An 81,701-nucleotide genomic window follows, 5' to 3' on the forward strand; every position below is an offset into this window, starting at 1 on the left:
CGATGATCTTGCGAAGGATATAGGGAGGAATAACGCAGTAAGCCATGTAAGACTCCTTGGCAAAAAGGAATGAGTCAAAAGTATAGACCCGTCTGGCTGGTTAGACCTCATTAGCGAGGCCAGCGGTAAATGGAAAAATGTGAGGTGGCGCGCAAAGTCAGTGTCAGGGGCGGATTGGAGATGGCGCTTATTTTTCAGACAACCATTCTCACGGGTTCTATGAGAATTTTTGGCAGCAAAAATCAGCCCTAAAAACAATCGGTCAGGCTGTACAGGACTCATGAATAAGGCCAGCGTTAAGTGGAGAAGTGTGAGCTGGCGGAGAGCGTCAGGAAGCGGTTTTACGGCGGCGCTTTTTCTCAGGTAACAGCTGTGTCACCTGGCTTTCAACCCAGCCATCATCCAGACGGGTGCGCAGCAGGTCGCCGCTCTGCAGCTGTGCGGTTTTCTTCACCACCTGACCGGCGGTGTCGGTTGTCACGCTAAAACCACGCGCGAGCGTCGCCAGCGGGCTGACACCTTCGAGCTGTGCGACCAGCTGACCAAACTGCTGTTTATTACTGCTCAGCTGCGTTGCCATGCTCTGCTGCAGGCGATAGTGCCAGCTTTGCAGCTGTTTTTGCGCCTGGAACAGACGCTGCTGCGGCTGTTGAGCGTTTAGCCGATGCGCCAGGCGATCCTGCTGACGTGTGGCCTGGCGAAGGCGGGTTTCCATCGCTTCACCCAGACGCTGCTGCAGGCGGAACAGGGCGGTCTGCTGACGGGCCAGACGCAGCTGTGGATGCTGCTGCTGCAGGCGATGTTCAAGACGCGTGTAAAGCCGCTGCTGGCGCGCCAGATAGTAATCCATCGCCATCTCCAGCCGCTGCTGCTGCGATTGCAACTGGCGCAGCAGCTCCAGCTGGTTCCGGCTGACGATTTCTGCGGCTGCTGAAGGGGTAGGGGCGCGTAAATCGGCGACGAAGTCCGCGATGGTGACATCCGTTTCATGACCGACGGCGCTGACGACAGGAATGCGGCTGGCAAAAATGGCACGCGCCACGCGTTCGTCGTTAAAGCTCCATAAATCTTCCAGCGAACCGCCGCCGCGCCCGACGATTAACACATCGCACTCATTGCGCAGGTTGGCAATTTCAATCGCCCGGACGATAGCGGCTGGCGCATCGACGCCCTGTACCACAGTCGGGTAGATGACTACAGGCAGGGAGGGATCACGGCGATGCAGCACGCGTAACACATCGTGCAGCGCTGCGCCGGTGGAGGAGGTGATCACCCCGACCTGACGCGCCGGTTCCGGCAGCGGTTGCTTATGCTGCGGCTCAAACAAGCCTTCGCTCGCCAGCTTTGCTTTCAGCAGTTCAAACTGCTGTTGCAGCAGGCCTTCACCCGCCGGATGCATGCTTTCAGCAATCAGCTGATAGTCACCGCGAGGTTCATAGAGCGTGATGTTGGCGCGAACCAGTACCTGCTGACCATGCTGCGGCCGAAAGGTGACGCGACGGTTGCTGTTGCGGAACATGGCACAGCGAACCTGAGCGCCATCATCTTTCAGCGTGAAGTACCAGTGACCGGAGGCCGGTTGCGTGAAGTTGGAGATCTCGGCGCTGATCCAGACCAGGCCCATCTCTTTCTCCAGCAGCTGACGCACTGTCGTATTGAGACGGCTGACGGTAAAAATATTGGCGGTAGATGGCAGCGACATGTGACGAAGATCAAATTCCAAATCAGCAGGTTAATTCATCGATACTACAGGGCTGTCAGTGCGGATCAAGAGTTTTTCGTAAATAATGCTGGAGGCAATCGATTACGGCCTGTATAATGCCGCGGCAATATTTTATCTAATCTCAATCACCCGAGGTGGAGTATTGCCATGTTAAGAATCGCTAAAGAAGCACTCACTTTTGACGACGTTCTGCTCGTTCCTGCTCACTCCACCGTCCTGCCTAATACGGCCGATCTCAGCACTCAGCTGACCAAAAATATCCGTTTGAATATTCCTATGCTCTCCGCTGCCATGGATACCGTGACCGAAGCGGGTCTGGCGATTGCGCTGGCACAGGAAGGCGGCCTTGGCTTCATCCACAAAAACATGTCGATTGAACGCCAGGCGGATGAAGTGCGCAAGGTGAAGAAACATGAGAGCGGCGTGGTTACCGATCCGCAGACCGTGCTGCCAACCACGCCACTGGCTGACGTTAAAGCGCTGACCGAGCGCAACGGCTTTGCGGGCTATCCGGTTGTTAACCTCGACAACGAACTGGTCGGTATCATCACCGGTCGTGACGTCCGCTTTGTAACGGACCTTTCTCAGCCGGTCTCTGCGGTTATGACCCCGAAAGATCGTCTGGTGACGGTGAAAGAGGGCGAAGCACGCGACGTCGTGCTGCAGAAAATGCATGAGAAGCGCGTTGAGAAAGCGCTGGTGGTGGATGACAGCTTCCATTTGCTGGGCATGATCACTGTTAAAGACTTCCAGAAAGCCGAACGTAAACCTAACGCCTGTAAAGATGCGCAGGGTCGTCTGCGTGTCGGTGCGGCAGTAGGCGCGGGTGCCGGTAACGAAGAGCGTATCGATGCGCTGGTTGCTGCGGGCGTTGACGTGCTGCTGATCGACTCTTCACACGGCCACTCTGAAGGCGTGCTGTCACGTATCCGTGAAACCCGTGCCAAATATCCTGACCTTGAAATCGTCGGCGGCAACGTCGCTACCGGCGCAGGCGCACTGGCGCTGGTCGCGGCAGGCGTCAGCGCTGTTAAAGTGGGTATCGGTCCTGGCTCTATCTGTACGACCCGTATCGTGACCGGCGTGGGCGTTCCGCAGATTACTGCCGTTTCTGACGCCGTGACTGCGCTGGAAGGCACTGGTATTCCGGTTATCGCCGATGGCGGTATCCGTTTCTCCGGCGACATCGCCAAAGCGATCGCCGCAGGTGCCTCCTGTGTGATGGTCGGTTCGATGCTGGCGGGGACCGAAGAGTCACCGGGCGAGATCGAACTCTATCAGGGCCGTTCGTTCAAATCCTATCGCGGTATGGGTTCACTGGGCGCGATGTCCAAAGGCTCTTCTGACCGTTACTTCCAGACTGATAACGCCGCCGACAAACTGGTGCCGGAAGGCATCGAAGGCCGCGTGGCCTATAAAGGCCGTCTGAAAGAGATCGTACATCAGCAGATGGGCGGCCTGCGTTCGTGCATGGGCCTGACCGGTTGCCCGACCATTGACGACCTGCGCACCAAAGCGGAATTTGTCCGCATCAGCGGCGCAGGCATCAATGAGAGCCACGTGCATGATGTGACCATCACCAAAGAGTCACCGAACTACCGCATGGGTTCATAATCCCGATTTCCCGCCCGGCTTCAGCCGGGCGCTTTTATTGATCAAGTCACCGTTCTGGAAACCCCTCAATGACGACGGAAAATATCCATAAGCACCGCATTCTGATTCTCGATTTCGGCTCACAATATACTCAGCTGGTTGCCCGCCGCGTGCGCGAACTCGGCGTTTACTGTGAACTCTGGGCATGGGATGTCACCGAAGAGCAGATCCGCCAGTTCAACCCAAGCGGCATCATCCTTTCCGGCGGCCCGGAAAGCACCACCGAGCTGAACAGCCCGCGTGCACCTGAATATGTCTTCAGCGCTGGCGTGCCGGTGCTGGGTGTCTGCTACGGTATGCAGACCATGGCGATGCAGCTGGGCGGCACCGTTTCAGGATCAAATGAGCGCGAATTTGGTTATGCGCAGGTCGAAGTCACCACGCCAAGCGCGCTGGTTCGCGACATCGAAGATGCGATTAGCGCTGCGGGTAAACCGCTGCTGGATGTCTGGATGAGCCACGGCGACAAAGTCACGGCGATCCCGGCTGACTTCGTGACCGTTGCCAGCACAGAAAGCTGTCCGTTCGCTATCATGGCCAACGAAGAGAAGCGTTTCTACGGCGTGCAGTTCCACCCGGAAGTGACCCACACCCGCCAGGGTCTGCGGATGCTCGAGCGCTTCATCATCGACATCTGTGAATGTGAAGCCCTGTGGACCCCTGCCAAAATCATTGAAGATGCCGTTGAGCGCCTGCGTGAGCAGGTGGGTAACGACAAAGTGATCCTCGGTCTGTCAGGTGGCGTGGACTCCTCTGTGACCGCAATGCTGCTGCATCGCGCCATTGGTGACCGCCTGACCTGCGTGTTTGTGGATAACGGCCTGCTGCGTCTGAACGAAGCACAGCAGGTGATGGATATGTTTGGCGACCACTTTGGTCTGAACATCATCCATGTACCGGCTGAAATGCGCTTCCTGGATGCGCTGGCGGGTATTGATGAACCTGAAGCCAAGCGTAAAACCATTGGTCGCGTCTTTGTGGAAGTGTTCGACGAAGAAGCGCTGAAGCTGCAGGACGTGAAGTGGCTGGCGCAGGGCACCATCTATCCGGACGTGATTGAATCGGCTGCGTCTGCCACCGGTAAAGCGCACGTCATCAAGTCGCACCACAACGTGGGTGGTCTGCCGAAAGAGATGAAGATGGGCCTGGTTGAGCCGCTGAAAGAGCTGTTCAAAGACGAAGTGCGTAAGATTGGTCTGGAGCTGGGCCTGCCATACGACATGCTGTTCCGCCATCCGTTCCCGGGTCCGGGTCTGGGCGTGCGCGTACTGGGCGAAGTGAAGAAAGAGTATTGCGACCTGCTGCGTCGTGCCGATGCTATCTTCATCGAAGAGCTGCACAAAGCGGATCTCTACAACAAAGTCAGCCAGGCATTCACCGTCTTCCTGCCGGTTCGTTCGGTCGGCGTGATGGGTGATGGCCGTAAATATGACTGGGTTGTCTCGCTCCGCGCGGTAGAAACCATCGACTTTATGACCGCACACTGGGCGCACCTGCCGTATGATTTCCTGGGCCGCGTCTCTAACCGCATCATCAATGAAGTCGACGGTATTTCCCGTGTAGTGTATGACATCAGCGGTAAGCCACCGGCGACGATTGAGTGGGAATGAACCGGTTCGCGCCGATTAAACCCTGATGCCTAAAAAACCCGCTTCCAGCGGGTTTTTTATTGCCTGAAACACACGCAGACTCCCCGCTTTAACCTTTCGGCACATCCGGATAGCCATCTGGCGGTTTTCTGTTCACATTGCCGGGAATTACGCTATCCTCCATGCAGTAAAAGCTGCACTTCACTTCAGCTGTGTCCCGCTTTCACCGATCTATCCCAACGCCACCACTTACTGAAACCGCCTGCTGATCAGGCATTTCGTGATTCTTACGTCACCAGGAATGTTGTCATGCTCTCACTGAAAGTGTTCAGCCTGTTTTTTGTTGCCGTACTGCTGTTATCGCTCGGAGCCAGCATTGCGCAGGCAACGCGTCACGGCGAAAGTTCAGAGTCAGGTGGCTGGGCGACTGCCCGGCGTGATTCGGCTGGCATAGCGCCCGATCCGCGCGCTTTATATAGCCTGGCTATCGTGCAGGTCTATGCCGCGCCGACCTATGGCTGGAAAGGGCGGGTGGCGGTGCATCCGTGGATCATCTTCAAGCGTGCGGGTGAAACACGCTACACGCGCTATGAAGTGATTAGCTGGGGCAGTGGTGATAAGGTCCGCCGCAACACCAACCTGCCGGATGGTTACTGGTATGGCGCAAAACCGCGGCTGCTGGTGGAACATCGCGGACCGGAAGCTGAAGCAATGATCCCGCAGATAGAAGCCGCCATTAAATCGTATCCGTGGCCGACAACCTACCGTGCCTGGCCAGGTCCGAACAGCAACACCTTCCTGGCACACATTGGCCGTGAAGTGCCCGCCCTGAGGCTGGATCTCCCCGCCAATGCGCTGGGCAAAGATTACCGGCCACTGTGGCGTCCTGTCGGGCTGCCGCCATCCGGGCGCGGTGTGCAGGTGTCGATTCTGGGCGTGGCGGGCGTGACACTGGGTGCAGAAGAGGGATTTGAAATGAACCTGCTGGGTCTGAACATGGGACTCGATTTTTCGCCATTCCGGCTGCGGCTGCCGTTTATTGGCGGTCTGGGCAACGACAATCTTCAGCAGGACAAGCCCTGACAATATGGCCCCGTCAGGGGCCGTTTTGCCTCAGCACACGCCAAAGTCACCTTCTTCATGATAGAGGTTGACGCTCTCTGCCTTCACTTCAATCTCTTTCTTCGCCGCATCATCAATGCGCGCGCACCACAGGGTGTCGCCTTCTACGCGGAGCACCTGCATTTTAGGGCCGCCGGTTTTCGACTGAACAAAATCCTCTGCTTTAAACATATTGCCTCCAATAATTATCGTTACTGCTGCCGATCGTTTTTTGCGTGACGTTTTCCAGTTTATACCCTGACTGTTTTACTGCGAGAAAAAGTCTCCGCATGCTGAGCCATATTAAGAAATATTCATTGAGTTGTCAGTTGACAACTCATTCATTCGGCGTCAGCATAGGGGCACATATGGCAAGGAAGCGGCATCCCGGTAAAGAGATAGAGAGGGCGTTACGTTACGCCGAATCCCACGGCTGGCTGGTGGTTACCGGAGGCCATCATGCCTGGGGCAAAATGTACTGCCCGAAAAATCTGTTGATGTGCCGATGCGGGGAGTTCTGTCTGACCTGTATCTGGAGCACACCAAAAAACGTACATCATCATGCCCGTGCGCTGCGGCGCGTGGTCGATAACTGTCACTATCTGAAGTCCTGAGACAGCACAAGGAGAGGCATATGGAATATTGTTTTACGCTACGGTTCAGCCTGCCGGAAGGGCATGCGCCGGTGGATGAGATGCTGGAAACGCTGGCAGCAGCAGGCTGTGACGATGCGCTGATCGGTCTGGGGATGCCTGGACGAATTGCACTGGAGTTCACCCGGGAGTCTGACTCTGCAACGGACGTATTAAAGCAGGCGGAAGAGGATGTACTGCGAGCGATACCGGGCGCCACGCTGGTGGAAGCAGCCCCCGATTTTGTGGGCCTGACAGATGTGGCGGAGATCATCGGCATGACGCGACAGAATATGCGTAAGCTGATGCTCAGCCACCGCCCGCCGTTTCCGCTGCCGGTGCATGACGGTAAAACCGCTATCTGGCACTTAGCGGATGTACTGGAGTGGCTGAGCCAGCGCGGTAATTATACGCTGCCTGCGGCCACACGTGAGCTGGCACAGGTGACGCGACAGCGCAATCTTAACGGGTCGCTGCAACGTTACGGCCTTCGCGGCTAATCAGTGCGGCAGCAGGAAGATTGTCGCCAGCCCCAGGAAGATAAAGAAGCCACCGGTATCGGTCAGCGCGGTGATCAACACGCTGGAACCCACGGCCGGATCGCGCTTCATTTTGGTCATCACCAGCGGCACCAGCACGCCCATCAGCGCGGCCAGCAGCAGGTTCAGCGCCATGGCCAGCATCATGACGCCGCCCAGTGCCATATTGTCATACATGAGCCAGGTAATGCCGCCCATGATGCCGCCCCAGAACAGGCCGTTGATCAGCGCCACGCCAAGCTCACGGACGATCAGGAAAGAGAAATTTCCCGGTTCAACCTGATGTAAGGCTAGCGCCCGCACAATCATGGTGATGGTCTGGTTACCGGTGTTGCCGCCGATACCCGCGACAATGGGCATCAGGGTTGCCAGCGCGACGATCTGCGAAATCGTCCCTTCAAACAGCCCGATAACGCGCGAGGCGACAAAAGCGGTACAGAGATTAATCGCCAGCCAGGCCCAGCGTTTACGCACCGATTTACGCACCGGCGCGAAAACATCCTCTTCCTGACTGATACCGCCCATTTTACGGATGTTGCTTTCGTTTTCGGCATTCACCAGGTCGATGATGTCTTCAATGGTGACACGGCCAATCAGTTTGCCTTTTGCGTCAGTGACGGCGGCAGAGATCAGGTTATAACGCTCAAAGGCGCTGGCGGCGTCTTCGGCCTTATCGTTGAGCTGGAAGGTGGTCGGGCGCGCATTCATGACGTCGCTCACCAGGGTTTTAGGTTTGTTAAGCAGGATATCTGTCAGCATCAGCTCGCCCAGCAGCTGATTCTCTTTATTGGTGATAAACAGCTTATCCGTGCCGCCTGGCATGTCTTTACGCTTACGCAGAAAACGCTGCACCGTTGCCAGCGTGACATCGTCGCGCACCGTCAGGATATTGAAATCCATCACCCGGCCCACGCGATCGCGGTCGAGCTGCACCATATCGAGCATGCGGGCGCGTAGAGCAGGCTCCACGGTTGCCAGCAGGCGCCCGGTCAGGTCACGCGGCAGATAACGCGCCAGCCAGACCTGGTCGTCGATATCCAGCGGCTGGATAGCTCGCAGAATATCGCGATCGCTCATCTCCTCGGTGAGGCTGGCCCAGACCGTTTCAGAGGCTTCAACCAGCACGTGGCCGCGCCGCTCATTTGGCACCAGCCGCCACAGCGCCTGACGCTCTTCTTCGGGCAGGGCTTCGAGAATATCCGCGAGGTCAGCGGCATGCAGTTGCAGAATGTCCTGTTCCAGCGCATCACGCTGGGCCGCATTTTCACGTTGCTGTTCAGGATTGAGATCGCCGGATTTCTCCAGCAGAGCATCAACCAGATCGTGCTCGTTGAGCAGCAGCGTCAGAATACGATGACGTATTTCACTTAAACGTTGAGAGTGAGAGGCAGACACAATGAGATCCCTTTAGTCTGAAAGCACCAGCACGAAGTGTAGCGTTTCGCCTGAAAAAGGGATGCAAAAAAGAGTCCAGTTGTCTGGATAACATTTACTTTTAAGAAGTCTTTCAGGCGAAAAGTCAGTATTCGTTAGCGCGTATCACCTGATGTAACGGTAACCGGTTCAGGAATCGCTTTCTGTTGCTGGTGATGCTCGAAGGCAGCGGGCAGGATAAATATCAGGCGACTAAAGAGAATGATAAAACTGATCAGCAACACAATACGGGTCATGGTGCCGTTTTTTTGACGTCTTCGGGGAGAAATAGCGCTGTTCACGCGGGGTGGTTCCTGTAATGACCCCATCAGGGGCGACTGCAATATTTAGTCACAGTCGCCTGATGAAATCAATCGCTGTTGAAAAAAACAGCAGATAAAGATTAGTAACTCGCTTTTTGTGCCAGCAGCGTAGCAAAGCGGCAGGTAATGCGATTGCCATTTTCATCTTTGCGATGCAGCTGACCGGGATGTTCGTTGTACTTCACGATGTGCCAGTTGCGGTAATAGTGGCTCAATTCGCCCGACTTGAAAGCAAAGGAGAAATCAGCCGGGCAGGGCATATCTTCCGTATTCATCGCCGCCACAATCAGGTTGAAACCATCCCTGACCGTACAGGCCTGCATGTCAGCAATCAGCTGTGGAATGGTCTGCGGTTGCAAAAACATCATCACCACGGTCGACAGCACAAAGTTAAAGCCGCCATTAAACCGCGTGTTGTTCAGGTCGCGCTCCCCGGTGTGAATTCCGCTGAGGTTTTCCCGGGCAATAATATCCTGCAGGCGGGCCAGGCTTTGCGGATTATGGTCCCATGCCGTGACGTCAAAGCCGTGCTGGTTCAGAAACAGCGTATTGCGTCCCACGCCACAGCCCAGATCCAGCGCCTTGCCGACGTTGAGCTGAGGCAGAGCCGCAACCACTTCGGAGTGGGGCGATGTTAAACCATAGGTTTCGGCAAAATAGTTTTCGCCTGAAAGTGGTGCAGTTGGTTGTGTCATATTCATCAATTCAGTTAAACGGGCGCCAGGCGCCCGGGTTGTCAGGCTTCTTCTTCGAGGATCAGCTTCCATCCTGTGACGTCGTTCCAGTAAACCTGCTCACGTTCCAGATCGAGCTGAACCAGGTTGTTCTGGTTGAAGTAGCCCGCTGGGAAAATCAGCGTCCAGTGGCCGTCATCGCATTTCAGAGTTAACGCATCCGGACGCGTAGTGGCCTGGCGCTGATTGTTCAGCAGGGTACCCAGGCGCAGCAGGAAAATCAGCGGCACAAACTGCTTTTTCTTGAACAGCGTGACGCGCGGCAACTCGTCGAGCTTCACCGCTTTGCGGTGGAATCTGACCAGCGCCGCCAGCAGCATCTGCTGATCCTGATTGAAGCCCGGCAGGTTGGTATTTTGCAGGATATAGGCGGAATGACGTTGCAGGGCGCTGTGATTAATCGTCAGACCCACTTCGTGCAGCATCGCCGCCCACTTCAGCAGGGCGGCCAGCTGCGGATTGGCCAGTTTCGGGTTCTGCTCGCTCCACTGCAGATAAAGCTGCTCGGTGGTTTCCAGCACGCGGCGCGCCTGATCGCTGTCAATGGCGTAATGATTCGCCAGACTTTGTGCCGTACGGCTGCGAATATCCTGATGGCGGAAACGGCCCTCCATCTCATAGAGCACGCCTTCACGCAGCGCACCGTCAGAAAGACGCAGCTCGCGAATCGCCAGCGCATCAAACACGCCACACAGAATCGCCAGTCCGGGCACAAACACCCCTTTACGTTCTTCCGACAGGCCCGGCAGGCTGAGGGCCGCAAAGGATTTGTGCTTCATCACCTCGTCATAGAGCTTGTCGAGGCGCTCAGGCGTAATCAGCTTCTCTTTTTCATCCATCGCCTGCAGCACTTCGCAGGCGGCCTTGATGGTGCCGGACGCACCCAGCGCATATTGCCAGCCATGCAGACGGTATTGCCACGCCAGCGTTTCCAGCTTCTGCGCAGCCGCTAAGCGGGCGCGACGGAAGTTTTCACGACTGATTTCGCCTTTCGGGAAATAGAGCTGGGCGAAACTGACGCAACCCATGCGTCGGCTCTCAACCAGTTGCGGTTCAAAATCCTCGCCAATCACCAGCTCGGTGGAGCCGCCGCCGATGTCGATCACCAGCTTGCGACCTTTCTCCGGCTGCGTGTGTTCAACACCCATAAAGATCAGACGCGCCTCTTCATGGCCTGAAATCACTTCGATCGGATAAGGGATCACCTCAGCAGCCCGCTGCAGGAAGGTTTCGGCGTTGACCGCCTCGCGCAGCGTATGGGTGCCGACAATCGTCACGTTGCTGGGACTGAACCCCTGCAGGCGCTCGGCGAACAGAGCCAGACAGGCTAATCCCCGCTCCATTGCCTCTTCGCTGAGGTTGTGTTGAGCATCCAGCCCGTCAGCCAGATGGACGCGCTGTTTAAGGCGGCCCAGTACCTGCATCGCACCATCGACGACCCGCGCAATCACCATATGGAAACTGTTCGAGCCCAGGTCAATCGCCGCAAACTCCTGGGGTTTTGGCGTACTTTTATGAGAAATTGGCATAGGATTTATTCAGGTTGTTCCAGTTTCTTGATGTAATCATAGATGGCCAGCTGCGAGCGCACTTTACGACGGTTGCCGCGCTGGACGTAATGGTTACTCAACTCTTTATCGACGATGCGGGCTTTCACCGTATCACTCAACTGAATAGCAATAATGTCGAGTATGCGCTGCCGGATGTGGGGATCGAGGATCGCCACGGCCACTTCGATGCGGTAATCGATGTTACGTGTCATCCAGTCAGCGGAGGAGAGGAACACCTTCTTATCGCCGCCATTCTCAAAAATATAGACGCGATCGTGTTCCAGATAACGGTCAACAATACTGATGACACGAATATTTTCACTGATCCCCGGCAGGTCCGGGATTAATGAGCACATGCCGCGCACCAGAAGATTAACCTTCACCCCTACGCTGGAGGCTGTATAAAGCCGATCTACCAGACCTTTGTCCACCAGATTGTTGATTTTCAGAGTAATGCCGCAGGGCTTATTCTGCTGTGCATTGGCAATTTCGGTGTCGATCAGTTCATACAGCATCCGGCGCGAGTTCTGTGGCGACACCATCAGGTGATCGAACGTCACGGGCCGGTAAGGATTCTCAATAAAGTTGAACACCCGGCGTACTTCATTGGTGATGCGTGCATCCGCGGTCAGCAATGAGTAGTCGGTATAAAGCCGCGCGGTTTTCTCGTTAAAGTTGCCGGTGCCGATATGCGCGTAGCGCACAATCTCTTCGCCTTCGCGGCGTGAGATCAGGAACAGCTTGGCGTGGATCTTCAGGCCGGGTGCGGAGAAAATGACATGCACGCCTGCTTCGGTCAGGCGTTTCGCCCAGTAAATATTGGCTTCTTCATCAAAGCGTGCCTGCAGCTCAACGACCACCGTGACTTTTTTACCGTTATAGGCGGCATGGATCATCGCATCCATGATGCGGGAGTGTTTAGCGACGCGGTAGATGTTGATTTTGATCGCCAGCACGCTGGGGTCAAACGACGCCTGACGCAGCAGTTCCAGCACGTGCTCAAAGGTGTGGTACGGATAGTAGAGCAGTACGTCGCGGTCGCGGATCGCATCAAAGCCGTTGCGGAAGCCATCAAAACCGATGTGGCGAATCTGCGGCAGCGGGCGGTTGACCAGGTTGTTTTTACCTACGTTCGGGAAGCCGATAAAGTCTTTGAAGTTGTGATAGCGGCCACCCGGCAGTATTGAGTCAAAGTTGGAAATCGAGAGCTTGTGGCACAGCAGCTCAACCATTGCCTCTGGCATGTCACGCTGATAGACAAACCGCACCGGCTCGGCTGTCAGTCGCTGCTTCAGGCTGGAGGACATCAGCTCCAGCAGGCTCGACTCCATCTCCGTCACCAGATCGTACTCGGCGTCACGCGTCATTTTCATTGAATAGGCGTTAAGCGCGTCGTAGTCATAGAAGCCTTTGAAAATATCATCCAGGCAGTAACGTAAGATGTTGTCCAGCAGGATCATTGGCTTGCGACGGCGCGGTGGCTCTGCCGGTAAATTGATGAAGCGCGGCACTTTATCGGACGGGATCTCCAGCAGTGCATAACGAATATCGTCACCACGGATAATCTCTACCGCCAGGTAGGTGTAATCATCTTTAAGGAATTCGGTCAGGTCAGTTTCATGGGTGATCAGAATCGGGGAGATATGCTGACGCAGTTCATGTTTGAAGTAGTGGCGCAGCCACGCCTGCTGGTTGGGCGACAGCTGGCGTTCATTGATCAGGAAGATCTGGTTACGTGCCATCTCAAGCAGCAGGTCGTTATAAAGTGCGTCGAACTCCTGATCGGACTTCATCACCCGCTGCTGAATTTTCTTAAACAGATGGCGTGGCGTACTGGCGGAACCCTGCTCTTCACCAATCAGAATGCGGCGTTTGAGGTCGGCGAAACGCACTTTATAGAATTCGTCGAGATTGTTGGAGTAGATGCCCAGAAAGCGCATCCGCTCAATCAGTGGATTGCTTTTGTCTGCTGCTTCCTGCAAAACCCGTTCATTAAAGGATAACCAGCTTAATTCTTTTTCTATATAAAGCTTTACCTGACCCATTCTCACTCCATTTAGCGGTTGCAGGACTGAAGATCCAGTATCCACCAACATTATGGCGAGAGTATGGCAGCGTTGTCCAACGCCAGGAGTTGTCTTATCAATCGGCTACGGGCAACATAGCGGCTTATTTTGGCCTGCTACCGGAACCGCATGAGCGCAAACCACATTCCTGTCCAATTCAGCGATCGCAAGCGTCGTGCCGTTGATCGTCTGACGCGGCGGCTGATCACCTGCTGTGGCGTCGCGATCCTGCTACTGATGCTGCTGCTGTTCTGCTGGCTGATTGGCGTGGTATTACCGCTGTTTAATGCGCCGGGCCTGCAAATCGCGGCCAGCCAGCAACTCTGGGATCGTACGCCCGCTTTAGCAATAGGCAATCAGGGCAACATTGGCTGGCGTATCAGCGCGCACGGTGCAGCACGTTTTATTCCGCTGGATGGTCAGCCTGCGGAACCGGCGCTGGCGCTGACCCCGGCGCCTGATGAGGTGGTGCAGAGTGCCGATGGGCAGACGCTGCTACTGAATATGCAGGGCGCGCTGACGCTGATGCAGCCTGCGACCGACCAGCAGTGGCGCTTCCCGCTGGGCGACAAACCCTTTCATCTGCCTGATGGCGCAGTGACAAAGATGGCGCTGGCGACGCGTCATGCAGGGCAGTGGCGCATCGCTGCTCTCACTGAGGCCGGACTGCGGGTGCTGACGCTGGGCACCGATCGTCAGGCGTCGGTTATCCCGCTGCCGCAACGCCAGCTGGATCTGCTGGCGCTCTCGCCCTCCGGCGATCTGCTCTACACCACCGAAGGCACGCTGCTGCGGGTCTGGCAGCTCGACGATGACCGTGCCCTGCTGCGCGAAACGCATACTCTGTCGCAGCCCCCACAAAGTCTGCATCTGCTGGTGGGCGGCAAAAGCCTGCTGATTCAGGATCGCAGCGGTGTCACCCAATGGTTTGCTATCGCCAGCGATCAGGGGCCGCGCCTGCAGCGTATCCGGACCTTTGCGCACAGCGATGGCGAGACGATTCTGGTAACAGAATCACAGCGTCGCGTGTTTGCGACGCTCAGTAAACAGGGAATGCTGCGACTGTTCGCCAGCAAGCAGACTGGCCCGATACTGCAGCGTCAGCTTGAACCCGGCATCGTGCAGGCGCAGTTTTCACCCCATGGCGACAGCCTGCTGATTGAGCGGGCGGGAAGCTGGCAAACCCTGCGGCTCGATAATCCGTGGCCGGATGTGACCTGGCGTAATTTCTGGCAGAAAATATGGTATGAAAACTACCCCGGACCCGACTGGGTCTGGCAATCCACTGCGGCCGGTGACAGCTATCAGGCCAAGTTCAGCCTGATGCCGATGGTCACGGGAACGCTGAAAGCGGCCAGTTTAGCGCTGCTGTTTGCCACGCCGCTGGCGCTAGCCGCGGCGATGTACACCGCATGGTTCATGGCTCCGGGGCTGCGGCGCTGGGTTAAACCAGCCATTGAGATGATGGGCGCGCTGCCAAGCGTAGTGGTGGGGCTGATTGCCGGGATCTGGCTCGCGCCGCATATTGGTCAGGCGCTGGTGGGGGTACTGCTGCTGCCCCTGACGCTGGCAGGCGCGCTGCTGCTGTGTGGCGTATTCAGCGCGCGTTTACCGCCGCGCTGGCGTCAGCCGGGCCGGGAAGTAGTGATTCTGCTGCCGCTGTTGCTGCTGGTTACACTGCTGACACTGTGGCTGCCCACGCTTTTTATACCGGATGCGGGCGACTGGCTGCCGCATTACGAGCAGCGCAATCTGCTGGTGGCCGCGCTGGCGATGGGCTTTGCGCTGGTGCCGCTGATCTTCACCCTCTCTGAAGATGCGCTGTTCAGCGTACCTGCGGCGCTGGGCCAGGGTTCGCTGGCACTGGGCGCAACGCCATGGCAAACCCTGACCCGCGTCGTACTGCCGGGCGCCTCCGCCGGGATTTTTGCCGCGCTGATGATCGGTCTGGGACGCGCCGTGGGAGAAACCATGATTTTGCTGATGGCGACCGGCAACACGCCGCAAAGTGAAGGTGGCCTGTTCAGCGGTCTTCGCGCACTGTCCGCCAACATCGCCATTGAGATGCCGGAAGCGGCAGCGGGCAGTGCGCACTATCGCGTGCTGTTTCTCAGCGCCCTGATGCTGTTGCTGTTTACGCTGGTGATTAACACGGTTGCCGAACTCATCCGCCAGCGGCTGCGTCAGCGTTACAGCCAGCAGGAGGAGCAGGCATGAAGGCGATGCGACAGAACGATCGCTGGCGCTGGTTAACCGCGGGTGCCGTCGCCGTCTGCCTGCTGGCCTTTACGCTGCTGATTGGGCTACTGGCGTGGCAGGGCGTCCGTGCTTTCTGGCCGCAACGCGTGGATCTCTATACCTTCAGCCAGCCTGAAGGCGGTGAAACGCGCCTGCTGGGTGAAACCCTGGAACATCAGCGGCACTTTCCAGCGCCGGCTGATGAGCAGGGCAACAGCGGTGGTCAGGTGAATCGCTATCTGATTAAAACCGGTAACCGCGACTGGGACGCTCCCGATTTCCGCGTGGTCTACAGCCGTACAGCGGCAAAAATCAGTCAGCCGCCGGACGTCATGGTGCTGCAGCGGCGCAGCCACGGTCAGGCCTATGGCTGGTTTGTCGGCCTGCGTGAAGATAACGAAGAGTTAACTGCACAGAATCCCGATGCGCTGCTGCATCAGCGGCTCGGTCAGGTACAGATGCTGGTGCGGCAGGCTAACCAGATTCGCCGGGTGGATATGGCGCGACTCAACAGCCAGCGTGAAGAGCTTGATGAGCAGGCGGCCACAAACCGGGCTGCCGGACGCTTTGATCTGCAGGCAGAGTCAGAATATCAGGCGAATCAGGCCGCACTGCAGCGCCGCTTTAATCAGCTGAGTGAGACACTGGCTTCTCTGCAACAGCAGAGTCAGCGCGATCTGTTAATCCTGCGGGATGGGCAGGGCAATGAACATGCGATTCCGCTGACCGAAATCGTCGACAGCTGGAAGCCGAACGCGATGACGCTGACCGGCAAAACCGGACATTTTCTGCATCAGCTGTGGCGTTTCGTCAGTGATTCACCTGCCGGGGGCGAAAGTGAATCCGGCGCGTTTCCGGCGATCTTTGGTACCGTGCTGATGGTGCTGCTGATGTCGGTGGTGGTGATGCCGCTGGGTGTCGTCGCCGCTATCTGGCTGCATGAATATGCCGGACGGAATGCACTGACAAGGCTGGTGCGCATCGCGGTAGTCAATCTGGCCGGCGTTCCTTCCATTGTTTATGGGGTGTTTGGTCTGGGCTTCTTTGTCTGGCTGGTGGGCGGCACGATTGATCAGCTCTTTTTTGCCAGCGCACTGCCTAATCCCACCTTCGGCACGCCAGGTTTACTCTGGGCGTCGCTGACCCTGGCGTTACTGACGCTGCCGGTAGTAATTGTGGCGACCGAAGAGGGCTTATCGCGTATTCCCAACAGCCTGCGGCAGGGTTCGCTGGCGCTGGGCGCGAACCAGGCGGAAACGCTGTGGAATGTGGTGCTGCCAATGGCAGTGCCGGCCATGCTGACCGGCCTGATTCTGGCGGTGGCGCGTGCAGCAGGTGAAACCGCGCCGCTGATGCTGGTGGGCGTGGTGAAAATGGTGCCGGAACTGCCGGTCGACGCGGTGTTCCCTTATCTGCATCTGGATCGCAAGTTTATGCATCTGGGCTTCCAGATTTACGATCTGGCGTTTCAGAGTCCGAATATTGAAGCTGATCGGCCGCTGGTGTTCGCCACCGCGCTGCTGCTGGTGCTGATTATTCTGTCGCTTAATCTGCTGGCGATGGGCCTGCGTCACCGTCTGCGTGAACGCTATCGCCTTATGACTCAATAACAGGCTATGACTATGACGTCCGACACGGATATCGCGCTGACCGTTAACCATCTGTCGCTGTGGTATGGCGAGCGCCAGGCGCTGCAGGATATTTCTTTGCAGGTGCCGAAAAACAGGATTACTGCGCTGATTGGCCCCTCGGGCTGCGGCAAGTCGACGCTGCTGCGCTGCTTTAATCGCATGAACGACGTGATTGATCACTGCCGGGTAGAGGGTGAAGTGTTGCTGGGATCGCAGCCGATCCTGCGCCCCGAACAGGATCTTTCCGCGCTGCGCCGTCGGGTCGGCATGGTGTTTCAGCGGCCTAATCCTTTTCCAAAATCGATTTATGAAAATGTGGTCTACGGGCTGCGTTTACAGGGTGTACGCGATCGGCGGGTACTGAACGAGGCGTGTGAGCGTGCGCTGCGTGCGGCGGCGCTGTGGGGTGAGGTGAAAGATCAGCTGTCACAGAATGCGCTGACGCTCTCGACCGGACAGCAGCAGCGGCTGGTGATTGCCCGCGCCATTGCTATTGAGCCGGAAGTGCTGCTGCTGGATGAGCCGACCTCCGCGCTGGATCCGATCTCCACGCTGGTGATTGAAGAGCTGATGACCACGCTGAAGCAGCACTTCACGCTGGTGCTGGTGACGCACAACATGCAGCAGGCGTCGCGCGTGTCAGATTACACCGCGTTTATGCATCAGGGCGCGTTAGTGGAGTTTGATGAGACTGACCGGATTTTCACCGCGCCGAAACAGCGACGAACCGAAGATTACATTACGGGGCGTTACGGCTGAGAAAGGAGATACAGCGGGTTTTCGTGCGGGGCGAATGAAGCACCGGCTCAGGGAGCCAGTGCCCTTCGTAAAGACGCTTTAAGCTTTTCAGCCGTTTGTGGGAAAATCTGTCACGGCTTTTAGAACGTCAATCGTTAGCATAGCCTTGTGGTGGCAGCGCTTCGCCATCCAGCCAGGCTTTACCGTCACGCATCAATAGCCGGCCTTCAACAAACCAGCCAATCACCAGCGGATAGATCGCGTGTTCCTGGTACTGCACCCGCTCGGTAATCTCCGCTTCGCTATCGTCAGGAAAGACCGGGACTTTAGCCTGCAGGATTACCGGACCGCCATCCAGTTCATCCGTCACGAAATGCACGGAAGTACCATGTTCGCTGTCACCATTTTCCAGCGCCTGACGATGCGTATGCAGTCCTGGATATTTCGGCAGCAGGGAAGGATGGATGTTCAGCAGGCGATCGTGAAAATGCGCCACGAAAGCGCTGCTGAGAATGCGCATATAACCGGCCAGCACGATCAAATCCGGACTATAGGCTTCTATTTCAGCGATGAGCTGACGATCAAAAGCTTCGCGGTCAGCGAAGTCGCTGGCGGCAAGCGCATGGGCGGGAATCCCCGCCTCCTGCGCCCGCGTCAGCCCATAAGCAGCAGCACGGTTACTGAACACGGCAGCGACGCTGCCGTGAATCCGCCCGCTTTTACAGGCATCAAGGATGGACTGAAGGTTACTTCCGTTGCCGGAAATCAGTACAACCAGCTTCTTCATCCGTTGATGACCACACGCTCTTCGGCATCCGACGCTTTAATCACGCCGAGCTTCCAGGCTTTCTCGCCTGCGGCCTGCATCAGCGCAATCGCTTTGTCCGCGTCTGCCGGGCTCAGTGCGATGATCATGCCGACGCCACAGTTAAAGGTACGATACATCTCGAAACGGCTGACGTTGCCCGCCTGCTGTAACCAGCTGAAGACCGCCGGCCACTGCCAGCTCTTCTCGTCGATGACAGCCTGGGTGTTGTCGGGCAGGACTCGCGGGATATTTTCCCAGAAGCCGCCGCCGGTCAGGTGCGCGATAGCGTGCACATCGACCTGCTCAATCAGGCTCAGGATATTTTTCACGTAGATGCGGGTCGGTTCCAGCAGATGATCGGCCAGCGGTTTGCCTTCCAGCTGTTCAGCCAGCGGATCGGTGTTGCTGACTTCCAGAATCTTACGCACCAGCGAATAGCCGTTGGAGTGCGGGCCACTGGAGCCGAGGGCGATCAGTACGTCGCCATCCTGCACCTTGCTGCCGTCGATAATTTCTGACTTTTCCACCACGCCGACACAGAAACCGGCCACGTCGTAATCTTCGCCGTGATACATGCCTGGCATCTCAGCGGTTTCACCGCCCACCAGCGCACAACCTGACTGCAGACACCCTTCGGCGATGCCGGTGATCACTGCAGAGGCGGTATCCACATCCAGTTTGCCGGTGGCGTAGTAGTCGAGGAAGAAGAGCGGCTCAGCGCCCTGAACCACCAGGTCATTGACGCACATCGCGACCAGGTCAACACCAATGGCATCGTGACGTTTGAGATCCATCGCCAGACGCAGCTTGGTGCCCACGCCATCGGTGCCGGAGACCAGCACGGGTTCACGGTATTTTTGCGGCAGCGCGCAAAGCGCACCAAAACCGCCCAGTCCACCCATCACTTCCGGGCGACGCGTCTTTTTCACTACGCCTTTAATACGGTCAACCAGAGCGTTACCAGCATCAATATCAACACCGGCGTCTTTGTAACTGAGAGAGGTTTTGTCGGTCACTGCGAGGTCCCCACGCGAGTTGCGGTTGGTGGTTTAAAATAAAGCGCGGCAATTCTATCAGTGCAGGCAAACGTTTGCGAGTCCGGCATTGCGCATCGGGCGATTTTCATTAATCCTCTATTTGTCCCGGTAAAAGCCGCGGCTTTGCGCAAGACCAGGTGGCGCAGCGCGTAAAAGGCGGTATAATCCCGCGATTTTTTTTAGCTCAACTCACTCCGGGAGAACACCAATGAAGATCGTGGAAGTCAGACACCCGCTGGTCAAACATAAACTGGGCCTGATGCGTGAGCATGATATCAGTACAAAGCGTTTTCGCGAGCTGGCCTCTGAAGTGGGCAGCCTGCTGACCTACGAAGCGACCGCCGATCTGGAAACAGAGCGCGTCACCATTGAGGGCTGGAACGGCCCGGTAGAGATCGATCAGATCAAAGGCAAAAAAATCACGGTGGTCCCGATCCTGCGTGCCGGCCTGGGCATGATGGAAGGGGTGCTGGAACACGTTCCCAGCGCCCGTATCAGCGTGGTGGGTGTTTACCGTGATGAAGAGACGCTGGAGCCGGTTCCCTATTTCCAGAAGCTGGTCTCTAACATCGAAGAGCGCCTGGCGCTGGTGGTCGACCCGATGCTGGCGACCGGTGGCTCCATGATTGCTACTATCGACCTGCTGAAGAAAGCGGGCTGCACCAGCATCAAAGTGCTGGTTCTGGTTGCCGCACCAGAGGGGATTGCCGCACTGGAGAAAGCGCATCCTGACGTCGAGCTTTACACTGCGTCAGTGGATCAGGGACTGAACGAAAAGGGTTACATCATTCCCGGGCTCGGCGATGCCGGGGACAAGATTTTCGGAACCAAATAAATCGCACAGCCGACCAGAGAGTCGGCTTTTTTTTGACAAAAATAATGCCCCGAACGGATTCGGTCTGCCGCAAGGCGCACCGGCGTGCCTGCTACTGTGCCAGAGGCGCGAACCCACGGGGATACAAAACATAAGGGGATAAATGATGACTCGTCGCGCCATTGGCGTCAGTGAACGGCCGCCGTTACTGCAAACCATTCCACTCAGCCTGCAACACCTGTTTGCCATGTTTGGTGCCACGGTACTGGTGCCGATTCTGTTCCATATCAACCCGGCGACGGTGCTGTTGTTTAACGGCGTCGGCACACTGATTTATCTCTTTATCTGTAAAGGCAAAATTCCCGCCTACCTCGGTTCCAGTTTTGCCTTTATCTCGCCGGTGCTGCTGCTGTTGCCGCTGGGTTACGAGGTCGCGCTGGGCGGATTTATCCTGTGCGGCGTGCTGTTCTGTATCGTGGCGCTGATTGTGAAACGCGCGGGCACCGGCTGGCTCGACGTGATGTTTCCTCCGGCAGCGATGGGCGCGATTGTCGCCGTCATCGGTCTGGAGCTGGCGGGTGTCGCCGCCAATATGGCTGGCCTGCTGCCCGCTGAAGGCAGTGCGCCCGACAGCAAAACCGTGCTGATTTCGCTGGTCACGCTGGCGGTAACGGTCTTCGGTTCGGTACTGTTCCGTGGCTTCCTGGCGATTATCCCGATTCTGGTCGGTGTGGTGGCAGGCTATCTGCTCTCTGCCTTTATGGGCATCGTTGACTGGAGTGGCGTGGTGAAAGCCCCGTGGTTTGCCCTGCCAACCTTCTATACACCGCGTTTCGAGTGGGTGGCAATGCTCACGATTCTGCCTGCGGCGCTGGTGGTCATTGCCGAGCATATCGGTCATCTGGTGGTTACGGCCAACATCGTGAAGAAAGATCTGATTCGCGACCCTGGCCTGCATCGTTCGATGTTCGCTAACGGCTTATCCACCGTTATTTCTGGCTTCTTTGGTTCGACGCCGAATACGACCTACGGTGAAAACATCGGCGTGATGGCGATTACCCGCGTCTATAGCACCTGGGTGATTGGCGGTGCGGCGATTCTGGCGATTCTGCTCTCCTGCGTCGGCAAACTGGCGGCGGTGATCCAGGCGATCCCGGTGCCGGTGATGGGCGGCGTGTCGCTGCTGCTGTATGGCGTGATTGGCGCATCCGGTATCCGCGTGTTGATCGAATCCAAAGTCGATTACAACAAAGCGCAGAATCTGATCCTGACCTCGGTGATCCTGATCATCGGCGTCAGCGGGGCGAAGGTACATATCGGTGCGGCAGAGCTGAAAGGCATGGCGCTGGCGACGATCGTGGGTGTTGGCCTGGCGCTGATCTTCCGCGTGATCTCGCTGTTGCGTCCGGAAGAAGTGGTGCTGGAGGCTGAAGAACCGCGCGAACATTGATCGCAGCGCGCCTGACAGGATCGGGGCAGGGACGCCCCATTCATCTCTTTCTGAAAACTGTGTTAGACTTCCCCCGATTTTTTGCTTGTTCTCTTGCTGAGGTGCTTCTGAACACGCCGGCACAATTGTCATTGCCACTCTATTTACCCGACGATGAAACCTTCTCCAGCTTCTGGCCGGGGGAAAACCCGTCGCTGATTGCCGCACTCAAAGGCGCTCTCAACCAACAACATGGCAGCTATCTCTACTTCTGGTCACGCGAAGGCGGTGGGCGGAGCCATCTGCTGCACGCCGCGTGCGCTGAAATGTCCGCGCGCAGCGAAGCGGTCGGTTACGTTCCGCTGGATAAACGCACCTGGTTTGTGCCGGAAGTGCTGGAAGGAATGGAGCAGCTGTCACTGGTCTGCATCGATAACATCGAGTGCATTGCAGGCGAACCGGAGTGGGAGATGGCGATCTTCGATCTCTATAACCGCATTCTGGAAACCGGCAATACGCGCCTGTTTATTACCGGCGATCGTCCGCCACGTCAGCTGAATCTGCAGCTGCCCGATCTCGCCTCGCGGCTGGACTGGGGGCAGATCTATCGACTGCAGCCGCTCTCCGACGAAGACAAACTGCAGGCGCTGCAACTACGTGCCGGGTTACGTGGTTTTGAGCTGCCGGAAGATGTGGGTCGCTTCCTGCTGAAGCGACTGGATCGTGAAATGCGCACGCTGTTTGATACGCTGGATCGGCTTGATCGCGCCTCGATCAGCGCGCAGCGTAAACTCACTATTCCCTTCGTTAAAGAGACGCTCGGCCTTTAAATAATGTCGAGCACCGCTTCTGGCGGACGTCCGATCCGCGCTTTATCGCCATTGATCACAATCGGCCTTTCAATCAGCACCGGGTTTTCTACCAGCGCATCCAGCAGCGCACTTTCGTTTTTGTCGCCGAGTGCCAGCTCGCTGTAGATCGCCTCTTTGGTACGCATCAACTCTCGTGCACTCTGCATCCCCAGTTTCTGTAGCAGAATTTGCAGCGTCTCGCGATCGGGCGGCGTCTGCAGATAGAGCACCACTTCCGGCTCAATGCCGCGGACGTTCAGCAGCGCCAGCGTTTCGCGGCTCTTGCTGCAGCGCGGGTTGTGGTAAATCGTCACCATTTAAGACTCTCCTTTTATTTTTGGCATGTCAGCTACGTCGTTTCTCAGCCTTTCTGATACTGCTTAAAGCGCTGCTGCAACTGGCGCAGCTGATCGATACGGGCATCGTAGCGCGCCTGCTTCAGGCTGCCGAGTGGCACCTGTGCGCTGGCGCTGCCTAACGCGGTGATGGCCTGATCAAGCTGGCCATTCAGCGCCAGGCTCTCAGCCCGTGCAGATAACTCTTCATCATTCAGTCCCTGCTGTGCAGAAGCCTGTGCCAGTAAATCCCAGCCGTTGGGATCGTCTTTATTGGCCCAGGTATAGCGGTTCAGAATACGGCTGGCACTGGCATACTGCTTCGCTTCCACGTAGGCGTTCGCCAGGTTGAGCTGCACTACCGGGCTGTTTTTGGCACCGGTTGCGGCGGTGAGCAGGGCGATCGCCTGCTGTGGCTGGTTCAGGCCGATGTCGATGTCCGACATGATATCCAGGAACCAGATATTATTAGGCTGTTTCGCCAGCAGTGGCGTCATAATCCGCTTCGCATCGGCATAGCTCTTCGCCTGTAAAAACTGTATGGCTTTGCCATATTGTGACGCCAGCTGTTCACGGGCATTGCCGCTGGCATACTGACTCAGCAGTTCGTCAGTGAGCTGATTACGCCCGGTGGCGTACATCCCCAGCGCACGTACCTTCGCCAGGTAAAAATCTTCAGTGGACTGCACGACGACCGGGCGCATCTGGTTAGCACGATTGCGGGCATCCGCCAGACGGCTGTCGGGCAGGGGGTGCGTCAGCAGAATTTCAGGTGGCTTGGAGGAGAAGCGGCTCTGATCGGCCAGCTTCTGCAGAAAATTTGGCATCGCCTGGGGATCGAATCCGGCGCGCTGCAGCACCTGAATGCCGATGCGGTCAGCCTCCTGCTCATTGCCCTGCGTAAAGCTGATAATCCCCTGCTGCGTACCCGCCAGGGTGCCAGTCAGTGCGGCCATACCCGCCTGCGGACTCGCCATCGCCAGCAGTATCGAGCCCAGCGCACCGACCCAGGTGAGTGGGGCATTGCGCTTCTGATCTTCCATGGCGCGCGCCAGATGGCGCTGGGTGACGTGTGATATCTCATGCGCCATCACGGATGCCAGCTGACTTTCATTTTCGGTAAAGCGGAACAGCGCTGAGTGCAGCACCACATTGCCACCGAAGAAGGCAAAGGCGTTGAGCTCATCGTTCTGAATCAGAAAGAAGTGGAACGGGGTTTTGACGGAGTCAGCATGCGAGACCAGCCGCTGCCCCAGCTGATTAATATACTGATTAAGCAGCGGATCGTTGATCAGCGGCGCACTGGCACGCAGCTGGCGCACATAGAAGTCGCCCATCTGCAGTTCCTGATTAATCGACAGCGTCGAACCGGCCGTGGTGCCAATATCGGGAAGTGAATCACTGACATCGGCCATGGCAGGTGTCAGAGTGGTAAAAATGAGCGTCGGGAGGAGCGCGGCGATCAGCGTTTTCTTTAACCGGTTCAACATGCCTTAATCCTGTAGAGAGGCCCTGAAAATGGACAGGTGCGCAGCGGGAATGTTCCATTTTTCGCAGATAACGGCGGTTCGGGACTATCTTAACCAGAGCATCAAAAGAAAGAAATGTCGTTTTCTGGCCAGTGCCTGGCGTAATTTGTGCAAGATCGCAGATTTTGACGAAAAAAACTGAACATCCCGCCAACTTAAACCGCAGTTAAACGAAAAAAATCCGGCGAGGTTTTCCCGGGGTCCTGAGCCGCTAATTTGCCACTTATCTGTTTATTCCCGTCGTGCTTCGACCGAATAAAGCAGAATCTGCTGGCAGACATCCGGAACCGTAATCGTTCTTTTTTTAAAGTTATGTAAATTCAATCAGAAAAACTGAATATGGCACGCGTTTTTCCAGGTCTACTCTGAAAAAACAGCCCGCGCTGAGCTGCAAAATGTTTCTGCACTATTGATTAATTAAATCGTATCGCCTGCAACACTCTTCCTGATTCCAGCTAAGCCTGGCTGTTATTTTTTCGTCTCAACTTAACTGCAAGAGATTAAATTCGTGATAGTCAGATCCACTGCGACTAAGACCCTTTTTTTTGCATGATGAAAATCTTCGATTAATTATCTGAGTGAATAATTTCATCGGTTATCAATAGCGCGTTGACCTGAATTTACAGAAGCGAGAATTAAACCTGCGCTGTGGTATAGATAGCCGACCTGATTCAGCCCTGAATCTGACAGACATTATTTGCCGGAGAGAAGTGTTATGCGTTCAGTTGTTTCATACGCGTTAATCGCCATTATTGGCGGCGTCGTTGGCGCGGCTGTCACACAGAGTGGCGATATTTACGACAAAGTGACACGTCATTTTGCAACCGAGCCACAGGAAGCGCCTGGATTCTGGAGTACCCCGGCGATTGAAGGTTACGGCAAAATTCATTACGAGCCTGATGCTGCGTTTAAACCGGTGGCGGGCCTGAGCAACAAAATTGTTTTCCAGATTACCCGCAGCGACGGCGCGATGACCGCACCGAATCTGGGACTGGAGCGTGTGGCGCGCGTGGTGAATTTGTATATCGCCTCTGGCGTGCCGGCCGACCAGCTGAAGTTTGTGGTTTCGGTCACCGGTGACGCAACGCCTGCCATGCTGGATAACGCCCATTTCAAACAGTTTTATGGCATCGAAAATCCAAACCTGAAGCTGATTGATGAGCTGAATCAGGCGGGAGTGAAAGTCTCGGTCTGCGATCAGTCCGTGGCATTCCATCACTATCCGAATAACTGGATTGATAAATCAGTCATCCATGCGCTTTCCAGTCCAACCACCGTATCAACCCTGCAAAACCAGGGGTACGCGTGGCTGGCAATGTAATTGATGTTTTAAACGACCGGGAGAAGAGTGAATGCGTCCAGCAGCGTTAGTAGTGATGGCAGCCGTAGCAGGATTTATCGGAGGCAATGTTTTACAGTTGCCGGAATTATTCGATAAGGTCAGCGGAAAAATGGCAGATAATAAATCTGAGCCCGCTGATTTCTGGAGTACGCCTGCGATTGAAGGCTACGGCAAAATACATTATGTCGATACTCCGGCATTTAAACCCGGCACCACTGCGGGTCTGAGTAATAAAATTGTTTTCCAGATTAACCACAATGACGGCGATATTCGTAAGCCGAATCTGGGCCTGGAGCGTGTGGCACGTGTCACCAACCTCTATTATGCGGCGGGTGTGCCGCTCGACCAGCTGAAATTTGTGGTGTCGATCAACGGCGACGCGGTGTCGTCAGCGCTGAATAACGACCAGTTCAGCAAAGCCTACGGCGTGGATAACCCGAACCTGAAGCTGATCAGCGAACTGAAAAAAGCGGGCGTTCAGGTCACTATCTGTGATCAATCTGTGGCGTTTCATCAGCTCGATCGCAACTGGATCGATCCGATGGTCACCCACACTATCTCCAGCGGCACCACCGTTGCCACGCTGGAAAACAGCGGTTACGCCTTCCTGATGCTTTAATTCCCCGCAGCGGCGTCACTGCCGCTGTCACCTGCCGGTCATGTTACCGTGATGCGCCTGTCATATAACGCCGCTAGTTTACGTCGCAATGAGATCGATCTCATCGACGATAAACGAGGCAGTGATGACAGATTTAATCAGCTTAGCCCGACTGGCAGGGGTCTCCCGCGCAACCGCCGCGCGCGCCTTCTCTGATCCTCATCTGCTGAAACCAGGCACGCTGCAAAAGGTGCTTGCCGCCTCTGAACAGATCGGTTTTCGCCCGAATCATATTGCCCGTCAGCTCCGCACTCAACACTCCACCACGCTTGGCGTACTGCTGCCTTCACTGCTTAATCCGGTTTTTGCCCTGCAACTGCAGGCGATGGAGCAGCAGGCCCGTCAGGCTGGGTATGCGCTGCTGGTGGCAACCAGTGATTATCAGGCTGAGCGGGAAGCGGCCATTGTCGAACATATGCTGCACCAGCGTGTCGCCGGTCTGGTTCTGACGGTGGCAGACGCCGACCGCAGTGCGCTGCTGCCGACGCTGGCGGCAGCAAAGATGCCCTTCGTGCTGACCCACAACGTGCCGCAACAGCATGACTGGCCCGCGCTGTGCGTCGACAACCGTAAAGCGATGGCGGAAGCGACTGCCCATCTTATCACTCTCGGCCACCGCCACATCGTGATGGCTGCTGGACCTATGCAGCAATCTGACCGTGCGCGTCTGCGCTACCTCGGCTACTGCGAGGCGATGCAGCAGGCCGGTCTGACGCCGCGGGCGATGATTGAGATGCCCAGCCATATTCAGTCCGACTTCCGGCTGCTGCTGCCCCTGATGAATGCTCCTTCGCCGCTGACCGCCGTGATTTGCAGTAACGATCTGCTGGCTATCAGCCTGCTGGGGGCGGCTGCGCGTGCCGGTGTCAGCGTACCGAATCAATTGTCAGTCATCGGCTTCGACGGCATTGAGCTGGGTGAACAGCTTTCACCGTCACTGGCCAGCGTGGTGCAGCCGATTGCGCTGATGGGCACGCGCGCCATCGATCTGCTTCTGAATCCGGGCGGCAAAACCCACTTGCTGGCCCATCATTTACGGCTCGGGGAGAGTATCGCCCCGGCATTTCATGGTTCTATTTCAGGGAAACATCATGTCACTCAACCTTAATATCAGACAGGTCGCCAGCGCTGCGCTGCTGGCCGGATGCTCGCTTACCAGTTCGTGGGCGCAGGCGGCGGAAAATGCCATCTGCTATAACTGCCCGCCAGAGTGGGCCGACTGGGCCACGCAGCTTCAGGCGATTGAAAAAGCGACCGGCATCCATGTGCCGCAGGATAATAAAAACTCAGGTCAGGCACTGGCGCAGCTGGTGGCGGAGAAAAACAATCCGGTCGCCGACGTGGTCTATTACGGCGTCAGCTTTGGTATTCAGGCCGTCAGTGCCGACGTGGTCAGTGCTTATAAACCGGCTAACTGGGATGAGATTCCGGCAGGCATGAAAGATCCCAATGGCAAGTGGGTGGCGTTGCACTCCGGGACCATGGGCTTTATGGTTAATGTCGATGCGCTGGGTGACGCGCCGGTGCCGCGCGCCTGGGATGATCTGCTGAAGCCGGAATATAAAGGCATGGTGGGCTATCTCGATCCGGCCAGCGCCTTTGTAGGCTATGTCGCAGCGGTCGCGGTGAATCAGGCCAAAGGCGGCAGCCTGCATGACTTCACCCCGGCGATAAACTGGTTTAAGGCGCTGCAGCGCAATCAGCCAATTGTGCCTAAGCAGACCGCCTATGCGCGGCTGATTTCGGGCGAAATCCCGATTCTGATCGACTATGACTTCAACGCCTATCGCGCCCGCTACAAAGATCACGCCAACGTTGAGTTTGTGATCCCGAGCGAGGGAACAGTCACAGTGCCGTACGTCATCAGCCTGGTGAAGAATGCGCCGCATCCGGCCAACGGTAAGAAAGTGATTGATTTCGTGCTGTCTGATGCCGGTCAGGCTATCTGGGCCAATGCCTGGCTGCGTCCGGTGCGGGCGGGAGCGATGTCACCCGAGGCGAAAAAATATTTCCTGCCTGACAGCGATTATGCGCGCGCCCACACGGTCGATTATCAGCAGATGGCCGATGCGCAGAAGGGCTTCTCCGCGCGTTATCTGAGTGAGATTCGCTGATGTCACTGTCAGAAATTAACCTGTCTGCCGCTGGCGGGCCGGTTCGCCAGCGGCTCCGGCCGCTGGGGGCGAACTGGCCGTGGATGCTGCTGCCTGCGCTGCTCTTCTTTGCGGCCTTCTGGCTACTGCCGTTTGCCCGCCTGTTGCAGATCGGCATGACGGAGGATCGTACCACGCACCACAGCGGCTACTGGACAGTTATCAGTCAGCCGCAGTATCTGCAAAGCCTGCTGAACACCGTGCTGCTCTCGGCGGCGGTCACGCTGGTGACGTTGCTGATTGCGGCGGTAGTCGGCTGCTTTCTGGCGCGGCAGCGCTTTACCGGGCGCGGCACGCTGCTGGCACTGCTGACCTTCCCGCTGGCTTTTCCGGGCGTGGTGGTGGGATTTCTGATGGTGATGCTGGCGGGGCGTCAGGGTGTGCTGGCGCAACTCAGCCTCAGCCTGTTTCATGAGCGCTGGGTTTTCGCCTATTCGCTCAGCGGCTTATTCATTGGCTATCTCTATTTTTCGCTGCCGCGCGCCATCGTGACATTGGTGGCGGCGAGTGAGAAGCTGGATCGATCGCTGGAGGAGGCGGCCCGTTCGCTGGGAGCCAGCCAGTGGCGCATCATCATCGACGTGATCATTCCGGGGCTGAAACCAGCGCTGCTCTCCTGTGGCGCGCTCTGTTTCGCCACCAGCATGGGGGCTTTTGGCACCGCCTTTACCCTGGGCACAGAGCTGGCCGTGCTGCCGCTGACCATTTACGGCGAGTTCACTAATTACGCCAACTTTGCCACCGCGGCGGCACTCTCGGTGGTGATGGGCGCGGTGGCCTGGCTGGCGCTGATGCTGGCTAATGGGCTTGCATGCCGGAAGGCGCGTTCATCATGAAGCGCCGGGGTCTGTTCTGGCTGCAGGTGGCGATCACCAGCCTCACCGCGCTGTTTATGATCGTGCCGGTGGTGCTCTCAATGCTGGCGGGCGTCACGCAGAACTACTTCGCGGGCCTGCGCAGCGGGCTGACGCTGAAGTGGGTGGAGCAGGTATGGCAGATGTATGCCGACACCTTCTGGCTGTCGCTGCTGATCGCCCTGAGCTGTCTGGCGGTGACGGTCATCGTGGGTGTGCCCGCCGCCTGGGGCTTACTGAAGTCACCGTCACGCTGGGCCTCACGCATTGAGGAGTGCCTGATGCTGCCGGTTGCGTTGCCGGGCCTCGCAACCGCGCTGGGTATCATTCTGCTTTATGGTCAGTTCAGCGCACTGCGCGACAGCTGGCTCTTCATCCTGATCGGCCATGTGCTTTTTACGCTGCCCTTTATGATCCGACCGGTGCTGTCGGTAATGCAGGCGATTGATCTGCCGCGGCTGGAAGAGGCCGCCGCGAGCCTGGGGGCGAGCTTCTGGCGTCGCTTCTTTACCGTGGTCGTCCCGAACTGTCGCAATGGCATTCTGGCGGGTGCGTTTATGGTGATTACGCTGTCGGTAGGGGAGTTCAACATCACCTGGATGCTGCACACGCCCCTGACCAAAACCCTGCCTGTCGGGCTGGCCGACAGCTACACCTCGATGCGGCTGGAAGTCGGATCCGCCTACACCCTGATTTTTATCATGATGATTTTACCGCTGCTGCTATTGCTCAACGCCTGTAATCACTGGCTGGAACGGCAATCAGGGCGGCAGCAGAGAGAGGAAACTCTATGAAAGAGGCCGTCAACGTGACGCTGCGCCACTGCTCGCGTCGCTTCAATCAGCAGGTCGCGCTGCATCCGCTCGATCTGCGGGTCCACGCCGGAGAAACGCTGGTGCTGCTGGGGCCATCCGGCTGCGGAAAAACCACACTGTTGCGTATCATTAGCGGTCTGGAAAGCAGCGATGCGCCAGGAGAAGTCTGGTTTGATCAGCGGAACGTTACCGCGCTGCCGATTGAGAAACGCAGCGTTGGCATGGTGTTCCAGAACTACGCGCTGTTCCCGACGCTCAACGTGGCGCAGAACGTCGCCTATGGCCTGAAGGTGCAGGGCGTGCCGCGAGCCGAACGTGAGGCGCGGGTGGCAGAGATGCTGGCGCTGGTGGATCTGACGCATCTGTCACATCGCGCGATAGATAAATTGTCCGGCGGGCAGAAGCAGCGGGTGGCACTGGCTCGCGCGCTGGCCGCCCGGCCTAAAGTGCTGCTGTTTGATGAGCCGCTGGCGGCGCTTGATGCCAGGCTGCGCGATCGACTGCGGCTGGAGATCGGCGCACTGCTCAAGCGGCTGGCGATCACTGCCGTTTACGTCACGCACGATCAGCAGGAGGCGATGGCGCTGGGCGATCGCATCGCGGTGATGGAGCAGGGCCGTCTGGTGCAGCTCGATACGCCGCAGGGCATCTATCAGCGCCCGGCCTCCCGTTTTGTGGCCGACTTTGTGGGTGCCATTAACTGCATTGCGCACGATCCCCATGGTCAGCCCCTGCGTTTTTGCCGCCCGGAAGATGTGCTGCTGGCCGACGACACGCGCTATCCCCAGCGCGGCGTAGTGGTGGGCAGCACCTTCCTCGGCGCTTCGCAGCGCTTACTGATCGATATCGGACTGGATAGCCCCATTCAGGTAGAGCGTCATGCGCGCGAAATCTGGCAGGCCGGGCAGCGCATCAGCTGGTCACTGACCAGCCTGGCCGCGCTGGAATTCAGTTCCTAAGGAGTCTGTTGTGTCTGTTCAACCTACGATGATCGCCCAAATCAGCGATCTGCATATCAAGGCCCATGGCCGCCTCTCTTACAAACAGGTCGATACCTATGCGGCATTACTGCAGGTTATCGACACCCTTAATGCGCTGCAGCCGCGTCCCGATGTGGTGGTGATTACCGGCGACCTGGTCGATTTTGGCCGGGCGGAAGAGTACCAGACGCTGCGGGAAGCCCTGCAACGCCTGCAATTGCCGTTTTACCTGATGGCGGGCAATCACGACGACCGCGAGGCGCTGCGTGCCGCTTTCCCGGATCACGCCTATCTGCAGGCGGGACCCACCCTGAACTGGCAGCTTCGCGTCGGCGACGTCAGGCTGCTGGCGCTGGACTCCAGCGTACCGCAACAGCCGTGGGGAGAGCTGGATGAACCCCAGCTGCAATGGCTGGATCAGGCACTGAGCGCGGCTGCCGATCAGCCCACGCTGGTAATGCTGCATCATCCTCCTTTTGCCTGTGGCATTGCCCATATGGACCGGCAACGATTACGTCATCCGGAGGCCCTTGAGGCGATCATCGCCCGCCATCCGCAGGTTGAGCGGGTGCTCTGCGGTCATCTGCATCGCAGTCTGCAGGCCCGCTTTGCCGGCACGCTGGCCTGTGTTGCGCCAGGCGTGTCGCATCAGGTGGCGCTGGATCTGCATCCCGACGGGCCGGCTCACTTTATTCTGGAGCCGCCCGGCTTTTTGCTGCATTGCTGGCAACCCGGGCAGGGAATAGTCTCGCATCAGTGTGCGATTGGCCGCTTTTCGGGACCCTGGCCTTTTTACGATAGTCAGGGATTAATCGATTAGTGCCGGTCAAATCTGGATTCTCAGGCGTGAAATTTGTCTTAATGCTGCTCAAAAATGCCGACACCGTGTAGACTTAAGCCCGGATATCAGGGCTTCTGGCACACATTAAAAAAATAATCAGGCATTGACGACATGACATTTATCTCCGCGGCGGCGACGCCATGTTAAAGCTCTTTCGGCCCAAGGCCGATTTGCGCAATCTGATCGCCCTGCTGGTGATTGTCAGCATTGTTATCACGCTCGCGAATACGCTTTACGCCACCTGGCGGGTTCAACGCCAGGTGCTGATTGACACCACGCTTGAGGCCAATCGCGCCTACGCCGCCAAACTGGCCTCAACCAGTGAGATTTTCTTTCAGCTGGCGCAGTCACAGCTGCACTACAGCGCTAATCAGCTCAGCCGCGACTTTAATAATGAGGCGCTGCTGGAAAGCGAAGTCAGCCGCCTGCGCGAGCAGACCAGCAGTTTCAACTCAGTGGCGATAGTGGATGCGCAGGGCGTGATCAAGGCGATTTCGCCTGAGTCGCTGACCCTGAAAGGCATGCACCTGACCAGCGACGCCTCACGGGAAGCGCTGACCCTGCGGCAGCCGAGCATCAGTAAACCCACGCTCTCTGCCGCCAACAATCTGCTGGTGTTTATCTCCTGGCCCGTCTGGAGTGCCGATGGCGACTACCTGGGCTACATCGGCGGCACCATCTATCTGAAGAAAAAAAGCATTCTGAATGCGCTGCTGGGTGAGCAATTTTACCGGGATGGCACCACGGTCTATGTGCTCGACAGCAATAATGAGGTGTTGTATCACCAGAACCGGCAGCTGGTGGGTAAAACGCTGCCGGCCATCGTCAGTCCGCGTGACGAGCAGACCAATGGCTCGCTGATGCTTGCCGGTCCGGGTGAGTCAGCTCAACTGGCGGGCTTTGCGATCGTGCCGACTACCGGCTGGACGGTGGTGGCTCTGAAGCCGATTAACGTCACGCTGGATCCGCTGTCGGGCCTGTTAATGAAAGTCCTGAAAAATTCGGTGCCGTTCGCGCTGCTGACTCTGCTGGTGGCCGTGGTGCTGGCGCGGCTGATCGCCCGGCCACTCTTCCAGCTGGCCCGCAAAGCCAGCCGGATGGATGCGCAGGGGGTATCAAAAGAGATTGGTGGTATCACCGCCTGGTATTTTGAGGCGGCTCAGGTCAAACGTGCACTGCTCACCGGTATTGGTCTGGTGCAGGACAAAATTGGCCGTCTTAGCTCGGAAGCGCAGACCGATCCACTGACCCAGTTGCTGAATCGCCGTGGTCTGAATGCGGTGCTGGAGTATTACCGCACCCTGCGCCAGCCTTTCTCGGTGCTGGCTCTGGATATCGACCACTTTAAAAACGTCAACGACAGCTGGGGTCATGATGTCGGTGACCGGGTGATTCAGCAGGTGGCGAGCACGCTGCGTGCCAGCGCCCGTCAGTCTGATGTGGTATGTCGCAACGGCGGAGAGGAATTTCTGATGCTGCTGCCGGGCACGGCCCTGGATGAGGCACAGATCATCGCGGAGCGCGTACGGCTGGGTATTGCCGAAGCCTGGCTCACGGATGTAGGACGAATTACCTTGTCTATTGGCGTTGCAGCATGGAACGGCACCCAGGATGCCGGGCTGGAAACGAGTCTGAAACAGGCGGATGCCGCGCTCTACGCGGCGAAAAATGCCGGGCGAAACTGCGTGATCGTCGCCACAGCTTAATCGCACGACTTAATCGCACAAAGAGTAGATGTTTTTTTACGGCAGGCAAGCGTGAAGGGAAAGAAGATAAGCAGGGCGCGGTGGTCGGGCTACCGCGCCCCTCAACATCAGGCTGACTTAACGTAATCCAGCACCATGTCGTGGTGATTCGAGGTCTTAAAGTTATCAAACACTTTCTCGATCCTGCCCTCAGCATCGATCAGGAAGCTGATGCGATGAATACCGTCATAGGTTTTCCCCATAAAGGTTTTTTCACCCCAGACGCCAAACGCCTGGCAGACTTCATGATTTTCATCTGACAGCAGCGTGAAGTTCAGCAGCTCTTTTTCGACAAACTTTGATAGTTTTTCCGGTTTGTCGGTGCTGATACCCAGGACTTCCACGCCCGCTTTTTTCAACTCATCCATGTTGTCACGCAGACCGCACGCCTGCACGGTGCAGCCTGGCGTCATCGCTTTCGGGTAGAAGTACACCAGAACGCGCTGTCCCTGGAAGTCGGTCAGATTCACGTGTTCGCCGTCCTGGTCGGGCAGGCTAAATGCAGGTGCAGTATCTGCGGCTTTCAGTGGATTCATCACATCTCTCCATTTTCTTATTCAGGCTGTGGGTAATACACCATCTGGCCCGAAACGACCAGAGGGAATATGACCATCAGGGGGTATTTCACCACATAGCCGATCACGCGTCAGGCATGTGGAGAAATAACTCCGGTTTATTAACTAAAGCTTAGCGTACCGCGCTGACTGATTCGCTATTGGCAGCGTCAGACACACTGTAGAGACGCAGTGTTCCCTGGGCATTCAGCTCCTGACACAGGTTATTAAAAGCCTGCTCAAAAGTGGTGCCACTGGTTCGTGTCGGACTGTGGGCGGTCATTTGAATATAGAGCGTTGGTGGCAAATCGTGTTGCGCGGGTGTGATGCGCGACACCAGTTCGGCCACGTTCATCTGATGCTTATCAATAAGATCGGTAAAGCGTTCAATAATATGCGGCGAGTCGGCCACTTCAACCTGAATGAACGCGGTATCGGGCATCGGCGGACGAACCCCGGCGTTGGTGCGCTTCATGACGATCAGCAGCTCCAGCTCTGCGCCTTTCAGCGGCAGCGTCGATTCAATCAGCGTAATCGCGTTCCAGCTGCCTGACAGCAGCATGATAAAGGTGAATTCATCCCCAAGCATGGCAAGACGGCTATCTTCAATATTGCAACCGCAGCTGCTGACGTGTCGGGTAATCGTATTGACGATACCCGGACGGTCAACACCGAGCGCGGTGATCACCAGATGATGGGGCTGAGATTGCGGCAAAATGGCTTTTCCTCTGCTTTCGCTAATAACCATAAGGTAAACATAAAAAAAACTGCTGACAAGCGCGGGAATGGCGTGGCTTGCTTGCTTTTCCCTAAGTGTAAAACGTACCATGAAGCACTTGTTTGTCGAGGGGATCGCCAATGTTTACGGGAAGTATTGTTGCACTCGTTACGCCAATGGATGACAGCGGTAATGTCTGCCGGTCGAGTCTGAAAAAACTGATTGATTATCACGTCGCCAGCGGCACCGCGGCGATCGTTTCCGTCGGCACCACAGGCGAATCTGCAACCCTGAGCCATGAAGAACATGGTGATGTGGTGATGCTGACCCTGGAACTGGCCGATGGCCGGATTCCGGTGATTGCCGGAACCGGTGCCAATGCCACCGCTGAAGGCATCTCTCTGACGAAGCGTTTTGAAAATTCCGGCGTGGTGGGCTGTCTGACTGTGACGCCATACTATAACCGCCCCACGCAGGAAGGGCTGTTCCAGCACTTTAAAGCGATTGCGAATAGCACCAGCCTGCCGCAGATGCTGTATAACGTTCCCTCGCGTACCGGCTGTGACATGCTGCCGGAAACCGTTGCCCGTCTGGCCGAAATTAAAAATATTATCGGAATCAAAGAGGCAACCGGGAACTTATCGCGGGTTAGTCAGATCCAAGAGCTGGTTAATGAAGACTTTATTCTGGTGAGTGGCGATGACGCGACTGCGCTGGACTTTATGCAACTGGGCGGCAAAGGCGTCATTTCGGTGACCGCCAATGTGGCTGCACGTGAAATGGTCGAGCTGTGTCAACTCGCACAGCAGGGCAATTTCGTTGAGGCACGCCGCCTGAATCAGCGTCTGATGCACCTGCACCAGACGCTTTTCTGTGAACCCAATCCTATCCCGGTGAAATGGGCTGCGAAACAGCTAGGATTAATCGCTAACGACACGCTGCGTCTGCCAATGACGCCACTGACTGCAGCCGGCCAGCCGAAAGTGGAGCAGGCGCTGGTGAAAGCGGGTTTGCGATAATTTAGGGAGTTTGAATGAATTACTCAGTAAAGCGGTCAACAGTAGCCACAGTAGTCGGGCTTTCTACTCTGATGCTGTTGTCGGCCTGTTCAAGCGATCAGCGTTATAAGCGCCAGGTCAGCGGTGACGAATCTTATCTTGAAGCCAGCCAGTTAAGTGAACTGAAAGCGCCAGCCGGTATGATCCTGCCGGTTCAGCGTGGTGACTATGATGTGCCGCGCACCAGCAGCCAGGCACCCACCGGTAAGCAGCTTGACATTCGTCCGCCAGCTCAGCCGCTGGCGCTGATGAACGGGACGCGCGCGCAGTTCAGCAATAATACCGGTGCGCTGATGATCGATAACAGCCGTGGTTCAGTCTGGTCACGGATCGTTAACGTCGTTGAGTCAAACAAATTCCCGATTGCTTCACGTAACGATGCCGGTCAGCAGCTGACAACCGACTGGGTGCAGTGGAACCGTGCTGATGAAGATCAGCAGTATCGTGGCCGCTATCAGATCAGCGTGCAGTCGCAGAGCTATCAGCAGCAGCTTACCGTGCGTCTGCTGGAGCTGCAGCAGGATGGTAAAACCATTACGTCACCTGTGCAGATCCAGCGTTACACCGCGCAGATGCTGAATGAAATCAGCACCGGTCTGGACAAAATTGATACCGCCAGTGAAAACGCGGCATCAGGCCGGGTAAGTGGCGCTATTGATGTGCAGAGCGGCGCAGATGACACCGGTCTGCCAATGCTGATCCTGCGTACGCCATACAACGTGGCATGGCAGCGTCTGCCAGATGCGATGAAGCGCGTCGGGATGGAAGTGACCGATACCACCCGCTCAACCGGCAGCATGAAGGTGACCTACAAGTCACCGGGCAGCAGCGACTGGGATGCAGTCGGTGCAAAAGATCCGGAATTACCAAACGGTGATTACAAAGTGCAGGTCGGCGATCTCGACAACCGTACCAGTCTGCAATTCATCGACCCGAAAGGGCATGTGCTGACCCAGTCGCAGAACGATGCGCTGGTGGCCGTGTTCCAGGCGGCGCTTAACAAATAAAGTTGCCTCAGGCCGGAGATTCTCCGGCCTTTTTATTTTGTTTTTGGCATAATAGCGCGCGGCGAAGTAAACGATTGCGTCAAGGCAATCGCCGCAGCGGCACTGGTCGCTGAACACCCGTTATTTCAAGTCTGGAGTGAACAAGATGCAAAAGCGAGCTGAGTTGTATCGCGGTAAAGCGAAAACCGTATACAGCACCGATAACCCGGATCTGCTGATACTCGAATTCCGCAACGATACGTCAGCAGGTGATGGCGCCCGAATCGAGCAGTTTGATCGCAAGGGGATGGTTAACAACAAGTTTAACCACTTCATCATGACCAAATTGCAGGAAGCAGGTATCCCGACCCAGATGGAAGCGCTGCTGTCCGATACCGAAGCGCTGGTGAAGAAGCTGGAGATGGTGCCGGTCGAGTGCGTGGTGCGTAACCGTGCTGCAGGCTCGCTGGTAAAGCGTCTGGGCGTGGAAGAGGGCATTGTGCTCAATCCACCGCTGTTTGATCTTTTCCTGAAAGATGATGCAAAGCACGACCCGATGGTCAACGAATCCTACTGCGAAACCTTTGGCTGGGTCAGCAAACAGAACCTGGCGCGGATGCAGGAGCTGACCTTTAAAGCCAACGACGTGCTGAGCAAACTGTTCGACGATGCGGGCCTGATTCTGGTCGACTTCAAACTGGAATTTGGTCTGTTTAACGGCGAGGTGACGCTGGGCGATGAGTTTTCACCAGACGGTGCGCGCCTGTGGGACAAAGAGACGCTGGATAAAATGGACAAAGACCGTTTCCGTCAGAGCCTGGGCGGCGTGGTTGAAGCCTATGAAGCGGTGGCACAGCGATTGGGCGTAAAACTCGACTGAGTTTGTCTTTAGCGCACAAAGAAAGCACAAAGAAAGAGGAGAGCCCCGGCTCTCCTCTTTTCATTTCAGGGTAAAGCTGGTGATTGCTCCGTCACGCAACTAAAATCATGCCATCTGAAAAAATGACTGAGGGAATACAGCATGCGCTGGCAAGGGCGTCGCGAAAGCGACAATGTAGAGGACCGTCGCGATCAATCGTCCGGTTTAGGTGGCGGAGGCCGCCAGATTCGTCTGCCGCGTGGCAAAGGCGGTATCGTGTTGCTGATCGTGGTGGCAGTCGCCGGTTATTACGGATATGACCTGACCGGACTGCTGACGGGGGGTGACGTCGCACCGACCAGCCAGCAGCAACAGCGCAGCGTCAGTGCCAATGATGACGAGGCCGCGAAATTCACGAAAGTGATTCTGGCCACCACGGAAGACACCTGGGGCAAGCTCTTCCAGCAGATGAACAAACAGTATGTGGCGCCGAAGCTGGTGATGTATCGCGGTGCAACCCGCACCGGCTGCGGAACCGGGCAGTCGGTGATGGGACCGTTCTACTGTCCTGCCGATCAGACTGTCTATATTGACCTCTCTTTCTATGACGAGATGAAAACTAAGCTGGGCGCAGGCGGTGACTTCGCTCAGGGCTACGTCGTCGCGCATGAAGTGGGCCATCATGTCCAGAAACTGCTGGGCATTGAGCCGAAAGTGCGTGAAATGCAGCAGGGTGCCAGCGAAAAGCAGGTGAATCAGCTCTCCGTCAAAATGGAACTGCAGGCGGACTGTTTTGCCGGTGTCTGGGGACACTACATGCAGAAGGAAAACATCCTTGAAGCAGGCGATCTGCAGGAAGCGCTGAATGCCGCTGAGGCGATTGGCGATGACCGTCTGCAGCAGAAAGGCCAGGGCCGCGTCGTGCCGGACAGCTTCACCCACGGCACCTCTGAGCAGCGCTACACCTGGTTTAAGCGCGGGTTTGATGGTGGCGATCCAGGACAGTGCAACACCTTCGCCAGCAACTGATGATCCCAACGCAGCTTATGCAACAGGCCGGTGCGCGTCGTCTGGCAGTCATCAGCGGCGACCCGGCCTGGTGCTTAGATCGGGCTGCGGCATGGCGTGAAGCGTTGCCAGGCGACTGGCTGGCGCTGAGTCCGGCGCCGCTATTCTCTGACGAGTCAGCTTTGCACAGGCAGCCTGGCGCGGTTCGCACGCTGCTGGGACGCGAATTCCATCATGCGATATTCGACGCCCGCCAGGGCTTTCATGCGGAGGCTTTCGCGGCGCTGGCCGGTACGCTCACCGCCGGAAGCTGGCTGCTGCTGCTGGTCCCATCCTGGCAAGCGTGGTCGCAACAGCCTGACAGCGACAGCCTGCGCTGGGCGGACGTCGCTGAACCCATCGCAACACCTCATTTTGTTCACCACCTGCAACAGCTGATCCTGGCGGATGACCAGGTGCTGCTGGAGCGGCAGCATCAGCCCTGCTGTTTTCCGGCACAGCGTGACTGGCCGCAGTGGCACTGTCAGGCTCCGCAACAGCAGCAGGCGATACTCGATCAGCTGATGATGCTGCCCTCGGGTGTCGCTGTGCTGACCGCTGCCCGTGGACGGGGTAAATCGGCCCTGGCGGGTATGCTGGCCCGGCAGAACAGACATTGTCTGGTAACGGCACCGGCCAAAGCCTCAACAGAGGTGCTGGCCACCTTTGCCGGGGAGCACTTTCACTTTATGGCACCCGATGCGCTGCTGGCGCTGGAGACGCCGCCACCGGCGGACTGGCTGATTGTAGATGAAGCCGCGGCGATTCCGGCACCGCTGCTGCAGGCGCTGGTCAGCCGCTATCCCCACGTATTGCTCACCACTACCGTACAGGGCTACGAAGGGAGTGGACGCGGCTTTATCCTTAAATTCTGCGCCGGGCTTGCAGATGCACACTATTTCACGCTGGATGAGCCGTTGCGCTGGTCACGTTTCGATCCGCTGGAGCAGTGGCTGAACCAGGCGCTGCTGTTTGACGATGCCACCGCCGCTGCGCCCGATACTCCGGCAACACCGCACCGTATTGAACGTCATGATTTCAGCGCGCTGGAAGCCGCTTATCGTCTGCTCACCAGCGCGCACTACCGCACGTCGCCGCTTGATCTGCGCCGCCTGCTGGATGCACCCGGTATGCAGCTGTGGCGGGCGGGAGATACAACCGTGTTACAGGGTGCGCTCTGGCTGGTTGAGGAGGGCGGTCTTGAACCTGAGCTGGCGCAGGCGGTCTGGGCGGGTACCCGGCGACCGCGTGGCAATCTGGTTGCACAGTCGCTGGCAGCGCATGCCGGTCTGGCTGAAGCGGCAATCCTGCGCTCACAGCGCATCAGCCGGATTGCCGTGGCGGCGGAGAGCCGTCGTCGGGGAACCGGACAGCAGCTTGTTGCGGCGGCGGCTGATGCGGCTGCCGATCACGACTACCTCTCTGTCAGCTTCGGCTACACTGAATCACTCTGGGCGTTCTGGCGCGCCTGCGGTTTTACCCTGGTAAGAATTGGTAGTCAGCGCGAAGCCAGCAGCGGCTGCTACGCAGCGATGGCGATATTGCCCTGTTCTGCTGCGGGTGAGGCACTGACGCGCCGGGCGGCAGAGCAGCTGGCGCGTGACTGGTCGCGGTTGCGGCAGCATATCGCGCTGGACCTGCAGTTTGATCAGACCACAGATGACGGATTGACTGCTCAGGATAGCCATCTGGCCGTCGGTTTTGCCTGGGCGCAGCGGCCACTGGAGGCGAGTCTGCCAGTGTTGCAGCGTCTGGCAGAGGCCAGTGCCGTCTCCGTACCGCTGCTGGCCGCCGCGGTTGCTGCACCTGATGCGCTAAGCGACCTGGCCCGGCAGACGGGCTTAAGCGGCCGCAAGGCGTTAATAGCTAAGCTGCGTCAGCAGGCGGCTTCAGCCCTCGAAAGTTTGGGCGTTACTGCGGACGCGCTGCACCGTCCGTTGAAATAATTCGACCATCTGCCTCAAATTATCCTCATATCATTTTGTGCCAGGCGGCGTAGAGTGAACACAGGAGGTCAACATGACACTGAAATATGTAATCGTTCAACAACCTGCCACCACCGCACAGCTGTTTCTGCTCTACCATGGCGTTGGCGATAATCCGGATTCAATGGGCGAGATTGGCAACTGGTTTGCGAAAACCTTTCCCGACGCGCTGGTGGTCTCCGTTGGCTCACCCGGCGCGGGTCGTCAGTGGTTCGGCGAAACCGACCTGCACGATCAGACTATCCAGCAGCGGGTAAATGCGGTAATGCCGCAGTTTTTTGAGTCGGTGCGTCACTGGCAGAAAAAGAGCGGCGTGCGGCCCGAAGCGACAGCCTTAGTCGGCTTTTCGCAGGGCGGCAGTATGGTGCTGGAAGGCGTCAAAGCGCATCCGGATCTGGCGGGGCGCGCAGTGGTCTTTAATGGCCGGTTTGTTACCCTGCCAGAGAAAGCGAGCACCCGTACTACGATTCACCTGATCCACGGTGATTATGATGAGCAGATCCCGATGTACCATGCGCAGCAGGCGGAGCAGCGGCTGACCGCCTGCGGTGGCGACGTCACGCTGGATATCGTTGACGATTTGGCGCACGCCATCGATCACCGCAGCATGGAACTGGCGCTGAATCATCTGCGCTATACGGTGCCAAAACGCTATTTTGATGAGGCGTTAAGCGGCGCAAAACCGGGTGATGATGACGTTATCGCAATGATGTAAAAAAGCCCCTGCATAGCAGGGGCTTCTGACTAATGACATAACCAAATCAGGTTGAATCTGACAGCGACGAATAAACCCGAAGCGCAGGGAACACGGTCAGAAGAGGAAAGCGTCCCGCGCCATGGAAGGCGCGGGCCGAGCGTGTCATGGATGACAGCTTTTGCGTCTTTCCGATCTGACCGTGTTCCTTGTGCCAACTCGGTTTGATCGCCACCGAGCCGGACTTTAACAACATATTCAAACCCCTGCATAGCAGGGGCTTTTTCGTTTACTTCTTCTTCGGCCAGTTGTCGTCGTCATCCCACTTATCGTTGAAATCACGATGCGGCGGCAGGTCAGGTTTGTTATCCATAAATTTTTTGTGATCGATGCGTTTCAGATCTTTATAAACGTTCATCAGCACGCCAACCATCAGCAGGATCACCAGGATCCACCAGTAATCTTTAATAAATTCCATTTGATGCTCCTTAACATCGCCGTCAGGCGATCAGTTGTTCCATGATGCGCTGGTACATCCGGCTCAGCATCTGCAGGTCGGAGGCTTTCACACACTCATTGATTTTGTGAATGGTGGCATTCACCGGCCCCAGCTCCACCACCTGCGCCCCCATCCGGGCGATAAACCGGCCGTCGGAGGTGCCGCCTGTAGTCAGCAGCTGCGGCTTAATTTCATTATAGTGCGCCACAGCTTTCACGACGGCATCCACCAGCTTACCGCGCGAGGTCAGGAAGGGCTGACCCGAGAGTTTCCACTCGATGGTGTAACGCAGCTGGTGACGATCCAGCAGTTCCGCGACCCGCTGGCGGATCATCTCATCGGTGAGTTCGGTGCTGAAGCGGAAGTTAAACTGCACAAACAGCTCGCCGGGGATCACATTGTTGCTGCCGGTGCCCGCCTGGACATTCGCAATCTGCATGCTGGTAGCCGGGAAGAACTCATTTCCCTGATCCCACTCCGTCGCGACCAGCTCCGTCAGCGCAGGCATCGCCCGGTGAACCGGGTTATCCGCCAGATGCGGATAGGCGACGTGGCCCTGCACACCGTGCACCGTCAGGTTGGCGGTAATTGAGCCGCGTCGGCCATTCTTCACCACGTCACCGACGACTTCCGTGCTGGACGGCTCGCCGACCAGGCAATAGTCAAGCCTTTCACGGCGCGCCATCAGCCGTTCAACCACTTTAACCGTGCCGTTAGTCCCGCTGGCCTCTTCATCCGAGGTAATCATGAAGGCGAGGCGGCCCCGGTGATTGGGACGCACCGCCACAAAACGTTCGGCGGCCACTACCATGGCTGCCAGTGACCCTTTCATGTCAGCCGCACCACGGCCAAACAGCATGCCATCGCGGATCGTCGGTTCAAAGGGCGGGTTAATCCAGCGGCTGGCATCGCCAGGCGGCACCACATCGGTATGACCGGCAAACGCCAGCGTTTCACCTTCGCCACGGGTGGCCCAGAAATTCAGTGTGTCGTCGATGTTCATCGTTTCAATCTTAAAGCCAATGGCTTCAAGACGGGCGATCAGCAGAGCCTGACATCCGGCATCATCGGGGCTGAGAGAGGGGCGACGAATAAGCTGCTGCGTCAGCTCAATGACCGGGCAAAACATATTATGACTTCTCCTGAATAGCATTCTGATAGGTGGCTTCGCTGAAACCGGCGAGCAGGGAGCCATCCGGAGCACGCAACAGCGGACGCTTAATCATGGCGGGATGCGCCAGCATCAGCGCTTTGGCGCTGCTGGCATCGTTAACCGCTTCACGATCAGCTTCGGGCAGTTTACGCCAGGTCGTGCCGCGTGTGTTAAGCAGGGCTTCATAGCCCAGCGCATCGATAAATTCCTGCAGCAGGGCATCGCTCAGGCCATCGGCACGGTAGTCGTGAAAGTGATAATCAACGCCTGCATCTGTCAAAAAGCGCCGGGCTTTTTTTATGGTGTCGCAATTTTTAATCCCGAACATCACCCACTGCGTGCTCATTACCCGATCCTTATTATCCTGTGAAAAGAGAAAGCTGAAAAAAGCAGCCAAAGCGCGAGTTTAGCATAGTGTGATCGGTTGCGGCATCCGCGCTGGCGCGGGAATCAGTCCGGATATCATGCGCGCCGTGTCGTTATTTCGTTGCGGGTAACCGCTATCAATTTCGCAGGCAATTATTACCCTGCTTATCGCTGCGTGCTTAAGAATTTCGCCATGTTGATAAAATAGTCTACCGCTGGGCTTAAAATAAATTATCTTCAATCAGGTTAAGGGGTTGCTGAAATGTGCGTCAGCTTCCAGAATCAGCAACATTCATGTTTTTATAGTCTCTGCCGATAGAGTTAACAGGTGTAAACGTATTCACCTGCTTAAAAAAAGCGCGTAATATTGCCAGCACAATAAGAGAGGGCATTATGATTGACACTGAAATGGGAACCTGGAAAGAATTTATCGAAGCGATGTTACGCAATAAGTAACACGTGGAGATTAAAGCAGGTCAGTCCCACTTGCTGGAATTCTTACCACACACAGAAATAAAGCGGCCACTGAACTCAGTGGCCGCTTTTTATTTAGCTTTAGTCGTGCGGTTTCTCTTTAAGCGGGAAGCGACGGCGGACCAGCACAAAGAACAGCGGCACAAAAAAGATTGCCAGCAGCGTGGCGGAGATCATCCCGCCCATCACGCCGGTTCCCACGGCGTGCTGGCTGCCGGAACCTGCACCGCTACTGATGGCCATCGGCAGCACCCCAAAAATAAAGGCCAGCGAGGTCATCAGAATCGGTCGCAGACGCTGACGCGATGCCTCCAGCGTCGACTCCACCAGTTCACGGCCTTTGCTGTTAATCTCATTAGCAAACTCAACAATCAGGATGGCGTTTTTGGCGGATAGCCCCACCACCGTCAGCAGGCCAACCTGGAAGTAGACATCATTCTCCAGCCCGCGCATCCAGGTGGCGATAAGCGCGCCCACCACGCCCAGCGGCACCACCAGCATTACCGAGAACGGGATCGACCAGCTCTCATACAGCGCGGCCAGGCAGAGGAACACCACCAGCAGCGAAATTGCATAAAGTGCCGGAGCCTGCGAGCCGGAAAGGCGCTCCTGATAAGAGGCTCCGGTCCACTGGAACCCGACGCCCAGCGGCAGGGCATTGACCAGCTTTTCCATTTCATCCATCGCCGTACCGCTGCTGACGCCATTCGCCGCTTCGCCGACAATCTCCAGCGATGAATAGCCGTTATAACGTTCAAGGCGTGGTGAACCGGTCTCCCAGCGGCTGCTGGCAAACGCGGAGAAGGGCACCATTTTGCCGCTGCTGTTGCGCACGTACCATTTGTTGATGTCGTCCGGCAGCATGCGGAATTCGGCGGCAGCCTGCACATAGACCTTTTTCACCCGGCCCCGATCCAGGAAGTCGTTCACATAGCTGGAGCCCCATGCGGTGGTCAGGGTGTCGTTAATGGTGTCCAGCGACACGCCCAGCGCCTGCGCTTTACGGGCATCCACATCGATCTGCAGCTGCGGGCTGTCATCCAGCCCATTGTGCCTCACCCGCGATAGCGACTTATCGTTGCCCGCCATCTCCAGCAGTTTGTCGCGCATCGCCATCAGTTGCGTATGACCGATACCCGCGTGATCCTGTAGTTGCATGTCAAAGCCCGAGCTGCTGCCCATGCCGGTAATGGCGGGCGGGCTGCTGGCAATCACACGCCCCTCTTTAATCTTCTGAAACGCCTGAGTCGCACGATCGATAATAGCGAATGAGGTGCGATCGGCACCGGGCCGATCTTCCCAGTCTTTCAGCCGCACAAACAGACGCGCCACGTTCTGCCCATTGCCACCCGGGCCGGCACCGATGGTGGAGAAGACCGACAGCACGTTGGCCTTTTCCTCGGTGAGATAATAGTGTTCGACTTTCGCGACCACGCTGGCGGTTTGCGCAAGCGTTGCGCCTGCCGGAAGCTGAACCTGAGTCAGGAAGACGCCGCGATCTTCCAGCGGCAGAAACGAGGTAGGCAGACGCAGAAACAGAAATGCCATCAGGCCGATAATGCCGAGATAGAGCAGCAGCCAGCGACCGCCCCGGCGCAGAATGCCTGCAACGCCGCGCTCATAGCGGTCAGCATTGCGATTGAAGTGACGATTGAACCAGCCGAAGAAGCCGCGACGTTCAGGCTGCTCGCCTTTCGCCACGGGTTTCAGCAATGTGGCACACAGCGCCGGTGTCAGGATCATCGCGACCAGCACCGACAGCACCATCGCCGAAACAATGGTGATGGAGAACTGACGGTAAATCGCGCCGACGGTACCGCCGAAAAACGCCATCGGCACAAACACCGCAGAGAGCACCAGCGCGATCCCGACCAGCGCGCCCTGAATCTGGCCCATCGATTTTCGCGTGGCGGCACGCGGCGAGAGTCCCTCTTCGTGCATGATGCGCTCAACGTTTTCCACCACCACGATGGCATCGTCCACCAGCAGTCCTATCGCCAGCACCATGGCAAACATGGTCAGGGTATTGATACTGAACCCGCAGGCATAGAGCACGCTGAAAGTACCGAACAGCACCACCGGCACCGCAATAGTCGGGATTAACGTGGCGCGGAAATTCTGCATAAACAGGTACATTACGCCGAACACCAGTACGATCGCCTCCAGCAGCGTCTTCACCACATCGGTGATCGACGCTTTAACGAAAGGGGAGGTTTCGTAGGCAATTTTTGCTTCCAGCCCGTGCGGGAAGTAGTGCGACAGCTCCTCAATGCGCGCCCGCACCAGCTTATCGGTGTTCATCTCGTTAGCACCGGATGCAAGCTTCACCCCCAGACCGGACGCGGGCTGGCCATTGTAGCGGCTCAGATAATCATACTTTTCTGCGCCCAGCGCCACGCTGGCGACATCACCCAGCGTCACCACGGAACCGTCGGGATTGTTCTTCAGGGTAATGGCCCGGAACTGCCCGGGGGTCTGCAGCATCGACTGCGCATTCACCGTGGCGTTCAGCGCCTGCTTCTCTACGGATGGCAGACCACCGACCTGACCCACGGCAACCTGGGTATTCTGCGACTGGATTGCACTGACCACATCGTCGGTGGTCAGCGAGTAGGCGATCAGTTTGTTGGGATCGAGCCAGATGCGCATCGCATATTGTGAGCCGTAAGCGTCTACCTGGCCGACGCCATCGATACGGCTTAACGGGTCCTGAATATTACTGGCGACATAGTCTGAAATATCCTGCTTATCCATACTGCCGTCGGTTGAGACGAAGGCGACCATCAGAATATTACTGTCACCGGTTTTATTGACCGTCACGCCCTGCGACTGTACTGCCTGCGGCAGTTTGCGCAGCGCTGACTGCAACTGGTTCTGAACCTGCTGACGGGCTTCATCAGGATTAGTCCCGGCGGTAAAGGTGAGGGTGATCTGTGCCTGACCGGTATTGCTGCTGTTCGAGGACATGTACATCAGATTATCGATGCCGGTCATGTTCTGCTCGATGACCTGGGTAACGGTGTTCTCCAGCGTCTGGGCGGATGCGCCCGGATAGTTGGCGGTGATGCGCACGTTGGGGGGTGCCAGATCGGGATACTGTTCAACAGGCAGCGAAATAATCGAAAGCGTGCCGCACAGGCACAGCAGAATCGCCAGAACCCAGGCAAAGATGGGACGGTCGATAAAGAAATTCGACATTAAATCGACACTCCTCAGGGACTTTTATAAGCGTTCAGGCCCAGCGGCAACGGGCGCACTGGCGGGCAAACCGGATGGTCTATCCACGATTTTCCGCCGCCATTTACTCTACGTGCGGCAGCGGGGGAAATCGTGGAGAAATTGAGGAGAAAATGTAAATTCGTTGGCTATTTGCGGCTTTCAAGCCACATCACCGTGGCGGCGACGCGTGAGCGGACATCCAGCTTACGCAGCAGGTTGCGGATATGCACTTTTACGGTCTCTTCGGAGATATGCAGATTCGCCGCGATCTCTTTATTCGACAGGCCGCGCGCCACCTCCTGCAGCACGTCGCACTCACGCCCGGTGAGCTGACGCAGGGGATCGGCACTGTGCTGGCGATTAGCCAGATAACGGGCCACGCCTTCACTGAAGACCTTTTCACCCTGCGAGGCCTGCAGAATATGCCCCAGCAGGATCTCCGGCTCGCTATCCTTGAGCAGATAGCCATCGGCACCCGCATCCACCATGGCGAAGATATCACTGCGGGCGTCGGAGACGGTCAGGACCAGAATGCGTGAACTGATCCCTTCATGGCGCAACGCCTTCAGCGTATCCAGCCCGGACATGCCTTTCATATTCAGGTCGAGCAGAATGATATCGGGTTCCTGACGGCGGGCCTCGGCCAGCGCTTCCGTGCCGTTGTTGGCTTCTGCGATGACCTCAAGCCGGGGATCCAGCGCCAGCAGCTGACGGATACCACGGCGCATCAGCGGATGGTCATCCACAATCATCAATGTTAATGCGGGCTGTTGCATAGGTTCTCCATTTCATCGGCTTCAGATGGCGGCAGAAGAGCAGGACTGGTACCAGATGGCGCCGTATCCGCTGGGCTGCATGCTGAGACCGATTGATTATCTGAATAAGTTAACATCATGCCGGGCGCTTTATGTCAGTGAGCGCGCCGGCTGCGGTGGAAAGCGCAGTTCGACCCGGGTGCCGCGTTGCTGAGTATGGATAGTCAGATTGCCACTCAGGCGCTGGGCACGCTCTGTCATAATCGTCAGGCCGTAATGGCCCGCGGGTTCGTCAGTGCTGTTCATTCCCACCCCGTCATCCGTAATTGTCAGTAAGTGCTCACCTTGTTCGCTATGCTGATAATCCACCCGAATCACCTGCGCGCTGGCGTGACGAATGGCATTCAGCAGCGCCTCACGGGCGATCTGTAACACATGCACCTGCTGTTGTGCCTCCAGACTCTGCAGGCCGGTCTGGTAGTTAAAGTGTATCTCTGCGCCGCTTTTCTCCTGCAACGAGGCGATCATCGCCTGCATTGCCGCCACCAGATCCGCCTGCTCAATGGTCAGGCGGAAGGTGGTCAGCAGTTCACGCAGCTGACGGTAGGCATCGGCCAGCGCCTGATCGAAGTCAGCGATAATCGCGTGGGCGGCGCTGTCATCCTTATCCACAGTGCGGCGCAGCAGGGTCAGCTGAATACGTAAAAACGAGAGCGACTGGGCCAGCGAGTCATGTAATTCCCGGGCAATGGTGGCGCGCTCTTCAATCAGTAGCATCTGCTGATACTGCTGCTGTGCCTGCCAGATCCAGATTGCCCGTCCCAGCATCGCCGCCAGGCTACGCATCAGCTCATTGGGATGGGTGACGCCAGGCGACTGCCAGCGCAGTTCGCCAATCTGCTGATCGTCCTGCTGTAACGGCAGGCGTTGCCACTCACCGTCAGCCTGAGCATCCCCGGCGCAGAACTGAAACTGGTCGCTGTTAAGACGGATCGCTGTCAGTTTCTCGCGCGTCAGTACAGTGGTTAACACTGCCTCAAACAGTGCCGGGTGCAACGGGCTCGCCGTCAGCATCTGCGAGCTGTCGTAAAGCAGTGACAGCGTGCGATTCGCCTGGGTTAAGTCTTCCGTTTTCGCGCGTACCGTGCTCTCCAGCAGCTGGTAGTGCGAATGCAGACGTGCCGCCATGCCGCTGAAGGCGTGCGACAGTACCCGCAGTTCATTCTGCTGCTCAACGTGCAGCGGCGGAAAAGCAAAGTTACCGCTTTCAACGTAGCGACTGGCCGTGACCAGCGCATTGAGGGGCCGCACCACGTGCAGCCGGGTAAAGCGAATCGTCATCAGTGCCAGCACGACAATCGCGATGACACCCGCCAGGCTGCTGGCCGCCACCAGACGCATTTTCAGCTCGGTATAGCGCTGCAGACCCAGCACAAAGCGATCGATTTCACCGACATAGATCGGCACCTGCTGCTGGTATGCCACGGTATCACCCTGCTGCAACTGCTGCTGCAGGGAAGGCCAGGCAGCACGCAGTCGCTGATAGCGAGCACTGACTTCGTGTGGTACCCAGGGCCGATCCAGCTTTTGCAGCACCGGGGCATCCAGCGTTTGCTGATAGAGCGCAAAATGATGCGCCAGATTTTGTGGCTGACGGCTGGCATCCCATGCCATGCGATAGCTCTGCATGCGCAGAGATCCCGCCAGATTGATCGCCTCCGCATCGCGCTGACTGCTGAGCAGCGTGACTAAGGCCAGACCGGTGGTAAGTAGCGACAGCAGGACAATGGCGCTGAGCGCCTTAGCGATGCTTTGAGTAACGGAACGTTTAACAATCACATGGATGGCCCTGTTGAAAGTGCGGGAATTATAAGAGCGCAATAACGTAACGCAAATGATCCATCCCCTGTTTATCGCACAGGCGGTTACACCTCGCACACAAAATGACCACAACTGACAGTTCCCAGGATGGGCTACCGTTTTGTGGTTAAAAAAGGAACAGGTTTACATCGCCCCGATGTTGCTTTTCATTGCAAGGCTAATAATTCATCCAGTCATCAGCTCAACCCCGATCGCAGATTAAGGAGCATCCAATGAAAAAACTGAATGCTGTACTGGCGGGCGCATTACTGGCTACCGCTTCTTTTGCCACTTTGGCTGCTGCGCCGGTCGACCCGTCACAGGCGCAGAATATGCAGAGCATCGGCAGCGTGTCGGTCTCTGGCGTTCGCGGCTCACTGGACGATGCTAATCGCCAGTTGTCGCAAAAAGCGGAAGAGATGGGCGCCAGCCATTACCGCGTTATTGGTATCGATAACCCAGGCGACTCCAGCCTGTGGAGCGGCACCGCAGAGATTTATCGCTAACCCAACCCTCCTGTTTCCATCCCTGTAGCTTTTACCGGCCTGAAAATGGCCGGTTTTTTTGTTTTTGTGCATCAGGATGGATTCTTACAAATCAGCCTGTGCATCTGCCCGGTATATTTTGCTTCGTTCTTGCAGAACGGGTAGGATTCATCGCCGTAAATTCCCGCGTTGCCCGGCACTCACTCACGGGCAAAGGCACAGAGGAAAATCCCCCATTTTGCAGGACGTTACGTCCGCATTGGGGAGACGACGACTGATGGTCAGGACAAACAGGAATGCTATGAAATCTAAAAAGAAAACCCCAAGTGAGATGCGCGCTGCGAAGCGCCGCTGGCTGAATTCTCACGATGCTGGTTACCAGAAGGCGATGGGTAACCGTCACGTACAGATGATTGCGATCGGCGGTGCCATCGGTACCGGTTTGTTCCTGGGCGCAGGTGGCCGTTTGCAGGCTGCGGGCCCCGCATTAGCCATCATCTATCTGGTGTGTGGCATCTTCTCCTTCTTTATTCTGCGTGCGCTGGGCGAACTGGTATTACACCGTCCCAGCAGCGGCAGCTTCGTCTCCTACGCCCGTGAATTCCTGGGCGAGAAAGCCTCCTTCGTGGCGGGCTGGATGTACTTCGTCAACTGGGCGATGACCGGCATCGTCGATATCACCGCCGTCGCGCTCTACATGCACTACTGGGGCGCGTTTGGTGATGTGCCGCAGTGGGTGTTCGCCCTGGGCGCGCTGGCGATTGTCGGCACCATGAACATGATCGGGGTTAAATGGTTTGCCGAGATGGAGTTCTGGTTCGCGCTGGTAAAAGTGCTGGCGATTGTCATCTTCCTGGTGGTGGGCGTGGTGTTCCTTGGCACCGGCAAACCGCTGGATGGCAACAGCACCGGTTTCCATCTGATCACCGATAACGGTGGCCTGTTCCCGCACGGTTTACTGCCTGCGCTGGTGCTGATTCAGGGCGTGGTGTTCGCCTTTGCTTCTATCGAACTGGTGGGTACGGCGGCCGGCGAATGTAAAGACCCGAAAACCATGCTGCCGAAAGCGATCAACAGCGTCATCTGGCGTATCGGCCTGTTCTATGTCGGCTCTGTGGTGCTGCTGGTGCTGCTGCTGCCATGGAACGCCTATCAGGCGGGTCAGAGTCCGTTCGTGACCTTCTTCTCGAAACTGGGCGTGCCTTACGTTGGCAGCATCATGAATATCGTCGTATTGAGTGCGGCGCTCTCCAGCCTGAACTCCGGCCTCTACTCGACCGGGCGTATCCTGCGCTCCATGTCGATGGGTGGCTCTGCACCGAAATTCATGTCGAAAATGAACAGTCAGCAGGTTCCTTATGCCGGTATTCTGGTGACCGTCGCCGTCTATGTGATTGGTGTGGTGCTTAACTACTATGTGCCTTCTCAGGTGTTTGAGATCGTCCTGAACGTCGCCTCGCTGGGCATTATCTCCTCCTGGGCCTTTATCGTGGTTTGCCAGCTGCGTCTGCGCAAAGCGATCAAAGAGGGCAAGGCGGATGATGTCAGCTTCAAGCTGCCAGGCGCGCCGTTTACCTCATGGCTGACGCTGCTGTTCCTGTTCAGCGTGCTGGTGCTGATGGCGTTTGACTATCCGAACGGGACGTACACCATCGCCTCCATTCCGCTGATTGCGGTATTGCTGGTGCTGGGATGGTTTGGCGTGCGTAAGCGCGTTCACGCCGTCGCTCAGACCGAACAGGATCATCACGAAGAAGAGCCTCAGCCGACCCGACTGGCTGACGACACTTCACGCTGATAAATTCTGCAGCAATCAGGCCAGCCTCCGGGCTGGCTTTTTTTTGCCGTGAACCGCCCCCGCCACGCCGCGAATTAGGATAGTTTTCCCGCAAGCTTGCCCCTATGATGAAAGGCTCCCTTTATGCGGTAGCGGAGTCCCCATGTCGTTTAAGATCAGCATCATCAAAGATAAGCTCTTGTCTGAAAACTGGTTTGTGCTGCGTAACTACACCTATGACATCACCGATCGCCGTGGCGAGGTTATTCGCCATAAACGCGAAGTCTACGATCGCGGAAACGGGGCAACTATCCTGCTCTACAACCGTGAAAAGAACAGCGTGGTCCTGACGCGCCAGTTTCGTATCGCCACGTACGTCAACGGTAACGACGACGGCATGTTAATCGAAGCCTGTGCCGGCTTGCTGGACGACGACTCCCCGGAAGATTGCATCCGCAAAGAGGCGATTGAAGAGACCGGTTATGCGGTGGGCGAGGTGGAAAAACTTTATGCCTGCTATATGTCGCCGGGCGGCGTGACTGAGCTTATCCACTTTTTCGCGGCAGAATATAATGAATCGTTGCGCGACAATGCCGGCGGTGGCGTCGAAGATGAGTCAATCGACGTGCTGGAATTACGCTTTCCGGATGCGCTGGCAATGGTCGCTGAGGGTCGCATTCGAGACGGCAAAACCATTATGCTGCTTCAGCATGCACAGATTGCGGGCTGGCTGACGCCATAAAACCGTGCCACTAAGCCTGTTGCCGCGTGAAAGCGTTAAGGGAGAGTGGTGAGCGTTAATCCACTTTATGCACGCTTTTTAAGCAGTTAACTGCGCTTTTTGCACAGGTTCACAGAATGCGAACCCTGTCAGGCCCGTTGATGCGCTATTCTCTCCACTCTGGGTATTCGGGGATCGATCTTCTTAATGTCGTATTGGATGAAATCGCTTTGGCTGTTGCCGTCTCTGTGGGTTGCCTCTGTTCAGGCGGAACCGTTGCAAAAGTCATTCAACGACTGGCAAATCACCTGCAACAATGAAGCCTTTTGCGTGGCGCGCAATATTCCGGGAGACAAAGGGCTGGTGATGACGATTTCGCGCCATGCGGGCGTCAACGATCGCCCTTTGCTGCGCATCGACTATGGCAGCGCCTACAGTGGTGCGCTGCCGGGTGGCCCGCTACAGGATAACCTGCTGCTCGATCAGCGCCGGCTTAAACCCGATCTCAAACACTGGACGGTAGAGCCGCATCATCTCGCTACCAGCAATGCTATCGCCATTGATGAATTTTTTGATCTGGTGATGGAGGCCAAAAACCTGCAGCTCACCTACGATCCCAATGCGCTGATCTCTCTGCGCGGCATGAAGGCCGCGCTGTTGCTGATGGATGACACGCAGGGACGGGTCAACAGCATGAGCGCGTGGATCAAACGTGGCGACAGAGCCAGCTGGGATGTTCCGCCACCGCCTGCACTGCCACCGCTGCCGCCTCCGGTCAGGTCACCCGCTGCCCTGACGCGCGATGAGACCAGCGGATTGATTGATTACGGCACCTGGCGGGTTAACACCGACTCCTGCTCACTCGATCCGCTGCGCCGCGAAGTCAGCGTGGCGCCGCTTACCGACCAGCGCGCGCTGCTGCTGGTGAGTTGCGAAATGGGAGCGTATAACGTGATCGATCTGGCGTTTGAAGTGACGCGCAGCCCGCCCTATGTGGCGCGTGGCATCACCCTGACTCTGCCTTTTACCCCGCCCGGAGCCAGCGATCGACAACTTGAGCTGATTAACGCCGAATACGACGCGGCCAGCGGCCAGCTCTACACGTTTGGTAAGGGCCGTGGATTAGGCGACTGCGGCAGGGCGACACGCTGGCAGTTTGATGGTACACGTTTTGTGTTAGCGGAATATGCGGAAGAGTCGACCTGTGACGCCTGGCACAGCAGTGATGACTGGCCAACCCTGTGGGTCAGCCAGTCTGACGGTGGCGTTCAGCAGCGTTAACGAATGACCTGCACCATCATCGGTGAGCCAAGCTGGTTGCCGACCAGTTCGGCCAGCATATTATTCACTCCGTCGCTCATCGGCGTAAAGCGGGTCAGCGGCGAGCGCGTCACCACCACAAAAACCCCCACGTTATGCTGCGGCACCATCGCCATATAGGTGATGAATCCACCGCCGCCGCCGGTTTTCTGAATGATCCCAGGCCGACCACTTTTCGGTCCCATGTAGACCCAGCCCATGCCCAGCGCATCCGCTTTACCCGGGACATCCATGCCTTCTACTTTGTTCAGTTGGTCGCGGCGATAGATCAGCGTCTGCAGGCGATCGATCTGCGGCGTGCGATGGTTAACCGACGAGTTCAGGAACTGCTGCATCCAGCGACCCATATCATCCGGCGTTGAGTAAACCCCGCCGCTGCCAATCGCGGCCAGCGTGTTATTACACGGGCTGGCCCCTTTTTCGGCCACCATCAGGCGTCCGCACTGCTCAGGCGACGGCGTAAACGTGGTGTCCTTCATGCCGAGCGGGCGGGTAATCAGCTGCTGAAACAGCGCCGGATAGGGAGTTCCGCTGGCACGTGACAGCGCATCGCCCAGCAGATCGTAGCCCAGGTTAGAGTAGGCGGCACTGCTGCCCGGTGCCGCTTTGAGGTTCGCGCGCGCCAGCCATGCCCAGCGTTCGCTCTTCGTTGGCCAGACAAACACCGGACGCTGTGCTTTGCCGCCGGGCTGCTCGCGCGGCAGTCCGCTGGTGTGGGTCGAGAGATTAATCAGGCGAATCGGCTGGCCATTGTAAGTGGGCACCCGTGCACCCGGAGGCGCATATTTACTCAGAGGATCGTCAAGGCGAATCTGTCCGCGCTCAGCCATTTTCACCATCACTTCACTGGTCATCAACTTACTCAGCGAAGCGATACGAATCAGCGAATCTTTCTGCGGACGGACATTGTTGCCGGGACGGGTTTCACCGAAGCTGGCGAACACCCGCTGATTGCCATCAATCGCCACCAGCGCCATACCGGTTGCGCCGCTGCCATAAAAGATATGTTCCGCATAGCGATCAACAATCTGTGAGGCCAGCAGCGGATCGGGCGCAACCTGCGCCATGCTTTTTAATGGAAGCAGTGAAACCATCAGGGCCAGTAAATAGGGTGTACGCATGTTCAACGGAAGTGGCTTCGCTATAAAAATCGGAGGAAATCTGCCTTCACTCATCAGGATGCATCAGGTCGCAGCCGCGTTATCCCGGCAGAATGACAGCAGGAAAAGACGGTCAGCCCGTACACAGGCAGCATTAAGTATGACGGCTCTATAGTAATCAGTTTGCGCGGAGCGGGAAGAGGGGAATGGATATTTTTTTATCTGCGAGGCTGCAAAATAAAATGGCCCTTCCCGATGAGGCCGGGAAGGGCAAATGCATTAAACCGGCTTGAGTAATGCTTCAGCGTGGCTGACGATGTTCTCAACCGTGAAGCCAAACTCCGGGAACAGCTGACTGGCTGGCGCGGATTCACCAAAGGTGGTCATGCCCACAATTGCGCCGTCCAGACCGACATACTTAAACCAGTAGTCAGCAATACCCGCTTCTACCGCCACACGCGCTTTCACGCCGCTCGGCAGCACGGATTCACGGTAAGCGGCATCCTGCGCATCAAACAGGTCAGTAGAAGGCAGTGAAACCACCCGCACCTTGTGACCACCTGATTTGAGCTTCTCAGCTGCACCCAGGGTGATCTCAATCTCTGAACCGGTCGCAATCAGAATGACTTCTGGCGTGCCGTCGCAATCCTTCAGCACGTAGCCACCGCGTTTGATGTTTTCGATCTGCTCCGGTGTGCGTTCCGGCTGCAGTAAATTCTGACGTGACAGGATCAGGGCAGTCGGCCCATGATGGCGTTCGACAGCGGCTTTCCACGCCACCGCAGTTTCAACCTGATCGCATGGACGCCATACGCTCATGTTTGGCGTCAGACGCAGGCTGGCGATCTGCTCTACCGGCTGGTGCGTCGGGCCATCTTCGCCCAGACCGATGGAGTCATGGGTGTAGACCAGAATCTGGCGTGCCTTCATCAGCGCTGCCATACGCGCGGCGTTACGCGCATATTCGACAAACATCAGGAAGGTTGCGGTGTAAGGCACGAAACCGCCGTGATGCGCGATACCGTTACCAATTGCCGTCATACCAAATTCACGCACGCCGTAGTGGATGTAGTTACCCGCCGGATCCTCTTTGATCGATTTGGAGCCCGACCAGATGGTGAGGTTACTCGGAGCCAGGTCAGCGGAACCGCCAAGGAATTCCGGCAGCATTTTGCCATAGGCTTCCAGCGAGTTCTGAGACGCTTTACGGCTGGCAATTTTCTGCGGATTAGCCTGCAGATCCTGGATGAAGCGAGTCGCTTCCGTTTCCCATGTGGCGGGCATTTCGCCATTCATACGGCGCTCATACTCTTTCGCCAGCTCGGGATGGGCCTCTTTATAAGCCGCAAACTTCGCATCCCAGGCTTTTTCGCGTTCCGCACCCGCTGCTTTGGCATCCCACTGCTGGTAGATTTCAGCCGGGATCTCAAATGCCGGATAGTTCCAGCCAAGCTGTTTACGGGTCAGCGCCACTTCGGCCTCGCCCAGCGCTGCGCCGTGCGATTCTTCTTTACCGGCTTTGTTCGGTGAACCGAAACCGATAATGGTGCGGCAGATAATCAGTGAAGGCTTATCGGTGACGCTCTGCGCTTCTTTGATCGCCTCGCGGATAGCATCAGCGTCATGGCCGTCGATGTCGCCGATGACATGCCAGTTATAGGACTCAAAGCGTTTATGCGTATCGTCGGTAAACCAGCCCTCGGTTTCGCCATCGATGGAGATGCCGTTATGGTCATAGAAGCCGATCAGTTTGCCCAGACCCAGCGTACCCGCCAGAGAACAGACTTCGTGTGAGATCCCTTCCATCAGACAGCCGTCGCCCATGAACACATAGGTATGGTGGTCGACGATTTCATGGTCCGGACGGTTAAACTGTGCAGCCAGCGTGCGCTCAGCAATCGCCAGGCCCACGGCATTAGCCAGGCCCTGACCCAGTGGGCCGGTGGTGGTTTCAACGCCAGGCGTATAACCGATTTCCGGGTGACCCGGCGTTTTAGAGTGCAGTTGACGGAAATTTTTCAGCTCTTCAATCGGCAGGTCATAACCGCTCAGGTGCAGCAGGCTATAAAGCAGCATCGAGCCGTGGCCGTTGGAGAGGATGAAGCGGTCGCGATCAAGCCAGGCGGGATTGGTCGGATTGTGCTGGAGGAAGTCGCGCCACAACACTTCGGCGATATCGGCCATACCCATCGGCGCACCGGGGTGGCCTGAGTTTGCCTTCTGGACTGCATCCATGCTCAGTGCACGAATCGCGTTTGCCAACTCTCTGCGTGAGGACATAAAGTTCTCCCTTGTTATGCATCAGGGCGGGAAAGTCCCGCCCGATTAAAATAAAGACTACAGGCGTGCGGCGAGCACATCTTCCAGCTTCTGCTGGTCAACCGCGAACTGGCGGATGCCGTCAGAGAGTTTTTCGACTGCCATTGGATCCTGGTTATGTTCCCAGCGGAACTCCGCCTCGGAGAGCGGCGACGGCTGATGGAAGCCCTCGGTAGAGGGTTCCAGTTTGCGCTCCAGCGGCGCATCGCTGTTCTGCAGCTCTTCCAGCAGGTTCGGCGACAGCGTCAGGCGATCGCAGCCGGCCAGCGCGATAATCTGCTCCACTTTACGGAAGCTGGCGCCCATGATGATGGTGCTGTAACGGTGCTTTTTGTAGTAGTCATAGATACGACGCACAGATTTTACGCCTGGATCTTCATCCGCCACGTACGGTTCCAGTGGCTTGCGTGAGTTGTACCAGTCGTAGATACGGCCCACGAACGGGGAGATCAGGAACACGCCCGCTTCGGCACAGGCACGCGCCTGCGCGAAGGAGAACAGCAGCGTCAGGTTACAGTGGATGCCGTTCTTCTCCAGCTCTTCCGCTGCACGGATGCCTTCCCAGGTGGAGGCCAGCTTGATCAGCACGCGTGAACGGTCGATGCCGTGCTCTTCATACATCCGAATCAGTTTTTCTGCTTTGGTGACACACATGCCACGATCGAAGGAGAGGCGCGCATCCACTTCGGTCGAAACACGGCCTGGTATGCTTTTCAGGATTTCCATACCGAGGTTGATCGCCACTTTGTCGCTGGCGTTGATAATCTGCGTCTCTTTGCTGCCGCCCTGTTTTTTCGCGTACTCAATCGCGTCATCCATCAGGTGCTTATATCCTTCCAGACCGGACGCTTTCAGAATGAGTGAAGGGTTGGTGGTGGCGTCTTCCGGGTGGTAATTACGAATCGATTCGATATCACCACTGTCCGCCACCACGGTGGTGAACTGTTTTAGGGCTTCTAGCTGGTTCATCTCTAAACTCCTTGAAAAGAAAAATGAAAGCGAACAGGGTGCACCTCAGGCCTCGCAGCCGGTCTGTGGCATGTTCTGCTACCGGTAACGCGAACCCATAACATTGCAACAGAGACTTTCTGATGAAAATGCGGTTTCTCTGATTGTTGCGCTGCGAGGCGGTGCGAAGGAGCCGTCATGCGGTTTTTACCGTGGGGTGCGCCATATTCCATCCTTAAGCATAGCAGTCAGGACGAATGACGCAGGTAACACTGTAGCAATCTGTGCCCTGTGAAACGGAACGGGTCGGTCGGGAGAAAGGTAAGCGCAGCGCGGGTTACGGGCCGCGCTGCAGCAGGAGAAGCGATCAGACGGGGAGGTTCAGCCAGTTTTTTACCGGCAGGAAATCGCGATAGAGCGCAGCTTCAGGCGAGTCGGCATCGGGCTGATAATCATATTCCCAGCGCACCAGTGGTGGCATCGACATCAGAATCGATTCCGTACGGCCGCCGGTCTGCAAACCAAACAGCGTGCCACGGTCCCACACCAGATTAAACTCCACATAGCGACCACGGCGGTAGAGCTGGAACTGGCGCTCACGATCGCCCCACGGATGATCTTTACGGCGCGACACAATCGGCCGGTAGGCATCCATAAAGCCGCGACCTACTGCCTGCATAAAGCTGAAGCTCTGCTCAAAGTCGGGCGTGTTGAGATCGTCAAAAAAGAGGCCGCCAATGCCGCGCTGCTCATCACGATGCTTCAGATAGAAGTAATCATCACACCACTTTTTATAGCGCGGATAGACATCCTCGCCAAAAGGCTGACAGAGACTGGCGGCGGTCTGATGCCAGTGCAGCGCGTCTTCTTCAAAGCCATAAAACGGCGTCAGGTCAAAGCCGCCACCAAACCACCAGACCGGATCGGCCCCCGGTTTCTCTGCGATAAAAAAGCGCACGTTGGCGTGGCTGGTCGGCACATAGGGGTTATTCGGGTGGATCACCAGCGACACGCCCATCGCTTCAAAGCTACGACCGGCCAGCTCAGGCCGGTGCGCGGTCGCTGATGCCGGCATCTGATCGCCATGCACATGCGAAAAGTTGACGCCCGCCTGCTCAAACACCGTGCCGTTGCGCAGGACGCGGCTCTGACCGCCGCCGCCGCCAGGGCGCTGCCAGCTATCTTCAGCAAACTGTGCGCCGCCATCTTCAGCCGCCAGCTGGTTACAAATCTCATCCTGCAATGCGAGCAGGAACGCTTTTACGCGGGAAATATCAGCCATCTTTTCGCTTATCGTTTGTCAAAGTCTGACGCGATTATACGCAAAACCGCGCCGCTTGCATGAGCGCGGCGCGTCGCACGATGCAAACCAGCCAGACGAATCAGGCGTTGCGGCGGTCAAACTCATCGAAGTAGTTGACGATGCCGCTGGCAATCGCTGAAGCAATTTTCTGGCGAAACGCGGTAGTGCCGAGCAGCTGCTCTTCACGGGGATTGGTAATAAAGGAGGTTTCGACCAGCACCGAGGGAATCGACGGTGACTTGAGCACCGCGAAGGCCGCCTGCTCGGTATGCTGGCTGTGCAGATGGTGCACCGGGCGGATCTGATCCAGCACGTGCTTGCCCAGCGTCAGGCTGTTTTTGATGGTATCGGTCTGTACCAGATCGAACAGAATCTGCTGCAGATAGTGATCCTGCTGCTGTGCCTTTACGCCGCCCAGTTTGTCTGCATCGTTCTCGCGCTGTGAGAGATAACGCGCCATCGAGCTGCTGGCACCGCGGTTAGAGAGCGCAAACACCGAGGCACCGCTGGCATCGGGGCTGGTAAAGCCGTCGGCATGAATCGACATAAAGAGATCGGCACCATGCTGGTGGGCGATTTCTACCCGCTGATAAAGCGGAATAAAGTGGTCACTGTCGCGGGTCAGGCGCACTTCAATGCGCGGATGACTCTGAAGCTGACGCTGCACGTTACCGGCAATCTCCAGCACGATATGTTTCTCTTCAGAACCTTCTTCACCAACCGCACCGGAGTCGATGCCACCGTGCCCCGGATCGATCATCACGATGCGTTTACCGTTTTTCGCTGGCGGGGCAGGGCGCGTATGACGATTTGCCCCGGTAAGGCCCGACTGCTCTTTAGCCTGAATCGCACGCGGCGATAAAATGGCCAGAGCCAGCCCGGAAAGAAGTAACTGACGACGATGAATCAAACGTTTAAGCAGCTGCATGTACGGGTCCGGTAACAGGAATCTTGCCGGTGTTATAGCCTAAGGCTCTGTTGCCTGCGATCACAGAACCATTTCAGGGCATTACTTTGTATTGCAGGTCGCGAACAGAAAATTTGCGCTTTTTTATTTTCCGCCGGTCATCGAGGGTTGCGTGCGGCAGAGAATGCGTGATAATCAGCAAATTGTGCTTATCTGCAGGTAAATAAGATGGAAATCCGCGCCTTCCGCCAGGAAGATTTTGAAGAAGTGATCACCTTATGGGAACGTTGCGATTTGTTACGGCCATGGAACGATCCGGAGCTGGATATCGAACGCAAAATGAATCACGACCCCGATCTCTTTCTGGTCGCTGAAGTGGGCGGCGTGGTCGTTGGCACGCTGATGGGCGGTTACGATGGCCATCGCGGCGCGGCGTATTATCTGGCGGTGCATCCTGACTATCAGGGACGCGGCTTTGCCAATGCCCTGATGAACCGTCTGGAGAAGAAACTCATCGCGCGCGGCTGTCCGAAACTGCATCTGATGATCCGCGAAGAGAACGATCAGGTGGTGGCGTTCTATGAAAAGCTCGATTATGAGCCGGTCGACGCGCTGCTGTTTGGTAAACGTTTGATCGAAGATCGTGAATACTAATCCGTTGCCTGGCTATTCGCCGGACGAGTATGACGCCAGAGGGCAGCTGCGGCTGCCGTTTCTTTTTTGGCCGATCCTGTTACTTCAGGCGCGGACCTGGCTGCTGCTGGTGATGGCCGGAGCGTCACGGCAGCAGGGCAACGACCTGCTGGCACTGTTCTATCCGGATCGTCAGGCGTTCTGGGTCGGCCTGGCGCTGGGTTTACCGGCGCTGGCGGGCCTGCTGCTGACCGGCTATCGCACGCGACTGCCGCGCCTCTGGCAGCACTGGCGCAGCGTGTTAGCGCTGTCGCTGCTGGTGAATCTGCTCTGGCAGGGCTGGCAGTTTGTGCAGGGCGATCTGCTGAGTTCGCCGCTGCCGTTGCTGCTGACGCTGTTCGACCTGCTGGCGCTGATCTGGCTGCAATCGAATCGTCGCTGTCGCGACTGCTTTCTGCCTGAACATCATCTCAACTAAACTTTTTGTCGCTTTGCGACTCCAATCAGTTCCGCCTTTCCGGCATCGCATTTACAGGAGTTCTCATGAAAGCTGTTCGTTCCACGCTACTGATCGCCGCCGTTGCACTGAGCGGCTGTGCCAGTTCGGGTTCCGGCGCTGACAGCAGCCAGCAGGCAAGCTGGTGGAATCCGCTGACGTATCACTGGTCTTCGGCGCTGCCGTGGAACTGGTTCGGTTCCTCGCTGACCGCGACTGAACAGGGTGTGGGGGGATTAACCGCCTCCACCGCCATGAAAGAGGACGCGATTAAGGACGGACTGAACGATGACTATACCCTGCGTCAGGGCATGCGCAGTCAGAACGGTCAGGTGGTCTCTTTCTGGCAGGCGCTGGATGACGGCAAGGTTAAGCTGGTGATTTACGGACAGTCGCAGCTCGAACGTATTGAGGTGATGGACAGCGCAATTGCCAGCAGTGACGGCAGTAAAGTGGGCGACGCCTTCAGTAATAAGTTCAGCAAAGCCTTCGACAACTGCACACTCGCCAGCGGCACTGATGCGCGTGACGTGGCGTGCCGTGCGCCTGGCAGCCAGCATCTGACCTATGTCTATCACGGCGACTGGCATGGACCGGAGGGATTGATGCCCTCTGACGATACCCTGAAAAACTGGAAAATCAGCAAGATTGTCTGGCAGCGTTAATCTTTTTCTTCAGCGTGCCGCCCCTCCGGCGGTCGCTGAACCCTCGTAAAACCCCTGCCCGCATGGGCTGCACGCGGTTCCTCTCCTCCATCGGCTTTTGCTGATTTCTGCATAAACTCTGCCGTCGTCTTATGCTTTTTTCGACTTTGAAATCATCAAACGATATATAAAACCGTTACTGGTTTTCACTGAGTTATAAATAAACTGATGCCTCAGCGGGTGAGATCCGCATCAAACTTTTTCAGGGTGCCAAATGACATTACAAGCGATGAAAAAAATCGTGAGCGGTATCGCGTTGTCGCTGAGCCTGGCCGGCGCAGCCAATGCCACTGAACTTCTTAATAGCTCATACGATGTATCGCGGGAGCTGTTTGTCGCCCTGAATGCTCCGTTTGTTAAACAGTGGGATGCCAGTCACCCCACTGATCCCCTGACCATTAAGATGTCGCACGCCGGTTCATCGAAGCAGGCGCTGGCTATCCTGCAGGGACTGCGCGCAGATGTGGTCACGTACAACCAGGTAACAGATGTGCAGGTGTTGCACGATAAAGGCAATCTCATTGCCGCAGACTGGAAAAGCCGTCTGCCGAACAACAGCTCGCCTTTCTACTCCACCATGGCGTTTCTGGTGCGCAAAGGGAATCCAAAGCAGATTCATGACTGGTCAGATTTGACCCGCAGCGATGTGAAGCTGATTTTCCCGAACCCGAAAACCTCGGGTAATGGCCGCTATACCTACCTGGCCGCCTGGGGCGCAGCAGATAAAGCGGACGGCGGCGATCAGGCCAAAACCCGTGCCTTTATGACGCAATTCCTGAAAAACGTGGAAGTGTTCGACACCGGCGGTCGCGGCGCAACCACCACCTTTGCTGAGCGCGGCCTGGGCGACGTACTGATCAGCTTTGAGTCGGAGGTGAATAACATCCGCAACCAGTACGGTAAAGATGAATACGAAGTGGTGGTGCCGAAAACCAACATTCTGGCGGAATTTCCGGTGGCATGGGTGGATAAGAATGTCGCCACTAATAAAACCGCTGATGCGGCCAGCGCCTACCTGAACTATCTCTACACGCCAGAAGCGCAGAATATTATTACTCACTACTATTATCGTGTGAATAACCCACAACTGATGGCGGAGCAGAAAGATCGCTTCCCGCAGACCCGCCTGTTCCGGGTCGAAGATGCCTTTGGCGGCTGGGATAAAGTGATGCAGACGCATTTCGTCAGCGGCGGTGAGCTCGATAAATTGTTAGCGGCGGGGCGCGGATAATGTTTGCAGCCAGCCATAAACGCGTGTTGCCCGGCTTCGGTCTCAGCCTGGGTACCAGCCTGCTCTTTACCTGTCTGATCCTGCTGTTGCCGATTAGCGCCGTGATCATGCAGCTGTCGCAGATGACGCTGCAACAGTACTGGGATGTCGTGACCAACCCTCAGCTGGTGGCCGCCTATAAGGTGACACTGCTTTCGGCTGGTGTCGCCTCCCTGTTTAATGCGGTGTTCGGCATGCTGATGGCATGGATATTGACCCGTTATCGTTTTCCAGGCCGGACACTGCTGGATGGCCTGATGGATCTGCCGTTTGCACTGCCGACTGCGGTAGCAGGTCTGACCCTGGCCGGACTCTTTTCGGTCAACGGCTGGTACGGACAGTGGTTCGCCCAGTTCGACATCAAAATTTCTTACACCTGGATTGGTATCGCCATTGCCATGGCTTTTACCAGCATTCCGTTTGTTGTACGTACCGTCCAGCCGGTGCTGGAAGAGTTAGGCCCTGAGTATGAAGAAGCGGCCGAAACGCTGGGTGCTACGCCGTGGCAGAGCTTCCGACGCGTCGTGCTGCCGGAAGTCGCGCCTGCGCTGCTGGCCGGTACGGCGCTCTCCTTTACCCGCAGCCTGGGTGAGTTTGGTGCGGTAATCTTTATTGCCGGTAACATCGCCTGGAAGACGGAAGTCACCTCGCTGATGATTTTTGTCCGGCTGCAGGAGTTCGACTATCCGGCAGCCAGCGCTATCGCCTCGGTGATCCTGGCGGCATCGCTAATTCTGTTGTTCGCGATTAATACATTGCAGAGCCGCTTTGGCCGTCGTCTGGGAGGTCACTAATGGCCGAGGTTTCACAACTTAATCACGCGGCGCGTCAGCCTGTGAACTGGGGCAAATGGCTGCTGATTGGTATCGGCGCGCTGATCTCAATTCTGCTGCTGGTGGTGCCGATGGCCTCCATCTTCTGGGAAGCGCTGAATCAGGGGCTGATTGTCGCGCTCAGCAATCTGGCCGATCCGGACATGCTGCACGCCATCTGGCTGACTGTGCTGGTGGCGCTGATTACCGTTCCGGTGAACCTGGTGTTCGGCACGCTGCTCGCCTGGCTGGTGACGCGCTTTACCTTTCCGGGCCGTCAGCTGCTGCTGACCCTGTTTGATATTCCTTTTGCCGTGTCGCCCGTCGTAGCTGGTCTGATGTATCTGCTGTTCTGGGGCGTGAATGGCCCGGCAGGCGGCTGGCTGGATGCACATAACATCCAGATTATGTTTGCCTGGCCTGGCATGGTGCTGGCGACGGTGTTTGTGACCTGTCCGTTTGTCGTGCGCGAACTGGTGCCGGTGATGCTGAGCCAGGGCAGTCATGAAGATGAAGCGGCGGTGCTGTTAGGCGCGTCCGGCTGGCAGATGTTCCGTCGTGTGACGCTGCCGAACATTCGCTGGGCGCTGCTGTATGGCATCGTCCTGACCAACGCCCGTGCGATTGGTGAATTTGGTGCGGTCTCGGTGGTATCGGGATCGATTCGCGGTGAGACCTACACCTTACCGCTTCAGGTTGAATTATTGCATCAGGACTACAATACCGTTGGCGCGTTTACTGCCGCCGCCTTGTTAACCCTGATGGCAATTGTGACGCTGTTTCTGAAAAGTATTGTGCAGTGGCGTTTAGAGCAACAGCACAAACGCCTGCAACAGGAGGGAAATCATGAGCATTGAGATTAACAAGATCAACAAGTCCTTTGGTCGCACCTCGGTGCTGAACGATATCTCTCTGGATATTGCCTCAGGTGAAATGGTGGCGCTGCTTGGCCCGTCAGGCTCGGGTAAAACCACGCTGCTGCGCATTATTGCCGGGCTGGAGCATCAGAACAGCGGTCAGATCCGTTTTCACGGCAACGATGTCAGCCGCCTGCATGCGCGCGATCGTCAGGTCGGCTTTGTCTTCCAGCACTATGCGCTGTTCCGCCATATGACGGTATTCGACAACATCGCCTTTGGCCTGACCGTGCTGCCGCGTCGTGAACGCCCTTCAGCGGCGGAGATCAAACAGCGTGTAACCCGTCTGCTGGAGATGGTGCAGCTGGCCCATCTGGCGAACCGCTTCCCGGCACAGCTGTCAGGCGGCCAGAAGCAGCGTGTGGCGCTGGCGCGTGCGTTGGCAGTTGAGCCGCAGATTTTGCTGCTGGATGAACCTTTTGGCGCGCTGGATGCTCAGGTGCGTAAAGAGCTGCGCCGCTGGCTGCGTCAGCTTCATGAAGAGATTAAATTCACCAGCGTGTTTGTGACCCACGACCAGGAAGAGGCGATGGAAGTCGCGGATCGCGTGGTGGTGATGAGTCAGGGCAACATTGAGCAGGTCGGCACGCCAGATGATGTATGGCGCGATCCGGCGACCCGCTTTGTGCTGGAGTTCCTGGGGGAAGTGAATCGCTTTGATGGCGAAATTCAGGGATCGCAGTTCCACGTCGGCGCGCACCACTGGCCGCTGGGTTATACCTCAGCTCATCAGGGCGCGGTTGAGCTGTTCCTGCGTCCGTGGGAAGTCGACGTGTCACGCCGCAGCAGTTTAGAAACGCCGCTGCCGGTGCAGGTGCTGGAAGTCAGCCCGCGTGGCCACTTCTGGCAGCTGGTGGTTCAGCCTGCTGGCTGGCAGAGCGAGCCGTTCTCACTGGTGTTTGAAGGTGAGCAGACAGCCCCGATTCGCGGCGAACGCTTGTTTGTTGGCTTGCAGCAGGCGCGGCTCTATAAGGGCGACACGCCGCTGCGCGCAGTTGCCTTTGCACAAAGCGCCTGATATTTTCTCATCAACACCGGGCGGGAGTGTCACTCCCGCCTTTTTTTCGCCTCTCGTTTGTAAGATGCCAGGAACTGCACCGTGACGACTCTTGAACATACCATCGGCAATACCCCGCTGATTAAGCTGCAGCGCCTGACGCCAGCTAACGGCAGTGAGGTCTGGCTCAAGCTGGAAGGCAATAATCCGGCAGGCTCGGTAAAAGATCGCGCGGCCTGGTCAATGATCAATCAGGCGGAGTTGCGCGGTGAAATTTCACCCGGCGATCAGCTGATTGAAGCCACCAGCGGCAACACCGGCATTGCGCTGGCGATGATCGCGGCGATGAAAGGCTACCGACTTCGCCTGCTGATGCCGGACAACATGAGTCAGGAGCGGCAGGATGCGATGCGTGCGTATGGCGCAGAGCTGATTCTGGTGCCGCGGGAGCAGGGCATGGAGGGCGCACGCGATCTGGCACTGGCGATGGCGGCGCGTGGTGAAGGCCGGGTGCTGGATCAGTTTAATAATCCCGATAACCCGCTGGGTCACTATCAGACCACCGGGCCGGAGTTGTGGCAGCAGTCGAACCAGCGCATGACCCATTTTATCTCCAGCATGGGCACCACCGGCACGATCACCGGCGTGGGACGTTTCCTGAAAGAGCACAACACGGGCGTGCAGGTGATCGGTTTACAGCCGAGTGAAGGCAGCAGTATTCCGGGCATTCGTCGCTGGCCGCTGGCCTATCTGCCGGGGATCTACCGCCCCGACTTAGTGGATGATGTGATGGATATGACGCAGAAAGAAGCGGAAGAGACCATGCGTGCGCTGGCTCGCCGTGAAGGTATTTTCTGTGGCGTCAGTTCGGGCGGTGCGGTGGCGGGTGCGCTGCGTATTGCGCAGGCGAATCCGGGCAGCGTCGTGGTGGCGATCGCCTGCGATCGTGGCGATCGTTATCTCTCGACCGGACTCTATCATCAGTAATCTCTGCTGATACGGAACCAGACCTGTGCGCGCCTTTAACGCCCACAGGTCTTTTTTTTAGCCAGCATTCCCATAACGGATAGACTGAATCTGTAAGGATCGCGTAAATCAGGCTGCGCGAATGCCCGGCACAGGACAAAATAGCGCCAATTCTGTCGAGAGATAACCATGAAAATTTTGCTTGTTGATGATGATGTCGAATTAGGCACGATGTTAAGCCAGTACCTGATTGCCGAAGGATTTGATGCCCAGCTGGTGCTGACCGGCAGCGCCGGGATTCAGGGCGCGCTCTCCGGCGAGTTCACTGCCATGATTCTGGATATTATGCTGCCCGACATGAGTGGCATTGATGTGTTACGTCAGGTGCGCCAGAACAGCCGGATACCGGTGATCATGCTGACTGCCAAAGGCGATAATATTGATCGCGTGATCGGCCTGGAGATGGGGGCGGATGACTATATGCCTAAACCCTGTTATCCCCGTGAACTGGTCGCCCGCCTGCGCGCGGTATTGCGCCGTTTCGAGGAGCAGGTACCGCAGCCGGATGCTAAAGAGCCGCTGCGCTGGGGAGACCTGACGCTTAATCCTGCCACCCGAATGAGTGAATGGCAGGGCAAAACCTTCGATCTGACTGCTTCAGAATTTAATCTGCTGGATCTGCTGCTGCGCGCGCCGGACAGGGTCGTGTCAAAAGATGAACTCTCTGAAAAGGGGCTGGGTCGTCCGCGTGAAGCCTACGATCGCAGTGTTGATGTGCACATCAGCAACATTCGCCAGAAGCTTAGCGCGTTAACCGCTGATAGCATCAATATCGAAACCGTACGCAGCATCGGTTATCGCATTCGATGAAACAGAGTTACCGCGGTCGCATGTTCTGGAAGATCTTTATCGGCTTCTGGGTCGTTTTTGTCATCATGAGCCAGCTTATCTGGCTCGGTTTTTCGCTTTCCGGTAAACGGCATGAACCGCCTGAAATAATGGCTATCCGTCGCATCATTGATCTGCAGATGACCTCTGCTGCATCGGTGCTGGAGCGGGGCGGGCCTGATGAGCTGAATGCGATGCTGTCTGACTGGGATGAAACCGACCGTCAGTTCTTTCACGTTACGCAGCAGACTAAATCGCCACAATCCCAGGACAGCGGCAACCTGGATTTCAGGGGCCGTCTTCCTGAAGAGGTGGTGCGCTGGGTACAGGGTGCGGATGGCAAAGAATATCAGCTGCGCTACGACCTGGATGGTATGCGCATGAACAGCAAACAGAACATGATGCCGCGAAAATTTCTGAATATTCCCGAGCCGATGTTTGTCTTCGCTGGTTCGGTGGGGTTGCTGTTCAGTCTGCTGCTGGCCTGGAATCTGACGCGGCCCATGCGCCAGTTGCGCGAGGGATTTTCCCGCGTCGCCGAGGGCGATTTAAGCGTGCGTCTGTTCCCGATTATGCGGAAGCGCCACGACGAGATTTCAAATGTCGCAGAAGCGTTTGATGCCATGGTTGAGCGGCTTGATACCCTGGTGCGCGCCCGGGAAGAGCTGCTGCACGATATCTCACATGAGCTTCGTTCACCGCTGGCGCGACTGCAGCTGGCGACCGGACTTGCCAGACAGACGCCAGAAAGCGTAAACAGTTCGCTTGATCGCATTGATGAAGAGGCGCGTCGTCTGGACAAAATGATCGGTGAACTGCTAACGCTGTCGCGGGCTGAACATGAAAGCATCCCGGATGAGCAATATTTTGACCTGACCGGATTGCTGGAGGCGGTCATCACCGATGTCCGCTATGAAGCACAGATCCCTGGTGTGCAGGTGGAGTTACAGGTTGACGAGCGGGGCGATTACACCGTGCGCGGCAATGCGGAGTTGATACGGCGCGGTGTCGAGAACGTCTTACGCAATGCGCTGCGCTTCTCTTTGCCTGGGCAGCGGATTGAGGTCGACTTACGCGCAGAGCAGCAGTGGCTGGCCATTCAGGTGCGCGATCAGGGGCCGGGTGTCGATGAGGAGAAACTCTCCAGTATTTTTGACCCGTTTGTGCGGGTAAATTCGCCGCTGATGGGCAAAGGTTATGGTCTGGGACTGGCTATCGTGCGTAAAGTGATACTGGCGCATCATGGTGAAGTTGAGGCGCGGAACCGGCCAGAGGGCGGACTTGAACTGACACTGCGCCTGCCACACTGGCAGGGTTAAAACTTCATCCAGCAGAAACGATAACGGCACCCGCAGGTGCCGTTATGTTATATACGAATGCTTACTTTCTGATGCGAATCACCGGCGTTTCGCCGACGGTGACCTGGCCAGACAGCTTAATCAATTCCTTGATTTCATCCATGTTGGAGATGACAACCGGTGTCAGGGTTGATTTTGCTTTCTCTTCCAGCAACGGCAGATCGAACTCAATAACCACGTCGCCTTTTTTGACCTTCTGGCCTTCTTCAGCGATGCGTTTGAAGCCTTCACCTTTCAGTTCAACCGTATCGATACCGAAGTGGACGAACAGCTCGATGCCGTTGTCTGATTCGATCGAAAAAGCGTGATTGGTTTCAAAAATCTTGCCGATAGTGCCATCAACAGGCGCAACCATTTTGTTGCCGCTGGGTTTGATCGCAATACCGTCGCCCACGATTTTTTCTGCAAACACCACATCTGGTACGTCTTCAATGTTCACGATTTCGCCTGACAGAGGCGCTACGATGTCGATTGTCCCAGCGCTATCCGTTTTTTCGCCAAAAAGTTTAGAAAACAAACCCATGATCTTCTCCTAAGCAGTAATTTGGGGCCAGCATCATGCAGGTTAGCAGAGCGTTTTTTCCTTAATGAACTTGTTAACCAGGTTCATTAAGTCTTCCGCTGTCGGTTGAGCCAGTGCCTGCTCTGCCAATGCCTTCGCATCTTCAAAATTAGTATTACGAATGATTTTCTTGATGCCAGGGATAGAAATGGCACTCATGCTGAACTCGTCCAGCCCCATTCCCAGTAACAGTAGTGTAGCACGTTCATCACCTGCCAGCTCACCACACATGCCGGTCCATTTACCTTCAGCGTGAGATGCATCAATGACTTGCTTGATTAAGTTAAGCACAGACGGCGTCATTGGGTTGTACAGGTGCGAGATCAAATCATTACCACGATCGACCGCCAGAGTATACTGCGTCAGATCGTTTGTCCCAATACTGAAGAAGTCGACTTCCTTCGCCAGGTGATGGGCAATGACGGCTGAAGCCGGGGTCTCTACCATGATGCCGACTTCGATGCTTTCATCAAAGGCTTTACCTTCTTCACGCAACTGCGCTTTCAGCAGTTCCAGTTCCGCTTTCAGGCTGCGTACTTCTTCAACCGAAATGATCATCGGGAACATGATGCGCAGTTTACCGAAGGAGGAGGCGCGCAGGATGGCACGCAGCTGTGCATGCAGAATCTCTTTACGGTCCATCGCGATACGGATAGCACGCCAGCCGAGGAACGGGTTCTCTTCTTTCGGCAGGTTCATGTAAGGCAGATCTTTGTCACCGCCAATATCCATGGTACGCACGATAACGGCCTGTGAACCCATCGCTTCAGCAACGGCTTTATACGCCTGGAACTGCTCTTCTTCACTTGGCAGAGAGTCGCGATCCATGAACAGGAATTCGGTACGGTAGAGGCCAACGCCTTCCGCGCCGTTACGCTCAGCACCGGCGATATCACGCACAGTACCGATGTTGGCACAGACTTCAACCTGATGGCCATCCAGCGTCACGGCTGGCAGATCTTTAAGCTTGGCTAATTCGTGTTTTTCCGACAGATACTGGTTCTGTACGGCTTTCAGCTCTTCCTGAATCGCTTCCGAAGGATTGACGTGAATCGCATTGTTAACGCCATCCAGGATCAGGAAATCGCCGTTTTTAACCGTGACGGTTACATTGCCGGTGCCGACAATAGCCGGGATTTCCAGCGAGCGCGCCATGATTGAGGTATGTGAGGTACGGCCACCCAGATCGGTGATAAAGCCCAGCACCTTTTTCAGGTTCAGCTGTGCGGTTTCTGACGGCGTTAAATCTTTGGCCACCAGAATGGATTCGTCCGGAATCGCGCTCAGGTCAACGATGTGCAGACCGAGGATGTTTTGCAGCAGACGCTTACCGATGTCACGCACGTCAGCCGCACGCTCTTTCAGGTATTCGTCATCTAACTCTTCCAGTGCTTTCGCCTGGCCATCAATGACCGAATAAGCAGCAGCATCGGCAGTCGCGTGATCTTTTTTGATCAGGTCGATGATTTCCTGCTCCAGCTCTTCATCTTCCAGCAACATGATGTGGCCTTCGAAGATGGCTGCTTTCTCTTCACCGAGGGTTTCACCCGCTTTGACGCGAATCGCTTCCAGTTGTAATGCCGCTTTGCTGCGGCCATCGAGGAAGCGCTGAACTTCCTGCTCAACCTGGTCATCAGAAATTTTCTTGCGGTTGATGACGATCTCGTCTTCTTTCAGCAGCAGTGCTTTGCCGAAAGCGATACCTGGTGATGCTAAAATGCCTGAAATCATAACGCTACCTTTTAATCACGATGGCTGATGGGACTCTTTGCGGTGCCATTGTCGCGGGACACGTACTCTACGAAAGCAATAACGCGGACAGGTTGTCCGCGATCAAGATGTTTGCACTCAATGGCGCAGAGGAGTCGATTGGCTGGAGAGCTGAGCGGAGGTTACTCCAGTTCAGCCATCAGTTTGACCAGATGCTCAACTGCTTTCTGCTCGTCTTCACCTTCCGCGGAAAGGGTCACAATTGTTCCCTGGGTTAAACCCAGTGTCTGCAGTTTGAACAGGCTTTTCGCGCTCGCTGATTTGCCGTTAGAGGTCACGGTGATTTCTGACTGGAAAGCTTTGGCTTCTTTAACGAATTGCGCAGCTGGGCGAGTATGCAGACCGTTTGGTGCAGTAATGGTAACTTCTTGCTGGAACATTCTATTTCCCCAACGTTATCAGGATGAGTGTTATGGATCTAAAGTCTAGCCTGGAGCCTTCACTTTAGCCTGTGTAGGTGCGCGGGTATAGCTTCATGCTGACCAAAGACGCGCATGCGTCAAATCTACAATCCGTTGCGTCTCAAAACCGATTCTACACGTCACCGGTTAATTATGCCGTGATTCGCCGTTTCACTGAATCCGTAAATCGATTCAGCTTGATCCACTTCAAATGCGGATTAATTTCAGGCATCGAAATAATTGGCAGTCTGAATACCAGATCGGCATCACTGAAATCAATCTGCCGGGTGGCGAAAGTGAGATCTGCACCACAAAAAAGCACCCGAATGGGTGCTTTTTTCGACATTTTCAGACTATCGGCTCCGGCTACTGCAGCTCTTTCTCAGTGAAGAGATCGGCGAACAGCGCGGTACTCAGATAGCGTTCGCCAGAGGAGGGCAGAATCACCACGATGTTTTTATTTGCGAAGGTTTCGTCTTCCTGCAGCTTCAGCGCGGCGGCGACGGCAGCACCGGAAGAGATACCGGCGAGGATACCTTCTTCTTCCATCAGTCTGCGCGCCGTACTGATCGCTTCTTCATTGGTAATGGCCACTACGCGGTCAACCAGGTTCAGCTCAAGGTTACCCGGAATAAAGCCGGCACCAATACCCTGAATTTTGTGCGGGCCGGGTTTAATCTCTTCACCTGCCAGCGCCTGCGCAATCACCGGTGAATCGGTCGGCTCAACCGCGACAGTAATCAGTTCTTTTTTGCCTTTGGTGTTTTTGATGTAGCGACTCACGCCGGTCAGCGTACCGCCGGTGCCGACACCGGCAATAAAGACATCCACTTCGCCATCGGTGTCTTCCCAGATTTCCGGGCCGGTGGTCTTTTCGTGGATTTCCGGGTTAGCCGGGTTGCTGAACTGCTGCAGCAGCACATATTTGTCCGGGTCGCTGGCGACAATCTCTTCCGCTTTGCCAATGGCGCCCTTCATGCCTTTAGCACCTTCGGTCAGAACCAGCTTCGCGCCCAGCGCCTTCAGCAGCTTACGACGTTCCACCGACATGGTTTCCGGCATGGTCAGCGTGAGTTTGTAACCACGCGCAGCAGCCACGTAGGCCAGCGCAATACCGGTGTTACCGCTGGTCGGTTCCACCAGCTCAATGCCGGGTTTCAGAATACCGCGTTTCTCTGCGTCCCAAATCATATTGGCACCGATACGGCATTTAATGCTGAAGCTCGGGTTACGGGATTCAACTTTCGCAAGAATGCGGCCGTTACCGATGCGGTTCAGTCGAACCAGCGGCGTATGACCAATTGTCAAAGAGTTGTCTTCATAGATCTTACTCATAGCCTGCCCTTAACTGTATGAATTATTGGGAACCCTATGAGCATACCTGTTCTGCCTGGGGGCGGAAGGAAAGAAATCGTATATCTATATGTCCCCCGGCAATAAGCCCTGCGAAAAAGAGCATAAGGCGCGCTGATGAGTCTAGCGCACCTCATTGCGTGCCAGCTGCGGCCGATAGCGATCGACCCACATGGCGGTGGCACCGCAAACGGCAACCGGCATAATCACGAGGTTCAGGATCGGAATCATAGTGAACAGGCTGGTGAGTGCGCCGAACTGCATATTCGCGGTTTTGTGGCGACGCAGGGCGTTCCGCATCTGCTGAAACGGCACTTTATGGTTGTCGAACGGATAGTCGCAATACTGAATGGATAACATCCAGGCACTGAACAGGAACCACAGAACGGGCGCAACCGTCTGACCAAAGCCAGGAATAAAGTAGAGCAGCAGCAGTCCCAGCGCACGGGGCAGGTAATAGCCCAGCTTCTGCAACTCGCGCTTCATGATGCGCGGCACATCTTTGATCATTCCTGCCCAGCCGCTGTCAGGCAGGGGCTTGCCGGTCAGACGGCCTTCCAGCTGTTCGGCCAGCAGGCCGCAGAAAGGAGCGGCAATCAGGTTTGCCAGCGTCGAGAAGAAGTAGCTGAACACCAGCACAATCGCAATCACCGACAGCGGCCATAACAGATAGCTCAGCCACTGCAGCCAGTCCGGAATATGGTCCATCAGGCGCGGGATCCAGTCACCGAGACGATAGAACAGCCAGATGAATGCGCCACCGAGCATAATAATGTTAATCAGCAGCGGCATCACCACAAAGCGGCGAATACCAGGCAGACGGACCAGCTTCCAGCCCTGGCTAAAGTAGTGCGTGCCGTTAAAATCTGAGACCGAATTCTTACGGGCCATAAAGCCATTTCTCCTGAAAGTGTTGAGGCGTGCCCACTATAACCTGGCTTTTTCTCCAGGCCAGGTGCCGTTTGGGTAAAAAAACAGCGAAAAAGCGTGGGTTGCCTATCTTATTTGTCAGAAAATAGTGCACAGACTTGCACTTGTGTAGCAGGGCAAATACAGTTAGAGGATAAAGTTTGCCGCGGTGGCAAGGTATTGGAACAACAGAGAATACAATGATGCAGGATTTGCGTCTGATATTAATCGTTGTTGGCGCGATCGCCATTATAGCGCTCCTTCTTCACGGGCTGTGGACCAGCCGTAAAGAGCGTTCGTCAGTGTTCCGCGATCGCCCGCACAAACGTCTGAAACAACGTGAAGAACATGATGAGCAGGACCTGATTGACGACGAAGATGACGGCGTCGGCGAGGTTCGCGTTCGTTCCGATCGCAGCACACACCAGGAACCGCGTTTCGATGAGATTCGTGAGACACAGCCAGAAGCGCCGCGTAAGCAAGCGCCTGCTGAGCCTGTGCGTCAGCCTGCGCCACGACCCGCACCGCAACCTGAACCAGAAAGCGATCCGCTTTTCAACACGGCGCCGAAGCCTGCTCCGCAGCCGCGCCCAGAACCGGTTCGTCAGCAGCCTGCACCGACATTTGTTGCGCCGCCCGTTCAGGCTGACCCGCTGCTGGATCTCGATCCGCTGGAATCTGTCCAGCCCGCTCCGCAGTACCAGGCAGAACCTGAGTCACAGCCTGAAGTAACGCCGGCTCCCGCGCCTTCACAGCCTGCAGCGAAAGCGCCAGCGGAAAAACCGAAAGAAGCGGTACTGGTGCTGCATGTTGCCGCCCATTCGGGCGGTGAGCTGAACGGTGAGGCATTGTTGCAGGGGATTCTGCAGGCGGGCTTCCAGTTTGGTGAAATGAACATTTTCCATCGTCATCTCAGTCCTGCAGGCAGCGGTCCGGTCCTGTTCAGTCTGGCTAACATGGTTAAGCCAGGCTCGTTCAACCCGGACCTGATGACCGATTTCAGCACGCCAGGCATCTCTATCTTTATGATGGTGCCTTCTTATGGTGACGCGAATCAGAACTTCAAGCTGATGCTGCAGTCGGCACAGCGTATCGCTGATGACGTTGGCGGTGTCGTGCTGGATGATGAGCGTCGCATGATGACGCCGCAGAAGCTGGAAACCTACAAAGCGCGTATCCGCGATGTGGTTGGCGTCTGAGACCTGCGCTAACCGCTATCTGAATTGTTAAAATAAACCCCCGCCTGTCGGGGGTTTTTTATCTGATGGGGCTATATGAAATCCGTCCAGGATCACATCACCGAACTGCGCACCACGTTGCGCCATCACGAATATCTCTATCACGTCATGGATGCGCCGGAAGTGCCGGATGCCGAATATGATCGTCTGATGCGTGAACTGCGTCAGCTGGAAGAGGAACACCCCGATCTCATTACCCCGGACTCGCCGACGCAACGCGTAGGTGCTGCGCCGCTGACGGTATTTGAGCAGGTCCGCCACGAAGTCCCGATGCTGTCGCTGGACAACGCCTTTGATGAAGCCACGTTCATGGCTTTCAACAAGCGGGTGCAGGATCGGCTGAAAAGCAGTGACGACATTACCTACTGCTGTGAACTCAAGCTCGATGGTGCTGCAGTCAGCCTGATGTATGAAAATGGCCTGCTGGTCCGGGCCGCGACGCGCGGTGACGGTACCACCGGCGAGAACATTACCGCCAACGTTCGTACCATTCGCGCGATTCCGCTGCGGCTAAAAGGCGACAATATCCCGGCCCGTCTGGAAGTGCGCGGTGAAATATTTATGACGCAGCGCGGCTTCGAAAAGCTGAATGAGGAAGCGCGACGCACTGACGGCAAAGTCTTTGCTAACCCGCGCAACGCAGCGGCAGGCTCTCTGCGTCAGCTTGATCCGCGCATTACCGCTAAACGTCCGCTGACCTTCTTCTGCTACGGTTTCGGCCTGCTGGAAGGCGGGGAGATGCCGCACAGTCACATGGGGCGCCTGCAACAGTTTAAAGCCTGGGGCCTGCCGGTCAGCGACCGCATTAAGCTGGTTCACAACGCCGAAGAAGCCCTGGCTTTCTATCGGGATATTGAGCAACAGCGTCCGAACCTGGGTTTTGATATTGATGGCGTGGTGATCAAGGTCGATTCACAGGCATTACAGGAGCAACTGGGCTTTGTGGCGCGCGCACCGCGCTGGGCGATTGCCTTCAAATTCCCGGCACAGGAACAGCTGACCTGGGTACGTGACGTCGAATTCCAGGTTGGCCGCACGGGCGCTATCACGCCGGTGGCTCGTCTTGAGCCGGTGCAGGTGGCAGGCGTCATCGTCAGCAATGCCACGCTGCATAATGCGGATGAAATCGAGCGGCTGGGATTACGCATTGGCGACCGTGTGGTGATTCGCCGTGCCGGTGATGTGATCCCGCAGGTGGTCAACGTAGTGATCGCTGAACGCCCTGAAGAGACGCGTGAAGTAGTCTTTCCTGCCCATTGCCCGGTCTGTGGTTCCGAGGTGGAGCGGGTCGAAGGCGAGTCAGTCACGCGCTGCACTGGCGGTCTGATCTGCGGTGCGCAACGTAAAGAGGCACTGAAGCACTTTGTCTCGCGTCGGGCGCTGGATGTGGACGGTATGGGCGATAAGATTATCGATCAGCTGGTGGAAAAAGAGTACGTCGATACGCCTGCCGATTTGTTCCGTCTCACGGCCGGCAAGCTGACAGGCCTGGATCGTATGGGCCCGAAATCGGCGCAGAATATCGTCGACGCGCTGGAGAAAGCGAAGTCGACCACGCTGGCGCGTTTCCTTTATGCGCTGGGCATTCGCGAAGTGGGTGAGGCTACTGCCGCCAATCTGGCTAACCATTTTGGTGAATTGCAAAAGGTGATGGATGCCGATCTTGAGGCGCTGATTGCCGTGCCGGATGTCGGCAAAGTCGTTGCCGCACACGTGCGCAACTTCATGGAGGAGGAGAGCAACCGTGAGGTTATCCGCCAGCTGACAGACGACATCGGCATTCACTGGCCGCAGGTGGTCGTGGTGAAAGCCGAAGAGATCGACAGTCCATTTGCCGGTAAAACGGTGGTGCTGACCGGTTCGCTGTCGCAGATGAACCGCGATGATGCCAAAGCGCAGCTTATCGCGCTGGGGGCAAAAGTCAGCGGCAGCGTATCGAAGAAAACCGATCTGCTGATTGCCGGTGAAGCGGCCGGTTCAAAGCTGGCGAAAGCACAGGAGCTGGGCATTGAAGTGATTGATGAAGCGGAAATGATCCGCCTGCTGGGTGCCTGAAATGGATGAGCATCAGCTGGTGGCGATAGCCAATACGCCTATGCCGTTTGGCAAATACAAAGGGCGGATGCTGATCGATCTGCCTGAGCCTTATCTGCTCTGGTTTGCCCGCAGTGGCGACTTTCCGTCTGGTCAGCTTGGTGATCTTATGCAACTGACCCTGACCATAAAAACAGAGGGCCTGGAGGGATTAGTTAAGCCGCTCCAGACCCGCACATAATCGTGCCCGCACAGGCGGGCAACGGTTTTACTTCTGAGACTCCATCACTGAATCTTTCACCTGCAGAGCCTGCTGTTTCTCATTGGTCTTCTTGTAGCGTCCGGCGATAAACGAGCAGACCATCAGTTGTACCTGATGGAAAATCATCAGCGGCAGCACAATAATCCCCACCGTACTGGCCGGGAACAGAATATTCGCCATCGGCACGCCATTCGCCAGACTCTTCTTCGAGCCACAAAACAACACCACGATTTCATCGGCGCGCTTAAAGCGGAACAGACGCGAAGCCAGCAGATTGATGAGCAGCACGGCGGTCAGCAGAATAATGGAACCGGCCACAATCCACACCAGCGTCATTAATCCAACGCGATGCCAGATGCCGTTCACCACGGCTTCACTGAAGGCGGAATAGACTACCAGCAGAATCGAAGTCTGGTCAGTTTTGCCAATCAGGCTACGGTGTTTCTCAATCCAGCCACCGATCCAGCGACGTGAGAGGTGACCCAGAATGAAAGGCACCATCAGTTGCAGCATAATCTTACCGATTTGCTCCAGACCATCACTCGGCGCGCTGCTGTGGATATCCATAACCAGATTCACCAGCAACGGTGAAATAAACACACCCAGCAGGCTCGATGCCGAGGCGCTGCACACCGCTGCCGCGACATTCCCGCCCGCCATTGAGGTAAAGGCGATAGCAGACTGGACGGTAGCCGGCAGGATACAAAGGTAGATAAAGCCGGTATAAATTTCCGGGCCGACATCAACCGGATGCCACCAGACCAGCAGCAGACCCAGCGCCGGAAACAGCACAAAGGTGCTGAACATGATCCACAGATGCAACTGCCAGTGACTGCTGCCTGCGATGATCTTTTCACGCGAAAGTTTGGCACCGTGCATAAAGAACAGCAGCGCTATCGCTGCCGTCGCGAGGTAACTGAAGATATCAACGTAGATCCCTTTTGCTGGCAGGAAAGAGGCCAGCAGCACGGTGATGATCAGTTTAACCATCATCGGATCGAGTTTTAGAAAGCCCATTGCTAAATTCCGGTAAATTATTCAATAGCGCGATTGTGCGGCAAGTAGTTTTAGAAATAAAATTGATTTATTGAATTAATCTATGAGCGAAATCGATGAATTATACCCTGCGTCAGCTGCGAACGTTTATTGCCGTGGCCCACTATGGTGGCTTCAGTCAGGCAGGGCAGGCGATAGGCCTGAGCCAGTCGGCAGTCAGCCACAGTATTAAAGAGCTGGAAGCCGAAACCGGCGTGCGGTTGCTGGACAGAACCACCCGGGAGGTGATGCTGACAGAGGCGGGAAAACAGCTGGCGTCACGCATGGAGCGCCTGCTGGAGGAGATTCATACCACGCTACTGGACATCCGAAGTTTTGGCGAGCAGCGCAGTGGTACGGTCAGAGTGGCAGCCAGCCAGACCATTTCCGCGCATCTGATGCCGCAATGTCTGGCCGCCAGCCAGCACCATTTTCCCGATATCAAAGTGATTCTTCACGATCGCGCCCAGCAATGGGTGCTGCAAAGTGTGCGTAACGCCGAAGTCGATTTCGGCATCGTGATTGGGCCGCTCAGCGACAGCGATTTCGATAGCATCGCGATTCTGGATGAGCCTTTCCTGCTGTTATGTCGCGAAGATGATCCGCTGGCGAAAGTGGAAAGGGCTGAATGGGCGATGCTCGATGGTCGCACGATGGTATTGCAGGATTACGCTTCAGGCAGTCGGGTTTTGATTGATGCGGCAATGCAGCAGCAGAATATCAGGGCTGAAGTCGTGCAGGAGATTGGTCATCCCGCCACGCTGTTCCCGATGGTACAGGTGGGAATCGGCATCAGTATTCTGCCTGCGCTCGCGTTACCCTTACCAGCGGATCGCGCCCTCACGGTGCGGCGTCTCTATCCGGAAATTAATCGTAGCCTGACGCTAATTAAACGTAAAAACCGCTCGCTGACCCCGGCTGCCGAAGCGATCTGGCAGGAGGTACGCCAGCAGGCGATGCTGCTGGCGCAACAACGCGCGGTTAAACCGGCGTTTTAGATATAAACGTCAACTTTGTTAGTATCGGTTGGGCGGTTAATCCCGTCCGCTTTGATCTCACTGACGGGCGAACTGTCACTTTTTGGCTGATCCTGCTCAGCCTGTTTCTGTTCCAGTTGCGCAATCTGTGCCTGCAGCATGGTGATTTGTGACTGGTACATCTGCTGCATCTCAGACTTCTGTTCGTCAGTCAGTTCTTTATTGTCAGCCAGCTCCTTAACCTGCGTTAACACACCCTGAATCTGTTTATTCAGTGCCGCAACCTGCGAGGCCACACTGCCGCCGCCGCTGTCACCGCTACTGACCGCACTGCTTAAAATTCCGGAAATTGAAGACATCATTTTCTCCCTGTAAGTGGTCACATACGTTATCGGCACGCTGCGAAACGACTTGAGAGCGTAGATTGTTAAGGTTTCGAAAAGGCAGGCGCTTATTTAAGAAGCCAATGTCAGTGCAGCAGAAACGAAAAAAGCGCCCAAAAGGCGCTTTATTCTGAATGGGTGGGTCGTGCAGGATAGCCTCGGCCCATAGTGGGCCTCGCCCTCCGGGTGATGCTGTCGCATCAGCCTGAATCACCGGGCGATTCAGTCGAACCTGCAGCAGGTTCTCATCCTGCACGGTAGAGTCCGTGCCCCGGAAACGAAAAAAGCGCCCCAAAGGCGCTTTATTCTGAATTGGTGGGTCGTGCAGGATAGCCTCGGCCCATCCTGGGCCTCGCCCTCCGGGTGATGCTGTCGCATCAGCCTGAATCACCGGGCGATTCAGTCGAACCTGCAGCAGGTTCTCATCCTGCACGGTAGAGTCCGTGCCCCTGAAACGAAAAAAGCGCCCCAAAGGCGCTTTATTCTGAATTGGTGGGTCGTGCAGGAT

Annotated in this window: 76 protein-coding genes and 2 other RNA genes (1 of these 78 cut by a window edge); 44 read left to right on the plus strand and 34 right to left on the minus strand. The window is 56.5% G+C overall.

The annotated features are described in order from the left end of the window. Both IBT54_RS15410 and xseA read right to left on the minus strand, forming a co-directional pair. Positions 1-46, minus strand: partial view of a M4 family metallopeptidase gene (locus tag IBT54_RS15410; protein ID WP_033733519.1) — the 5' end (the start) only. 968 nt of this gene lie to the left of the window's left edge; only the first 46 of its 1,014 coding nucleotides appear in the window; the start codon lies at positions 44-46; its stop codon lies off the left edge, out of view. A 282-nt stretch (positions 47-328) separates the two neighbouring features. Beyond that, on the minus strand, positions 329-1,702 hold the full coding sequence (gene xseA, locus IBT54_RS15415) for an exodeoxyribonuclease VII large subunit (protein ID WP_201252437.1): 1,374 nt from the start codon (positions 1,700-1,702) through the stop codon (positions 329-331). A gap of 168 nt (positions 1,703-1,870) precedes the next feature. On the opposite strand from xseA, the gene guaB reads away from it, so the two are divergent. The 3 genes from guaB to IBT54_RS15430 all read left to right on the plus strand — a co-directional run bounded on the left by guaB (position 1,871) and on the right by IBT54_RS15430 (position 6,048). After that, complete coding sequence (gene guaB / locus IBT54_RS15420) at positions 1,871-3,337, plus strand: IMP dehydrogenase (protein WP_013358717.1); 1,467 nt, start codon at positions 1,871-1,873, stop codon at positions 3,335-3,337. Positions 3,338-3,405: 68 nt separating this feature from the next. Beyond that, entirely contained in the window at positions 3,406-4,986 is a 1,581-nt protein-coding gene (gene guaA, locus IBT54_RS15425; protein WP_033733517.1) for a glutamine-hydrolyzing GMP synthase, read from the plus strand. A gap of 288 nt (positions 4,987-5,274) precedes the next feature. Further along, positions 5,275-6,048 (plus strand): DUF3750 domain-containing protein, encoded by a 774-nt coding sequence (locus IBT54_RS15430; protein ID WP_201252420.1) that lies wholly within the window; start codon positions 5,275-5,277, stop codon positions 6,046-6,048. Between the two features lie 30 nt (positions 6,049-6,078). Here the strand turns inward: IBT54_RS15430 and IBT54_RS15435 are convergent, their stop codons facing one another. After that, positions 6,079-6,258: a hypothetical protein gene (locus IBT54_RS15435; protein ID WP_013358712.1), complete on the minus strand. Its 180-nt coding sequence runs from the start codon at positions 6,256-6,258 to the stop codon at positions 6,079-6,081. Between the two features lie 176 nt (positions 6,259-6,434). Between IBT54_RS15435 and IBT54_RS15440 the strand changes: the two genes are divergently transcribed. Continuing rightward, the gene (locus tag IBT54_RS15440) at positions 6,435-6,680 is read left to right on the plus strand and encodes a hypothetical protein (RefSeq protein ID WP_201252421.1); all 246 of its coding nucleotides are present in this window, start codon (positions 6,435-6,437) and stop codon (positions 6,678-6,680) included. A gap of 20 nt (positions 6,681-6,700) precedes the next feature. After that, positions 6,701-7,198: an AlpA family transcriptional regulator gene (locus IBT54_RS15445; protein WP_107320013.1), complete on the plus strand. Its 498-nt coding sequence runs from the start codon at positions 6,701-6,703 to the stop codon at positions 7,196-7,198. On the opposite strand, the gene mgtE is transcribed toward IBT54_RS15445, so the two are convergent. The 5 genes from mgtE to ppk1 form a co-directional block, all read right to left on the minus strand. Then, positions 7,199-8,632 (minus strand): magnesium transporter, encoded by a 1,434-nt coding sequence (gene mgtE / locus IBT54_RS15450; protein WP_033783872.1) that lies wholly within the window; start codon positions 8,630-8,632, stop codon positions 7,199-7,201. Between the two features lie 134 nt (positions 8,633-8,766). Continuing rightward, a complete protein-coding gene (locus tag IBT54_RS15455) occupies positions 8,767-8,952 on the minus strand; it encodes a YfgG family protein (RefSeq protein WP_201252422.1) in 186 nt (61 codons plus the stop codon). Between the two features lie 101 nt (positions 8,953-9,053). Continuing rightward, complete coding sequence (tehB, locus tag IBT54_RS15460; protein ID WP_201252423.1) at positions 9,054-9,668, minus strand: tellurite resistance methyltransferase TehB; 615 nt, start codon at positions 9,666-9,668, stop codon at positions 9,054-9,056. A 41-nt stretch (positions 9,669-9,709) separates the two neighbouring features. Then, positions 9,710-11,236: an exopolyphosphatase gene (ppx, locus tag IBT54_RS15465; protein ID WP_033783870.1), complete on the minus strand. Its 1,527-nt coding sequence runs from the start codon at positions 11,234-11,236 to the stop codon at positions 9,710-9,712. A gap of 5 nt (positions 11,237-11,241) precedes the next feature. After that, a complete protein-coding gene (ppk1, locus tag IBT54_RS15470) occupies positions 11,242-13,302 on the minus strand; it encodes a polyphosphate kinase 1 (RefSeq protein ID WP_033733510.1) in 2,061 nt (686 codons plus the stop codon). Positions 13,303-13,452: 150 nt separating this feature from the next. On the opposite strand from ppk1, the gene IBT54_RS15475 reads away from it, so the two are divergent. The 3 genes from IBT54_RS15475 to pstB are packed head-to-tail and all read left to right on the plus strand — an operon-like array spanning position 13,453 to position 17,951. Further along, a complete protein-coding gene (locus tag IBT54_RS15475) occupies positions 13,453-15,540 on the plus strand; it encodes an ABC transporter permease subunit (RefSeq protein WP_195857776.1) in 2,088 nt (695 codons plus the stop codon). After that, on the plus strand, positions 15,537-17,171 hold the full coding sequence (pstA, locus tag IBT54_RS15480; RefSeq protein ID WP_195857777.1) for a phosphate ABC transporter permease PstA: 1,635 nt from the start codon (positions 15,537-15,539) through the stop codon (positions 17,169-17,171). Before IBT54_RS15475 ends, pstA begins: the two co-directional genes overlap by 4 nt. Positions 17,172-17,183: 12 nt before the next feature. Next, positions 17,184-17,951 (plus strand): phosphate ABC transporter ATP-binding protein PstB, encoded by a 768-nt coding sequence (gene pstB, locus IBT54_RS15485; RefSeq protein ID WP_135907875.1) that lies wholly within the window; start codon positions 17,184-17,186, stop codon positions 17,949-17,951. 127 nt (positions 17,952-18,078) lie between these two features. Here pstB and purN read toward each other — a convergent pair whose 3' ends face one another. Continuing rightward, positions 18,079-18,717 carry a phosphoribosylglycinamide formyltransferase gene (gene purN / locus IBT54_RS15490; protein ID WP_201252424.1) on the minus strand — a complete coding sequence of 213 codons (639 nt, stop codon included), beginning with the start codon at positions 18,715-18,717 and terminating at the stop codon, positions 18,079-18,081. Beyond that, entirely contained in the window at positions 18,714-19,754 is a 1,041-nt protein-coding gene (gene purM, locus IBT54_RS15495; RefSeq protein WP_033783865.1) for a phosphoribosylformylglycinamidine cyclo-ligase, read from the minus strand. The genes purN and purM overlap by 4 nt, the downstream gene beginning before the upstream one ends. Before the next feature lie 229 nt (positions 19,755-19,983). On the opposite strand from purM, the gene upp reads away from it, so the two are divergent. From upp to hda, 3 genes are all read left to right on the plus strand, one after another. Next, entirely contained in the window at positions 19,984-20,610 is a 627-nt protein-coding gene (gene upp / locus IBT54_RS15500) for a uracil phosphoribosyltransferase (RefSeq protein WP_009088774.1), read from the plus strand. 145 nt (positions 20,611-20,755) lie between these two features. Beyond that, positions 20,756-22,039: a uracil permease gene (uraA, locus tag IBT54_RS15505; RefSeq protein ID WP_033733504.1), complete on the plus strand. Its 1,284-nt coding sequence runs from the start codon at positions 20,756-20,758 to the stop codon at positions 22,037-22,039. 107 nt (positions 22,040-22,146) lie between these two features. Beyond that, on the plus strand, positions 22,147-22,848 hold the full coding sequence (hda, locus tag IBT54_RS15510) for a DnaA inactivator Hda (protein ID WP_195719715.1): 702 nt from the start codon (positions 22,147-22,149) through the stop codon (positions 22,846-22,848). Here the strand turns inward: hda and arsC are convergent. After that, positions 22,845-23,186, minus strand: coding sequence for an arsenate reductase (glutaredoxin) (arsC, locus tag IBT54_RS15515; RefSeq protein ID WP_095706808.1), 342 nt, complete (start codon positions 23,184-23,186; stop codon positions 22,845-22,847). The two genes, hda and arsC, sit on opposite strands and share 4 nt — an antisense overlap. A gap of 44 nt (positions 23,187-23,230) precedes the next feature. Then, complete coding sequence (locus IBT54_RS15520) at positions 23,231-24,694, minus strand: M48 family metallopeptidase (RefSeq protein WP_095706809.1); 1,464 nt, start codon at positions 24,692-24,694, stop codon at positions 23,231-23,233. Between the two features lie 754 nt (positions 24,695-25,448). Between IBT54_RS15520 and IBT54_RS15525 the strand changes: the two genes are divergently transcribed. The 9 genes from IBT54_RS15525 (at position 25,449) to IBT54_RS15565 (ending at position 34,082) form a co-directional block, all read left to right on the plus strand. Then, positions 25,449-26,054, plus strand: coding sequence for a DsrE family protein (locus tag IBT54_RS15525; protein WP_033783862.1), 606 nt, complete (start codon positions 25,449-25,451; stop codon positions 26,052-26,054). A gap of 31 nt (positions 26,055-26,085) precedes the next feature. Continuing rightward, a complete protein-coding gene (locus IBT54_RS15530) occupies positions 26,086-26,694 on the plus strand; it encodes a DsrE family protein (protein ID WP_033733500.1) in 609 nt (202 codons plus the stop codon). Positions 26,695-26,818: 124 nt separating this feature from the next. Continuing rightward, positions 26,819-27,841 (plus strand): LacI family DNA-binding transcriptional regulator, encoded by a 1,023-nt coding sequence (locus tag IBT54_RS15535; protein WP_201252425.1) that lies wholly within the window; start codon positions 26,819-26,821, stop codon positions 27,839-27,841. Further along, positions 27,825-28,847 (plus strand): ABC transporter substrate-binding protein, encoded by a 1,023-nt coding sequence (locus tag IBT54_RS15540; RefSeq protein WP_107320007.1) that lies wholly within the window; start codon positions 27,825-27,827, stop codon positions 28,845-28,847. The genes IBT54_RS15535 and IBT54_RS15540 overlap by 17 nt, the downstream gene beginning before the upstream one ends. Continuing rightward, on the plus strand, positions 28,847-29,722 hold the full coding sequence (locus tag IBT54_RS15545; RefSeq protein ID WP_013358693.1) for an ABC transporter permease: 876 nt from the start codon (positions 28,847-28,849) through the stop codon (positions 29,720-29,722). Before IBT54_RS15540 ends, IBT54_RS15545 begins: the two co-directional genes overlap by 1 nt. Beyond that, entirely contained in the window at positions 29,719-30,534 is an 816-nt protein-coding gene (locus tag IBT54_RS15550; RefSeq protein ID WP_041457249.1) for an ABC transporter permease, read from the plus strand. The genes IBT54_RS15545 and IBT54_RS15550 overlap by 4 nt, the downstream gene beginning before the upstream one ends. Continuing rightward, a complete protein-coding gene (locus IBT54_RS15555) occupies positions 30,531-31,514 on the plus strand; it encodes an ABC transporter ATP-binding protein (protein WP_013358691.1) in 984 nt (327 codons plus the stop codon). Before IBT54_RS15550 ends, IBT54_RS15555 begins: the two co-directional genes overlap by 4 nt. A 10-nt stretch (positions 31,515-31,524) precedes the next feature. After that, a complete protein-coding gene (locus IBT54_RS15560) occupies positions 31,525-32,355 on the plus strand; it encodes a phosphodiesterase (protein ID WP_201252426.1) in 831 nt (276 codons plus the stop codon). A gap of 161 nt (positions 32,356-32,516) precedes the next feature. Then, a complete protein-coding gene (locus IBT54_RS15565) occupies positions 32,517-34,082 on the plus strand; it encodes a sensor domain-containing diguanylate cyclase (protein ID WP_013358689.1) in 1,566 nt (521 codons plus the stop codon). A 107-nt stretch (positions 34,083-34,189) separates the two neighbouring features. Here IBT54_RS15565 and bcp read toward each other — a convergent pair whose 3' ends face one another. Next, positions 34,190-34,657 carry a thioredoxin-dependent thiol peroxidase gene (gene bcp / locus IBT54_RS15570; RefSeq protein WP_201252427.1) on the minus strand — a complete coding sequence of 156 codons (468 nt, stop codon included), beginning with the start codon at positions 34,655-34,657 and terminating at the stop codon, positions 34,190-34,192. 151 nt (positions 34,658-34,808) lie between these two features. Further along, positions 34,809-35,390, minus strand: coding sequence for a glycine cleavage system transcriptional repressor (locus IBT54_RS15575; protein WP_041457018.1), 582 nt, complete (start codon positions 35,388-35,390; stop codon positions 34,809-34,811). A 143-nt stretch (positions 35,391-35,533) separates the two neighbouring features. Between IBT54_RS15575 and dapA the strand changes: the two genes are divergently transcribed. The 6 genes from dapA to ypfH all read left to right on the plus strand — a co-directional run bounded on the left by dapA (position 35,534) and on the right by ypfH (position 42,043). Next, positions 35,534-36,412 (plus strand): 4-hydroxy-tetrahydrodipicolinate synthase, encoded by an 879-nt coding sequence (gene dapA, locus IBT54_RS15580; RefSeq protein ID WP_010260008.1) that lies wholly within the window; start codon positions 35,534-35,536, stop codon positions 36,410-36,412. A gap of 14 nt (positions 36,413-36,426) precedes the next feature. Beyond that, on the plus strand, positions 36,427-37,458 hold the full coding sequence (gene bamC, locus IBT54_RS15585; protein ID WP_201252428.1) for an outer membrane protein assembly factor BamC: 1,032 nt from the start codon (positions 36,427-36,429) through the stop codon (positions 37,456-37,458). A gap of 145 nt (positions 37,459-37,603) precedes the next feature. Next, on the plus strand, positions 37,604-38,317 hold the full coding sequence (gene purC, locus IBT54_RS15590; protein WP_013358686.1) for a phosphoribosylaminoimidazolesuccinocarboxamide synthase: 714 nt from the start codon (positions 37,604-37,606) through the stop codon (positions 38,315-38,317). A gap of 141 nt (positions 38,318-38,458) precedes the next feature. Then, positions 38,459-39,325: a neutral zinc metallopeptidase gene (locus IBT54_RS15595; protein WP_033733490.1), complete on the plus strand. Its 867-nt coding sequence runs from the start codon at positions 38,459-38,461 to the stop codon at positions 39,323-39,325. Then, entirely contained in the window at positions 39,325-41,289 is a 1,965-nt protein-coding gene (locus IBT54_RS15600) for a tRNA(Met) cytidine acetyltransferase TmcA (protein ID WP_201252438.1), read from the plus strand. Before IBT54_RS15595 ends, IBT54_RS15600 begins: the two co-directional genes overlap by 1 nt. A gap of 73 nt (positions 41,290-41,362) precedes the next feature. Further along, a complete protein-coding gene (ypfH, locus tag IBT54_RS15605) occupies positions 41,363-42,043 on the plus strand; it encodes an esterase (RefSeq protein WP_201252429.1) in 681 nt (226 codons plus the stop codon). Between the two features lie 268 nt (positions 42,044-42,311). Here ypfH and IBT54_RS15610 read toward each other — a convergent pair whose 3' ends face one another. The 6 genes from IBT54_RS15610 to narQ all read right to left on the minus strand — a co-directional run bounded on the left by IBT54_RS15610 (position 42,312) and on the right by narQ (position 50,327). Next, positions 42,312-42,500 carry a YpfN family protein gene (locus IBT54_RS15610; protein WP_003848800.1) on the minus strand — a complete coding sequence of 63 codons (189 nt, stop codon included), beginning with the start codon at positions 42,498-42,500 and terminating at the stop codon, positions 42,312-42,314. 22 nt (positions 42,501-42,522) lie between these two features. After that, positions 42,523-43,650: a succinyl-diaminopimelate desuccinylase gene (gene dapE, locus IBT54_RS15615; RefSeq protein ID WP_013358682.1), complete on the minus strand. Its 1,128-nt coding sequence runs from the start codon at positions 43,648-43,650 to the stop codon at positions 42,523-42,525. A gap of 1 nt (position 43,651) precedes the next feature. Then, positions 43,652-44,020: an ArsC family reductase gene (locus IBT54_RS15620; RefSeq protein WP_033733485.1), complete on the minus strand. Its 369-nt coding sequence runs from the start codon at positions 44,018-44,020 to the stop codon at positions 43,652-43,654. A 575-nt stretch (positions 44,021-44,595) separates the two neighbouring features. Further along, the gene (acrD, locus tag IBT54_RS15625; protein WP_041457015.1) at positions 44,596-47,712 is read right to left on the minus strand and encodes a multidrug efflux RND transporter permease AcrD; all 3,117 of its coding nucleotides are present in this window, start codon (positions 47,710-47,712) and stop codon (positions 44,596-44,598) included. A 167-nt stretch (positions 47,713-47,879) separates the two neighbouring features. Next, a complete protein-coding gene (locus IBT54_RS15630) occupies positions 47,880-48,509 on the minus strand; it encodes a response regulator (protein WP_013358679.1) in 630 nt (209 codons plus the stop codon). 129 nt (positions 48,510-48,638) lie between these two features. Continuing rightward, positions 48,639-50,327, minus strand: a complete 1,689-nt coding sequence (gene narQ, locus IBT54_RS15635; protein WP_041457013.1) for a nitrate/nitrite two-component system sensor histidine kinase NarQ — start codon at positions 50,325-50,327, stop codon at positions 48,639-48,641. A 254-nt stretch (positions 50,328-50,581) separates the two neighbouring features. Between narQ and IBT54_RS15640 the strand changes: the two genes are divergently transcribed. The 4 genes from IBT54_RS15640 (at position 50,582) to IBT54_RS15655 (ending at position 54,612) form a co-directional block, all read left to right on the plus strand. Next, on the plus strand, positions 50,582-50,854 hold the full coding sequence (locus IBT54_RS15640) for a YdgH/BhsA/McbA-like domain containing protein (RefSeq protein ID WP_013358677.1): 273 nt from the start codon (positions 50,582-50,584) through the stop codon (positions 50,852-50,854). Positions 50,855-51,134: 280 nt separating this feature from the next. Further along, positions 51,135-52,631 carry an L-asparagine permease gene (gene ansP, locus IBT54_RS15645; protein ID WP_033783842.1) on the plus strand — a complete coding sequence of 499 codons (1,497 nt, stop codon included), beginning with the start codon at positions 51,135-51,137 and terminating at the stop codon, positions 52,629-52,631. A 142-nt stretch (positions 52,632-52,773) separates the two neighbouring features. Then, on the plus strand, positions 52,774-53,352 hold the full coding sequence (gene nudK, locus IBT54_RS15650; protein ID WP_201252430.1) for a GDP-mannose pyrophosphatase NudK: 579 nt from the start codon (positions 52,774-52,776) through the stop codon (positions 53,350-53,352). A 186-nt stretch (positions 53,353-53,538) separates the two neighbouring features. Further along, positions 53,539-54,612 carry a DUF1176 domain-containing protein gene (locus IBT54_RS15655; protein ID WP_201252431.1) on the plus strand — a complete coding sequence of 358 codons (1,074 nt, stop codon included), beginning with the start codon at positions 53,539-53,541 and terminating at the stop codon, positions 54,610-54,612. On the opposite strand, the gene ampH is transcribed toward IBT54_RS15655, so the two are convergent. The 5 genes from ampH to amiA all read right to left on the minus strand — a co-directional run bounded on the left by ampH (position 54,609) and on the right by amiA (position 61,249). Next, positions 54,609-55,772, minus strand: coding sequence for a D-alanyl-D-alanine-carboxypeptidase/endopeptidase AmpH (ampH, locus tag IBT54_RS15660; protein ID WP_033783837.1), 1,164 nt, complete (start codon positions 55,770-55,772; stop codon positions 54,609-54,611). The genes IBT54_RS15655 and ampH overlap by 4 nt on opposite strands. A 258-nt stretch (positions 55,773-56,030) precedes the next feature. Beyond that, positions 56,031-58,031: a transketolase gene (gene tkt / locus IBT54_RS15665; RefSeq protein WP_013358672.1), complete on the minus strand. Its 2,001-nt coding sequence runs from the start codon at positions 58,029-58,031 to the stop codon at positions 56,031-56,033. Between the two features lie 57 nt (positions 58,032-58,088). Then, positions 58,089-59,039 (minus strand): transaldolase, encoded by a 951-nt coding sequence (tal, locus tag IBT54_RS15670; protein WP_013358671.1) that lies wholly within the window; start codon positions 59,037-59,039, stop codon positions 58,089-58,091. A 346-nt stretch (positions 59,040-59,385) separates the two neighbouring features. Further along, entirely contained in the window at positions 59,386-60,300 is a 915-nt protein-coding gene (hemF, locus tag IBT54_RS15675; protein ID WP_013358670.1) for an oxygen-dependent coproporphyrinogen oxidase, read from the minus strand. A 100-nt stretch (positions 60,301-60,400) separates the two neighbouring features. After that, positions 60,401-61,249: an N-acetylmuramoyl-L-alanine amidase AmiA gene (amiA, locus tag IBT54_RS15680; RefSeq protein ID WP_013358669.1), complete on the minus strand. Its 849-nt coding sequence runs from the start codon at positions 61,247-61,249 to the stop codon at positions 60,401-60,403. Positions 61,250-61,456: 207 nt separating this feature from the next. On the opposite strand from amiA, the gene IBT54_RS15685 reads away from it, so the two are divergent. The 10 genes from IBT54_RS15685 (at position 61,457) to IBT54_RS15730 (ending at position 70,230) form a co-directional block, all read left to right on the plus strand. Beyond that, positions 61,457-61,882 carry a GNAT family acetyltransferase gene (locus tag IBT54_RS15685; protein ID WP_003848834.1) on the plus strand — a complete coding sequence of 142 codons (426 nt, stop codon included), beginning with the start codon at positions 61,457-61,459 and terminating at the stop codon, positions 61,880-61,882. Then, positions 61,872-62,339 (plus strand): DUF2919 family protein, encoded by a 468-nt coding sequence (locus IBT54_RS15690; RefSeq protein ID WP_013358668.1) that lies wholly within the window; start codon positions 61,872-61,874, stop codon positions 62,337-62,339. Before IBT54_RS15685 ends, IBT54_RS15690 begins: the two co-directional genes overlap by 11 nt. A gap of 65 nt (positions 62,340-62,404) precedes the next feature. Beyond that, positions 62,405-63,022: an RpoE-regulated lipoprotein gene (locus IBT54_RS15695; RefSeq protein ID WP_201252432.1), complete on the plus strand. Its 618-nt coding sequence runs from the start codon at positions 62,405-62,407 to the stop codon at positions 63,020-63,022. 253 nt (positions 63,023-63,275) lie between these two features. Further along, on the plus strand, positions 63,276-64,292 hold the full coding sequence (locus IBT54_RS15700) for a sulfate ABC transporter substrate-binding protein (RefSeq protein WP_095706821.1): 1,017 nt from the start codon (positions 63,276-63,278) through the stop codon (positions 64,290-64,292). Continuing rightward, positions 64,292-65,125, plus strand: coding sequence for a sulfate/thiosulfate ABC transporter permease CysT (gene cysT, locus IBT54_RS15705; RefSeq protein ID WP_013358665.1), 834 nt, complete (start codon positions 64,292-64,294; stop codon positions 65,123-65,125). Before IBT54_RS15700 ends, cysT begins: the two co-directional genes overlap by 1 nt. Beyond that, on the plus strand, positions 65,125-66,000 hold the full coding sequence (gene cysW, locus IBT54_RS15710; protein WP_013358664.1) for a sulfate/thiosulfate ABC transporter permease CysW: 876 nt from the start codon (positions 65,125-65,127) through the stop codon (positions 65,998-66,000). Before cysT ends, cysW begins: the two co-directional genes overlap by 1 nt. After that, on the plus strand, positions 65,990-67,078 hold the full coding sequence (gene cysA, locus IBT54_RS15715) for a sulfate/thiosulfate ABC transporter ATP-binding protein CysA (protein ID WP_013358663.1): 1,089 nt from the start codon (positions 65,990-65,992) through the stop codon (positions 67,076-67,078). The genes cysW and cysA overlap by 11 nt, the downstream gene beginning before the upstream one ends. Before the next feature lie 81 nt (positions 67,079-67,159). Beyond that, positions 67,160-68,044 carry a cysteine synthase CysM gene (gene cysM, locus IBT54_RS15720; protein WP_033783827.1) on the plus strand — a complete coding sequence of 295 codons (885 nt, stop codon included), beginning with the start codon at positions 67,160-67,162 and terminating at the stop codon, positions 68,042-68,044. Positions 68,045-68,212: 168 nt separating this feature from the next. Continuing rightward, on the plus strand, positions 68,213-68,893 hold the full coding sequence (locus IBT54_RS15725) for a response regulator transcription factor (RefSeq protein ID WP_013358661.1): 681 nt from the start codon (positions 68,213-68,215) through the stop codon (positions 68,891-68,893). Further along, positions 68,890-70,230 (plus strand): ATP-binding protein, encoded by a 1,341-nt coding sequence (locus IBT54_RS15730; RefSeq protein ID WP_201252433.1) that lies wholly within the window; start codon positions 68,890-68,892, stop codon positions 70,228-70,230. The genes IBT54_RS15725 and IBT54_RS15730 overlap by 4 nt, the downstream gene beginning before the upstream one ends. A gap of 61 nt (positions 70,231-70,291) precedes the next feature. Here the strand turns inward: IBT54_RS15730 and crr are convergent, their stop codons facing one another. The 5 genes from crr to cysZ form a co-directional block, all read right to left on the minus strand. Continuing rightward, on the minus strand, positions 70,292-70,792 hold the full coding sequence (gene crr, locus IBT54_RS15735) for a PTS glucose transporter subunit IIA (protein ID WP_008926530.1): 501 nt from the start codon (positions 70,790-70,792) through the stop codon (positions 70,292-70,294). A 42-nt stretch (positions 70,793-70,834) separates the two neighbouring features. After that, entirely contained in the window at positions 70,835-72,562 is a 1,728-nt protein-coding gene (ptsI, locus tag IBT54_RS15740; protein WP_033783822.1) for a phosphoenolpyruvate-protein phosphotransferase PtsI, read from the minus strand. Between the two features lie 161 nt (positions 72,563-72,723). Further along, entirely contained in the window at positions 72,724-72,981 is a 258-nt protein-coding gene (ptsH, locus tag IBT54_RS15745; protein WP_201252434.1) for a phosphocarrier protein Hpr, read from the minus strand. A gap of 387 nt (positions 72,982-73,368) precedes the next feature. Next, positions 73,369-74,337, minus strand: a complete 969-nt coding sequence (cysK, locus tag IBT54_RS15755) for a cysteine synthase A (RefSeq protein ID WP_013358657.1) — start codon at positions 74,335-74,337, stop codon at positions 73,369-73,371. A 141-nt stretch (positions 74,338-74,478) separates the two neighbouring features. Then, positions 74,479-75,246, minus strand: a complete 768-nt coding sequence (cysZ, locus tag IBT54_RS15760) for a sulfate transporter CysZ (RefSeq protein WP_201252435.1) — start codon at positions 75,244-75,246, stop codon at positions 74,479-74,481. Positions 75,247-75,464: 218 nt separating this feature from the next. On the opposite strand from cysZ, the gene zipA reads away from it, so the two are divergent. The 3 genes from zipA to IBT54_RS15775 all read left to right on the plus strand — a co-directional run bounded on the left by zipA (position 75,465) and on the right by IBT54_RS15775 (position 78,777). Beyond that, positions 75,465-76,463: a cell division protein ZipA gene (gene zipA, locus IBT54_RS15765; protein ID WP_201252436.1), complete on the plus strand. Its 999-nt coding sequence runs from the start codon at positions 75,465-75,467 to the stop codon at positions 76,461-76,463. A 75-nt stretch (positions 76,464-76,538) separates the two neighbouring features. After that, positions 76,539-78,557, plus strand: coding sequence for an NAD-dependent DNA ligase LigA (ligA, locus tag IBT54_RS15770; protein WP_147789505.1), 2,019 nt, complete (start codon positions 76,539-76,541; stop codon positions 78,555-78,557). A 1-nt stretch (position 78,558) separates the two neighbouring features. Continuing rightward, positions 78,559-78,777, plus strand: a complete 219-nt coding sequence (locus IBT54_RS15775; protein ID WP_041457009.1) for a DUF3820 family protein — start codon at positions 78,559-78,561, stop codon at positions 78,775-78,777. A gap of 27 nt (positions 78,778-78,804) precedes the next feature. Here IBT54_RS15775 and IBT54_RS15780 read toward each other — a convergent pair whose 3' ends face one another. Next, positions 78,805-79,815, minus strand: coding sequence for a bile acid:sodium symporter family protein (locus tag IBT54_RS15780; protein WP_013358652.1), 1,011 nt, complete (start codon positions 79,813-79,815; stop codon positions 78,805-78,807). Positions 79,816-79,910: 95 nt separating this feature from the next. Here IBT54_RS15780 and IBT54_RS15785 point away from each other — a divergent pair, with 95 nt between their 5' ends. Further along, positions 79,911-80,831, plus strand: a complete 921-nt coding sequence (locus IBT54_RS15785; protein WP_013358651.1) for a LysR family transcriptional regulator — start codon at positions 79,911-79,913, stop codon at positions 80,829-80,831. Here the strand turns inward: IBT54_RS15785 and IBT54_RS15790 are convergent. The 3 genes from IBT54_RS15790 to IBT54_RS15800 form a co-directional block, all read right to left on the minus strand. Then, the gene (locus IBT54_RS15790; RefSeq protein ID WP_013358650.1) at positions 80,828-81,169 is read right to left on the minus strand and encodes a FlxA-like family protein; all 342 of its coding nucleotides are present in this window, start codon (positions 81,167-81,169) and stop codon (positions 80,828-80,830) included. The two genes, IBT54_RS15785 and IBT54_RS15790, sit on opposite strands and share 4 nt — an antisense overlap. A 160-nt stretch (positions 81,170-81,329) precedes the next feature. Next, a non-coding RNA gene (locus IBT54_RS15795) (RtT sRNA) lies at positions 81,330-81,463 on the minus strand. Between the two features lie 43 nt (positions 81,464-81,506). Further along, positions 81,507-81,640, minus strand: a non-coding RNA gene (locus IBT54_RS15800) — RtT sRNA. Positions 81,641-81,701 lie beyond the last annotated feature (61 nt).

Source organism: Pantoea sp. S62 (assembly GCF_016658625.1).
In the GTDB taxonomy this organism is placed as follows: domain Bacteria; phylum Pseudomonadota; class Gammaproteobacteria; order Enterobacterales; family Enterobacteriaceae; genus Pantoea; species Pantoea vagans.

What these genes read in the sequence shown, in the direction of transcription:
- ansP (WP_033783842.1), top strand. Translation starts at nt 51,135, where the DNA reads ATGAAATCTAAAAAGAAAACCCCAAGTGAGATGCGCGCTGCGAAGCGC.
- pstA (WP_195857777.1), top strand. Translation starts at nt 15,537, where the DNA reads ATGAAGGCGATGCGACAGAACGATCGCTGGCGCTGGTTAACCGCGGGT.
- ptsI (WP_033783822.1), bottom strand. Translation starts at nt 72,562, where the DNA reads ATGATTTCAGGCATTTTAGCATCACCAGGTATCGCTTTCGGCAAAGCA.
- tkt (WP_013358672.1), bottom strand. Translation starts at nt 58,031, where the DNA reads ATGTCCTCACGCAGAGAGTTGGCAAACGCGATTCGTGCACTGAGCATG.
- IBT54_RS15535 (WP_201252425.1), top strand. Translation starts at nt 26,819, where the DNA reads ATGACAGATTTAATCAGCTTAGCCCGACTGGCAGGGGTCTCCCGCGCA.
- uraA (WP_033733504.1), top strand. Translation starts at nt 20,756, where the DNA reads ATGACTCGTCGCGCCATTGGCGTCAGTGAACGGCCGCCGTTACTGCAA.
- IBT54_RS15525 (WP_033783862.1), top strand. Translation starts at nt 25,449, where the DNA reads ATGCGTTCAGTTGTTTCATACGCGTTAATCGCCATTATTGGCGGCGTC.
- IBT54_RS15520 (WP_095706809.1), bottom strand. Translation starts at nt 24,694, where the DNA reads ATGTTGAACCGGTTAAAGAAAACGCTGATCGCCGCGCTCCTCCCGACG.
- dapA (WP_010260008.1), top strand. Translation starts at nt 35,534, where the DNA reads ATGTTTACGGGAAGTATTGTTGCACTCGTTACGCCAATGGATGACAGC.
- IBT54_RS15610 (WP_003848800.1), bottom strand. Translation starts at nt 42,500, where the DNA reads ATGGAATTTATTAAAGATTACTGGTGGATCCTGGTGATCCTGCTGATG.
- dapE (WP_013358682.1), bottom strand. Translation starts at nt 43,650, where the DNA reads ATGTTTTGCCCGGTCATTGAGCTGACGCAGCAGCTTATTCGTCGCCCC.
- IBT54_RS15620 (WP_033733485.1), bottom strand. Translation starts at nt 44,020, where the DNA reads ATGAGCACGCAGTGGGTGATGTTCGGGATTAAAAATTGCGACACCATA.
- IBT54_RS15790 (WP_013358650.1), bottom strand. Translation starts at nt 81,169, where the DNA reads ATGTCTTCAATTTCCGGAATTTTAAGCAGTGCGGTCAGTAGCGGTGAC.
- bcp (WP_201252427.1), bottom strand. Translation starts at nt 34,657, where the DNA reads ATGAATCCACTGAAAGCCGCAGATACTGCACCTGCATTTAGCCTGCCC.
- bamC (WP_201252428.1), top strand. Translation starts at nt 36,427, where the DNA reads ATGAATTACTCAGTAAAGCGGTCAACAGTAGCCACAGTAGTCGGGCTT.
- ligA (WP_147789505.1), top strand. Translation starts at nt 76,539, where the DNA reads ATGAAATCCGTCCAGGATCACATCACCGAACTGCGCACCACGTTGCGC.
- IBT54_RS15445 (WP_107320013.1), top strand. Translation starts at nt 6,701, where the DNA reads ATGGAATATTGTTTTACGCTACGGTTCAGCCTGCCGGAAGGGCATGCG.
- acrD (WP_041457015.1), bottom strand. Translation starts at nt 47,712, where the DNA reads ATGTCGAATTTCTTTATCGACCGTCCCATCTTTGCCTGGGTTCTGGCG.
- IBT54_RS15545 (WP_013358693.1), top strand. Translation starts at nt 28,847, where the DNA reads ATGTCACTGTCAGAAATTAACCTGTCTGCCGCTGGCGGGCCGGTTCGC.
- IBT54_RS15630 (WP_013358679.1), bottom strand. Translation starts at nt 48,509, where the DNA reads ATGCAACAGCCCGCATTAACATTGATGATTGTGGATGACCATCCGCTG.
- guaA (WP_033733517.1), top strand. Translation starts at nt 3,406, where the DNA reads ATGACGACGGAAAATATCCATAAGCACCGCATTCTGATTCTCGATTTC.
- ampH (WP_033783837.1), bottom strand. Translation starts at nt 55,772, where the DNA reads ATGCGTACACCCTATTTACTGGCCCTGATGGTTTCACTGCTTCCATTA.
- crr (WP_008926530.1), bottom strand. Translation starts at nt 70,792, where the DNA reads ATGGGTTTGTTTTCTAAACTTTTTGGCGAAAAAACGGATAGCGCTGGG.
- cysZ (WP_201252435.1), bottom strand. Translation starts at nt 75,246, where the DNA reads ATGGCCCGTAAGAATTCGGTCTCAGATTTTAACGGCACGCACTACTTT.
- zipA (WP_201252436.1), top strand. Translation starts at nt 75,465, where the DNA reads ATGATGCAGGATTTGCGTCTGATATTAATCGTTGTTGGCGCGATCGCC.
- IBT54_RS15640 (WP_013358677.1), top strand. Translation starts at nt 50,582, where the DNA reads ATGAAAAAACTGAATGCTGTACTGGCGGGCGCATTACTGGCTACCGCT.
- IBT54_RS15475 (WP_195857776.1), top strand. Translation starts at nt 13,453, where the DNA reads ATGAGCGCAAACCACATTCCTGTCCAATTCAGCGATCGCAAGCGTCGT.
- IBT54_RS15530 (WP_033733500.1), top strand. Translation starts at nt 26,086, where the DNA reads ATGCGTCCAGCAGCGTTAGTAGTGATGGCAGCCGTAGCAGGATTTATC.
- cysT (WP_013358665.1), top strand. Translation starts at nt 64,292, where the DNA reads ATGTTTGCAGCCAGCCATAAACGCGTGTTGCCCGGCTTCGGTCTCAGC.
- IBT54_RS15685 (WP_003848834.1), top strand. Translation starts at nt 61,457, where the DNA reads ATGGAAATCCGCGCCTTCCGCCAGGAAGATTTTGAAGAAGTGATCACC.
- pstB (WP_135907875.1), top strand. Translation starts at nt 17,184, where the DNA reads ATGACGTCCGACACGGATATCGCGCTGACCGTTAACCATCTGTCGCTG.
- IBT54_RS15595 (WP_033733490.1), top strand. Translation starts at nt 38,459, where the DNA reads ATGCGCTGGCAAGGGCGTCGCGAAAGCGACAATGTAGAGGACCGTCGC.
- guaB (WP_013358717.1), top strand. Translation starts at nt 1,871, where the DNA reads ATGTTAAGAATCGCTAAAGAAGCACTCACTTTTGACGACGTTCTGCTC.
- IBT54_RS15695 (WP_201252432.1), top strand. Translation starts at nt 62,405, where the DNA reads ATGAAAGCTGTTCGTTCCACGCTACTGATCGCCGCCGTTGCACTGAGC.
- IBT54_RS15600 (WP_201252438.1), top strand. Translation starts at nt 39,325, where the DNA reads ATGATCCCAACGCAGCTTATGCAACAGGCCGGTGCGCGTCGTCTGGCA.
- cysW (WP_013358664.1), top strand. Translation starts at nt 65,125, where the DNA reads ATGGCCGAGGTTTCACAACTTAATCACGCGGCGCGTCAGCCTGTGAAC.
- xseA (WP_201252437.1), bottom strand. Translation starts at nt 1,702, where the DNA reads ATGTCGCTGCCATCTACCGCCAATATTTTTACCGTCAGCCGTCTCAAT.
- upp (WP_009088774.1), top strand. Translation starts at nt 19,984, where the DNA reads ATGAAGATCGTGGAAGTCAGACACCCGCTGGTCAAACATAAACTGGGC.
- nudK (WP_201252430.1), top strand. Translation starts at nt 52,774, where the DNA reads ATGTCGTTTAAGATCAGCATCATCAAAGATAAGCTCTTGTCTGAAAAC.
- ppk1 (WP_033733510.1), bottom strand. Translation starts at nt 13,302, where the DNA reads ATGGGTCAGGTAAAGCTTTATATAGAAAAAGAATTAAGCTGGTTATCC.
- IBT54_RS15550 (WP_041457249.1), top strand. Translation starts at nt 29,719, where the DNA reads ATGAAGCGCCGGGGTCTGTTCTGGCTGCAGGTGGCGATCACCAGCCTC.
- ppx (WP_033783870.1), bottom strand. Translation starts at nt 11,236, where the DNA reads ATGCCAATTTCTCATAAAAGTACGCCAAAACCCCAGGAGTTTGCGGCG.
- IBT54_RS15555 (WP_013358691.1), top strand. Translation starts at nt 30,531, where the DNA reads ATGAAAGAGGCCGTCAACGTGACGCTGCGCCACTGCTCGCGTCGCTTC.
- cysK (WP_013358657.1), bottom strand. Translation starts at nt 74,337, where the DNA reads ATGAGTAAGATCTATGAAGACAACTCTTTGACAATTGGTCATACGCCG.
- IBT54_RS15785 (WP_013358651.1), top strand. Translation starts at nt 79,911, where the DNA reads ATGAATTATACCCTGCGTCAGCTGCGAACGTTTATTGCCGTGGCCCAC.
- purN (WP_201252424.1), bottom strand. Translation starts at nt 18,717, where the DNA reads ATGAAGAAGCTGGTTGTACTGATTTCCGGCAACGGAAGTAACCTTCAG.
- IBT54_RS15700 (WP_095706821.1), top strand. Translation starts at nt 63,276, where the DNA reads ATGACATTACAAGCGATGAAAAAAATCGTGAGCGGTATCGCGTTGTCG.
- IBT54_RS15730 (WP_201252433.1), top strand. Translation starts at nt 68,890, where the DNA reads ATGAAACAGAGTTACCGCGGTCGCATGTTCTGGAAGATCTTTATCGGC.
- tal (WP_013358671.1), bottom strand. Translation starts at nt 59,039, where the DNA reads ATGAACCAGCTAGAAGCCCTAAAACAGTTCACCACCGTGGTGGCGGAC.
- IBT54_RS15430 (WP_201252420.1), top strand. Translation starts at nt 5,275, where the DNA reads ATGCTCTCACTGAAAGTGTTCAGCCTGTTTTTTGTTGCCGTACTGCTG.
- amiA (WP_013358669.1), bottom strand. Translation starts at nt 61,249, where the DNA reads ATGCAGCTGCTTAAACGTTTGATTCATCGTCGTCAGTTACTTCTTTCC.
- arsC (WP_095706808.1), bottom strand. Translation starts at nt 23,186, where the DNA reads ATGGTGACGATTTACCACAACCCGCGCTGCAGCAAGAGCCGCGAAACG.
- IBT54_RS15725 (WP_013358661.1), top strand. Translation starts at nt 68,213, where the DNA reads ATGAAAATTTTGCTTGTTGATGATGATGTCGAATTAGGCACGATGTTA.
- purC (WP_013358686.1), top strand. Translation starts at nt 37,604, where the DNA reads ATGCAAAAGCGAGCTGAGTTGTATCGCGGTAAAGCGAAAACCGTATAC.
- IBT54_RS15655 (WP_201252431.1), top strand. Translation starts at nt 53,539, where the DNA reads ATGTCGTATTGGATGAAATCGCTTTGGCTGTTGCCGTCTCTGTGGGTT.
- IBT54_RS15440 (WP_201252421.1), top strand. Translation starts at nt 6,435, where the DNA reads ATGGCAAGGAAGCGGCATCCCGGTAAAGAGATAGAGAGGGCGTTACGT.
- IBT54_RS15435 (WP_013358712.1), bottom strand. Translation starts at nt 6,258, where the DNA reads ATGTTTAAAGCAGAGGATTTTGTTCAGTCGAAAACCGGCGGCCCTAAA.
- hemF (WP_013358670.1), bottom strand. Translation starts at nt 60,300, where the DNA reads ATGGCTGATATTTCCCGCGTAAAAGCGTTCCTGCTCGCATTGCAGGAT.
- IBT54_RS15565 (WP_013358689.1), top strand. Translation starts at nt 32,517, where the DNA reads ATGTTAAAGCTCTTTCGGCCCAAGGCCGATTTGCGCAATCTGATCGCC.
- IBT54_RS15540 (WP_107320007.1), top strand. Translation starts at nt 27,825, where the DNA reads ATGTCACTCAACCTTAATATCAGACAGGTCGCCAGCGCTGCGCTGCTG.
- IBT54_RS15780 (WP_013358652.1), bottom strand. Translation starts at nt 79,815, where the DNA reads ATGGGCTTTCTAAAACTCGATCCGATGATGGTTAAACTGATCATCACC.
- cysA (WP_013358663.1), top strand. Translation starts at nt 65,990, where the DNA reads ATGAGCATTGAGATTAACAAGATCAACAAGTCCTTTGGTCGCACCTCG.
- IBT54_RS15775 (WP_041457009.1), top strand. Translation starts at nt 78,559, where the DNA reads ATGGATGAGCATCAGCTGGTGGCGATAGCCAATACGCCTATGCCGTTT.
- tehB (WP_201252423.1), bottom strand. Translation starts at nt 9,668, where the DNA reads ATGACACAACCAACTGCACCACTTTCAGGCGAAAACTATTTTGCCGAA.
- ptsH (WP_201252434.1), bottom strand. Translation starts at nt 72,981, where the DNA reads ATGTTCCAGCAAGAAGTTACCATTACTGCACCAAACGGTCTGCATACT.
- ypfH (WP_201252429.1), top strand. Translation starts at nt 41,363, where the DNA reads ATGACACTGAAATATGTAATCGTTCAACAACCTGCCACCACCGCACAG.